Here is a 115,343-nt window from a genome sequence, read left to right as displayed (position 1 = left end):
TTTCGCTAGCCAAATTCAGCTTTCTATGGTCACTTGTCAACGATCAAAGAAAATAATTTGCAAGAAGGCTCATGATGACGATCAAGCGCTATGGTGCGGAACAGGTCGGCGCGGGCGGCAAACCCTTGCCTTTCGCCCGTGCGGTGGAAGCGGACGGCTGGCTTTATGTTTCCGGCCAGGTTGCCATGGAAAATGGCGAGATCATCGAGGGTGGGATTATCCCGCAAACCCACAAGACAATCGCCAACGTGCTGGCCATCCTGACCGAAGCCGGCTACGGTCCGCAGCATGTGGTTCGTTGTGGTGTCTGGCTCGACGATCCGCGTGATTTCTGGACATTCAACAAGATCTACCAAGAGTATTTCGGTGCTCATCCGCCGGCGCGGGCCTGCGTCCAGTCGTCGATGATGGTCGATTGCAAGGTCGAGATCGACTGCGTCGCCTACAGGCCGAAGGAAGGCTGATCTTAGAGCGGGATGAGGAAAAGTGTATGCGGTTTTCCGCCCGCATCCCGCTCCCATTCATGATCTGAAGCAAGGCGCAAGCGGGCGATGGACATCTTCGCGACACTACAGGAAGAAAAAGGGCGGCTCTCCCAATCGGAAAACCGCATTGCCGACATTCTCCTGAATGATTTCGAGTTTGCGGTGAACGCCTCCATCATCGAATTGGCGAGCAAGGCGGACGTGTCGCCGCCCACCGTCACCCGCTTCTGTCGCCGGCTCGGCTGCGACAGCTTCTCCGATTTCAAGGTGCAACTTGCCCGCACCGCCTATATCGGCATGCGCTATCTGAAACCGGAGCCGAAGAGCCGCGAGACCGGCGATGTCGCGCAGGACATCATCACCAAGTCGCAGAACGCGCTGTTCCTTCTGCATCGCTCGCTTGACCTGGCGGCGATCGAGCAGGCCGTCGAGCGCATCGCCGCAGCGGAAATGATCTACGCCTTTGGTTCCGGTGGTAATTCCTCAATGATTGCCGGCGAGTTGCAGAACCGGCTGTTCCGCTATGGTCTTCGCATCACCTCCAGCTCCGATCACAGCATGCAGCTGATGATGACGGCGGCGGCGCGGCCGACCGACGTGCTCATTGGCTCGTCCTTCTCCGGCCGCAACGCCGAGCTCGTGCGCGCTTTTACGCTCGCCCGCGAACTGAAGGTGCCGACCATCGCGCTGACACAGAGCGGTAGTCCGGTGGCGGCCGCCGCCAGCATCACCGTGCCGGTCGATCTGCCCGAGGGCAACAACATCTACCGCCCCACTTCCACCCGCATCGCCTATCTGGCGCTGCTCGATATCCTCTCCAGCCTCGTCGCCTACCGGGTGCAGCCCCAGGCGACGACCACACTTCGGCGCATCAAGCAGCAGCTGGTCACGCACCGCGACGGTGACGATCGCCAGCTTCTCGGAGACTGACGTGCCGCGAAAGGTCAGCGCATGACGCAATCCCTCGCGATCGTAACCGGTGCAGCCGGCGATATCGGCCGCGCTATCGCGCGCAAGCTTTCCGACGATCACGATGTGATCCTGCTCGTCGACATCGACGCGGACGCCGCTGAACGGGCGGCGCGCACGCTCGGCGATGACAAGCGCTTCGTGGCCGTTGCCTGCGACGTAACCGATACGACAAGCGTTGCGGCGATGGCCGCGACGGCGGCAAGCCGGGGGACGGTGCGCACGCTCGTCAACAATGCCGGCGCGGCCCGTGCCGTCAGCCTGCACGATACGACACCGGAAATCTGGCGCATGGACAACGCGTTGAATCTCGAAGCAGCATTCCTCTGCTTCCGCGCCGTCGAGGACATGCTGAAAGAGACGGGCGGATCGGTGGTCAACATCGCATCGGTCAATGGCATGAACGTCTTCGGCCATCCGGCCTACAGCGCTGCCAAGGCCGGCCTGCTGCATCTCACCCGACTGATCGCGGTCGAATACGGCAAGTTCGGCATCCGCTCGAATGCCGTTGCACCCGGTACTGTGCGCACCCAGGCCTGGGAGGCGAGGGCGGCGTCAAACCCGGATGTCTTCGAAGAAGCGCGGCGCTGGTATCCGCTGCAGCGGATCGTCAACCCCGATGATGTCGCCAATGCGGTGCATTTCCTGGCGGGACCGCTCGCTGCGGCCATTTCGGGCGTCTGCCTGCCCGTCGATTGCGGGCTTACTGCCGGTCAGGCGGAACTGGCCCGCACGTTTTCACAATCAAGCCACTACTGACACTGCATTTGGAGGAAGAGCATGCAGCCGGTTTCCTATCGTCTCGAGGCGTCTTGGCAGCCGGATGGCGGGCCCTTTGGTCGGTTCACCTTCGCGCTGTTCAATTTCTCTGGCGCGCCGCTGTCCGGTTTCAGGATCGCCTATACGTCGCTGACGCGGGTCATTGATCCCAAGGCTTGCGACAATGCGGTGTTCCTGCGCCGCAACGCCAATTTTCACGAATTCGCCCCACCCGAGGGGCTGACGATCGACAACGGCGGAAGCTGGACCTTCACCGTCAGCGGCCTGCATCGCAATGCGCGCCACTGCACCGACGGTGCCAAGTCCACCTATCTGACGCTTGCCGATGGCCGACACGTCCCGGTCGCCGTATCGGATCTGCTGCTTGAGAACGCCGTCAGTGAACCGCCGCCGGTGCGGCTGCCGGAAGGCAAGCTCGACCAGCCCTATGCGCTGCAGCCCTGGCCGGCGAAGCTCGAGCTTCGGGCTGGAACTGGTTTCCCGGTCGTTCTCTATCCGGCCGCTGGCGCTGGACAAGACGACCTTGCAGCGGTCGATACGGTCCTGTCGATGTTCCATCGATTGTTCCCTGAGGGCCATGCCCCTTTCAGCCTCGCTGCATCGAAGCAGGGGCGGCTGGTCGTCTTCACGGCGGATCCCGGGTTGGCGGCGGAAGCCTATCGCCTTGAATTCTCCGAAACCGAAATTCGCCTGAACTACGGCGGCAGTGCCGGCCGGCAATACGGCTTGACCAGCCTTGCCCAGCTTCTGGACGGAGCGCGCAATCATCCCGGCAAATTCCGCTTCCCGGCGAGCGGTACAATCTCGGACAAGCCTCGCTACGGCTGGCGCGGCTGCCATCTCGATGTCTCCCGCCAGTTTTATCCGGCCACCGATGTGGCGCGGCTGATCGATATCCTCGCCTGGTTCAAGCTCAACATCTTCCACTGGCACCTGACGGACGACGAGGCGTGGCGCCTGGAGATCAAGGCGTTTCCGGAGCTGACGACGCTTGGTGTGCTGCGCGGCCCCGATGAGGCGCTGCTGCCGCAGCTCGGCAATGGTGCAGAACCCGTCGGCGGCTTCTACAGCCAGGCTGACGTCAAGGCGATCGTCGCGCAGGCATCGGCACTTCACATCGATGTCGTGCCGGAGATCGACATTCCAGGACACAGTGCGGCGACGCTCGTCGCTCTGCCGGATCTCTCCGATGGCCAGGAGGCGCCGGAGAGTTACCACTCGGTGCAAGGTTATCCGAACAATGCGCTCAACCCCGCCGTCGCCTTCACCTATGAGTTCCTCGAGAAAGTCTTCGATGAGATGGTCGAGCTCTTCCCGAGCAAGTACCTCCATATCGGCGGCGACGAAGTGGCGAACGGCTCGTGGCTCGCTTCTCCGCTTGCCAAGACGCTGATGGAGCAGGAGGGGATTTCCGGCACCTTCGCGCTGCAGTCCTATTTCCTGAAGCGGGTGAAACAAATGCTGACGGCGCGCGGCCGCAAGCTCGCCGGCTGGAACGAGGTGGCGCATGGCGGCGGTGTCTCGACCGAAGAGACGCTGCTGATGGCCTGGGAGCGGCCGGAGGTCGGCATCGAACTGGCACGCGAAGGCTATGACGTGGTGATGACCCCCGGACAGGCCTATTATCTCGACATGGCGCAGGCCGATGCCTGGCAGGAGCCCGGCGCGAGCTGGGCCGGGACGGCAACGCCCGCCCACACCTATGGTTATGAGGCCGAGGGTGAATTCCCCGAGGAGCTGAAGCCGCGCCTCAAGGGCGTCCAGGCCTGCATCTGGTGCGAGCACTTTCTTTCGCGCAGCTACTTCAACCGCCTCGTCTTCCCGCGGCTTCCGGCGATTGCCGAGGCGGCCTGGACACCGAAGGCGGCGAAGGACTGGCTGCGCTTCGCGGCCATCGCTCCGCTCAGCCCCAATCTCTAAGAGGAAAGCCCATGCGCATCGCCGTCGGTGGCATCCACACTGAATGCAGCACCTATTCGCCAGTCCTGATGACGGAGGAAGACTTTCGCGTGCTGCGCGGGCAGGCGTTGCTGGGGGCCGAATACTTCAGCTTCATGAAAGCCGAGGGCGTCGAGCACCTGCCGCTGCTGCATGCGCGCGCCGTCCCCGGTGGTCCCGTATCGCGAGGGATCTACGACGCATTCAAGGCAGAGTTTCTCGAGGGACTCCGTGCGGCCCTGCCGATCGACGGGCTCTATCTCGCCATGCATGGCGCCATCAAGGTCGATGGCATGGATGATGCCGAGGGAGATTGGATTTCGGCGGCCCGCGCCGTTGTCGGTCCCGATTGCCCGATTGCCGCAAGCTACGACCTGCACGGCAATGTCAGCCAGAGGATCATCGATCAGCTCGACATCTTTGCAGCCTATCGCACTGCGCCGCATATCGACACGCCGGAAACCATGACCCGCGCCTGGTCGATGCTAGTCTCGGCGCTCAGAGACGGAACGCGTCCGGGTATTGCCTGGACGCCGGTTCCGGTGCTTCTGCCCGGCGAATGCACCTCGACCGAAGACGAGCCGGCGAAATCGCTCTACGCTCATCTGCCGGAGATTGATAAGCGGCCGGGCATCCTCGACGCCAACCTGATGGTCGGCTACGTCTGGGCCGACGAGCCTCGGGCGACTGCCTGCGCGGTCGTGACCGCCACCGATAAGGCCGCAGCCAAGGAGGCGGCAGAAGAGATTGCCGCGGGCTACTGGGCTGAGCGTAGCAACTTCCGCTTTGGCCCGGTGACCGGACCGCTCAACGAGATGCTGGATATCGCCGAACGGGCGACGACGACGCCGATCATCCTCGCGGACTCCGGCGACAATCCGACCGGTGGCGGTGTCGGTGACCGAGCCGATGTGCTGAAGGCACTGCTGGCACGCGGCTGGCGCGGCGCCCTGATCGCCGGCATCACCGATCGCCCGGCGGTGGAAGCCTGCTTTGCTGCCGGTGCAGGCGAAACGCTGATGCTCAAGATCGGCGGTAGCCTCGACCCGGCAAGCCCCTGCGCCGAAATGTTGGTGGAGGTCGTCAGGCTCGATGATCCTGGGGCGGAGAGGGAGCGGCAGGCGGTGGTGCGCGTCGGCGCCATCGATATCGTCATTGCCGCGCGCCGCAGGCCCTATCACGATATCGAGGATTTCCGTCGGCTCGGTCTCGATCCCCAGGCCGTGCGGCTGCTCGTCGTCAAGTCGGGTTATCTGTCGCCCGAACTCGCGCCGATCGCCAATCCCAATCTGATGGCTTTGACCGAAGGCGTCGTCAATCAGGGCATCGCCGGCCTTGCGAGCTTGCGCCGTCAGCGGCCTGCTTATCCGTTCGACCAGGACTTTGTCTTCGAGCCTGTCGCCCGCTTCTCGTCCCGTTGGTCGAGCGGTGGCTGAGGCTTTACTATCTGTATTTTTCCTACCCGAATTTTCGGGTAGGCCCTCCTCTGCGGCGCCGCACGTCGTTCAAGACGCGTCAGGTCGCTGTAACGCTCTAAGTTACTGCATGTTTGTCCTTAACTCGGTCCCGATTTAAGGAGCCATCAGGTGCCCTTCACCCGCTTCGCGGACACGTTCTAGCATGACTTCCACCATACTTAGCGCCATGCGCAACCCGGCCATGCGGATCAGCATGCTGGCAATCTTCCTGTTCGGCTTTGCGGGTGCTGCAACCTCGCCCTATCAGTCCGTTGTCGGCATCAACGAACTGGGTCTCAGCGACGCCATCTATTCGCTGCTGATCCTTCTTGCTTCGACCGTGAATGTCATCGTCAGCGTCTCGATCGGCATCCTGGCGGACCGCGTCGGTAATTATCGCGTACTGATGTCGACGGCGATCCTGTTCGGCGTTGTGGGCTACGGCATCGTCTATGTGCTGCCGTACCAGACGAGTTTCGTCGTCAGCGTCCTTTTGCTGCTGCCGATTTATGGCGCGCTCTACACGCTGCTCTTTGCGAATGTGCGCAGCATCGCCCGGCGGATGAGTGGGCATGACGCCGCGTCGCTGACGACCGGCGCGCGCGCGGCGATATCGGTGTCCTGGGTTCTGGTGCCCGGGCTGGTCGGCTTCGCTCTGGCGGGCGGCGAAAGCATGCTGCCGGCCTATCTGCTCGCCTGCCTTGGTTGCCTCGCCAACCTGCTGATCGTCTATTTCAGATTGCCCAACGAAGGCGGGGCCGACGCTGCGCTCGGCAAGCGGCTTTCCTATTGGACGTCGTTTCGGGAGATCCTGGCACCGCGCATCTTCCTGCGGGTGATTGCCGTCGCAACCATCACCTCGACGCTCCACGTCAACGCTGCTGTTCTGCCCCTGATTATGACCGACGAGATCGGCGGCAGCGTTACCGATATCGGCATCATCGTCGGCATCGTCGCCTTCCTCGAAGTCGTCTTCATCTTCGTCTGGGCACGCATCCAGTTGAGCCTGGTTCCGTTCAAGGCGCTGGCACTGGGGACGGCCATCTACATCGGCTACATGGCGTTGCTCGGCTTTTCGACGGCCACCTGGCAGATCTACGCGCTCACCCTCATCGGCGCCTTCGGTGCAGCGGCGCTGATCACCATCCCGATCAGCTACCTTCAGGACCTGATTGCCGACCGGCCGGGCCTGGGAAGCTCACTGATCGCCGTGAACCTTTTCCTGAGCGGCGGGCTTTGCGCCGGGCTTTTTGCGCTCGGCACCCGGATCAGCAACTATTCCGGAACGGCGCTGCTCGGTGGTGTTGCAGGATCTGCCGGGTTGTTGCTGCTGCTGGTGCTCGATGGCGATAGAAAAGGAAAGAGGACGGTCAGCCGCGAACCGGGTTAGTCCCAGGGCTCATCGACAAATTTGCAGGTCAATGTGGTTTGGTTGTCCTGGAGACATCTCTTCTTTTGATCGACAAGGATCATAATTCTCGCGAAGAAGCGCGAGAAGTCGGCCTTGCTGGAGTTAAAGGTGGCTATCCCCAGCGCATGCGCCTGGGCCTGAGCCACGCAGGTCGCCAATTCCTGATCGGGGACATCGTTGTTTGCAACGACGACGGCTCGGTCAAACCGCCCTTCCGCAGAATAGTTCACGGCAGAGGCGCAGTTTCCTGGGCCGCTTCCTGCCGTGTCGTTGAGCAATTTGCTGTAGTAGGGGTCGAAGCCGAAATCTTCAATTTTGCGAACGTCGACCCGGCCATTCTGGACGACATCTTTTCTAAATATCACGCCGATGGTGTTTCTTCCGAGGCCCGGTTGGGCTCGCACCTCAATTCCGGCAGTGATGGCGAGCATTTGAATTGTTGAGAAGACCACGTCCCTCTTCTTGGTCTCCCCTTGGCTCATTCCGACGCCGATATACTCCGGGAAGGCGGTAAAATGCCGCTCTCCGTTGCGAACAGGGCCGAAGAAACTCACGTTCTGGGCGACCGAAGACGAAGCAATAAAGGCGCTCGTAAGAAGCCCCACGGCAAACATAGGATGTCTAATGGTTCTTCTCTTGTTTCTGCCCTTACACATGAAGCCTTCTCATAAACAATCAGCGCTCGCTTGAGCGAAAAGAGATCTTCTGCAACGCATCGTCAGAAATGCGATGGCATCATTATTTTTCTAGCATTGCGATCAACAGTTGCAAGGCGCCGAAGCAAGGAAGACGCAGTCCCGGTACTTGTCTCATCAAAAAGTGATAGGGGCGCCTTTCGGCGCCCCTATCAGCATTTCCGTTGAGTATGTCAGTCGAAAGCGTATCAGTTGCCGAGGATACCCGGCAGGCGCAGGCCCTTGTCCTTGGCGCAATCAAGAGCGATGTCGTAGCCCGCATCGGCGTGGCGCATGACGCCGGTCGCCGGGTCGTTCCAGAGCACGCGCTCCAGTCGCTTGGCTGCATCATCCGTGCCATCGGCGCAAATGACGACGCCCGAGTGCTGCGAGAAGCCCATGCCGACGCCGCCGCCGTGGTGCAGCGACACCCAGGTCGCACCCGAGGCGGTGTTGAGTAGCGCGTTGAGCAGCGGCCAGTCGGAAACGGCGTCTGAGCCATCCTTCATCGCTTCGGTTTCGCGGTTCGGCGAGGCGACCGAGCCCGAGTCGAGGTGATCGCGGCCGATGACGACAGGCGCCTTCAGCTCACCGTTCCTGACCATCTCGTTGAAGGCGAGGCCGAGGCGATGGCGGTCACCGAGGCCGACCCAGCAAATGCGTGCCGGCAGGCCCTGGAACGAGATGCGCTCGCGCGCCATGTCCAGCCAGTTGTGCAGGTGCTTGTTGTCGGGCAGCAGTTCCTTGACCTTGGCGTCGGTCTTGTAGATGTCTTCCGGATCGCCGGAGAGAGCCGCCCAGCGGAACGGGCCGATGCCGCGGCAAAATAGCGGGCGGATATAGGCCGGTACGAAGCCCGGGAAGGCAAAGGCGTTTTCGAGGCCCTCTTCCTTGGCGACCTGGCGGATGTTGTTGCCATAGTCGAAGGTGGGGATGCCCATGTCCTGGAAGGCGATCATCGCTTCGACATGTTCGCGCATCGAGGCACGTGCTGCCTTTTCGACAGCCTTCGGGTCGCTCTCGCGCTTGGCCTTCCACTCGGCCATGGTCCAGCCCTTCGGCAGGTAGCCGTTGACCGGGTCGTGTGCCGAGGTCTGGTCGGTGACCATGTCGGGGCGGATGCCGCGGCGAACCATTTCCGGCAGGATTTCAGCGGTGTTGCCGAGCAGGCCGACGGACTTCGCTTCGCCGTTTTTCGTCCAGCGGGCGATGATCTCCATCGCCTCGTCCAGCGTCTCGGCCTTCTCGTCGAGGTAGCGGGTGCGCAGGCGGAAATCGATCGAATCCGGGTTGCATTCCACGGCAAGGCACGATGCGCCCGCCATGACCGCTGCGAGCGGCTGGGCGCCGCCCATGCCGCCGAGGCCGCCGGTCAGCACCCATTTGCCCTTGAGGTTGCCGCCATAGTGCTGGCGGCCGGCTTCCACGAAGGTCTCGTAGGTGCCCTGAACAATTCCTTGAGTGCCGATGTAGATCCACGAGCCAGCGGTCATCTGGCCGTACATGGCGAGACCCTTCTTATCCAGCTCGTTGAAATGATCCCAGGTCGCCCAATGCGGCACGAGGTTGGAGTTGGCGATGAGAACGCGCGGCGCATCCTTATGGGTGCGGAAGACGCCGACCGGCTTGCCGGACTGGACCATCAGCGTTTCGTCGTCGTTGAGGTCCTTGAGCGTCTCGACGATCTTGTCGAAATCGGCCCAGGTGCGCGCCGCGCGGCCGATGCCGCCATAGACGACCAGTTCGTGCGGGTTTTCCGCCACGTTCGGATCGAGGTTGTTCATCAGCATGCGCAGCGGCGCTTCGGTCAGCCAGCTTTTGGCGTTGAGCGTCGTGCCCTGGGGGGCGCGCACGTCGCGAATGTTGTGGCGCGGATTGTTCATGGTCATGCCTCGCTCCCTGTCTGTGTCTTGAGGTCTAATGCGATGGTTTCGATGCGGTTCAAAATGGCTTTCAGCGGTTCCCGCAGCAGTGCTGAACGGGCGGCGTCGAGCGCGAAGGGTGGTTCTTCCGCTGCCAGATGGGTCGATTGCGCGAGTTCCATCTGGATCGCGTGCACGCCAGTCTCGGGGCGCCCATAGTGGCGGGTCGTCCATCCACCCTTGAAGCGACCATTGAGAATGCTGCTGTAACCTTTTGCTGCAGCAGCGATTTCTGCCGTTTCTTTCTCGACTTCCGGCGCGCAGGTCTTGCCCATGTCGGTGCCGATGTTCAGATCCGGCAGCTTTCCTTCGAAGAGGAACGGGATGTGCGAACGGATCGAATGGCAGTCATAGAGCACGACGACGCCATGGATCGCCTTGACGCGCTCGATCTCGGCGGCAAGCGCCGCGTGATAGGGCGCGTGGAACGTCCGGAGGCGTTCGGCGATATCGGCTTCGGTTGGTGCCTCTCCATCCTTCCAGATCGGCTTACCGTCGAAATCCGTTTCCGGGATCAGGCCGGTCGTGTTCTGGCCGGGGTAGAGGCTGACGCCCGCGGGATCGCGGTTGGCGTCGATCACGTAGCGGTGGAAGGTGGCGCGAACGACGGTCACCTCCGGCAGCAGGCCGTCATAGAGCTGGTGGATATGCCAATCGGTATCGGCCAATATCCGGCCGTTGTCGTTGAGCCGATCCCAGATCGCAGCCGGCACGTCAGTGCCGGTATGCGGAAATCCGAGAATGACCGGGGAGTTCCCCCTTTTGACTTCGAAGACCGCCATCTCAGCTCTCCAGGCCAGGCAGGATGCCGGCGGAGATCGCGGCGTTCAGGCGGCCGGAGGCGACGAGATCGCCGGCAGCCTTGAGGTCGTTGGCCATGTAGCGATCTTCCTCGATCGTCAGAGAGACGGCGCGAAGTGCCGCGGCTGCCTTCTGCAACTCGGGGCTCGTCTTGAGCGGCGCGCGGAACTCGACGCCCTGGACTGCGGTCAGGGCTTCGATGCCGACGATCGAGAACAGGTTTTCGGTCATCTGCAGCAGGCGGCGGGCGCCGTGGCAGGCCATCGAGACGTGGTCTTCCTGGTTGGCCGAAGTCGGTGTCGAGTCGACCGAGGCCGGGTGCGAGAGCTGCTTGTTCTCCGACATCAGCGCAGCGGAGGTGACTTCGGCGATCATCAAGCCGGAGTTGAGGCCCGGCTTTTTCGCAAGGAAGGCCGGCAGGCCGTAGGAGAGTGCCGGATCGACGAGCAGCGCGATGCGGCGCTGCGAGATGGCGCCGATCTCGCAGACGGCAAGCGCGATCTGGTCGGCGGCGAAAGCAACCGGCTCGGCGTGGAAGTTGCCGCCAGAGACGACGGAATTGTCCGAAAGGACCAGCGGGTTATCGGTGACGGCGTTGGCTTCGGTCTCGAGCACGCGCGCGACCGAGCGCAGGAGATCGAGGCAGGCGCCATCGACCTGCGGTTGGCAGCGGATGCAATATGGATCCTGCACCCGCTCGTCGCCTTCGATGTGGCTTTCGCGGATCGCGGAGCCGGCAAGCAAAGTGCGCAATGTGGCGGCCGTATCGATCTGGCCGCGATGACCACGCAGCTTGTGGATGTCGGGGTGGAAGGGGGCGGACGAACCCATGGCGGCGTCGGTCGACATAGCGCCGGTGATCAGTGCTGCCTGCGCGGCGCGGTGGGCGCGGAAGAGACCGGCAAGCGCCAGCGCCGTCGAGGTCTGGGTGCCGTTGATCAGCGCCAAGCCTTCCTTGGCGGCCAGCACGACGGGCGTCAGGCCAGCGGCGGAAAGCGCCTCGGCGCCGGACATGCGGCGCCCTTCGAAGAACGCTTCGCCATGGCCCATCATCACGGCTGCCATATGGGCGAGCGGTGCGAGGTCGCCGGAAGCACCAACCGAGCCCTTCTCGGGAATGACCGGGACTACGCCCTTTTCGAGCATGGCTTCGATCAGACGCACGAGTTCGAGACGGACGCCGGAGGCGCCGCGACCGAGCGAAACGAGCTTCAGCGACAGGATCAGACGCACGACGTTTTCGGCAAGCGGCTCGCCGACGCCGCAGCAATGCGACAGGATCAGATTGCGCTGCAGCGTCGCGACGTCGGCGCTGTCGATCTTGATCGAGGCGAGTTTGCCGAAGCCGGTGTTGATGCCGTAGACCGGGGCATTGCCGGCGACGATTTCGGCGATGCGGCCGGCCGCCTTCTTGATGCCAGCGTCAAAGGACGGGTCAAGACGAGCCGGCTCTCCGGTCCAGTAGATGGTTTCGAGGTCGCGAAGGGGCACGGAGCCCGGATGTAGAATGATGGTCATTGACCGATCCTTTGCCCTCTGAAGATGCGTTCATGAAGTGGGTTGAAGCCGATGCGGTAGACGAGCTCGGCGGGATCCTCGATGTTCCAGAGCGCGAGATCGGCCGACTTGCCGACCTCGATGGTTCCGGTGTCCGCGAGCAGGCCGAGGGCGCGCGCGGCTTCGCGCGTTGTGCCGGCCAGGCATTCGGCTACCGTCAGCCGGAAGAACGTCGCCGACATGTTCATGGTGAGAAGCAGCGACGTCAGCGGCGAAGTGCCGGGGTTGCAATCGGTGGCGATCGCGATCCGTGCGCCGGCGTCGCGCAGCGCCTGAACCGGCGGTAGGCGCTCTTCGCGGAGTGCATAGAACGCACCGGGGAGCAGGACGGCAACCGTGCCTGATTTGGCAAGGGCTGCGGCGCCTTCGGCGTCGAGATATTCGAGATGGTCGGCCGAGAGCGCACCATAGGATGCCGCGAGCTTCGCACCGCCGAGATTGGAAAGCTGTTCTGCGTGCAGCTTGACCGGCAGGCCTAGTGCCTTGGCGCGGTCGAAGACACGGGCGATCTCTGCGGTCGAGAAGGCAATGCCCTCGCAGAAACCGTCGACCGCATCGACCAGCCCTTCGGCGTGCGCCGCATCGAGGCCGGGCAGCACGACGTCGGTGATGTAGTCGCCGTTGCGGCCCTTGTAGTCTGCCGGCGTCGCATGCGCGGCGAGGTAGCTGGTGACGACGCGGGCCGGCCGCAGCGTTTCGAGCTTGCGCGCGGCGCGCAGCATGTTGAGCTCAGCCGTCACATTGAGCCCGTAACCGGACTTGATTTCGACCGTCGAAACACCTTCGGAAAGAAGCGTGTCGAGCCGTGGCAGAGCGCTTTCCACGAGTTGGTTGACGCTCAGCGCATTGGTCGCCTTCACCGAGGAAACGATGCCACCGCCGGCCCGTGCGATCTCTTCATAGGTGGCGCCTTCGAGCCGCATCTGGAACTCGCGGGCGCGGTTGCCGCCGTGCACGAGATGCGTATGGCAATCGATCAGAGCCGGCGTCATCACGCGGCCTTCGCAGTCAACCGTTTCGAGGCGGCCTGCGAGGTTGGCCGGCAGATCGCGATCGGGACCCGCAAAAGCGATCCGCCCATCGACGACAGCAACGGCCGCATTCTCGACAAGCCCAAGTCCTTCGGCGCCTTCGCTCAACGTCACAAGGCGCGTGTTGCGCCAAACGCCGGATGCCTGCTTGCGGGTCGAGATATCGTTCATGAGGTCGCCTCCACTGGATATAATGTATATACATATTAATTCGCTCCACAAGAGGAAAATCGTGTGGCGGGAGGAAAAGGACAGGGCCTAAAGGCGAAGAAAAGAGACGCGGCGCTGTTCAAAAACATGAGCAAGCGGCGTCAACAAATTGATTCTGTGAGCAACTTCTGTGCGACGTGCTTCCGAAGCGCGCGAACGCAAAAAAGCCCCGAAACCGGAATTTCGGGGCTCGTGTCAATCGATCGTCAGAAAAGATATCCGGCCTAAAGCCCTGCCATGTCGATTCGAGAGGCGAAGCCGACGGTACCGCTCGCCCCCGTCAGGCGGCGTGGTCCGCCTTGATGCGCAATCGTTCCACTAGGTCGACGAAGCGGGTGCCGGCGATGTCGAGCCTGCCGCTATTGTCGATGACGCTCACGCCGGGCCCCGACGTGACATCGGGGGCCTGGCGGCTCAGTCGTCGCAGGACTTCTTCCTCGCTCTCGCGGCCGCGTTCTGCAAGCCGCTTTGCCAGAACCGGTGCCTCGGCGGTGATGACGACGACGGCGATGTCGCCGAACGCTTCCCGGAACGCCTGCAAGGCACCGCGGCTGCCGTTGACGATCGCCGTCATGCCGTTCCGGACATTATCGAGCACCACGGATGGGATGCCGTATTTGAGGCCATGCGCGTCCCAGAAGACGGCGAAGGCGCCGTCCTTTTGCATGTCGACGAACTCGTCTTCGGAGACGCTTTCATGCACCTCGCCGCCGGCATCCGACGGACGGGTGATGACACGCCGGACGAAATACACGTCGTGACAGTCGGCAAAGTGCCGGGCGGCAAATCCCATGACGCTGTCCTTGCCGGCGCCGCTTGGGCCAACGACGACGACGAGCGCGCCGCCCTGTTCGTTCGCGCTCATGCGACACGCCGTCCTTCGCGCCAGACGGAGCGCACGACCGGAATGCCTTGCCTGCGGTGGACGCGGGCGATATCGGCGCGCAGACCGACTGCGACGCGGCCGCGGTCGTCAAGGCCGACGGTGCGCGCTGGCGTCGAGGTCACCATCGCGATCGCCTTCGGCAGGTCAATGGCTTCGACTTCGTCGGAAAGAACGAAAGGCGCGTGGATCAGGCTGAAGGGCACATAGTCCGACGACAGCACGTCGAGCACGCCACGTTCCGCCAGGTCGCGGGCGGCGATGTTGCCGGAGTGCGACTTGCCGCGAACGATGTTCGGCGCGCCCATGAGCACGCTCAGGCCCGCGCGGTGCGACGCTTCGGCGGCTTCGAAGCTTGTCGGGAATTCGGCAAGCTTGATGCCGAAGCCGACCGATTCTTCGACGTGGTCGACCGTCGCGTCGTCATGGCTGGCAATCGTGATGCCGCGGGCCGCGCAGGCCTCAGCCAGCGCAGTGCGGTGCGGGCCGGCATATTTCGCCGAAAGCGCCTGCTGACGCTCGACGAAGCGGGCGAATTCCGCGTCGGAAAGTCCGCGCTTGGATTTGTAGTAGAGCGTGTACTGGTCCATCGTCTGGAACTGACGCTGGCCTGGCGCATGGTCCATCAGGGAAACGAGCCTGACCTGCGGGTCGTGCCGGAAGTCCTCGTAGTGATCGAGCACGTCGGAGGTCGAGACTTCGCAGCGCAGGTGGATCAGGTGGTCGGCGCGCAGCCGACCTTCTTCCTTGGCCTGCGCCAGGGCATCAGCCATGCTGCGCATCTCGCCCTTCTGGAAGCCGCCGTCTTCGTCGGAACCGAGACGCAGGCAGTCGAAGACCGTTGTGATGCCGGAGGTGACGACCTGCGCGTCATGCGCCTGGATCGCTGCGATCTTCAGCCAGCGCACGCCGGGGCGCGGCGAATAGTGGGCTTCGAGATGGTCGGTGTGCAGCTCGATGAGGCCCGGGATCAGATAATCGCCTTCGAAGTCCTCGCCGCTGGCGACCGTCCCCGCGGAGATATCGGCAATCTTGCCGTCGCGGATCAGCACCGAACCGTCGAGGATACTGTCCTCAAGGACGATGCGGGCGTTGGTCAAAACCTGTTCTTTGCTCATCTCATGCGATCTTTCGTTGGGAGTCGCTGCCGAGCGGCAGCAGGGAGCGGACAATAAAGGGGGCGCCGCGCTCCGGTTCGACGAAGAGCGCGACTGACGTGACGTGAAGCGGTTTGCCGATATGATCGGCAAAGGTGGTTTCGAGCGCCGAGCGCATGACGCCGCCGGTCTCGGCAGGGACCGGTCCAGTCAAAGTCAGATGGAACTGAAATTCTTCGAATACATAGGGATAGCCCCATTCCCTCAGGTAGCGCCTCTGGCGTTCTGGCAAGCTGTCCGGCTTGCGCCGGGCGAAGTCCGCCTCCGACAGGCGCGCGCGGAACGGGTCGAAGCGGTGAACGGCATCTTCGGCCAGATCCTGCAGTTCGGCAGAGGGAGCGGACGGCACCAGGGCAAAAAAAGGACCGAGCTGGTGCAGGACGATTTCAGGGATTTCGAAGGGATCGAGGTCAGCGGCGAAGCATTCGAAGATGCTGAGAAGTTCGTCTTCGTCGCGGCCCTCGGCAAGCTCGAAGGGTGCCTTCAGCGTTCCGTGAAAACCGTAGCGTCGCGGGTCTGCTGTCAGTGTGCGTTGCGTCGCTTCGTCGATCCCGGCGATCGTCGGAAGAGCAAGATCCTGGCCGGTAAAGGCGTCACGGCCAAGCCAACGGGACGCGGTCTGCGACAGCCGGTCGTCCGCCGGCGGCGCGAAGTAGATTGCATAACGCACGGTCTTCACTTTCTTCTAGCGACCGGCCCGCCGGGGAGGCGGGTCGATTGTTTGCGGGATGCGATGCGCAGCTAGCCGATTTCCATGACAACATCATGATGGCGGACGCGCAAATGCTTGGCTGTCGTCAATGTGCCCTGCGACCCATCAGGCGTGAACGGCACGCGTTCGAGATGCTGTCGAAAATAAAGACAACCAGCAAGATCAGAAGCACCATGTAGGCGACATTTTCCCAATCGGAATTGGTGCGCATTGCTTCCCAGAGCTTGAGACCGATACCGCCCGCGCCGACGGCGCCGATGATCGTCGCCGAACGGGTGTTCGATTCCCAGAAATAAAGCGCCTGGCTCGCAAAGACCGGCAACACCTGCGGCAGCACGCCGAAGCGCTGTACGGCAAGCGGCGCAGCACCCACCGACTTGACGCCTTCGCGCTGCTTGTCGTCGATGTTTTCCAGCGCCTCGGAATAGAGCTTCCCGAGCGTGCCGGTGTCGGTGAAGAAGATCGCCGAGATACCGGCAAGCGGTCCGGGGCCGAAGGCGCGGGTAAAAAACAGCGCCCAGATAAACATGTCCACCGATCGCAGGAAGTCGAAGAAGCGCTTGACCAATTGGTTGGTCATGAAGCTCGGCGTAATGTTGCGCGCCGCGAGGAAGCAGAGCGGGAAGGCGATCAGCGATGCAAAGAGTGTGCCGACGAAGGCCATGACGACGGTCTGCAGCAGCTTCGTCCAGACATCCAGATGCTGCCACTCGGCGTTGTAGAGGATGTTGTTCCAGGCAAGCGAAAGGTTCGAGCGGGCCGGATCGATGCGCTTGCCGGATATGATGAGCGAGGCGACCTCGCCGTAGCTCTTGCCGAAGAAGGGCGAGTTGGTGTCGAAGAGGAAGTTCGCCCAGCCGAAGAAGCGGTTGCGGACGGAGACCTCGTCACCTTCGACTTCGGCCCAGCCGGTGGCGCCGAACGCAAGCACCATCTTCTCGCCTGGACGCTTCTGCGTCGCCCAGGTGGGCAGCGTGCCCTGCGGCATCACCCTGTCGGCGCCATCGACGGCCATCACCAGGGTCTCGCCGCCATGGGTCGCCTTGACCAGGCTGTCGGCGATCTCGATCCTGGTCGAGCGGTCATAGGTGACGACGACCCGGGTAAGCACTTCCTCCGTGCGGGTTTCGACGCGGTTCTGAGCTTCGGCCGTGGTCGTGCCGCCGAGTGCTGAACCGGGCGCCATGAAGCTGAAGGACGAGCTTGCCCTCGGCCTTGCCGCCTGCGTTGTCAATGCCGGAATTTCCACGCGGCGCGTCACCGTCTCCTTGTCGAGTTCCACCCAATCCGGATCGGGATTGGGTCCGAGCGGCGAATTGCGCTGATAGTTGAGGCTCATTGTCCGGTCGGAGGCGATGTGGATCTCGGGCCGCACCTCGTAGGAGACCCAGTCGGCGAGATAAGTGCCGGCGATACCCCAGTTGGCGTTGCCAAGCACCTGACCGATCGAGAAGAACCACCAGCTGAAGATGAGATAGGCGACAATGCCGCCGGCGATCGTTGCCGTGCGTACACGCTTGGAGGTCGAGGATTTCAGGAGCTCGGGATGGCGGGCCGCGATCGCGTCCATCTCCATCGGGCTCAGTCGTGTGGTCGTGGTCATAGCGCGCACCTACTGGGCAAGCTGGAAGGCCTGTTCGCCGACGAGGCGACGGCGAAGCCAGGCGGAAAACTGGTCGACGGCGAAAATGGTCGCGAACAGCAGGATGACGATCGCAAGCGTTTTCGCCTGGTGGCCCTGGCCGATCGAAAGGCGCAGCAGCTCGCCGATGCCGCCGCCACCAACGGCGCCGATGATGGTCGAGGCGCGCACGTTGATTTCGAGGCGCAGCAGGAAGTAGCTGGTGAAGTTGGGCAGCACCTGCGGCACCATGCCGAACCAGACGCGCTCGATCCAGTTGCCGCCCGCGGCACGCAGGCCCTCATCCGGCTTCATGTCCGCGTTTTCGACCACTTCGTAGAAGAGCTTGCCGAGCGCACCGACCGTGTGGATCGAGACCGCGGCGATCGCGGGAATGGGGCCGAGCGAGAGGATGGCGAGGAAGAAGCCGGCAATCACCACTTCCGGAAAGGCGCGCAGGATCTCCATGATCCGGCGAACGGTACCGCGGATCCAGGGATTGGGCATCAGGTTGCGCGCTGCGAAGAAGCAGAGCACGAAACCGAGTGCCGTGCCGATGATCGTCGAGAAGATCGCGATGTTCACGGTCTCCAGCATCTTGTGCACGTATTCGGGGATATAGAAGCCATCGGTCAGGTACAGCCGGCCGTCCGGGTAGTTGTATTTGAAGCTGCCGTCGTCATAGGGCGAGGGCAGGTCGAACATGGCACGGAAGATCTCCAGCCCATCACGTGGTGCGAGATCGCCGACGAAGTCGAAGAAATGCGGCAGGCGATCAAAGAACTTGCCGGCGTTGGAATCGTTGGCGAACCAGAGCGAGCCCGAGAGCGCCAGGAAGAGGATTCCGAAGCCGAGCCAGGAGTAAAGCCGGCGGCGGGAACTCAGTTCCTGCCAATGGCGCTCGATGACGGCGCCGTTGTCGCTCAGATTCCGCGGGAGCAGGGAAGTTGCCATGACCGTTCCGGCTCGCGCCGGCCTCTATGGCATTTCAAGGAAAAGCACGAAGCGGCTTTCCGTCAGGAAATGCGTGAAAACAAAGCGGTAGGGTATGGTTGAAGGGCTGGTGTCGAGCAGCACCCCTTCAAACAGTGAAACGCTGGCCGTTTGGGCGGCCAGCGTTCCTGGAAGATGCGGTCTATCAGCCGCCGATCGTTGCCTTGCGGGCGTCGATGATCGGCTTGTAGAAATCGGAGTTGACTTCGGTGTAGCCGGTGAAGTCACCGCCCTGGATGGCGGAGAAGCAGGCAGCGTCGGTCTTCGGCAGGTCGACCATGAACTGCTTGAACTTCACCTTCATGTCGTCGTTCATCGAGGTGCGCACGACGATCGGGCCGTTCGGGATCAGCGGCGACTTCCAGAGCTCGACGAGATCGTTCATGTCGAGGATGCCCTTGTCGACCATCTTCTTCAGGTTGCCCGAGGTGTAGCCGTCCTTGAATTCGCCGACGCCCGAGCCGAAGGTCGTGCCGGCATCGAAGGTGCCCTTGACGACTTCGAGAACGAGGTTTTCGTGACCGCCGCCGAAGCCGGTTTCACCGAAGAATTCCTTGACCGGCGCGCCGATCGCTTCCGGCAGGGTGACGAGCGGGACGAGGTAGCCCGAGGTCGAGTCCGGATCGGCGAAGCCGAGCTTCTTGCCCTTCAGGTCTTCGAGCTTGGTGATGCCGGAATCCTTGCGGGCAACCATGATCGAGTGGTAGCCGGTCGAACCGTCGGTCTGAACGGTCGTCAGGATCGGCTCGACGGCATCAGCCTTGGCGAGGTAGATCTTGGCATAGCCGGAAGCGCCGAGCTCGGCGTAGTCGAGCGTGCCACCGAGCAGGCCCTGGATAACGCCGTCATAGTCGGCGGCCGGGAACAGCGAGACCTTCTCGACGCCGATGGCAGCCGGCAGCTTGTCGACGAGGCACTGGAAGTTGCGCAGGCGGTCGGCTTCGTTTTCGCCGCCGAGAATGCCGATGCGGAATTCCTTGAGGTCTTCAGCCTGGGCGTGGCCGACGAGGGCGAGGAGCGCGACGGCGCCCAGAAGAGCTTTCTTCAGCATAAGGTTCTCCCGTGTGTCCGGCTTGACCGGATCCTATTCGGTTTCAAAGAGGTGCCCTTGACGCGGGCTTTCGATCCTGGCGGGCGTCAGATGCCGGCCAGTGCCAGCGGCTTGAGGCCGGCCGATGCCGTTTCTTCCTGCGGTTCGGCCGCCGGAATGTTGATGCTGGTGGAGGTCATCGACTCCTCGATGCCCGTGTCGGCGCCGTAGATCTCGGCAACCGCTGCCGCCGTCAGATCCTTGGGCTGGCCGTCGAAGACGACGCGGCCATGCGCCATGCCGATGATGCGTTCGCAATAGTTGCGCGCGGTATCGAGGGTGTGGAGATTGGTGATGACCGTGATGCCGTCGCGTTCGTTGATGTCGCGCAGTGCGTCCATGACGATTTTGGCGTTCAGCGGGTCGAGCGAGGCGATCGGCTCGTCGGCGAGCAGAACCTTCGGCTGTTGCATCAGCGCGCGGGCGATCGCGACGCGCTGCTGCTGGCCGCCGGAGAGCGTGCCTGCGGGCTGAAGTGCGGTCTGTTCGATGCCGAGGCGCTCGAGCGCGCCGATCGCCATGATGCGTTCTTCGCGGGTGAACATGTTGAGGATGCTGAGCACCGTCGAGCGGTGATTGAGGCGACCGAGCAAAACGTTGGTGAGTACGTCGAGGCGCGGCACCAGGTTGAACTGCTGAAAGATCATGGCACAGTCGCGCTGCCAGTTGCGCAGTGCAGCGCCGCGAAGTGACGACACTTCCGCGCCGTCATAGACGATCGAGCCCGAAGACAGGTCGACGAGGCGATTGATCATGCGCAGCAGCGTCGACTTGCCTGCACCCGAGCGGCCGATCACGCCGACCATCTGACCCTGGGGGATGTCGAAGGTAACCGAACTTACGGCTGTCTTCTTGCCGAACTGGCGGGTTACACTCTTCAACTGAAACATTTCTAGCAGGTCCTCTTTCGGGGAGACCGGTCATCGGTATGACACCTGCCATATCGGCGCTTCATGAAAGCGAAATGTCAGTTTGTTGTAAGTTCTGTTACAGTTCACACCCGCGCGGGCTGGGTTAATCAAAAGTGAAGGACATCGCGCCGGTGGGTGCCCGATTGGCCACCTCCCGCACGATTGCAGCTTGAGATTCGGCTGGATCGAGGGCGGTCGCCTGATCGCGTCCTTGCACAGTACCGCCGTGCGATTCCTGGCTCTACGGTCCAGGCTCCAAGGTCGCCCCCGGAACATAGAGCGCGATCGGTCGGATCTCGTAGATCGCGGTGGGATTGCTGCGCCGCAGGTCGCGTGCCGCTGCGATTGCTGCGTCGAGCGTCGGAAAGTCCACGACGTAGAGGCCAAGGAGATGCTCTTTGGTTTCAGCGAAGGGGCCGTCCGTGACGATGCCTTCGCCCTTGCCCCTCAGCGTCACCCCTGCCTCAGCGGGGCCGAGCCGCGCGGCCGGTCCGAATGATTTCTGCTGAACGAAGCGATCATGCACCTGGAGTAGATCGGACATCAGGGCCGCATCCTCCTCCTCGCTCCAGGATTCGACGACGCCTGCCGTGTGATAAGCCAAGATCGCATAATACATGAACCGTCCTCCCGGACGTATTCCTGTCAGGTTTCGCCGATGGCTTCAATCGGTGTGGCGAGGTTCATGGGTTCAACGCTACACTCTAAATCAGCCTCAGGATGCTGCGACCCACGATAGGCCCGGGCGTCAGTCCGGGAACTGCGCCTTTGAGTTCGCGCGCCGGACTGCCGCGTTGTCCTGTACTTGTCCGAAGTCGGAGCCGGGGATGCCCCGGTGCCTCTTGCCGGTATGAAGGCGCTTCGGTGCAGGAGCGTGCTTAATTGGCTCATTCATCACGAAGACACATGGTCCCATCACTTCGTTTCATGGAGCGGATGCGCTTCCGCCCTTGACTCGTCTTTATCGATCTTTTCTAACTTATGTTGTCAGACATCTTACATAAACGGGAACCCATTGCTGACGTTCAAACAGGAGGAATGCGTGAGGAAACTGGTTCTACAGCTCGCCGTCGGCGCTGCCGCGCTGGCGCTTGCCACCGCCGCGCAGGCAGGCGAGACGCTCGACCGTGTCATGAGCAAGAAGGCCATGGTGGTCGCCACCAATAGCGGGTGGCCACCGCAGAGCTATCTCGACGACAGTAACCAGCTGGTCGGCTTCGACATCGATGTCTCCCGCGAGATCGGCAAGCGCCTTGGCGTCGAGGTCAGCTTCGAGACGCCGGACTGGGCGACCTTGACCGGCGGCCGCTGGCAGGGACGTTATGACGTCGGCGTCGGCTCCGTCACCCCCACCAAGGCACGCGCCCAGGTCATCGACTTTGCCGGCATCTATTACTACAGCCCCTATGTCTATGTGTTGCACAAGGACAGTGAGGCGAAGTCTGTCACCGACCTGAACGGCAAGGTCGTCGGCGTTGAAACGGCCACGACATCGGAAGATTTCATTCGCCGGCAGTTGGAAATCGACGCGCCGGGGCTTCCGCCGATCGAATACAAGCTGGAGCCGGGCGAAATCCGCACCTTTGCCGACTCCATGCTTCCCTTCGACGACCTGCGCCTCGGCAATGGTGTGCGCCTTGATGCGGTCATCGCGCCGGAACAGACCGCGCTGAACGCCATCAAGAACGGTTATCCGCTCAAGGTCCTTGAGGGGGAGTACGCGTTCAAGGAGCCGCTCGTCGTGATCGCGGAAAAGACCGACCCCGAGTGGACGAAGAAGATCGGCGATCTCATCGACGAGATGAAGAAAGACGGCACGCTCGCGAGCTTTACCACCAAGTGGTACGGCAAGGACTACAGCGCCGACTGAGTTGGACAAGTCTGTGCGGCGGCAGTTCATGCCGCCCGCAACCCTTATTCGCTGTCTGCAGGGCGAGAGAACATGTCCTATCCCGATACCTACTACAAAAACACGATGGTCGACCGGAAGGTCAGACCAGTGCTTTCGGAAACCATCGAATGTGACACGGTCGTTGTCGGCGGTGGGCTTGCTGGTCTGACAACGGCGCTTCAGCTTGCACGCGCCGGGCAGTCGGTTGTGGTGCTCGAGGCCGAGAGTGTCGGCTTCGGGGCTTCCGGTCGAAATGGCGGCTTCGTCAGCCCCGGTTTTGCGACCGGTGGCGAGAATATTGCTCGACTGGCCGGTGCCGAAGGTGCACGGCAGATCCACCGCCTGTCGATCGAAGGCGTGGATTTCGTTCGGGATACGATCGCGGCGCTGAAGATCGAGAGCGCGCAAGCGCAGCCCGGCATCACCAGCGTGCTGCGCTACGACGACGACGGCAGTTTGAAGGCACATGCCGACGCGATGCGCCAAAACTACGGGTACGAATTGGAATACTTCGACACCGAGCACATTCGCGCGGTGCTGAAGTCGAAGCGCTATTTCCAGGGTCTGCGCGACCCCAAGGCCTTCCACATGCACCCGCTCAACTACCTTCGTGCGGTGGCAGAAGAGATCGAGCGGCTGGGTGGGCAGATCTACGAGGGCTCGGCGGCAACGGCGAGCACGCTCGATGGGGCCGAGAAGACGGTGTCGACCGCCCGCGGCCGCGTCAAGGCACGCCAGGTCGTCTTCACGACCGGTGGCTACACCGGCGCGCTCAACGGCCGGCTGCAGCGGGCGTTCCTGCCGATCGCCACCTATGTGATGCTGAGCGAAGAGGCGCCGGATCTGATCCGTTCGGCCATCGCCACCCGCGACGCGATCGGCGACAACCGCCGCGCCGGAGACTATTACCGGCTGGTGGATGGAGGCAAACGACTGCTTTGGGGCGGGCGGATCACCACGCGGGCAGCTTCGCCGGCGGCCCTTGCGGCCGAATTGCGGCGCGAGATGACGGGCACCTATCCGCAACTCAAGGAACTGAAGACCGAGCTCGCCTGGTCCGGGCTGATGTCCTATGCACGCCACCTGATGCCCCAGATCGGCGAGATGCGGCCGGGAGTCTGGCATTGCACCGCCTTTGGCGGCCACGGGCTCAACACCACGGCGATCGGCGGCAAGCTGGTGGCCGAAGGCATTCTCGAACAGTCCGACCGCTACAAGCTCTTCCGGCCGTTCGGTCTGGTCTGGGCCGGCGGCTATGCCGGGCTGGCGGTTGCTCAACTCACCTACTGGAAACTGCAGGCACAGGACTGGTGGCGCGAGCGCGCGGCCTGAACGCCGGAGATTTTGAGATGATTGGTCGTCTGATACTGACTTATCCGGATGTCGCGCGACGGTCCGGCATGTTTCTCATGCTGGCGCTCGTCACGCTGGCGATCTACGGGCTCGGCATCAGCCCTGCCTGGATCGGGCATCTGCTGCCGACTTCGGCAGGGTGGCTGGAAGCCAATCCAGCGCTCGGACGGTTGGTCAGTGCCTTGCTGGTCGCGCTGATCGCGGTAGCGAACTGGAAGGCTTTGCGGCAATTGCCGCGTAGCGGACAGGTGATCGGCGTCTGGGTCGAGCTCTTCGTCCTGCTGATGCTGTTTTTCTACTCGTTCGATCTGTCCTTCGCCTTCATCGCCAAGAAGATCGGCTACCTGGTCTCCCAGGGCGTCGTCACGACGCTCTATATCTCGGTGATCTCGATCGCGATCGCCACCCTCATCGCGCTGGTCGGGGCAATTGCGAAGCTGTCGAAGAACGGCGTGATCTACGGTCTCGCGACCTTCTACACCTCGCTCTTCCGCGGTCTGCCGTTGTTGATGCAGATCTACATCATCTACCTCGGCCTGCCGCAGGTCGGCTACGTCATCGGCGCGGTGCCGGCGGGCATCCTGGCGCTGTCGCTCTGCTATGGCGCCTATATGACAGAGATCTTCCGGGCCGGCATCGAGAGCATCCCGCGCGGCCAGACGGAAGGGGCGACCGCACTCGGCCTTAGCCCGAGCCAGACAATGGCGCTGGTGATCATGCCGCAGGCGATGCGCGTCATCGTCCCGCCGACTGGCAACCAGTTCATCGCCATGCTGAAGGACTCTTCGCTCGTCTCCGTCGTCGGCGTCTGGGAGATCATGTATCTCGCCCGCACTCAAGGCCAGACCGAGTTCCGGCACATCGAGATGCTGATCACCGCCTCGATGATCTACTGGATTCTGTCGATCGGTCTTGAGTTCCTGCAGTCTCGTGTCGAGGCCCGCTTCGGGCGCTTCGATGTCCGCTGAGTACGGTGCGCACGCGAATTTCTTGGGGTGGAAAGCCTGAAGACGCCCGCCATTTACCGGGCCCGTTGTTGAACTGGGTCGGGTGAGGCGGGCTCGTCTTGTTACAGAGTGTGCGGCTGTTGCGGAAACCCGCCGACATGGGTGCAGGTGCGCGCAGCGAGGTCGCGCCCGGCCTCCAGCCGCTTGATCAACGGGCGGCCTTGAAGGTGAGCCAGAATGAACCCGGCGATAAAGCTGTCGCCCGCGCCGGTGGTATCGACGATATCCACAGGACGGCTGCCGGTCGATACCAGTTCGGTTCCGTCGCTTGCGAGCGAGCCGAGGGCGCCTCGCGTGACGACGGCCAGCTTAGCACCGCGAGAGAGGAAGCCATCAGCCAAGCGTTCTGCGTCCTGAACACCGTCGCCGCCGGACCCGAAGGCGATGTTGAGGCCCTCCACGCCGAGGTCGGCGGGGGCGGCGTTGACGGAGACATCCTGCGAGACGCTGACACCCGCGGCTGCAAGTGCCCGGCGCAGCGCGCCGCCGTCGTCGAGCCAGCCGATATGCACGTGATCCATGGTCTTCAGGAGAGCGAGGTCGTCCGCGTCGGGTCGGTAACCGGCACAGGCGCCGAAATCCTCATAGAGGAAGACACGGTCGCCATCCGGCGTGATGCCGATGTCGGTATAGGCGGTGTTGACGTCACGCTCCTTGAGGCCGTCAAGCCGCACGCCGTTCTGCTCGAGAAGCTGCCGCACCTGTGCGCCGTCGCGGTCACGACCGACGGCGCCGAAGTAGAAAGATTGGTGTCCGAGAAGCGCCGACTGCACGGCGACATTGATCGCGTTACCACCGACATAGGTTTCCCCGACCGGCGCCTGGAAACGGTCGATGCAATTGTCGCCGACGGCAGCAAGGCGGAAAGTGGTCATAGCGTCTCCTGGCGGCCGCATGGAAAGGTCGCGAACGCGTTTTCGCATCCGCGACCGTCGGGCGAACGATTACGTCTCGAATGCTCAGTAGGCAACGCGCTTGTAGTAGCGCCGCGTTGTCAGCGGGTGATTGCGCATGACCTCGAGGTGGGCACTGATGCGCTCGAGCACTGTTGCAAGCACGATCGGCGAGACGAGACCGCGCACGTCGGGAGAGAGGCCGGGGAGGGAGAACTCCGTCGTGTCGAGCACGGTGAGCTTGCTCGTGTAACCGGGCACGAAGTTCTGAACGCGTTCGGCGAGCGGACGCATCGCATCTTCGCCCTTGAACAGGATGACGCTGACATCCTGTTCCACCAGTTCGAGCGTTCCGTGGAAAAAGTCTGAGGCATGCACCGGACGGGTGCGGATCCACTGCATCTCCTCGAGAATGCACATGCCGTAGTAGAAGGCTTCCGGCCACACGTTACCGGCGCCGGTGATGATGTGGTAGTTGGAGCCGGCAAGAACCTTCGCGAAATCCTCTGCTCGGGGTTCGAAGCTTCGCTTCACCTCCAGCAGCGCCTGCGGCAGGGTTTCGAGTTCACCCACAATCCGCTCGTAATTTTCGAGTTCCCCGCGGTGGCGCATGATCGAAAGCGCAATGAACAGCGATTGCAGAAAGAAGGACTCGCAGGAGGTGTCGTCTTCGGCGAAATTGACGAAGACGTGGTCTCCGCCATGGCCGAGTGGCGTGTCCCGATGCCCGACCAGCGTCAATACCGTCGCGCCAACCGCTTTTGCCTTCTCGAGCAGCGCCACGCTTTCCTTCGTGGTGCCGGAGAGGGAGGGAATGACCACGATAGACCTGGAATTCAGGTTTGCCGATCCGGAAAGGACGAGCTCTGCCGGCATGTCGATAAAGGTGGTAAAGCGGGACTGGCGCTGAAGAAGCTGGGCTGCCGGCTGCATCAGGATGGCGGCGCCTCCCGTTCCCGTGAAAAAGATGTTCTCCGCGCCGGCGGCGAGACAAGCCGCGATGGTGGTGTCCAGTTGCTGGCGCAGTGCGCCAGCGCCCGACTGGATGCGAAGAAATCTCTGTTCGTCGAAGTTCAGCATGGCACGCTTTCCCGGTGATTGCCTCGGTCGGCGGTCATGGCGTCCGCCGTTCTCCTTAATGTTGTAAGACAACTGACAACAATGCGAAGCGGTGTCAAGAGAGATATCTCGCCAGCACCGCTGCACCTCGCGATGCACGCCGAGTAGCAGCGAAAATCCGGTTGGCCGGAGGCGCACTTGACCTTCCAGAATTTGTCAGACAAGAACATCCTTGTGATTGTTCAACGGAGTGAGAGGAATTGGACGAACCCCTTCGTGATACGCGCACACTGGTCATTCAGCTCCGCGACCGCATCGCGGATCTGATTCGCGACGAAGGGCTCAATCCCGGCGACAAACTGCCAACCGAGGCGCAGTTGACGCAGCGCTTCAAGATCTCGCGTCCGGCGCTGCGCGAAGCGCTGAAGCTGCTCGAGCAGGACAGCATCATCTATGTCGAGCACGGCCGGGGACGGTTCGTCTCGGCGATGTCCGCCGTGCAGGTCGATCGCCCGATCACGGTCTTCGAAAGCGTCACGGACATGGCCCGGCACTATGGCTACGCCACGGCCAACAAGGTTCTTTCGGTGGCGGAGGAAGCACCCGACGCCACCACAGCTGAGCAGTTGCGGCTGCAGCCGGGCGAGCGGGTGATCCGTCTCGAACGGCTGCGGCTGCACAAGGACGAGCCGATCCTCTATTGCGTCGACTTCATCCCGCGCAGCATCATCCCGTTGCGCCTTTATGATGTCGATTGGACCGGTTCACTGCTCGATCTGCTGGACCAGCACAGGAGCAGGCCCAGGATGTCGGCCGCGATCGTCTCCGCCGTCATGCTTCCCGATGATGTGGTGGAGCGCAACGACCTGCGCGATTTCGGGCCGGCACTGCTGATCCGCGAGACCTGTTTCAATGCGGCCGGCTTGCCGGTGGTCTACGCGCTCGACTATCACCGCGGCAGCCATTTTTCCTTCAGCCTGGCGCGCAAGTGATCCGGCCGACGGTCTAGACTTGTCGGCAAATGGTCCGTGAACGGTGTCGGGCGGCGGCGAGCGGCCGTGTCACTTCTCCAGGCGTGTCGGGCTGAACTTCGAGGGATCGAGACCGACCGCCTCGAAGCCGTCCGGTGTTGTGGTACCGATGACGAGGTTCGCGGCGAGTGCGCCGAGCGCCGGTGAGGTCAGAATGCCGTAGCCGCCCTGGCCGGCGAGCCAGAAGAAATCCGGTCGGTCGCGGGCAAAGCCGATGACCGGCAACTTGTCGGGCGAGAAGCTGCGCATGCCGGCCCAGCTCTTGAAGATGCGGCGAACCGGTACGGTCGTTGCCTCTTCGATGTAGTGCGCCGCCCAGGCGACGTCGATTTCCTCGGGCTGGACGTCGGCCGGCTCGCAAGGGGTGGCGTCGGCGGGCGAGGCGAGCAGCCGCCCACCCTCGGGCTTCATGTAGAAGTCTTCATCGATCTCGTTGATCTCCGGCAAGGTGAGCGCATCGATGCCTTCGGGGAGATCGACGGTGATCGCCGTGCGGCGATGCGGCACGATACCGACGGGGGCGACGCCGAACAGGTCCGCAACCGGATCGGCCCAACCGCCGGCGGCATTGACGATCGTCTTTGCGCCGACATCGCCGGCACTGGTCGTGAGCACCCAGCGATCGCCATCCCGACGTGGCGCCAGTACGTCCGAGCGTTCGACGATCGTGGCGCCATGCCGGCGGGCGCCCCTGACGTAACCCTGAACGAGGTTCTCGACTTCGATGTCCCAGAAATGCGGATCGTAATAGGCCGCGGCAACGTAGTCCCGCCGGAGAATAGGCACCCGTGCGATAACTTCGTCGACGGTCAGCCTTTGGATCTCGGCATTGGCGCGACTTTCCTCGGCGAAGACCTCTTCGAAGCGATCAGCCTTCTCGGCGTTGGCGATCATGACGCCGCCGCGCTGCTTGAGCAGCGCCACTTCGGAAAACCCCTCAGGCGGTTTGTCGAAGAAGGACTTGGAGATGGCCGCGAGCGCACAGACTTCCGGCGTGTTGTAGCGCAGCACGAATTCTGCGGCCGAGCGGCCGGTGCTGTGATAGCCGAGCCCTTCCTCCCGCTCGATCACCACCACGGAGCGATGTGGTGCCAGGAAATAGGCGAGTGACAGGCCGGCGATCCCGCCGCCAATGATCGCCACATCGTAGTCCCGCATGTCCTGCCTCCATTGGTTGTTGGCGGGACCATAGGCAAGCTGCCATCCGCGTTCAAATTTATAACCGGAAAGGTGGCTATCAATTCTGATGATGGTCAGGCTATCTCGTCGAGACAGTGGTCGAGGGGCTCGGTATCGGCGACATGGGAAAGAAAAGCAGCTTCCGCCGGATTGAGGATCGCGTTCGGGTTGGAAATGCGAAAGACGTCGGTCGTCGGCAGGTCGGTGTAGGGCGGCAACTGCCAGAGTTCGCCCTCTGCAACGGCTGGCGCCGCCAGGTGGTCGGGCAGCATGCCGATGCCGACATTGGAGGCGATCAGCCGCATCACCTCTTCGACATTGCAGGAGACGGCGCGGACCTGCTGGCCGAAAGACCCGACGGCACGCACCGCGGTCACCGAGTTCATGTGCTGCCCGCCAAGCACGTCGGCGATGAAGGCGATATAGGGATTGCCCCTGAGATCGTTGAAGTCGACGCCTTGAACGCCGAACAGCGGATGATCGCGGCCGCAGTAGAGCGCGTAGCGTTCGCGTACATGGAAGCGTTTGTTGAGCCAGTCGGGTATGTTGCCGTCGCAAAGGCCGATGGTCGCGACGTTTCGCTCGACGGCGCTTAGAACGTCCACCGTCGTCGCGACGGTGACCGATAGCGTCACCTTTGGGTGCAGACGGAAGAAACTTTCGAGCTTGCGGTCCCAGGCAGGGTTGTGGGCGTGGCTGACGGAGTGGATGTTGAGGTGGCCGGTGATCTCTTCGCCGGCAATCTCCAGAACGTTCGGCAGCCGGATCACGGCGGCGAAGATATCGCGGCATTGGGCATGCAGGCGGGCGCCGGCATCCGTCAGGTTGAAGCGCCCGGGGCGGCGGTCGATGAGCTTCTGGCCAACGGTCTGCTCCAATCGCTTCAACGCCATGCTGACAGCCGGCTGCTGCAGGAGCAGACGGTTTGCGGCGGCCGTGATGCTGCCTTCCTCGACCAGCACGACGAAGGTGCGCAGCAGATTCCAGTCGAGATTGTGGGCGAAGCGTTCGAGGCGGTCATTGGCCATGGTCGTGGCTTGCTTTGATCTCTGGCGTTGCACTGGCCATTCGCTCCACGGTGGTGGCCCGAAGGACTTGAGTTCTTGTCGTCATATTTCAGCGATTTTGCAACACGGGGTGCTCCCGGTCGGACGCGGGGCCATTCCCTGAACGCATGAGGCGGTGCCTCAATTTCGTTTGAAACGGCATGCACCCCTTGCGATAACATGAGCCGAATAATCCGATGGGAGAGAAACATGGCCGGCAAGACGCAATTTCAATGGGATGATCCGTTCCTCCTCGAAGATCAGTTGACCGAGGACGAACGTATGATCCGCGACACCGCGCGGGCCTATGCGCAAGACCGGCTGCAGCCGCGCGTCATTGACGCCTATCGCGAAGAATCGACCGATCCGGAGATCTTCCGCGAGATGGGCGAGCTCGGCCTGCTCGGCGTGACGGTCTCCGATACCTATGGCGGCGTCGGCGCTTCTTACGTCGCCTACGGCCTTGTCGCCCGCGAAGTCGAGCGCGTCGACAGCGGCTACCGCTCGATGATGAGCGTGCAGTCTTCGCTGGTGATCTACCCGATCTATGCCTATGGCTCTGAAGAGCAGAAGCAGAAGTATCTCCCGAAGCTCATCAGCGGCGAGTGGATCGGCTGCTTCGGCCTGACCGAGCCGGATGCCGGCTCGGACCCGGCCGGCATGAAGACCCGCGCCATCAAGACCGAGAGCGGCTACCGCCTCGTCGGCTCGAAGATGTGGATCTCCAACGCGCCGCTCGCCGATGTTTTCGTCGTCTGGGCGAAGTCGGAAGCCCATGGCGGCGCTATCCGCGGCTTCGTGCTCGAAAAGGGCATGAAGGGTCTTTCGGCGCCGAAGATTGCCGGCAAGCTGTCGCTGCGGGCCTCGATCACCGGCGAAATCGTCATGGACAATGTCGAGGTCGGCGAAGACGCGCTTCTGCCAAACGTCGAGGGCCTGAAGGGTCCGTTCGGCTGCCTCAACCGCGCCCGCTACGGCATTTCCTGGGGTGCGCTCGGTGCCGCCGAGTTCTGCTGGCATGCCGCGCGCCAGTATGGCCTCGACCGCAAGCAGTTCAACCGTCCGCTGGCACAGACGCAGCTCTTCCAGAAGAAGCTTGCCGACATGCAGACGGAGATCACGCTCGGCCTGCAGGGCTCGCTGCGTGTCGGCCGCCTGATGGACGAGGGCCGCATGGCCCCGGAAATGATCTCCATCGTCAAGCGCAACAATTGCGGCAAGGCGCTCGATATCGCCCGAATGGCCCGCGACATGCATGGCGGCAACGGCATCTCCGAGGAATACCAGGTCATGCGCCACATGGTGAACCTCGAGACCGTCAACACCTACGAGGGTACGCATGACGTCCATGCGCTGATCCTCGGCCGCGCCCAGACCGGCCTCCAGGCCTTCTTCTGAGCGGCACGATCATGGAAGCGCCGCTGAAGGGCATTCGTGTCCTGGAACTGGCCCGCATTCTCGCGGGCCCCTGGATCGGCCAGACGCTGGCCGATCTCGGTGCCGACGTCATCAAGGTGGAAAGCCCGGCCGGCGACGACACCCGCACCTGGGGCCCGCCCTTCGTCGCGGGCGAAGATGGCGAGACGCTCGACGCCGCCTACTTCCACGCCTGCAACCGCGGCAAGCGCTCCGTGGTGCTGGATTTCACCACGGAGGAGGGGCAGGAGGCCGTGCGCCGCCTTGCCGCCCAGTCGGATGTCCTGCTCGAAAACTTCAAGGTCGGCGGGCTCACCAAGTATGGTCTCGACTACGAGAGCCTGAAGAAGATCAATCCGAAGCTGATCTATTGCTCGGTCACGGGCTTTGGCCAGGACGGTCCCTATGCCCACCGCGCCGGCTACGACTACATCGTACAGGGCATGAGCGGCATCATGGACCTGACCGGTGAGCCCGATCGCGAGCCGCAGAAGATCGGCGTTGCCTTCGCCGATATCTTCACCGGTCTCTATGGCGTCATCGCCGTCCAGGCGGCGCTTGCCCAGCGCGAGCGCACCGGCGAGGGGCAGCAGATCGACATGGCGCTGCTCGACTGCATGACCGGCGTTCTTGCCAACCAGGCGCTGAACTTCCTGGTCTCCGGCAAGGCGCCGCGCCGGCTCGGCAATGCGCATCCGAACATAGCGCCCTATCAGGTCTTCCCGACCTCCGACGGTCATCTGATCGTTGCGGTCGGCAATGATCGGCAGTTCGTGAAGTTCTGCGCGTTGCTCGACCGCGCCGATCTCGCGACCGACGAACGTTATCGGACCAACGCGCTGCGGGTGCAGAACCGCGACATGCTGACGTCTGAACTGGCAGCCGAAACCGCGAAAATCGAGCGCGACACGCTCTTGAAGTTGCTGGAAGATGCCGGCGTGCCCGGCGGGCCGATCAATACCGTTGCCGATGTTTTCGCCGATCCGCAGATCGAGCATCGGCAGATGCGGGTGGACACGCCGCATCCGGGCGCTGCCGCCGGCACCTCGCCGGGTGTCAGGACACCGATCCGCTTTTCGGCGGCCGAGCTTGCGCTGGACCGCGGCGTACCGCGGCTTGGAGAGCACACCGAGGAGGTGTTGGCAGAGATCGGGATGCAGGTCCCGAAGGCGGGCTAGAGCATTTCCCTTTCATGCTGGATCGTATCCGCATGAGTTGAAGTAGTTTCTGCATTCTTTTGGCGCGACGAGATGGACGAGCTTGCCAATCATGTCCCACAGACCAGACACGGTCCGCTCAGCCGCCTTCCTCAGATGTGCCTTGAGCTTGGAGAAGGCCTTTTCGATGGGGTTGAAGTCGGGACTGTAGGGCGGCAGGAACACCATCGTTGCGCCCGCCGCTTCGATTAACGCTCTTGCTGCTGGCCGTTTGTGGCTGGAAAGATTGTCGAGGATCACGACGTCACCGGGTTTCAATGTCGGGACCAGGACCTGAGCGACATAGGCCTCGAACCACTCGCCATTGATCGGACCGTCGATGACCAAAGGCGCGACCATTCCGGTGTTTCGTAGACCGGCGACAAGCGTCGTCGTCTTGCGATGGCCATGCGGGAAACCCATCCGCAGCCGCTCACCTCTGGTGCATCTTCCATGAGTGCGGGCCATGTTGGTCGCGGTCCATGTTTCGTCGATGAACACGAGCCGCGACGGATCAAGATCAAGTTGCTCGTCGAACCACCGCTGACGGAGTTCCAAGACGTCTGGGCGTGCTTGCTCTATCGCGTGGCCAGTCTTTTTTTGCGCGTCTGATTGTGCCGGACAAGGAAACGGTGCAGCGCCGACTTGCTGATGGCGATGCCCTGAGCTGCAAGGGCATCACGAAGTTCGAACAAGGTGCCGTCCCGGTGTTCCTCAAGCCACGACATGATCGCGTCGGCGTTGGCTTCGGTTTTGTACGAATGACGGTCTCCACCCAGCGGACCCGGTCGAACATGGCCCTGACGGACTTGCAGGTTTCGCCACCGGCTCACGCTGGCCGCACTGACGCCAAAGCGCTCGGCAGCCTCCCGGTGCGACGCTCCGGCTGAGACGGCGGCAAGAACACGTGCGCGAAGATCAACGGAAAGGGCTTTCGACATTATCTGCCGACCTCCATCGGCAGAAAGTTTGAATCAGAACCCATCTGATTTGCAAAGCCCAAATGATTCAATCAGTCAGGGAAACGCTCTAACGTAAGGTGACGCCCCGAAGGCGCTTGTTAAGACACCACCTGAGAAAATAGCAAAAAGCCCCGGAAATCCTGGAGATTTCCGGGGCTTTTCGTTTTAGGCCTTGAGTGCGCGGTTGAAGACGCGCGACAGCCGTTCGGCAAAAGCGCGCGGATCCTGCGGCTTGTCGCCATCGAGCACGCGCGCCTGGTCGAGCAGGAGTTGTACGGCGTCAGTCCGGAACGCGATATCGCCGGCGGGGCTGGCAGCCATCGCGGCGATCAGTGCGTGGTTCGGGTTGACTTCGAGGATCGGCTTGGCCGCATCGTCGAGACGGCCGGCGCCTTGCAGCATCTTTTCGAGCTGGCGATCGGGACCGTGCTCCGGCGCGACCAGGCAGACGGCGCTTTCCGTCAGCCGGTCGGACGTGCGAACATCGGAGACCGCCGCGCCGAGTGTTTCCTTGGCGAAGGCAACGAAATCGATGACCAGCTGGCTGGCCTTCGGCGCTTCTTCCTTGTCGCCTTCAGACTTGGCGATATTGCTGAGATCAGCCGCCCCTTGGGTGATCGACTTCAGCGGCTTGCCGTCGAAGTCCGGAGCCGAGGTCACCCAGAAGCTATCGACCGGATCGGTCAAGAGCAGCACTTCGATGCCGCGGGCGCGGAAACCTTCGAGCTGCGGCGAGGCCTTGAGCTGGCCGAGATTGTCGCCCGTCAGATAATAGATCGCCGACTGGCCTTCCTTCATGTCCTTGACGTAGTCGGCGAGGCTGCGCTGGCCCTCATCCGAGGTGGTGGTACGGAAGCGTGACAGAGCGATCAGTTGTTCGCGGCGCTCGTAGTCCTCGTAGATGCCTTCCTTCAGCACGCTGCCGAAGTTTTCCCAAACTTTGTCGAAGGTCTCCGGCTCGCTTTCCGCCAGCTTCTCGATTGCTGTCAGCACGCGGTTGGTGACACCCTTGCGGATACTCGCGAGCAGCGGGCTTTCCTGGATCATTTCGCGCGAGACGTTGAGCGGCAGGTCCGAGGTGTCGACGAGGCCGCGCACGAAGCGTAGGTAGCGCGGCAGCAATTCCGCCTCGTCGGTGATGAAGACGCGTTTGACGTAGAGCTTCATCCGGCCCTTGCGGTCCGGGTCGAAGAGGTCGAAGGGCTTCGAGCCGGGCACGAAGGCAAGTGCGGTATATTCGTGACGGCCTTCGGCGCGGAAATGCACCGTGAGGGCCGGATCGTCATACTGCCCGGCGACGCCACGATAGAAGTCGGTGTACTCTTCCTTGCTGATCTCGCTCTTCTGCTTGGTCCAGAGGGCGGTGCCGTCGCCGACGGAAACCGGCTCGGCCCCGGGCTTCTCGACGACCGAGATCGGCACCGGCACATGGCCGGACTGATCCTTGACGATGCGCTCGACCGTCCAGCGCGAGGTGTAGGTCTTAGCATCCTCCATCAGATGGAGCGTGATGCGCGTGCCGCGCGCGGGGGCATCGGCGAGTTCGGCGGCAGCAACGGTGTAGCTGCCCTTGCCGTCGGAAGACCACAGCCAGGCGTGTTCGGAACCGGCGCGGCGCGACACGACATCGACCTTGTCGGCGACCATGAAGGCGGAATAGAAGCCGACGCCGAACTGACCGATAAGCTGTGCGCCTTCCTTGCCCTGGGCGGCCTCGATGCGCTCCATGAAGGCCCGCGTGCCCGAGCGGGCGATCGTGCCGAGCGCTTCGACCAGTTCATCACGGCTCATGCCGATGCCGTTGTCGTCGACGACGAGACGGCTGTTTTCCTCATCGAGCGTCAGCGTGATGCGCGGGGTGGGGTCTCCGGCAAGAAGCTCAGGCGAGACGATCGCTTCGTAGCGCAGCTTTTCGCAGGCGTCCGCGGCGTTCGAAATCAGTTCGCGGAGGAAGACGTTCTTGTCGGAATAGACCGAATGCACCATCAAATGGAGCAATCGCGCCACATCGGCTTCGAAGACATGTTTCTCTACGGACATTTCGGTTTCGCTCATCGCCTTGGCAACTCCTTGTGCTTTGCGCCCCAATTGGCAAGCTGCGTCCAGAATTTCAAGGGTCGTCTTGCGTGGTACCCATTTCTGTATGATGCTGCACTGCGAACGAACGCTGAAAACTGGCCCACGTATGCTCCTTCCACGGGGTCCAAGGCGACGGTTCGCTACGACGACAAATCGCCGTAACACTCCACTGTTATGCTCCTGCGACCTGAGCAGACGTTCTTGGGTCACCTATGTCGAGTTCATACCGCGGCTCTGCCACCCGTCTCTTTGACTAAAGTCAATGCGAGACGAATTGCATTGTTCTATAGGCTTCAAGCAGCGGGGCCGGCCTTCAATCGCACCGAGGAGTGGACATTATGCCCAAGCATTCCACCATCCCGACAATACCGACAATACCGACATTCGCCGATGCCTATTCCTATTCGCTCGATGCCTGGCAGCGCTCGGTCCTTTTTCTTGACGTGATGCGGCAGCGCGGTGCGCAATATGAGGAGCACCGGACGCAGACCGCTCCGAACGTGCTGGAGTTCGAGGCTCAGCTTGTCCGCGACGGACGCACACTCGCGCGGCCGGTGAACTATGCACTGGTGAGCATCGTTCCTCCCGACGGGGTCGCGATCGATCCGTCGAAGCGCCCCTTCGTCGTTGTCGATCCCCGTGCGGGTCACGGGCCTGGCATCGGTGGTTTCAAGGCAGACAGCGAGATCGGCGTGGCGATGAAGGCCGGCCATCCCTGCTATTTCATCGGCTTCCTTCCTGATCCGGTCCCCGGGCAGACGATCGAGGATATTGCTCTTGCCGAGGCCATGTTCCTCGAAACCGTCATCGCTCGCCATCCGGATGCTGACGGCAAGCCCTGCGTGATCGGCAATTGCCAGGCGGGCTGGGCCGTGATGATCGTTGCTGCGCTCAGGCCGGAACTCTTTGGTCCGATTATCATTGCTGGAGCACCGCTTTCCTACTGGGCCGGCGTCAAAGGGCAAAACCCGATGCGCTATTCCGGCGGGCTCCTCGGCGGCAGCTGGCTGACGGCGCTGACCGGCGATCTAGGCGCCGGCGTCTTCGACGGCGCCTGGCTGGTTCAGAATTTCGAGAACCAGAACCCGGCCAACACGCTTTGGACCAAACAATACAATCTCTATTCGAAGATCGACACGGAGGCCGCCCGCTACCTCGGCTTCGAGCGCTGGTGGGGCGGGCACGTGACGCTGAATGCCGAGGAAATGCAGTTCATCGTCGATGAGCTGTTCGTCGGCAACAAGCTTGCGGCCGGCGAAATCCGAACGTCCGATGGCACGGCGATCGATCTGCGCAACATCCGTTCGCCGATCGTCGTATTCTGCTCGAAAGGGGATAACATCACCCCGCCGCAGCAGGCGCTCGACTGGATCCTCGATCTTTACGACAGCGTCGACGAGATCCGCGCCTACGGCCAAACGATCGTCTATACCATCCACGAGACCGTCGGACATCTCGGCATCTTCGTGTCCGCCGGGGTCGCGCGGAAGGAGCATGACGAATTCGCGTCCAACATCGACCTGATCGACGTGTTGCCGCCCGGCCTGTATGAGGCCGTGCTGACGCCGGCAGCCGGTGTGGACGAGGGACGCGAACTTCTCTCTGGTGAATGGCTGATGCGTTGTGAGGCGCGGACGTTGGAGGACATCCGTGCGCTTGGCGGCAACGATATCGAGGATGAGCGGCGTTTCGCTGCCGCGGCGAAACTGTCGGAAGTCAATCTGGCGCTCTACCGCACCTATCTGCAGCCGGCGGTGAAGGCGGCGGTGACTCCGCCTGTGGCCGAAGCCATGCGCAGCATGCATCCCCTGCGCCTGCAGTATGCACTGTTCGGCCCGGACAATCCCTTCATGGCCTGGACGGCGGCTCTTGCAGAACAAGTGCGACAAAACCGCGAACCTGCGGCTTTAAACAATCCGTTCATTGCGTGGCAGGAGGCGCTGTCGCAGCAGGTGGTGGACGGCCTGGATGCCTGGCGACGGATGACGGAGTACGTGTCCGAGCAAACCTTCCACACAGTTTACGGCGCCCCGGCTCTTCAGGCGGCACTCGGTGTGGATGCCGCCCATGCTCCGCGCAAGGCAGCAAAGAGCCTGCTGCATCAGGAACTTGTTGACGCGCGGATCGCAGACCTTAGGGCCAGGATGGCGGAGGGTGGCACTTGCGAAGGTCTCGCCCGAGCGCTGATCTTCGTCGGCATGGCGCGAGGCGGTGCCGACGAACGCGGCTTTGAGGCGGTTCGGCGACTTCGACGCGCTCACCCGGATGCCAAGCAACTGGATCTCGCCACATTCAAAGCAGTGCTTCGGGAGCAGTATTTCATGCTGCTGATCGACGAGGATGCTGCCCTTGCGGCGCTTCCAAATCTGCTGCCCGAAGCGATCGAGGAGCGTCGCGCCGCCTTCACTGCTCTTCGCGAGGTCCTCGATGCCTCCGGCGCGCTGACGGGTCTTGCGGCCGAGCGGCTGCAACGGGTGGCGGCGATGTTCCGGCTGGACAGCGAGCCTCCGGTGGCGATTAATGCTGGCAAGGCCGTCCGCAATCGTGCCGCATCCTGATCGAGAAGGAGCTTCGACATGTCCGAGGCAACCGCACTGCCGCTTGAGCAGTCCAAATACGATCTGCTGATTGCCACCGCGCGAGACGAAACGCCGGCGGTCACCATCGTCGCGCACCCTTGCGACGAAACCTCGCTGCGTGGCGCACTTGAGGCGGCCGAGACGGGACTGATCAAGCCCGTGCTCGTCGGCCCGGAAACGAAGATCCGCAGCGTCGCTGCCGAACACCGGCTCGACCTCGGTAGCTACGAGATCGTCGACGTGCCGCACAGCCATGCGGCGGCGGCGAAAGCGGTGGCGATGATCCGCGAGGGCCTCGGCGAACTGCTGATGAAGGGCAGCCTGCATACGGACGAGCTGATGCGCGAGGTTGCTGCCTCCGCAACGGGACTCAGGACCGATCGGCGGATCAGCCATGTCTTCATCATGGATGTGCCGGGCCATGCCGAGACGCTGTTCATCACCGATGCTGCCATCAACATCTTCCCGGATCTCGAGGCCAAGCGCGACATCGTGCAGAACGCCATCGATCTTTGGGTCACGATCGGTCTTGGCGAGCCGCGCGTCGCCATTCTTTCGGCTGTCGAGACCGTGACGACGAAGATCCCATCGACGATCGAGGCGGCAGCACTTTGCAAGATGGCCGAGCGCGGCCAGATCACCGGCGGCCTGCTCGAAGGCCCGCTTGCCTTCGACAATGCGATCGACCCGGAGGCAGCACATATCAAGGGCATAAAGTCTCCCGTTGCCGGCCGGGCGCAGATCCTGGTGGTACCCGATCTTGAGGCCGGCAATATGCTGGCGAAGAATCTCACCTTCCTGTCCCATGCCGACGCCGCCGGCATCGTCCTTGGCGCCCGCGTGCCGATCGTGCTGACGTCGCGGGCGGACTCCGTGCGCACGCGTCTTGCCTCCTGTGCCGTGGCCTCGCTCTACGCGGCGCGGCGGCGGGCGACGCAAGTCGCGGCGGTGTAGCCATGGACGCGCTCCTCGTCGTCAACGCCGGATCGTCCAGCCTGAAGTTTCAGGTTTTCGGGATCACGGATGCCGGTCTAGAACGCCGGGTGAAGGGGCAGATCGGGGGCATCGGCACGCGTCCGCGCCTTCAGGCGAAGGCGGCCGACGGAACTGTGCTGATCGATCGAAACTACGAAGCCGACGTCGTCTCCGATTTGCCGGCGGCCATCGCGGCGGCGCGGGACTGGCTGTTGACCCTTCAGGGCTTCACCCTGCGTGCGGTTGGCCACCGGGTGGTGCATGGCGGGCCCGACTATGCCGAGCCGGTGCTCATCGACGCGACAGTGCTGGATCGTCTGGCGAGTTACCAAGATCTCGCGCCGCTGCACCAGCCCAACAACCTCGCGCCGATCCGCCAGGCCATGGCGATCAATCCGGATGTGCCGCAGGTCGCCTGTTTCGATACCGCCTTCCATCACGGCCACCCGAAAGAGGTGAACTGCTACGCCATGCCGCGCAGCTTCTATGACGAAGGCGTTCGGCGCTATGGCTTTCACGGCCTCTCCTACGAATACATTTCGGAGCGCCTGCGCGACGTGGCGCCGGAGGTGGCGGGTGGCCGTGTCATCGTTGCGCATCTCGGCAGTGGCGCCTCGATGTGCGCCCTCAACAACGGCCACAGCATCGAGAGCACCATGGGCTTCACCGCGCTCGACGGCTTGCCGATGGGAACGCGGCCTGGCCAGCTCGATCCGGGCGTCGTGCTTTACCTGATCCTCCAGCGCGGCATGAGTGCCCAGGCCGTTTCGGATCTGCTCTATCATGAGGCAGGTCTGAAGGGGCTCTCCGGTGTGTCGAACGATATGCGCGATCTTCTCGCAAGCGAGGACCCGCATGCCAAACTCGCGATCGATCACTTCCTCTATCGCAGCGGGCTCAATGCCGGGATGCTTGCGGCCGCGCTCGGCGGCATCGACGCTTTCGTCTTCACGGCGGGCGTCGGCGAGAACTCCGCTCAGATCCGTGCCCGCATCGCGGACAACCTCACCTGGCTCGGCGCGGAGCTCGATCCGGCCGCGAACGAGGCGGGTGCCACGCTGATCTCCACGCCTTCAAGCCGCGTCGCGCTCTACGTCATCCCAACCGACGAGGAACTGATGATCGCGCGCCACACGCTGGCGCTCCTTCGAACTCGTGCAGCCTGATCCATCGGAGACAATCCATGTCCATTCCTGTCGCCAAGGCCAAACTTCTGGATGGCCGCAAAGGTCTGATCGTTGGCATTGCCAACGATCGGTCGATCGCCTGGGGCTGCGCCCGCGCCTTTCGCGCCTTCGGGGCGGAAGTGGCCGTCACCTATCTGAACGACAAGGCAAAGCCCTATGTGGAACCGTTGGCGCGTGAAATCGAAGCGCCGCTGTTCTTGCCGCTCGACGTGGCCGTTCCGGGCCAGATGGAAGCCGTGTTCGAGGAGATCGACAAGACCTGGGGGGAGCTCGATTTCCTCGTGCACTCGATCGCCTTTTCGCCGAAGGATACGCTCGGCGGCCGCGTGGTCGACGTGCCGCGCGAGGGGTTCCTCAAGACCATGGACATCTCCTGCTGGTCATTCATCCGCATGGCGCATCTGGCCGAGCCGCTGATGAAGAATGGCGGCACGCTCTTTACCATGACCTATCACGGCTCACAGGTGGTGGTAGAAAACTACAACATCATGGGTGTGGCCAAGGCGGCGCTTGAAAGTGCGGTCCGCTATCTGGCAGCCGAGCTCGGCCCCAAGGGCATCCGCGTCCACGCGATCTCGCCGGGGGCGCTTGCGACGCGCGCCGCTTCCGGTATCCCGGAATTCGACGCGCTGCTCGAAAAGACGAAGGTCAAGTCGCCGTCGCGCGAACTCGTCGATATCGACGATGTCGGCGTTGCGACGGCCTTTCTGGCGCATGACGCCGCCCGGCTGATAACGGGCCAAGTGCTCTATGTCGACGGTGGCTACCACATCATCGACTAGCTGCTGGCTGACCGGCCGGTGCCTGCACGGGTCAGATGTTGCCCATGCAGAGATATTTCATCTCGAGATAGTCTTCGAGGCCGTGGCGGGAGCCTTCGCGGCCGATGCCCGATTGCTTAATGCCGCCGAAGGGCGCGGCTTCCGAGGACATGCGGCCGGTGTTGATGCCGACCATGCCGTATTCCAGCGCCTCGGCCACGTGCCAGACCCGCTTCAGGTTCTCGGCGTAGAAATAGGCGGCAAGCCCATAGATCGTGTCGTTGGCTTCGGCGATCACCTGCTCGGCCGTCTCGAAGCGGATGATCGGAGCGATCGGGCCGAAGGTTTCTTCCTGCGCGACCCGCATGTCGGTCGAGATGCCGGTCAGGACGGTCGGCTCGAAGAAGGTGCCTGACGCGCCGATTCTGTGGCCGCCAGCGCGCACCTTGGCACCCTTGGAAACGGCGTCGGTGACATGGGCCTCGATCTTCTCGATCGCATGCTTGTCGATCATCGGGCCGATGGTGATGCCCGGGGTGAAGCCGTCGCCGACGGTGAGCTCGGCAACTCGGCTGACAAATTTCTCGGCAAAGGCGTCATGCACGCCGGACTGCACATAGATGCGGTTGGCCGAGACGCAGGTCTGGCCGGCATTGCGGAATTTCGCCTGGATGGCGCCGTCCACAGCCTCGTCGATGTCGGCGTCGTCGAAGACGATGAAAGGGGCGTTGCCGCCAAGCTCCAGGCTGACCTTCTTGATCTGGTCGGAGCATTGCCGCATCAAAAGCCGCCCGACCTCGGTCGAGCCTGTGAAGCTGATCTTGCGCACCTTCGGGTTGCTGCAGAGCTCGCGGCCGATCGCGGCACCTTCCGAGGCATAGAGCAGGTTGACGACGCCCGTAGGGAAACCGGCCTTTTCGGCGAGCACGAACATGGCGCCGGCAACGAGCGGGGTCTGCTCGGCGGGCTTCAAGACGATGGTGCAGCCGGCGGCAAGGGCCGGCGAGATCTTGCGGGCGACCATCGAAGCCGGGAAGTTCCACGGCGTGATGGTGCCGACGACACCAACCGGTTGCTTGATGACAAGCATGCGGCGGTCGTTGGCCGGTGCCGGGAAGGTCTCGCCATAGATGCGCTTCGCCTCTTCCGCGTACCATTCGACATAGGCCGCGGCGTGCAGCACCTCGCCCTTCGATTCCGCAATCGGCTTGCCCATCTCGGCGGTCAGGATCGCGGCGAGATCGTCGGCATGTTCCACGATCAGGTCATGCCAGCGCCGGAGCACCGCGCTTCTGTCCTTGGCGGGTTTTGCCGCCCAGAGAACCTGCGCCTTTGCCGCGGCTTCGATCGCCCCATGCGCCTCTTCGATCCCCATCTCCGGAAGGGTCGCCAGCAGCTCACCGGTCGAGGGGTTGAAAACGTCGAAGGTTGCGCCGGTCCAGCCTGCGGCGGCATGTGCAATGGTGTGTAGCGGCGCGAACAGTTCGGCGGCGCGCAGGTGCTTGGTCAAGGCGGGGGTCAAGGTCATTGGCGGGCATCCTCCGGCGATGGTCCGCCGGGAGGCGGCAGACCCGCTTTTGCTTGTTATTGCGGGTGCCGATCGACGTCGGCACCCGAGCTTCACGCGTCTGAATAGACGCGCTAAGTCGCTGTAGCACTTTGAATTGCTGCATAATTTTGTCCTCAAGTCGATCCCGATTTGAGGAATTATGCACCGGGCAACCGCGTTAGCGGTCGCCTGGTCGGGCGTCAACCACGCGCCGCGAGGATCGACGCTTCGAGAATGTCGAGCGCTTCGGCGAAGACTTCGTCCTGGATGGTGATCGGCGCCAGGAAGCGAATGACGTTGCCATGCACGCCGCAGGTCAAGAGGATCAGTCCCTTTTCCAGCGCGATCAGGCGAACCTTGTTGGCGAAGTCGGCGCTCGGCAGGTTGGTCTTCACGTCGTTGAACTCGACGGCATTCATGAAGCCGGGGCCGCGGATGTCGACGATCTCGGGTGCCTGTTCGCGGATGGCGGCAAGGCGCTGCTTGAGCCGGCCGCCGAGCTGCTCGGCGCGTTCGCACAGCTTCTCTTCGGCGATGACATCGAGCACCGCATGGGCGGCGGCGATACCTAGCGGGTTGCCGCCATAGGTGCCGCCAAGGCCGCCGGGGGCCGGCGCATCCATGACTTCGGCGCGGCCGGTGACGGCGGCGAGCGGGAAGCCGCCGGCAAGGCTCTTGGCCATGGTGATGAGGTCAGGCGCAACGTCGTGATGGTCCATGGCGAACATCTTGCCGGTGCGGGCAAAGCCGGTCTGGACCTCGTCGGCGATCAGAAGGATGCCATGCTGGTCGCAGATTTCGCGCAGCGCCTTCATGAAAGCGGCGGGCGCGGGGTAGAAACCACCTTCGCCCTGCACCGGCTCCAGGATGATCGCGGCGACACGGCCCGGATCGACATCGGCGGCAAAGAGCTTCTTGAGTGCTGCGAGCGACTGTTCGGTAGTAATGCCGTGCAGTTCGATCGGGAAGGGGGCGTGGAAGACGTCGCCCGGCATCGCGCCGAAGCCGACCTTATAGGGAACGACCTTGCCGGTCAGTGCCATGCCCATGAAGGTGCGGCCATGGAAGCCGCCGGAAAAGGCGATGACCGCCTGGCGACCGGTCGAGGCGCGCGCGATCTTGACGGCATTTTCGACAGCTTCGGCACCGGTGGTGACGAAGATCGTCTTCTTGGCGAAGTTACCGGGCGTCAGCGCGTTCAGGCGCTCGGCGAGGTGCACGTAGGATTCGTAAGGCACGACCTGATGGCAGGTATGGGTGAAGCGATCGATCTGCGCCTTGACCGCCTCAATGACCTTGGGGTGACGATGGCCCGTGTTGACGACCGCAATGCCGGAGGCGAAGTCGATGTAGCGATTGCCTTCCTTGTCCCAGATCTCCGAGTTTTCCGCGCGATCGGCGTAGATCTGGGTGGTCATGCCGACGCCGCGGGAGATGGCGGCGTTCTTGCGGTCGGTGAGGCTGGTCATGGCGCGTTCCTGTCACGTCTGGAGCTAATATATTGCATTTTTTCTGCAAGTTTATTCTGGAAGTGGTACACCTTTCACAGTCGATTGCAAATCAAATTTGGTGATCGAGACAACACGGGCGCTGATGCGGCGTCCTTGTCAGATCTCAATCGTGACGGGTAAGGTTGCGGACACGTCTGAACTGCACGGATTCGTGCAGCGCCGGCGGGCGGTAAAGGGAAGTTGGAATGGGCGCTGTGCGCTACAAGGTTGCCGAGGCGGCGCGTCTGGCGGGGGTCTCCGCTTCGACTCTGAGGTTATGGGAGACGCAAGGGTTGGTCGTGCCCGAGCGCTCGCCGACGGGACATCGGCAATATACGGAGGGCGATCTTGCCCGGCTGAAGCGCATCGCCTGGTTCCGCGTCGAACGTGGGCTGAACCCGGCCGCGATCCGCGAGGCGCTTGAGGCGGAAGGTGCCGGGGACGACGCTGTTTCGAGCGCGGGCGAGGGCGGCGACAATCAGGTCGGCCGCAAGCTCAGAAGCTTGCGGCACGCGGCAGGAAAGACGCTCGAGCAGGTTGCCGGCGACATCGGCATCGCCGCATCGGTGCTCTCGACGCTGGAACGCACCTCGCAGGGTGTCTCGGTGGCCGTCCTGCACAACATCGCGGAATACTTCGGAACCACCGTTTCCAGCCTCTCCGGCGAGGAGGAAGCGGATGCGCGGGCCGTGGTGCGAGCCGGCGAATGGCGGACCTGGCCGCGCACGACGCCCGGCGTCACCGTGCAACTGCTGGCCGACGGCCGCAACCAGATGGATTGCCACCGCTTCGTGCTGGAACCGGGGGCTTCCAGCGAGGGCGCCTACCGGCACGAGGGCGAGGAGTTCGTCTATGTTCTCTCGGGCCGGGTTGAGTTCATCCTCGACAGCGACCAGTTCTACGACCTCGGCGTCGGCGACTCGCTCTATTTCGAGAGCAAGAGGCGCCATGCCTGGACGAACCGGCACGACGGTGAAACCGTCCTTCTTTGGGTCAATACGCCACCGACATTCTAAGGCCCCGGCCGACTTGAGGCGCTTTCGTTTCTGAAACAATACAAGGGCTTGCGGCCTCGGCCCGGCGGCGGTGACCGGCGCCTCGGTCGTCACGGTCGACCGCCCGCAGGCGAGCTCGGCGCGCTGCCGCCATTCCAGCGGTCAAAGTTTGGCCCTATTCGACCCTAGAGTTTTAGGCGCCGCCTTCAATGCGTCGTGCGACCGATCAGACCTTTCACGCTTCTCTTGAAGCAAATGGCAACCTTGCGGCAAAAATCGTAGCTGACCAGAGAGTTGGCTCCACAAGGAACAGGGCCCGCAAGGGTCGGAACTCCGAGGGGATGTTCAATGTTGAATACGCGCGACCGTCAGTTGGACGGGTTGCGGGCCGCTGCCGTTTCCATGGTTCTGTACGCGCATTTTTTTGCCGCGGACGATTCCCATTGGGGACACATCGGTGTGCGGCTGTTCTTCATTCTCAGCGGCTTTCTGATCACGCGGCTATTGCTCGACGCCCGTTCCGCCGCTCAGTTCGAACCGGCGACGGCTCTCAGATCCTTCTACGCGCGTCGCGCCTTGCGTATCTTCCCACCCTATTTCGGCATGCTGGGCGTCCTGTGGCTGTTCAACCTGGAGGGCGCCAGGGAAGGCTGGGTCTGGCACGCGCTTTACCTCTCGAACTTCTGGTACGCGGTCAAGGACGCGTGGACACCGTGGGTGCTCTGCCACACCTGGAGTCTCAGCATAGAAGAGCAGTTCTATATCGTCTGGCCGCTTCTCGTTCTGCTGACGCCGCGCCGTCTGCTCGGGCGGCTTTGTGTCGGTGTGATTGCCTGTTCGCTGGCCTACCGCTTCTATTGGCCGCTGACAGGCGCCCCCTCGCTCGCGCGCGATCTGCTGCCGCCGGCCTCGATGGATGCGCTGGCGGCGGGTGCCCTCCTGGCCGTCCACCGATCGCATGTCACAGCCTGGCCGCGATGGATGGCGGCCAGCTGGCTGCCGCTTTCCATCCTGTCGCTCGTCCTCCTTTGGGCGCGCTCGACTGCAATGGGGCCGGTGCCCGATTGGCTGGTGTGGATCGGCCTTGAAGTTTCGCCCCTGGTTCCGCTTGCAATGTTGGTGGGCAGCGCCTCCGCCGGGTTCCGCAACGATTTCGGCAGGCTGCTCGAACTCCCGCCGCTGACGGCGCTCGGGCGCGTCAGTTATGGCGTCTACCTGTTTCATCCGGTCGTGTTGGCGCTGGTCGTCAAGGCGCAGGCGTGGATACCGGTCAATGTTTCCGAACAGGGCTTCGGGCGTTTGCTCGTTGCCGGTTCCGCCACTTTGGTCGTCGCGGCCGTCTCCTGGCTCGCCTTCGAGAAACCGCTCAACGCCCTGAAACGGTACTTCCCCTACCTTCGCGCGGGCGGCCGGCGGAGTAGATCGGCCCCAAATGCCGGAAGCTCTGTCAACTGGCTGCAGGGGAAAAAGGGTGAGCGGCCGCAGCCGACCTATCGCACGGACGCCGCTGGCAGGGAAAATGCGCTCCATGCTTCAGATCTGCAATAACGTTCGAGAATGCCCATGACCGTTCCGTTGGTTTCCGTCCTGCTGCCCGTCTACAACGCCGAGCCCTATCTGGCTGCGGCGCTTGAGAGCATTCTGAAGCAGGATTATCGACGGCTGGAGATCATCGCTATCGACGACGGTTCGCGCGATCGTTCGCTGGAAATCATGCGACGCTATCAGCAGGCGGACGACCGCATCACCATCGTCTCGCGCGAAAATCGCGGTCTGATCGCGACCTTGAACGAAGGCCTCACGCTGGCGAAGGGCGACCTCATTGCCAGAATGGACGCGGACGATATTTCCTATCCCTCGCGACTGTCACGCCAGGTGTCGCTGTTCCAGCGGCAGCCGGAGCTTGCGCTGTGCGGCTCGGGTATCGACACGCTGCTTGGCGACCGTATCATCCGCGGCACGCCCAACCCGATCTATCAGCCGGCGAGCCTGCGGGCGCTGTCGAAGTTCTTCACGATCTTCATCCACTCGACCGTCGTCTTCAACAGGCGCGTCATCCCGCAGGATATGCTGACCTATGATGCGCATTACGTGCATGCGGAGGATTTCGATCTCTTCCGAAGGGTTGCCGAGCGTTTTCCGGCCGTGATGATCGACGAGGCGCTGATCGCTTACCGCATTCACGGCAACAGCGTTACGAACACGCATAAGCGCCAGATGCGCCGCACGCATTTGCAGATCGTCGGCGAAAATCTCGAACGCGAAGAGCTTTGCGACGGTCCCTCTGCCTTGAATGATATCGGCCTCGCAGTGACGTCGGAAACGATAGGGCGTGCCGCTGCGTGTATTCTCTCGCTTGAGGCCAGGGTCTCGGCGCTTCCTGCGGAAACCCGCGCCGGATACGAGGCGGGCGCGCTGAATTTCTTCTATTTTCTCTATCAGCTCGTCAGCGACGAGCGGCGGCCGGAACTCACCCACGAGTTTTTGACGCAGACGAGAAAATGGGGGCTCATCCGTCGCCGGGAACGATATGGCCTAATCGCCGGCGCTCGAGTGCCATGGTGCAGCCGCATGACGTTGGCTGCTTCAAGCCGGCTGGATGCTGTGTCGCGGTATCTGCAATCCGTGCCTGCGACGAGCGTCCTTCCGCAGCAAGGGATGCGCTAGCATGACCGTCGAGGGCCTGAAGTGGACAGCGGCGGAACGCAGCGACATGGTGGAGACGCCACGGCCGCCGTCGCCCCCCGCACGCAACGCGCTTTTCGCAAGCTTTATCGTCTGCACGCGCAATCGTGCGGCGGCGCTCGAGACCTGCATTCGATCGATCGAGACAGTTTGTGGCACCCATGCTGCCGGCCGGTGCGAGTTGATCGTTGTTGACAACGGTTCGACCGATGACACGCCTGAACGCATTGCCCGGATGGTTTCCGCTTCCCCGCTGGCAATCACGCACCTCATCGATACCCGACCGGGCCTCGCTGCGGCGCGCAACACGGCCATGGCACGCGCGCGTGGCGGCATTCTGGTTTTCATCGACGACGATTGTGAAATCGACACGAACTATCTGGCTGACCTGGAGCGCCACTACGCAAGCGGCGAAAGCGGAATCATTCGCGGCGGCCGCGTGGAACTCGGAGATGCCAGAGACCTGCCCTTCACGATCAAACGATCGAACGCGCGTGAGCGGTTGACGTGTGACATTCATCCGGGTGGCTTCGTCTTGGGCTGCAACATGACGATGCATCGCGAGGTTGCGCTGCGTGTCGGGGCATTCGACGAACGCTTCGGCGCCGGCACCTCCCTGCAGTCGGCCGAAGACACCGACTATCTGCTGCGCGCCTACAGGCTCGGTATCCCGATCGAATATGTCCCCGACATGCTCGTCTTCCATCACCACGGCCGACGCACCCGCCTGGCAATCGAGAGGCTTCACCGCAACTACAGTTTCGGCAACGGCGCGCTTTGCATGAAGCATATCCGCACGACACCATGGTTGCTGCGGCATTTCTGTTGGACCGTCCGGTCGGCTATCAGGGAAGTCTTCGGCGGCCCCCGGTTCGACCCCGTCCTGCACCTGTCGCATTGGCCAATCGTTTTCATGAACCTGCTCGGCGCTCTCAAGTTCATGAGCCTGTCCGTCGCCGAGCGGACAACGGGCCCGGTCGAACAACGGGCCCGAGAGCAACTCCAGCGCTGAGGACGGCCGCGATGTTCAGAATTCTCTTGCCGAGCCTGCAGCTGTTGCGCAATGCACTGGATGGCCAGATGCGTCTGCTTCCGCTCGTGGTGGTCCTCGGCCTCTGCAGCGCGGCACTGGAGGGCGTCGGTATCGGCCTCATCATTCCCATGCTGGGCATTATTGCCGGCGACCAAGATCCGGCGGCACTGAGCGGCGTCTCCTCTCTTTTCCAGCAGGTCGGATCGGGACTGGACGATCGCGAAAGGCTGATCGTCATCGCCGCTGCTGCCTTTGGGCTGATCTGTCTCAAGAACGTCCTGGCTTTTGCCAACACGGTGCTTGCAACCTTCATCTACGGCAAGGCTGGCCACGCGATCCGAAGCGCACTGTCGGGTCAGTTGCTGCGCATCGGCTACCCGTTCTTCATGAAGGAGAATCCCGGGCGCTTGCTCAACATCATTTCGAACGAGTCCTGGCGAGCATCCGACGCGATACAAACCGTACTTGCTGCCCTTGTGAATGGCGCGGCCGCCGTCATCCTGCTCGCGTTCCTGCTGCTGTTGTCCTGGCAGATGACGTTGTTCGTGGCGCTCGGCCTCGTTCTCGTGCAGCTCGTACACTACGTCCTGTCTGCAACCCTCACGGGGCCGAGCCGCGATGTCACCTCCTTCAACGGCGAGCTGGCGGCACGCATGCTCCACCTGGTCCACGCCGGCCGCCTGATCCGGATATTCGGGCAGGAGGCGCGGGAGAAGGCCGCGTTCGATGGGGCGTCGGATTCGGTCAGGCGCGCCGCCTTCGCACTACAGGCCCGCCAGGGCATGCTGCCACCGCTGACCGAGACGCTCCACTCCGCTCTCTTCCTTGGAGTGGTCGTCAGTGCCTGGTCTGCCGGCATCAGTTTTCCTGTGATCGTTGCCTTCGTGGTTCTGCTCTATCGTTTGCAGCCGCATGTGCGTGCCTTGCAATTGTCCTGGAGCCAGATCCAGGGCTGGAGCGGATCGCTGGAGGAGGTGCATTGGTTGTTGGACTCGTCCGGCAAGCCGCGGCCGCCGGAGGGGAGGGAGCCTTTCAGCGGGCTGCGGCAGCGGCTCAGATTTGATGACGTCACTTTCCGCTATCCGAGCTCGGGTTCCCGAGACGTCGTGCTGCAGTCGGCGGCGTTCGAAATCCGAGGCGGCCGTTCGACGGCGCTTATTGGCCGGTCCGGTGCCGGCAAGACGACGATCGTCAATCTGCTATGCCGCTTCGTCGAGCCGGATGAGGGAAACATTCTCGTCGACGATGTCCCGCTGAACCGGATCGACCCGGTGCAATGGCGAAGCCGGATCGCGCTCGCGAGCCAGGACCTGGAACTGGTTGATGGAACGATCCTGGAGAACATCACCTATGGCCGGGAGGCGACCACCGCAGCCGAAGTGGAGCATGCGGCCAGGATGGCCGAAGCGCATGGCTTCATCGAAGGCTTGCCGCAGGGCTATCAAACCGTCGTCGGCTATCGAGGTGCCAGCCTTTCGGCCGGGCAGCGGCAGCGGGTCGCGCTCGCCAGGGCCCTGGTGCGTGATCCGGATATCCTGATCCTGGACGAAGCCACCAACGCGGTCGACGGGCTATCGGAAGCGGCCATCGTCGAGACGCTGAAGTCGAGAGCGGGACGCCGCACGACGATCGTCATCAGCCATCACCGCAGCACGATCTCGTTCTGCGACGAGGTCGTCATTCTCGGCGGCGGCCAAGTGAAAGGTCAGACAGCTTTCGCCGACGTGGCCGCCTTGAGCATGGATCAGCTTTACGAGCACGAAACCGCGAAAAGGCAGCGGGCTTGAGGGGGGGCCTTGTCCCCGTTCTCTCCAGTTCGCTTGGCCGATCCCAGCCTTCGATGACCGAAACGAAATCGGCGCGCGGCCGTATGATCACGGGCCGCGCCGGTTTGTTTCTCATAGGAATAGGCCGCCCGCTTCCCGTGGTCTCAATGATGTAAGCGGAAAGCGGGCGGGTCCTCGGGATCAGGCTGCCGCGTAGCGCTTTGCCATTTCCGGCAGGCGCAGCGTGCGGATCTTCGATGCCTTGCCGGCCGTGCGGAAGGCTTCGAAGCGCTCCTTGCAGACCTCGGTCATCAGCGCGGTTGCCGGCTTCAGGTAGTTGCGCGGGTCGAAATTCTCCGGGTTTTCGGCGAAGTTCTTGCGGATCGTGCCGGTCATCGCGAGGCGCAGGTCGGTGTCGATGTTGACCTTGCGCACGCCAAGCGGGATCGCCTTCTGGATTTCAGAGACCGGAACGCCCCAGGTCGGCTTCATCTTGCCGCCATAGGTGTTGAAGAGATCCTGAAGATCCTTCGGCACCGACGACGAGCCATGCATGACCAGATGCGTGTTCGGCAGCTTCTTGTTGATCTTGGCGATCGTCTCGATCGACAGGATGTCGCCATCGGGCTCGCGGGTGAACTTGTAGGCGCCGTGGCTGGTGCCGATGGCGACGGCCAGTGCATCGACACCGGTCTTGGTGACGAAATCGAGCGCCTGGTCCGGATCGGTCAGTAGTTCCTCGCGCGACAGCTTGCCTTCGAAGCCGTGGCCGTCTTCCTTGTCTCCGGCGCCGGTCTCGAGGTTGCCGAGGCAGCCGAGTTCGCCTTCGACCGAAACGCCGGCCGCATGCGCGATCTTCACGACCTCTGCGGTGACGGCGACATTGTATTCATAGCTGGCGACGGTCTTGCCGTCCTTTTCGAGCGAGCCGTCCATCATGACGGAGGTGAAGCCGTTGGTGATGGCCGAGATGCAGGTCGACGGCTGGTCGCCGTGGTCGAGGTGCAGACAGACGGGGATATGCGGGTATTCCTCGGCAGCACCCAGGATCAGGTGGCGCAGGAACGCATCACCCGCATAGGAACGGGCGCCGCGGCTTGCCTGAAGGATCACCGGACTGTCGGTGGCATCGGCGGCGCGCATAACGGCCTGAATGTATTCGAGATTGTTCACATTGAACGCCGGCAGCGCGTAATCGTTCTCCGCCGCATGGTCGAGCAGTTGCCGCAATGTGATCAATGCCATTCGGTATTCTCCCTTGGTGCTCGGCGCAGCCTTCCCGGTGCGCCACAAAAACAATCCCGGCTTGAAGCGCCGCATGAACATCATCGCAGGCAAGCGATGGCCGGAATTTCCGTGCGGCGTGACAGCGCGCGCGAATTGGTCGCGCCCACCGAAGTCAGGCGCACAATAGTTCATCGAAGTGGTTTGACAACCGGGCAAAAGGCAGGTTGCCAGAGGTCGAAACGCGCTTCAATCGATTTTACTGTGGACTGGATGCAACACCTTTCCGGTGAACTGGTTTCACTTTCTGGTGGTGCCTTTGAGGGGAGGAAGGCAAGAGTCGCATTTGCGACCGGTGCGTGTATATTTCGTACTGCACACCATGCCGGTCGAGTGCGCGGTGGAAACAGTCTGTCTACATGAAGTGAGGGGTTCGCAAGAAGATTGCGGCGAACGGCGCCATTCTTTACGCACATTACGTAAACTGCCGGCAAAATTCACAAAGTTTGCACGGTCGATGATTCGACGGTGGCTGCGGCCGTGTTTTGTCGACAAAAATTGCCGACCTAAAACGTTGCAGGAGATTTCCCGAAATTGCCCTGCTTCCGTCACACGTCCGTCGCAAAGGCGACGAAAAGAATCGCAAACGAAATACAACCTATAGGATAGAAGGAATTCTGTCCTATAGATAAAGATGCAGACAGCCGCAGAATCCGCCTTGCGTTTGAGGACGATTTGCACTTCTCTCCTGCGATCACAAACCCAAAACAAGGGGAAGGAGAGAAACAAAATGGCATCACTGAAACTCAACCTTAGCGCTGCCGCGCTGATCGGTTCGCTGCTCATCGGAGCAAGCCCGGCGCTCGCCGAAGCTGTCCTGCATCGCGGCAATGCGGGTGAGCCGCAAACCCTGGATCAGGCCCATACCTCGATCAACATCGAAGCGTTCATCCTCAAGGACCTCTACGAGGGCCTGACGATCTATGACGCCGCTGCCAAGATCGTCCCAGGTGTCGCTGAAACGTGGGAGCTCTCGGACGACGGTACGGTCTACACCTTCAAGCTGCGCGCCGATGCAAAGTGGTCGGACGGTTCGCCGGTAACGGCAGAAGACTTTGTCTTCTCCATCCGCCGCGTCGAAGATCCGAAGACCGCGGCCGGCTATGCCAACATTCTCTTCCCGATCAAGAACGCCGAAAAGGTCAACAAGGGTGAACTGCCGACCGACCAGCTCGGCGTGAAGGCTGTCGACGAAAAGACGCTCGAAATCACGCTTGAGCGCCCGACCCCGTTCTTCCTGGAACTGCTGGCGCACCAGACCGCGCTTCCGGTCAGCAAGGCAAGCGTCGAAAAGAACGGCGCTGACTTCGTCAAGCCGGGTGTCATGGTTTCGAACGGCGCGTTCACGCTCGCCGCCCACGTTCCGAACGACAGCCTGACCGTCGTCAAGAACGCCAACTATTGGGATGCGGCCAACGTCAAGCTCGACAAGGTCATCTTCTACCCGATCGACGACCAGGCCGCTTCGGTTCGCCGTTTCGAAGCCAAGGAAATGGATCTCGTCTACAACTTCTCGGCTGATCAGATCGGGCGTCTGCGCACGTCCTACGGCGATCAGGTCCATGTTTCGCCGTCGCTCGCGACGTATTATTACGCCTTCGACACCCGTCAGGAGCCCTATAGCGACGTGCGCGTCCGCCAGGCTCTGTCCATGGCCGTCGACCGCGACTTCCTCGCCAAGGAAATCTATGCCGGTTCGCAGCTCCCCGCCTATTCGATGGTCCCCCCGGGCATCGAAAGCTACGGTGAGCCGTCCAAGGCCGAGTTCGGCACGCTGTCGCAGCTCGACCGTGAAGACAAGGCCGTCGCCCTGATGAAGGAAGCCGGCTACGGCGAAGGTGGCAAGCCGCTCGATATCGAGTTGCGCTATAACACCAACCCGAACCACGAGCGTGTTGCGACCGCTGTCGCCGACATGTGGAAGAACACCTTCGGCGCCAAGGTGTCGCTGGTGAACCTCGACGTGTCCTCGCACTACGCCTACCTGCAGGAAGGCGGCAAGTTCAACGTTGCCCGTGCCGGCTGGCAGGCGGACTACGCGGACGCAGAGAACTTCCTGGCACTCAGCGTCGGCTCCAACAAGACCTTCAACTACGGCCACTTCGAAAACGCTGAATTCGACGGCCTGATGAAGAAGTCCTACGACGAGCAGGATCCGGCAGCCCGCTCGAAGCTGATGCATGAAGCAGAAGCGCTGCTGATGAAGGAACAGCCGATCGCTCCGCTTCTGACCCAGGCCGACCTGTGGCTGGTTGCCAGCCGCGTCAAGGGCTGGGCGGACAATGCTCCGAACGAGCACCTCAGCAAGTTCCTGAGCATCGCCGAATAACGAACAGAGACGACGCGCGGTAACAGGCCGCGCGTCGCCTCCGGAGCACGTCCATGATTTCCTTCATCCTCCGCCGATTGGCGAGTGCGGTGCCGACCTTGTTTATCGTCGTCACCATATCCTTCTTCCTGATGCGGTTCGCCCCTGGTGGCCCCTTCAACCTCGAGCGTCCTCTTCCGCCACAAACGATGGCGAACCTGATGAAGACGTATCAGCTCGACCAGCCCCTTTGGCGCCAATACACGCACTATCTCAGCAATGCTGTGACCGGCGACTTCGGCCCGAGCTATGTCTATAAAGACAACAATGTCGCTGAATTGATCAGCAAGGGTCTGCCCTATTCGATGGAGCTCGGCTTCTACGCGCTGTTGCTTGCTCTCATCGGCGGCGTGACTGCCGGCACGATCGCCGCGCTCAGGCAGAACAGCATTCTCGATTTTGCGATCATGTCGGTCTCGACGATCGGCGTCACCGTGCCGAACTTCGTTGTCGGTCCGGTGCTCGTGTTGATATTCGCGGTCGGCCTTTCGTGGGTTCCCTCCGGCGGTTGGGGTGATGGATCGTTCCGCTCCCTGATCCTGCCGATGATTGCGCTGGCACTGCCGCAGGTTGCGGTTTTCGCGCGCCTGACACGCGGATCGATGATCGAGGCGCTTCACACCGACCACATCCGAACCGCCAGGGCCTACGGCCTACCTGCGCGAACGGTTGTGGTGACCCACGCGATGCGCGGCGCGATGCTGCCGGTCGTGTCCTATCTCGCACCCTGTGCCGCGGCGCTGCTGACCGGTTCGGCTGTCGTCGAGACGATCTTCACCATTCCGGGTGTCGGCCGTTACTTCGTCCTCGGCGCGATCAACCGTGACTATACGCTGGTGATGGGCACGGTCATTCTCGTTGCAATCTTCGTCATCGTTTTCAATCTCCTGGTCGACATTCTCTACGGCCTGCTCGATCCGAGGGTTCGCCATGACTGATATCGTCCAGACCCCGGTGGTGACACCGGAAACCAAGGGGCGCAGCCTCTTCCAGCTCGCCGCCATGCGCTTCAAGCGCAACCGTGCCGCCATGGCCGGTTGCGTGATGCTGGCACTGATCGCGCTGTTCTCGTTCTTAGGTCCGCTGTTTGTGCCGCATACCTATGACCAGGTGTTTCCGTCATACGTCACGAAAGCCCCCAGCCTCGAGCCGCGGCCCGACGTTTCGACGTTGCAGGGGGTGATGGAAGGCATCGCGACCCGCGCCCGCGTCACGCTCAAGGAGTTCAATCTCGAGGGTGAGACCTTCACCGCGACGATCACCTCGGAACAGCCGATCGATGCGCGCGCAACGCGCTATTTCGATCGCGCCAACGAGTTCCGCGACACCCAGGTGGTGGCAACGGAAGATGACGGCCGCACGCTGAAAGTGACCGGTCAGGTCGACCGGGAATACTTCCCCTTCGGCACCGATTCCAACGGTCGCGATCTTCTGGTCCGCGTCATGCTCGGTGGCCAGATCTCGATAGCCGTCGGCCTGCTGGCGAGCCTCGTTTCGCTCGGCATCGGCGTCGTCTACGGCGCGACATCGGGCTATATCGGCGGCCGCGTCGACAACGTCATGATGCGACTGGTGGAGATCATGTATTCTCTGCCCTTCGTCTTCCTCGTCGTCGTTCTCGTCGTGTTCTTCGGTCGCTCGTTCATCCTGATCTTCCTGGTGATCGGGGCGGTGGAATGGCTCGACATGGCCCGTATCGTGCGCGGCCAGACGCTTGCGCTCAAGCGGCGCGAGTTCGTCGGCGCCGCGCAGGCACTCGGCCTGACCGATTGGCAGATCATCCGCCGGCACATCATCCCCAATACGATCGGTCCGGTCATCGTTTTCGTGACCGTCGTCGTGCCCAAGGTGATCCTGCTCGAGAGCTTCCTCTCCTTCCTTGGCCTCGGCGTTCAGGCGCCGCTGACGAGCTGGGGAGCGCTGATCTCGGAAGGCGCAAACAACATCCAGTCGGCGCCGTGGCTGCTCATCTTCCCGGCCATCTTCTTTGTCCTGACGCTGTTCTCGCTGAATTTCGTTGGCGACGGCCTGCGCGACGCGCTCGACCCGAAGGATCGCTGACATGGCAGATACCAAGGAAACCATCCTGGCCGTTCGCGGCCTCAAGGTGAACTTCTCGACGCCTGATGGCACGGTGGAAGCGGTCAAGGGCATCGATCTCGACGTCCGTACCGGTGAAACGCTTGCGGTCGTCGGCGAGTCCGGCTCCGGCAAGAGCCAGACGATGATGGGCATCATGGGCCTGCTCGCCAAGAACGGTGAGGTCACCGGCTCCGCGCGTTACCGCGGCCAGGAGCTTGTGGGCCTGCCGCCCAAGGCGCTGAACGAGGTGCGCGGTGCGAAGGTCACCATGATCTTCCAGGAGCCGATGACCTCGCTCGATCCGCTCTATCCCGTCGGCCGCCAGATCGCCGAGCCGATCGTGCACCATCGGGGCGGCACGTTCAAACAGGCGCGGGCGCGCGTGCTTGAACTGCTCGAGCTCGTCGGCATCCCGGAACCTGGGCGCCGCATCGACAGCTATCCGCATGAACTTTCGGGTGGCCAGCGTCAGCGCGTGATGATCGCCATGGCGCTTGCCAACGACCCGGATCTCCTGATCGCGGACGAACCGACGACGGCGCTCGACGTGACGATCCAGGCGCAGATCCTTGATCTGCTCAAGTCGCTGCAGAAGCGCTTCGGCATGGCGATCGTGCTGATCACGCACGACCTCGGCATCGTCAAGCACTTCGCGGACCGCGTTGCGGTGATGCGTCGCGGCGAAGTGGTGGAGAGAGGCACGACGGCTGACATCTTCGAGCGGCCGCAGGCCGACTACACGAAGATGCTGCTCGCGGCCGAGCCGAGCGGCCGCAAGGCGTCGCCGGCCGACAGCGCGCCGATCATTCTCGAAGGCCGCGACGTCTGTGTCGACTATCAGATCGGCGGCGGGCTTTTCCGGGGTGGGAAGTCTGTCTTCCGTGCGGTGGACAACGTCAATCTGCGCCTGCAAGAGGGGCAGACGATCGGCGTCGTCGGCGAGTCCGGTTCCGGCAAGTCGACGCTCGGTCGTGCGCTTCTAAGGCTTCTGCCGAGCAGCGGCTACTATCGTTTCGGGACGACGGATATTTCCGGCTTCGACCGCGGGCAGATGCGGCCGCTGCGTCGCACGTTGCAACTCGTCTTCCAGGATCCGTACGGCTCGCTTTCACCCCGGCGCACCGTCGGTGAGATCATCACCGAAGGCCTGCAAGTGCACGAGCCCGAGCTCAGCCGTGCCGATCGCGACCGCCGGGCGTCAGAAGCGCTGAAGGAAGTGGGGCTCGACCCTGCGTCCCGCAACCGCTACCCGCACGAGTTCTCGGGCGGCCAGCGGCAGCGCATCGCGATCGCCCGCGCAATGATCCTGAAGCCCAAGGTCGTCATTCTCGACGAACCGACCTCGGCGCTCGACCGCTCGGTTCAGGGTCAGGTGATCGAACTCCTGCGCGACCTGCAGCGCTCGCATGGGCTCTCCTACATCTTCATCAGCCACGATCTTTCGGTGGTGAAGGCGATGTCGGACTATGTGATCGTCATGAAGAACGGCAAGATCGTCGAGGAAGGCGAAACGGACGCGATCTTCGAGGCGGCGAAGCAGCCCTATACCAAGACGCTGATCGGCGCAGCCTTCAACGTCTGAGCCGGCCGATACCGCAGTTGACAGGGACGCGAGCGATCGCGTCCCTGCTTTATTCCGGGCACTTGCGGTTTCGGCGCGGGCTCTGATCAGAGTTCGCCATCGGCCGGGAAATCTGCAGCGACAAGCTTCTTGTCGAGCCCGAACTTCTGCATTTTCTCGTAGAGCGTCTTGCGCGAAATGCCGAGAGACTCGTAGACCGGCTTCAGGGCGCCGCCATGCGCGGCAATGGCGCTGGCGATGAGACCCTTTTCATAGGCTGCCACCTTGTCGGCAAGCCGGCCGCTCTCTTCCTTCGCGGCATCGAGCGGTGCTGAATCAAGCCCGAGCACCAGCCGCTCGGCGGCGTTGCGCAGTTCGCGCACATTGCCCGGCCAGTCGCGCTCCGCCATTTCCGCCAGCATGGCTTGCGAGACCTCGACTTCATCGCGGCCATAGCGTGCCGCAGATTCCCTTACCAGTTGCAGGAAGAGCAGCGGGATATCGGCGCGGCGCTGGGCGAGCGAGGGAACCCGAAGCGTTGCGACGTTGAGGCGGTAGAGCAGATCGGCGCGGAAGCGCCCCGCGGCAACTTCCCTTTCGAGATCGACCTTGCTGGTGGCGATGAAGCGCACATCGAGCGGTACGACTTCGTTCGATCCGAGGCGGGTGATGACGCGTTCCTGGAGGACGCGCAGGAATTTTGCCTGAAGGTCGAACGGCATCGAGCCGATCTCGTCGAGCAGGATGGTGCCGCCGCGACCATGCTCGAATTTGCCGTAGCGCGGACGAATGGCGCCGGGAAAGGCGCCGGGCTCGTGGCCGAAGAGTTCGCTCTCGATCAGGTTCTCCGGCAGGGCCGCGCAGTTGATGGCGATGAACGGGCTGTTGGCGCGAGCGCTGAGATCATGCAGCGTGCGGGCCAGCACCTCCTTGCCGACGCCGGTATCGCCGATGATCAGCGTGTCCGCGTCGGCTGCGCCGATGGCGCGGATACGATAGCGCAGATCGACCATGACCTGGCTGCGGCCGGGGAGCCGCTGCTCGATGTCGTCGCGTTTGCCGGCGACGGCTTTCAGCCGGCGGTTTTCCAGAACGAGCGCGCGCCAGTCCAACGCCCGGCGAATGGTGCCAGCGAGCATCTGTGCCGCAAACGGCTTCTCGACGAAATCATAGGCGCCTTCGCGCATCGCGCGCACGGCAAGCTGAACGTCGCCATGGCCGGTGACGAGGATGACCGGCACCTCGGCATCGATCTCTCGGATGCGTTGTAGCAGCGTCATGCCGTCCATGCCGGGCATGCGGATGTCGCTGATGACGACACCGGCGAAGCTGTAGCTGATGAATTCCAGGGCACATTCGGCTGCGGCGAAGACATCGACGCGGAAACCCGCCAGTTCCAGCGCCTGCGCGCTCGAATGGCGCACCTCCTCTTCGTCGTCGACGAGCAGGATCCGGCTTTCGATCATTCGGCAGCCTCCCGGGCATTGCTGTTTTCAGCGGCAAGTTCGATCCGGAACTCGGCGCCGCCTTCCGCAAGGTTGGTTGCGATAAGACTGCCACCGAAATCCTTGATAATGTTATAGGAAATCGAAAGGCCAAGGCCCAGCCCCTTGCCGACGCCCTTTGTGGAAAAGAACGGATCGAAGATACGCTCGGCAATCGCCGGCGCGATGCCAGGTCCCCGATCGCTGACCGTCAGCACCACCTTGTGGTCTTCCTGTCGGGCGCGAAGGCGAATGGTCCGGTCATCAAGCCCCTCGACCGCATCGGCCGCATTGGAGATGATGTTGACGAGCACCTGCTGCAGGCGGACTGAGCCGGCACGGACGACGAGCGGTTTATCGCCGAGATCGATGTCGATGGTTGCCGCTGCGGCCTTCAGCCGAACCGATACGATCTCCATCGTATCGCGCACCACCTCTTCGACCGGAACCGGCCCAAGCTTCTCATTCGGTTTGCGGGCGAAATTTCGCAGATGCTTGCTGATCGCCGCCATGCGGTCGACGAGCCCGGAGATCCGGCGGATATTGTCGGTCGCCTCGTCGGAGCGACCACGTTCGATCAGCAGGGCCGCGCTGTCGGCATAGGTCTTGGCGGCGGCAAGTGGCTGGTTGAATTCGTGCGAAAGCGCCGCGGACATTTGGCCGAGACCTGCCAGTTTGCCTGCCTGGATCAGGTCGGCCTGTGTGCGGCGCAACTGCTGTTCCGTCAGGCGACGTTCGGCGATCTCCTCCTCGATCTGGGTATTGACGCGCGCGAGGTCGGCGGTGCGTTCGTCGACACGGCGTTCGAGTTCGACCTGCGCTTCTGCCTGCATTGAAATGCGTTCGTTGAGCCGCGCACGCCGCTGCAGAACAATGGCCACGCCAAGGCCGGCAAGACAGATCAACAGCAGCGCGGCGGCGACGGTGGTCAGCGCTTGCGTATAGGCAGAGGCCGTATCCACCAGTACGTTCACGGTCCAGTCGGCATCCGGCATATATTGGGAGAGCACGAGGTATTCGCGGCTCGAACCGCCGGAGGAGACGGTCATGAAGCGGTGGTCGGACGCGTTGCTCTCTGCCATGGGCAGCGGACGCAGGGTGGCGTCGGCGTACCGCCTCGAGGCTTCGGTGCGCGCGCGGCGGTCTGAGGTCAGCGGCAGGATAGAGGAATAGAGCCAGTCCGGGTCCCCGGACATGAAGATGATGCCTTCGGGATCGGAAACGAAGATCCTGTATTCCCCACCCTGCCACGAGGCTTCGATGCTTTCGACATCGACCTTGAAGACGATAACGCCGCGGATTTCGTCGCCGATCTGGATTGGCGAGCCGAAATAGTAGCCGCGCTTCAGCGATGTGGTGCCAAGCGCATAGAACCGCGACTGCTGTCCGCGAAGCGCTTCCTGGAAATAGGGCCGGTAACTGAAGTTCTGGCCGACGAAGCTCGTTGGCCCGTCATAGTTGCTGGCAGCGATCGTATCGCCGTCCGGCGTGATGACATAGATATCGGAGGAGTGGAGCAGCGCGTTGATGTCTTTCAGATAGGTGTTCACCGCCTCCCTCAGTCGCCGATCACGCGGGCGGGTGACCAGTTCCTGAACGTCTTCGTGATCGGCGATCAATGCTGGCAGCGCCTGATAGCGGTTGAGGTGACCATCGAGCGCCGTGACGGCGAGCCGGAGAGCGGTGGTGGCTTGAGCGGTCGCCTCGCGCAGATAGCTGTCTGTCGTGACCGCATAGCCTTTCCAGGCCAGCATGGTCGCAAGCAGCGGCAACAGCAGGAATCCAAGAGCCAGGCGAAATTTCACAGGTGTCCGCGCGCCTCCTCGCGTGCTTACGGCAACATGCCGCGAGCCGATCTTATGCATCGGCGCAACCGGTCACAAGCGCAGCGCTGCCAGGCATATGATTGTTGACGAGTCTCTGGTGTCGTCAATGAAATGTTGACAATGCGTTTGGCCGTCGCCGTCTTTCGCCGACGGCCGGATGAGCGCATCTATGACCCAACGGAGCGCCCGGTGGCGCCGGAGAGAAAGGATCACGGCAATGCTCAATCAGATCAAGGGTCTGCATCACGTCACTTCGATGGCCGACGATGCGCGCGAAAACAACCTGTTCTTCACCAAGTCGCTCGGCCTGCGCCGCGTCAAGAAGACGGTCAACTTCGACTCGCCGGATGTCTACCACCTCTATTACGGCGACGAAGCCGGCACACCCGGCACGGTCATGACCTATTTCCCGTTCCCGAACATGCCGCGCGGCCGTGCCGGTACCGGTGAAGTCGGGACCACCGTCTTCTCCGTGCCCGAAGGCTCGCTCGGCTTCTGGCGGGATCGCCTGACGGCATCGGGTATCTCCGGTCTCAAGGACGAAGAAACCTTCGGCGAGAAGCGCCTGAACTTTGCCGGCCCTGATGGCGACGGCTTTGCGCTCGTAGAGGTCAAGGGCGATCAGCGCACGCCCTGGACGGAAGGCGGCATCTCGGCGGATCACGCGATCCGGGGCTTCCACTCCGCCGCCCTCCGTCTTCGTGATGAAGGCGCGACGGCCGAACTGCTGAAGTTCATGGGCTATGAGGAGCTTGACCGCAAGGACGGCGTCACGCGTTTGATCGTGCCTGGCGGCAACGATGCGCGCGTCATCGACCTCGAGACGATGCCGAATATCGGCCGCGCTTCTCAGGGCGCCGGTTCGGTGCACCATATCGCCTTTGCCGTCGAAAACCGCGAAAAGCAGCTGGAAGTGCGCAAGGCGCTGATGGATACCGGCTACCAGGTCACCCCGGTCATCGACCGCGATTACTTCTGGGCGATCTACTTCCGCACGCCGGGGGGCGTGCTGTTCGAGATCGCCACCAACGAGCCAGGCTTCGACCGGGACGAGGATCTCGCTCACCTCGGCGAGGCGCTGAAGCTGCCGCAGCAGCACAAGCACCTGCGTCCGATTCTGGAAAGCCACCTGCAGAAGATCGACGACTAACACGTCGATGCAGAGAAGGCTCGCCGTTATGGCGAGCCTTCGGCACCGGATTGTACGGAAGAACGGTTCACAGTTTCGTCGAAACCGTGAATCTAACGCTTTGAAAACAGGCAATCTCGGACGGGGTGTTTACCCGTTTCCGGAAATTGCTCCAGGAGACAAAAATGGTCGATCATGGCTACGTTCACAAACTGAAGGCCGGCAAGCCCGGCCAGCCGATCTTCTTCGTCTTTCACGGGACGGGCGGAGATGAAAACCAGTTCTTCACCTTCGCGTCCGAGCTGCTGCCCGATGCGACGATCGTCTCGCCGCGTGGCGACGTGGCGGAATATGGGGCTGCGCGCTTCTTCAAGCGCACGGGCGAGGGCGTCTACGACATGGCGGATCTTGCACGCGCCACCGAGAAGATGGCCGGTTTCGTCAAGGCATTGGCCGCCGAGCATCAGGCTTCGGAGGTGATCGGCCTTGGCTATTCCAACGGCGCGAACATTCTTGCCAATGTGCTCATCGAAGACGGTGTCTTCGACAAGTCGGTGCTCATGCATCCACTGATCCCGTTCCGACCGAAGGACAACGCGGGCCTCAAAGGGCGCCGGGTGTTGATCACGGGCGGCGAACGCGATCCCATCTGCCCGGCGCCGCTGACGCAGGCCCTGGCAGACTATTTCCAAGGGCAGGGCGCCGTAACGGAAACCGAATGGCACCCGGGTGGCCACGATATCCGCCAGAACGAGGTCGCCGCGATCGGGCGTTTCCTGAAAGGTTGACGCTATTCCAGCCGGCGGCGGAACAGCCATGAGGCGGCCGAGAGGGTGACGATGGCGATCAGCAAGAGCGGGATCGTCTGGCGCGCCACCTCGACCGCCGGAATGTCCTTTAGGAATACGCCCTTCACAATGACGAGGAAATAGCGCAACGGGTTGACGTAGGTGATCGGTTGCAGCCACGAGGGCATGTTCTCGATCGGCGTCGCGAAACCGGAGAGCAGCATTGCCGGCACCATGAAGAGAAATGCGCCGAGGATCGCCTGCTGCTGTGTCATCGACAGCGCCGAGATGAACAGGCCGAGACCGACGACGGCGGCCAGGTAGAAGACGGCGCTGCCGTAGAGCAGGAACAGCGATCCGCGCAGCGGCACCCCGAAGATGAAGACGGCGGCCAGTATGTAGATGGTGATATGGAACAGGCCGATCATCATTGGCGGGATCAGCTTGCCGATCAGGATTTCGTGGGTTCGAAGCGGTGAGACCATGAGCTGATCGAAAGTGCCGAGCTCGCGTTCGCGCGCGATCGATAGCGCGGTCACGATCAGGCCGATCAAAAGAGCGATGCTCGCCACCAGGTTCGGCACCATGAACCATTGATAGGTGAGGTTCGGATTGAACCAGTTGCGCGCAACGACCGTGACGGCGCTCGACGCCATGCGTTGGCCGGCCGGAGTCTCGGCGGCAAGCGTTCCGACGATGCGACTGAGATAGCCGGAGACGATCTGCGACGCGTTTGAGCGGCGCCCGTCGAGGATGAGCTGCACCTTTGCCGGCCGGCTCCCCTCAATATCGCGCGAGAACGTCGGGCCGATTTCGATCGCGGCAATGACCTTTTGGGTGTCGATCGCCACGCGCACCTCATCGGGGCTGTTGGTGAAGCGGATGCTGCGGAAGGTCGGCGACCCCTGGATCTCCTGAACGAGATCCTGGCTCCAATGGCCGTTGTCTCGGTTCAGCACCAGGACGTCGACGTTCGTTACCTCCAGCGTCGCGGCATAGGAAAACACCAGCAGTTGCATGATCGGCGGCACGATCAGCACGGTGCGTCCCTTGGGATCACGCAGCACCGCCAGCAATTCCTTGACGATCAGTGCCTTGAGCCTTGTCCACCACATCTCAGCCAATCCTCTTGCGGGTGCTGCGGGCGGCGAGCGCAAAGAAGACGCAGCCGATCAGGAGCATGACGGCGATGGAGCGCGTGAACATCGGCCAGATGTCGCCGGCAAGGAACACGGTCTGTAGGCTTGGGATCAGATAACGCGCCGGCACGATGAGAGTGATCCATTGAATAACCGTCGGCATCGAATTGATTTCGAAGAGAAAGCCGGAGAGCAGGAACGCCGGCAGAAAGGCTGAGATCAGCGCGAGCTGCGAGGCGAGAAACTGGTTCTTCGTGGCCGCCGAAATCAGCAGGCCCTGGCCGAGCGCCGGCATCAGGAAGGTTGCCGAGAGCGCATAGAGTGCTGCGACCGAGCCGCGGAAGGGGACGCCGAAGAGGAAGACGGCAAGCAGAACGCAGAGCGTCATCGACGTGAGGCCGAGGATAAAATAGGGCAGCAGCTTTCCGGCCAAAAGTTCGGCGGCCGAGACGGGTGTCGCCATCATCGCCTCCATCGTGCCCCGTTCCCATTCACGGGCAACGACGAGCGAGGTGAGCAGGGTCCCGACCAGCGTCATGACGATGGCGATTGACCCGGGCACAAGGAAGTTCCGGCTGGTCAGCTCCGGATTGAACCAGAATCGTTGCTCTGCCGAAATTGCCGGCGGCCGGCCGGCGCCGTCGCTCAAGCGCTGGCGCTCCCAGTTGGCAAGGGTCGCCTGGGCGTAGTTTTGCACGAAGTTGGCGGTGTTGGGGTCCGAGCCATCGACGAGCACCTGCACCGTCGGATGGCGCCCGGCGGCATAGTCCGCCGTGAAGCCGGCCGGAATCACGACGATGCCGCGCACGCGACCAAGCACCAGGTCTTCTTCGAATTCGCGCCGGTCGCGGCCGACCGTTACCTTGAAATAGCGTGACGCCTGGAAGCCGGCGGCGAGGTCGCGGGTCAGCGGTGCCTCCTCCTCGATGACGAGCCCGACGCGGGTCTGCGTCGTATCGAGCGAGACGCCGTAGCCGAAGAGAAACAGCAGGATCATGGGCAGCACGAAGGCGATCAGGATGCTGCTCGGATCGCGAACGATTTGATAGCTTTCCTTGCGCACGAGTGCGGCAAAGCGACGGGCTCGGGCGGCCCGGCTTTCGAGGTTGGCGGATTGCGCGCTCATGCCGCCTCCTTTTCCTCCGACCCCTGGACCAGGGCGATGAAAGCATCCTCCATCGTCGGATCCGGAAGCTTGTCGCTGGCGACCTGTGCCTTCAGTTCATCCGGCGAGCCGAGCGCGATCGACCGGCCGCGATAGATGAGCGAGATGCGGTCGCAATACTCAGCCTCGTCCATGAAGTGGGTGGTGACGAGCACGGTCACGCCCTTTTCGACCAGCCCGTTGATATGGGTCCAGAACTCGCGTCGGGTGATGGGGTCGACGCCGGAGGTCGGTTCATCGAGAAACAGTGCTTCCGGCTCATGCAGGACGGCGCAGGCAAGGGCCAGCCGCTGCTTGAGCCCAAGCGGCAGATCCTTGGCCGACATGTCGAGCAGCCGGCCGAAGGCGAAGATATCGGTCATCAGCTGGATGCGTTCGCGCTTGCCCGTGCCGGAAAGGCCGTAGACGCCGGCAAAGAAACTGAGGTTCTGCGCGACGCTTAGGTCTCCATAGAGCGAGAACTTCTGCGCCATGTAGCCAAGCCGGTTGCGCGCCTCCGCCGCGTCGCGACGCAAGTCGAAACCGGCGACGCGGCCTTCGCCGGCCGTAGGCTTCAACAGCCCACACAGCATCTTGAACGTGGTCGACTTGCCGGCGCCGTTCGGGCCGAGCAATCCGAAGATCTGGCCGCGCGGGATATCGAAGGTGATGTCGTCGGCGGCGGTGAAATCGCCGAAGCGTTTCGTCAGGCCGTGGGCCTCGATGACGGGCTTGCTGTCCTCCATCGTGAAAGGTGTCTGTGTTTCCGCCAGTTTCGAGCGGCCGCCGGGGCCGCCGCCGAGCATGTCGATGAAAGCATCCTCGAAGCGGGGCGGGGTGGTCGTCACGTCAGGCGCAGACGAGCCGTCGTCCGGTGTCGGCGGTTTTGTGTCCGGCTTCATCACCAGTCGGATCGCTTCACCCTGGATGACACCGTCGACGACATCGTCGTCATCGAGCAAGCGAGCGAGCTTCTGGCGGCGTCCATGCGCGATACCGGAAACCTTGAAGACGCGGTCGGCGACCCGAGCGGTCAGATCGGCGGGGCTGCCGGCAAAAAGCAACTTGCCCTCGTTCAGCAGGAGAACGCTGTCGCAGGCCTCGGCTTCGTCGAGATAGGCCGTCGACCAGACGACGCCAATGCCCTCGGCCGTCAGGTTCTCGACCATCTTCCAAAGGTCGCGGCGCGAGATCGGATCGACGCCGACGCCCGGTTCGTCCAGGAGGAGCAGGCGGGGCTTGCGCAGGAGCGCACAGGCGAGACCGAGCTTCTGCTTCATGCCGCCGGAGAGTTTGCCGGCAAGTCGCGCGGTAAAGCGCTTGAGATCGGTGAATTCCAGCAGTTCGTCGAAAGTCGCGGCACGCTCGGCGAGCGGCAGGCCACGCAGATCGGCATAGAGGTTGAGGTTCTCCTGGACGGAAAGATCTTCATAGAGGCCGAAGCGCTGCGGCATGTAGCCGATCGCCGCCTGGATGTCGGCGGCGTTGGTCACCGTGTCGAAACCGAGAACCTCGACCTTTCCCTCGTCCGGCACCATCAGCCCGGTCATCAGCCGGATCAGCGTGGTTTTTCCCGCGCCATCAGGGCCGACAAGCCCGGTGATCCGTCCGCCGAGGATTTCGCCATCGATGTGGTCGAGCGCCGCCGGGGCATCGCCGAAGCGCTTGACCACATCCAGGATCCGGACGAACGGTGCGTCGTCGTTCATCGTGTTGCCTCTGCGGATGCGGGCAAGTGCACTGTCACTGGCATGCCCTGCCTGAGATCGGGACCCGGCTTGTCGACCACGATGCGCAGGCGATAGACGAGGTCGGTCCTGAGCTCTGGCGTTTCCACCGACTTCGGTGTGAACTCGGCGACGGGCGAGATGAAACCTACCGTCGCGTTGTAGGGGCGATCCGGCGCACTGTCCGACGTGATCTCGACGTTCATGCCCGGATGCACCCGGCCAAGATCCGGTTCTGCGACATAGGCCCGGACCCAGACGGGTTCGTTGAGCGAGACGACATAGACCATGTCGGACGGCGCGACGATGGCGCCGACTTCGCGCACCCGGGACAGCACCGTGCCCGCGCTTGGCGCGAGCAGGCGGGTATCGGCAAGCGACGTGCGGGCACTTTCGAGCTTGGCTTCGGCTGCGAGCACCTGTGCCTGACCCGCCTCGATGTCCTCAATCCGGCTTCCCTCCACGATGAGCGCCAGCGCCTCGCGGGCGGAGGTGGCGCGCGCGGCGGCGGCAGCCCTGTTGGCGTTTGCCTCATCCAGATTGGCTTGCGAGATGGTGCCGTTCGGACGCAATTGCCGCGCGCGTTCATAGGCAAGGTTGGCATTTTCCAGGTCGGCCAGACGCTCCTCATGGGTGGCGCGCGCCTGGGCGATTTCTGTCGGGCGGGCGCCCGCCTTCAGTTTTGCAAGATTGGCCTTGAGCGCGCCGAGTTCGGCTTCGGCCGCGGCCACCGCCTGTTCGAACGGACCGGCGTCAAGGGTCGCAAGGACATCGCCCGGCTTCACCGCGTCGCCTTCGTCGACGGTGAGGCTCGCGATACGGCCATTGACACGGAAGCCGAGAGAGACTTGGCGGATGTCGACATTGCCGTAAAGCACCGAGGTTCGCTCCGTGCCGGTCCAGCCGAGCCGCTGGGGGACGTCGAACCACCAAGCACCGGCAGCAGTGCCAGCGAGCAACAGAAGGGCGATTGCCGGCTTGTTCATGGCTGACCCTCCTTCTCGCCGCCAAGTGCCGCGACAAGCTCGGCGACGTGCCGACGCAGAATGTCGAGTTCGTCGGGGCCAACGGCCTGCCAGTTCATCTGCCGGAGCATGGCCGCATGGGCCATACGGAAGACGAGGATGCTGCCGACGAAGGAGAGGGTCTTCAGCCGGACATGTTCGGATTGCGGCGGTTCGTCGAGAATGGTCGCGACCAGTCTCCCGGCCATGCCGATGATCGGTCCCATGACGTTGGTGTAGACCCGTTCGAAGGCTTCGGTCGGTTCCATCTGTTCGCGGATGATGAAACGCGCCCAGCTTTCGGACTGCCGGCTGACGAAGATCGCGACCATGTGTTGCGCCGTCTGGGTCAGGAGTTCCCGGGCTTCCTCAGCCGACATCGCCTTGCCTTCGTTGTCGAGGCGGGCAAGGCGCTCGAGGATCACGTTTCTGAGATCGCCGACATGTCCAACGATAATCGATGCAAGGTGTTCTGCGGCGGCGATGTAAAGGCCTTCCTTGCCACCGAAATAATAGGGGATCGCCTGCAGGTTTACGCCGGCAGTCTCCGCGAGCCTCCGCGTGCTGGCGCCATCGAAACCGTAGCGGCCGAAGACATCGATGGAACTCGTCAAAAGCTTTTCACGCGTGACATCGCCGCGGTCCTGCTTGGGTGCTTGGGTCGAGGTTTTGTTTTTCATCATGTCCTGAAATTACATCATTCCATTGATTAAGTCAATCGAATGAATTTGTCATGCGCGGTTGTGCGGCTCCGGTCCGGGCCATGGGCGGATCAGCGAAACGTTCGCGGCTCACGGCAGAGCGACGTAAAGGTTGGCTGCGATTTGGCCATTTGGCGCAGATGGTTGCGCATGGCGCCTAAGGCCGGCGCGCGATCACAAGGGGATGGAGGGGAGCATATACTGCTGGATCGGCCAATTGGCGGAGCCTAGACTGCCGCAGAGAAATCTATCGAGATCTTGGTACCGCGCTCCGGGGCCGTATCGACCGCGACGGTCGCCTGGTGGAGTTCGCTGATTCGCCGGACAATCTTCAGGCCGAGCCCGAGCTGACCGGAACTCTTCACGTAGCCTAGATCCTCGTGGTGTTCGGGCAAGTCGACGAGCCCCTTGCCATTGTCCTCGACCGAGACGACCGGGCCGGGACCGCAGGCGAGAACGATCCGCGTGCCCGGCGGATTGTGCTTCACCGCGTTCTCGATCAGGTTTCGCAGCATATTCTCGACGAGCGCCGGGATCGCGGTGACCGGCGGCGTGCCTTCGTCGACGAATTCGAGCGACTTGTCGTGGTCGAAGACGAACGGCGCGATGGCTTCCGCAACAGCGGCCCCGATTTGCGACAGGCTGGTGCGCTGGTAGGCGGAGGGATCGACTGCATCGGCCCGCGCCAGAGAGGTGAGCTGCTCCAGGATATGGGTCAGAGCGTCGAGGTCCCTTTCGGCATTGCGGGCCCTTGGGTCGTCGATGCGGCTCAGTTCCATCTTGGCGATCGAGACCGGCGTCCGGATCTCATGGGCGATCGAGGAGGAGAACAGCTTCTGCGACTGAATGAGATCGGCAACCCTCGTGAGCATGCGATTGACTGCGGAGACCAGCCGCGCGATCTCCTGCGGCATCCGCGTCAGTGGCAGGCGTGCATTGCTGTCGCGCGGGTCGAGTGCATCGGCTGCCTGGGCGGCCATGGCGACGGGTTTCAGCGCGCTGCGAATGGACCAGATCGTCGCACCGATGACGAGGCAGAACATCAACGTCATCGGTACGATCATCGAATCGAACATCTCATGCAGCAGGGCGCCGTACATGAAGCCGTTCGGATCGTTGAGGATCGCAAGTTCGATGAGCACGGTGGTCCCGCTCCGTTCGAAAGTCTGGCCGCCGGCGACGCTGAAGGGCTTGCCGGGAGCGATCAGCCGCTTCCAGAACTGCGGTGCATCCATGCTGACGGGCAGGAAATGCTGGGCGCATTCGCTCGTGCAGTTCGAATAGACGATCACGCCTGAGGCTGTGCGGATGCGCAGGAAGATCGAGCCATCGTCGTCATGGCGGTCCTGATAGCGCTCGCGCATCTCGTGACTGGGTTCGTAGCTCGCCACGCCATCGCGGACCTGGACATAGCCGACCAGGTTTTCGGTTTCCTGCTGGAGCATGAGCACGCTCAGCTTGTCGTCGTCGAACCAGTAGTCGGCAAAGACGACGCCGATCTGAATTGCCATGGCAATCAGCGAGAAGGCGATGATGCGGCGGGCGACGATGCCGATCAGCGACGGGTTGCGGGGTTTCATGAGGCGCGCCTGAGCAGATAACCGATACCGCGCACGGTCTCGATCTGTACGCCGGTGTCAAGCGGCTGCAGGCGCTTGCGCACGCGTGATACCGCGAGCTCGAGCGCATTGGGCGTCATTTCCTGGCCATATTCGGAAAGCGCCGTTTCGAGTTTGCGCTTCGGCACGACGCGGCCGACTTCCCGCATCAGGATTTCCATCAGCGAACGCTCGCGCGGCGGCAACGGCACCACGATGCCGTCACAGGTAAGGTCCGCAGTCGCCGGGTCGTAGCGCAAGGCGCCAGCCTCCAGCACCGGCTGGACCGCTTGCGGGTTGCGTCTCAGCATCGCACGGCAACGGGAGAGAAGCTCCCGATGATGGAATGGCTTGACGAGATAGTCGTCGGCACCGGCATCGAGCCCGGCAATACGCTCGTCGACGGATCCCTTGGCGGTGATGATCAGCACAGGCAGCCCCGGATAGTCGTGCCGGAGGCGACGAAGCAGGGACAAGCCGTCGCCGTCGGGCAAGCCGAGATCGAGCAATACGAGATCGTGCTCCTGCCCCGCGATTGCCGTTTCGGCGTCCGCAACGGTTGAAACGGAATCGAGGCGCCAGCCAGCGTCCCGCATGGTTTCTCCGACCAGTTCTACCAGTCGCGGGCTGTCTTCAACCAGGAGCAGGCGCATTGAATCGTCTCGATATTACAGGGGCCGCTGCCGACCATATGGGCTTTCGCTTGGGCTGCCAACTCCCGGTCGCAATACCCACCACCGCGTGCATGAAGCGGTCAATGAGCAATCTTGACGGGGTTTGGACAGCTTGCACGTCGTATCTCGACCGGTGAGGGGGAGGCTGTAACTGAACAGGTGGCCGTATTGCGGTCTCCGCTTCGACTGAATGCCCGCGCCTGTATTGACCATCTCAGATGATCGTGCAGTCGCCGCTGGAGACGACCGCATTGATTTTTTCGAGAATTCGCCGGCCAGAGATCGGTAGTATCGCTCTGAGCGCGCTCGTCAGCGCCTATCTGCTTGTCGCCACCAACAATTCCTTCTGGACGCACACGGTTGCCTATTTCAACGATTCCGTCGTGGCGCTTGTGTCCTTCAGCGCGGCACTCTGCCTCCTGACCTTTGCTGGGCTTACGACCGCTTCCGTCAAATATGTGATGAAGCCGGTGTTGATCTTCATCATCATGGTGTCGGCGTCGGCCTCCTATTTCATCGATACCTTTGGCGTCATCATCGACAAGGACATGATCGGCAATGCAGCCGTGACGACGCAGGCGGAAGCCGGCCACCTGCTGACCGGCAGCCTGGCGATGCACCTGCTGCTCTATGGTCTGCTCCCCTCGCTTCTCGTCATCTGGGTCAAGGTCCGCCGTCGCCCCTTCGTTGCGAATGCCGCGATCAATCTTGCGGTGATCATCCCCTGCCTCATCGTCAGCAGCGGGCTGGTTTATGCCAATTTCGCGAACGTCGCCTACGTGATCCGCGAGCACAAGGACCTGATGAAGCGGTTCAATCCGACGGGGCCGGTCTCGGCCGCCGTGCGGTATGCCGCTTCGACTTTCAAAGAGCGCAACATCGTCGTGCAGCCGCTCGGCACCGACGCCCGCCAGGGTCCGCGGATTGCGGCGGCCGGCAAGCCGGTGGTCGTTGTCGTCGTAGCGGGCGAGACCGCGCGCGCAATGAACTTCTCTTTGAACGGCTACGCGCGCGAGACCAATCCGGAACTGAAGGCGCTCGGCGTCGTGAACTATGCGGACACCACGAGCTGCGGCACGGCGACGGCGATTTCGCTCCCCTGCATGTTCTCCGTCTATCCGCGTAATGAATACAGCGACTGGAAGGCGCGTTCGACGGAAAATCTGATGAACGTGCTGACGCGTGCCGGCGTCTCGACCACCTGGTGGGACAACAACACCGGCAGCAAGGGCATCGCCGATCTCATCAGCTTCGCCAGCATGACCAACCAGAAGAACAGCCCCCTGTGCAAGAACGGCGAATGCCTGGATGAAATCTTCCTCGGCGAACTCGACAGGAAGCTCCAGGCGACCACATCGAACAGTGTTATCGTCCTGCACCAGCTCGGCAGCCACGGGCCGTCCTACTATCTGCGCTACCCTGAGAAGTTCCGCCGGTTCACGCCGGATTGCCGGACGCCGGAACTGATGAAGTGCTCGGTCGCCGAGATCACCAACGCCTACGACAATTCGATCCTTTACACCGACTACGTGCTGGCAAGTGTTGCCCGTCTCCTGGAAAAGCACCAGGACCGCGTGGCGGGCGCGATGATCTACATGTCCGACCATGGCGAGTCGCTCGGCGAAGACGGTATCTATCTGCACGGTGCGCCCTACGCGATTGCCCCGCGGGAGCAGACGCAGGTGCCGTTCGTCGCCTGGTTTTCGAAGCCCTATCAGGCGGCCATGGGGGTCGATACCGCCTGTCTCGCCAAGGATACGGCACAGCCGAAGTCGCACGACAATCTCTTCCATACCGTTCTCGGCATGATGAACGTCGAGACGAAGGTCTACAAACGTGACCTCGACGCTTTCGCAAATTGCACGCGGAAGCCGGCCGGTGGCCCGGTATTCCAGTCGGCAGATACCGCCAACGATCTGCCGGCCAATACAACGCGCGCCGTCGCATTGCCGGGCGCACTCTGAGCGCAACCGCGACCGGTTGCCGCGATTTTTCCAAGGTCTCGGAACAAAAGCGCGTTTCGACGCTTCCTTGCTTACATGTCCTCGACTCCGCGCGGACGGTCGGCGACCCCTTTTGCCATATCAGTCCGGTGGACAGAGGCCCCAATCCGTACGCAGGAGGATTAGATGCGCGTCGTCGGTATACAGGTTTCCCCGGAAAGAGGCGGTCGAGCCGGATTTAGCGTCGAGTTCGTCGGCGATGGCGGGGAAGTGGTGACCGTGATGTGCCCGCAGGATGATGCCGGCTCCTTGAACCGGCTCAACGCCATCGCAAAGGCAAAGGATATGCTCAGAACGGCGCTCGACGCAGACGAAGCGCTTCCGGCTGCGGGCGGTGCGAAGGCGGCCTTTCGCGGACCGCTGCCGAATGCACGTCGGGCGCATGATCGGGACGCGATGGAAGAGCAGCTCGAAGAGGGGCTTGAAGATACATTTCCGGCGAGCGACCCGGTATCGATCGCCACTTCGACGATTGCAAAGGGCCATTCCCGCCGCTGAGGGCTCAGCGACGATGCCGCCTGTCCCGAGTGACGGAATACGGCTTTCGCGATTTCGCTCGAAGGCGTACCTCCGCCCAGTTTCGGCCATCTCGGCGGACTACCGGAAAAATTGTCGGGCACTTTGACGTCAATCGATATCGCGCGCATACGTTTCGACGAAAGACTTGTTATAGTGTTTTGATTTATCGATATTTTCTCTCGGATCAGCCCGGTTCGAGGGTTTGGAGTATGTGTGGAGAGTAGACGCATGGCCGGCCGGCAACTCACCTTCGCCATCGGCGACATTCATGGTTGCCTCGACCAGTTGCGTGTGCTTTTGCGCGAGATTGAAACCTATGCACCGGCGGGCAGGGTCATTTTTCTCGGCGACTTGATCGACCGGGGGCCGGACAGTCGCGGCGTCGTCGAGTTGGTCATGGCCGGCCCGTCAAAACCCGGTTGGACCTGGCTGACACTCAAGGGCAACCATGAAGAGATGTTATGGGGCGCCAGCAGCGGCGAGAGCGACGTTGATTGGTGGCTCATGAACGGTGGCCAGGAGACGCTGGTCTCCTACAATGGCGTCGTTCCCGGTCGGCATCTGAAGTGGATCAAGGAGCTTCCCACGATCCTTGTCGAGCGGCATCGCATTTTCGTGCATGCGGGTATCGATGAGACCTTGCCGCTCGAACAGCAAGGCGACGAGATCTTCCTCTGGATCCGGCGACCAGAGGACTATTCGGGCGAGTACTTTGGAAAACATCTCTGCCATGGGCATACACCCAGCATGGCCAATCCGCGCACGATCGGAAACCGGACCAATGTCGATTCCGGCGCCGTCTTCAGTGGCGTGCTGTCCTGTGCCGTCTTCGACGACGATCAGCCCGGTGGCCCGATCGATTTCCTCATGACGACGCAAATCCAGGCCGCAAGCTGAGCGACATCGCTGGCGGTTGCGGCGCAAATGTCATTGTGCGTCCGGCCGTCCGGTAGTAGGTGTGCCTTCTCCATAGGGCGATGTTGCTGCCGCCCGTTTCACCACCTCAGGGGATTGCCTTGGACGCCGCGCCTTCATCCGTGTTCACGAAGAATTTTGCTGCCCTGCTGTTCGATATGGATGGCACTCTGCTGAACTCCATGGCCGTCGTCGAGCGCGTCTGGGGCGCCTGGGCGGTGCGCAACGGGATCGATCCGATCGAGTTCATAAAGACCGTTCATGGCGTGCGCGCCGTCGATACGATCCGCAATCTCGAACTGCCCGATGTCGATCCGGAAAAGGAAGCCTTTGATCTGGCGCTCGCAGAGATCGCCGATGTCGAGGGCATCGTCGAAATCCCCGGCGCCGTCGCGTTCCTGAATTCACTACCGCCGGAAAAATGGGCGATCGTCACGTCCGCGCCGCTGGACTTGGCAGTGCGCCGCCTTGCTGCTGCCGGCATCCCGACGCCGCAGTTGATGATTACGGGCGAAGATGTTTCCGTCGGCAAACCCGATCCGCAGGGCTACCGGATGGCTGCCGAGCGCCTGGGTGTGCGTCCGGAGGATTGCCTGGTCTTCGAAGACGCACCTGCGGGAATTCTTGCCGGTCTCGCGGCCGGCGCCGACGTCGTCGTCGTTACCGGCGCACACGCGGCCGTGGAAGGTACTCCGCACCTGACGCTTGATCGCTACCACGAGATCGAGGTGGAACTCGCAAGCGACGGCACGCTGTCGCTGCGTCAAACTCTCTAAATGCGTCAAGGAAGCCGAAGGTCGGCGACGGCCTTCGGCTTCCCATTTGATTCAGGCGTTGAGCCAGCATTTCGTCAGCGCGTGGCCGCCCATCAGTTCGCCGTTCGGATCGTCGACCCAGCCGCCGACCTTGTCGCTCGTTGCGTCGATGTAGTTGTTGAACATCGGCACGATGACCCCGCCCTCGTCACGCAAAATCATCGCCGACTGGCGATAGAGCGCCTTGCGCTTGGCTGTGTCGAGTTCGCCGCGCGCAGTGAAGATCAGCTTGTCGAAATCCTCGCGGAAGAAGCGCGTGTCGTTCCACTCTGCCTTCGATAGGTAGGCGATGGAATAGACCTGGTCCTGCGTCGGCCGCCCGGTCCAGTAGGACATGCTGAAGGGCTGCTTGTTCCAGACATCCGACCAGTAGCCGTCGCCCGGTTCGCGCTTCAGGTCGATGGTGATCCCGCATTTGGCGGCACTCATCTGGAAAAGCTGCGCCGCGTCGACGGCGCCTGGGAAGGCGACGTCCGAAGTTCTCAGCAGAACCGAGCCGCTGTGGCCGGACTTCTTGTAGTGGAACTTCGCCTTGTCCGGATCGAATGCCCGCTGTTCGATGTCGTTGTCGAAGAGCGGGTAGCCCTTGATCATCGGCGTGTCGTTACCGACGGTGCCGTAGCCGGCGAGCACCTTGGCGACCATCTCTTCGCGGTCGACGGCGTATTTCAGCGCCAGGCGCAGGTCGTTGTTGTCGAAGGGCGTCGTGTTGCAGTGGGCGATGAAGACATAGTGACCCTTGCCCGGCACGTTGCGGATGACGACCCCGGGCAAGCGCTGGATCAGGGCCACGACCTTGGGCTCGATACGGTTGATCATGTGGATCTGGCCGCTCTGTAGCGCGGCGGTGCGTGCCGTCGAATCGTTGATGACGGCGATTTCGATCTGCTCGGCATGGCCGCGTTCGGCGGAGCCCCAATAGCCTTCGTGGCGTTCGGCGATGTGTTTGACGCCCGGCTCATTGGAGACCACCTTGTAAGGCCCGGTGCCGATGCCCGCCGTCGGATCATCCTTGCCACCGTTCGGCTGGATCATCAGGTGGTAATCGCTGACAACATAGGGCAGGTCGGCGTTCGGTTGGCGAAGCGTGATGACGACGCTGTCGCCATCTGCCTTGATTGTCTCGAATTCCTGGACGAAGGGCAGGGCCGCCGATTTGGAATCGGCATCGCCGTGACGCTCGAGTGTCGCCACCACGTCCGCCGGGGTCAGTTCCTTGCCGTTGTGAAAGGTGACGTCCTTGCGGATCTTGAAGCGCCAGGTCTTGGCGTCGGGTGTTGCCTCATAGGATTCGGCGAGCCGATATTCGATCTCGCCGGCCGGAGATACCTCGAGCAACTGTTCTCCCCAGCAGCGCCCAAGTGTGTAGGGGACCTGGCTTGCCCATGTCGCGGGGTCGAGGCTGTTCGTCGACTCCCCGCCGACGAGGCCGGCCTTCAGTGTTCCCCCTTTGACAGGCCCGGCCGCTCGAGCTGCCTGGCCGAGCAGCAGGTTCGCCGACGCGACCGTAACGCCGAGCGCTGCGGCGCGCCCGAGAAACTCCCGTCGCGACAGCCGCCCTGCGGCCACCTGTTGGCTCATGAATTCCAGTTCTCTTGGCATGGCTCACTCCCTCCCTTGTAAGACCCGCCCGGCGCACCGGTATCGTTGCAGGATATTGGAGGCAGATATCGCGTCTGGATTCTTGCCGCGCGACAGTTGGTGCCGCAGATCGACTGGAGAACGTCGTATCCTCGACCGCCGGCACGACCCGACGGCGACAGGCAGCGTCAGCCCTTGCGGGCGTAACGTTGCAGAACGGCGGAGATATCCGGCTCGGTCTTGTCGATATCGAGTTCGGCGCGCAGCTCGACGGCGTGGAGATGCTCTAGCATGATCCGCTCTGCCGTGGCGGTGTCGCGCGACTGCAGCGCGCGGATGATCTGCACATGTTCGTCGACTGCGCATTCCGGAGAATGCAGCCGGGCGAAACGCGCTAGGATCAGCGAGCAGCGCGAGACGATCTCGCGGACAAAGCGCGCCAGGGCCTGCGAGCCCGTGAGTTCGGCGAGCAGGATGTGGAATTCGCCTGCGAGGCGGATCGAAAGCGGGCCGTGATCGGAAAGGGCTGCTTCTTCCTGCTTCACGTGCTGCTCCAGCCGCTTGACGTCGGCGCTGTCGAGATCGGCCACCAGCCGGCGGATCACTTCGGCTTCCAGCATGCGCCTTAGCGCGAAGATATCGCGGGCTTCTTCCAGCGTCGGCTCCGCCACGCAGGCGCCCTTGTTGGCTCTGAGATCGACGATGCCCTCGGCGTTCAGCCGGACCAGGGCCGCGCGAACGCTGGTACGGCTGACCTTGAAATGATCGGCGATCGTGTCTTCGGCAAGCTTCGTTCCCGGCCTTAATGCCTGCTCCAGGATGGCCTGGCGCAGGAGCCTGTAGACGATGTCGCTGCGGCTCGATTTCTCAGACAAGGTTGCCTCCCCCGACGGGCCGATCGAGGATCGGCCAAACATGTCCTGCATTTCGATAACGCCCGAATATTTCGTCGTCAATATTGTATACAATCATGTTGATGTTTGTATCCGTCTATCGTATGCAATTGATGGCGCTGACAATTACGGGTTGGTGTCGATCGGTTCGGGAGGAGGCGTGCGATGAGGACCGCACGACCAGGACCGGTCAGGACAAGGAAACCAAAGGGAGGGAATTCATGAAAAACAGAATCCTACAGCTTTGCGCGACCGTTGCGGGCATCGCCGTCGGGCTTGTGGCCGCGACGTCTGCGAACGCGGCGACGACGCTTGAAACGGTCAAGGCGCGCGGCAAGCTGATCTGTGGCGTCTCGATGAGCACGCCGGGCTTTGCCACCGCGGATGCCAAGGGTCACATGGGGGGCTTCGACGTCGACGTCTGCCGTGCCGTGGCCGCCGCCGTTTTCGGCGATCCGGAAAAGGTCGATTTCGTCCTGACGAACATCAATACGCGCTTCCAGGCGCTCCAGTCCGGCGAGATCGACATGCTGTCGCGCCAGACGACCCTTACCTTCTCGCGCGAAGTCTCGCTTGGCCTCGATTTCGGGCCGACAGTCTTCTACGACGGCCAGGGGCTGATGGTGCCGAAATCGCTCGGCGTCAACAGCGCCAAGGAACTGACGGATGCCGCGATCTGCACGCTGCCGGGCACCACGACCGCGCAGAACCTCAGCGACTTCTTCCGCTCGATCGGCGGCAAGTTCGAACTGGTCGTCTTCGAAAACCCGGACGAAAACCGCAACGCCTTCTTCTCAGGCCGTTGCGAAGCGATCTCGTCCGACCGTTCGGACCTCGCTTCGATCCGCGCCGTTGCCAACAACCCGGATGATTACGTCGTTCTGCCGGAAACCATCTCCAAGGAGCCGCTGGCGCCTGCTGTTCGCCAGAACGACTCCAACTGGCGTGACATTGTATCCTGGTCCGCCTGGATGCTGATGGCGGCCGAGGAGCGCGGCATCACGCAGGCCAATGTCGACGAGATGGCCAAGAGCGAGGATCCGGAGATCCAGCGCATGCTCGGCGTCAATGAAGAACTCGGCAAGATGCTGAACCTCGACAACAAGTGGGGCTACAACATCATCAAGGGTGTGGGAAACTATGGTGAAGTGTTCGAGCGCAACCTCGGCACCAAGACCGCTCTCGGCCTGACCCGAGGTCCGAATACGCGCTGGAGCGAAGGTGGCCTGCTCTACGCACCGCCGTTCCGTTGAGGATTGATAGGCCCACGCTCAAGCGCGGGCCTAGCTTTCTGCTGCAGAAATTCAAAGTGCCAAAGCGACCTCTGCGCCCCGGTAAGACCGGCGGCGCTGTAGGTCCTGCCTAAGGGACGGGTGCCGATGCCCCTGTTTTATGATGCGCGCATTCGCGCCTATCTCTATCAAGTGATCGCCGTCGGTGTCGTGCTGCTCATCGCCTGGGTGATGTTCAGCACCGCAAGCGCCAATCTTGCCAAGCAGGATATCGCGACCGGTTTCGGCTTCCTGGCGCGCCAGGCCGGTTTCGTCATCACGGAAACCGCGATCACCTACGAGCCGACCGATACAATCGGCCGTGCGATCCTCGTCGGCATTGCCAATACGGTGAAAGTCTCGCTGCTCGCCGCACTGCTGGGCACCATTCTCGGTCTGCTGGTCGGCATCGGGCGGCTGTCGCACAATCCCGTGCTGTCGCGACTGATGCTTGCCTATGTGGAGGCCCTCCGCAACGTGCCGCTGCTGCTCTACCTGCTGCTCTGGTACTCGCTGATCATCTCCACCTTTCCGCCGGTCAAGCAGGCGATCCAGATGCTTCCGGGTGTGTTCCTGTCGAACAGCGGCCTGGTCATGCCCGCCCTGCACTGGGAGAGCGGATTTTCGGCAATGGTCACGGCTCTCGTTGTCGGCATCGCTGCGGCCGCTTCCGTTGCACGGATTCTCGGCCGCAGGCGCGTCGTCACCGGCAAGGACAGACCGATTGCCTTGATCGCGACGATTGCGCTTCTTCTGCCGCTCGTGGCAGCATTGCTGCTCGCCAACATTTCCGTCACTTGGGACGTACCAGAACTCGGCCGGTTCCGCTTGAGCGGCGGCTATCACCTGCGCCCGGAATTCGTGGCGCTTCTCCTCGGGCTGACGCTTAGCGTGTCGGCCAACGTTGCGGAGATCGTCCGGGCCGGCATCCAGGCGGTCAGCAAAGGACAGTGGGAGGCCGCGACGGCCCTCGGCCTATCACGCGCGCGCACCTTGAAGCTGGTGATCCTGCCGCAGGCGCTGAGGATCATCATCCCGCCTCTAACCAACACCTATCTGACCGTCTTCAAGAACAGCTCGCTCGCGATCGCCATCGGCTATCCGGATCTGGTGATGGTTTCGAACACGATCATGAACCAGACCGGGCAGGCGATTGAATCCATTGCCATTTTCATGGGCGTCTATCTCGGGCTGTCGATCCTCATCTCGCTGGTGATGAACTGGTACAATGCCAAGGTCGCGCTGAGGGAGCGCTGAGCAATGACACAGATCGATACCCTCATCGGCGACGCATCGCTTACGTCCCACCGCGAAGCGCCACCGGCACCGAAAGGGCGCTGGCTCAGCGCCTATTTCGGAACGCCGGGCAACGCACTGATCACCATCCTTTGCCTCGGAACGATCTTCGCGGTTGCGAAACTGGTGATCGGCTGGCTGTTCGTCGACGCCACCTTTGTCGGCACGCCGGCGGAATGCAAGGTGACGAATGGCGCCTGTTGGCCGTTCCTGTCGACGAAGATGCGCTACATCTTCTTCGGCTTCTATCCGTTCGAGGAGCAATGGCGGCCGCTGACGGCGATGCTCTTGTTTCTCGGCGCCTGTGTCGTCTCGATGGTCCCGAAGGTCTGGGGACGGGCGCTGTTGATCGCCTGGATCGCAGTCATCCTGCCGGTGCTCTATGTGCTGATGGCGGGCGGGTTCTTTGGCCTGACGGTCGTGCCGACGACGCAATGGGGAGGGCTGCCGCTCTCCTTCATGCTTTCCTTCATCGGGCTTGCCTGCGCGTTGCCGCTTGGGATCGCGCTTGCACTCGCCCGCGCCTCCAGCCTTCCAGCCATCCGCATCCTGGGAGTGAGCTTCATCGAGATCGTGCGCGGCGTGCCGCTGATCAGCATCCTGTTCATGGCAACGGTCATGCTGCCGCTGTTCATGCCCGACGGCATCACCATCGATAAGCTCATCCGCGCACAGGTGGCGATCATCCTCTTTGCCGCCGCCTATATCGCCGAGATCGTCCGTGGCGGCTTGCAGGCGGTGCCCAACGGGCAGGTGGAGGCCGGACACTCGCTCGGTCTGCACTACTGGCAGATCATGCGCAAGATCGTGCTGCCGCAGGCGTTGAAGAAGGTCATCCCGCCGCTCGTCAGCCTCTTCATCGGGTTCTTCCAGGATACGACACTGGTGACCATCGTCGGCTTGCTCGACTTCCTCGACACCGTGCGTACCGCCATGCGCGATCCGGAATGGCAGGGCATCGCGGTGCTAGAAGGCTACGTCTTCGCGGCCGTCGTCTATTTCATTTTCAGTGCTCTCATGGGAGCTTACAGCCGTTTCCTCGAACAATATTTCAGGACATCGCATGACTAAAGAGATCCACGTCATCCGCAATGTGCATACGCTCGTCGCCTTCGACAGCGAGCGCAATGGCCATGTCTATCTGCACAACGCCGACATCGCCTATGACGACAAGGGCTTCGTCCATGTCGGCGGTCACTACGAAGGTCCGTTCGACAGTGAGAGTTCCGGCCGCGACCGGATGATCATGCCGGGCTTCGTCAATGTCCATTGCCACTCCGGCGAAGAGCCGATCTCCAAGGGCATCTTCGAGGACACGGGCACGGCAGCCCTTTGGGGCAATGCGCTCTACGAATACTCCAACCTTCTGGAGATCGACGAAGACGCGATCGAGGCGTCGCTGACCGTCATGGTCGGTGACCTGATGCGCAGCGGCGTCACCACGCTGCTCGATATCGCCGGCCCGCATGAAAGCTGGCTGCCGACGCTCGCGCGAAGCGGTGCACGCGCTTTCGTCGCGCCGGGCTTCCGCGAGGCGCAGTGGCATGTCGAAGACAGCCACCGTCTCGATTTCCGCTGGGACAAGGCGCGTGGGCGCGACGCTTTCGCTCGGGCTCTGGAGGTCGTCGATGCCGCGACAGCGCACCCCTCCGGTCGGCTTGGCGGCGTCGTCGCACCATCGCAGATCGAGACCTGCTCGCCGGAACTGCTGCAGGATGCGGTGGCGGCAGCGCGCAAGCGCGGCGTTCCGGTCACCATCCACGCCGCCCAGACCATGGCCGAGCACGAGGAACTCCTGCGCCGACACGGACTGACGGCCGTGCAATATCTCGAAAGCCTGGGCTTGCTCGGAAAGGATCTGATCCTCGGCCATTGCATCTTTGTCGACAGCCATTCGTGGACGCGCCAGCGCACGGAGGTCGATTTGCGTCTTCTTGCCGATCGCCAGACGACCGTCGCCCATTGCCCGGTCACCTTCTCGCGCAGCGGCATGGCGCTGGAATCGGTCGGCCGCTACCGTCGGGCAGGCGTTAACGTTGCGCTCGGAACGGACAGCTATCCCTTCAATATGCTGGAAGAAATGCGCCAGGCGATGATCTGTGCACGACTGTCCGGCAAGTCCGTCTTCGATGTCGCGACCGGTGATATCCTGGAGGCTGCGACCATCGCCGGCGCCAGGGCGCTCGGCCGTGATGACATCGGCCGCATCGCCGTCGGTTCCAAAGCGGATTTCCTCGTGGTCGATCTTCGCCACCACGCGATGCAGCCAGTCTACGATCCGCTGCGCAATCTCCTTCATTGTGCAGCCGAGCGGGCGATAGAGCGGGTCTATGTTGACGGAACCTGCGTCGTCAGCGGCGGACGGCCAACCCTGATCGACTACGATGGAGCGCTTGCGAAGCTGCAGGAGGCGCAGGACTACGCTTGCCGGAAGGCACCTGAAAACGACCCGAAGGGCCGCGGGATGCGGACGCTAGCGCCGCTATCCTTGCCCATGGCCCGTCCGGGAAGGGCGTAGCCGCCAAAAGAGACGGTTCAGACTAAGATCAGTAGAAAAGGCGGTGGGCGGCGAAGAGGCAAATCAGGATCGCCGCCGCCCCACCGGCCAACGCGCTCAGCCGCCGCTCGAGAAAATCACGGATCTCCTCGCCGAAGCGGCGCAGCAGCCAGGCGAGCACAAAGAAGCGCGCGCCACGTGCAACGATCGCCGACATGATGAAAAAGCCGAGGTTGATGTTGGCCGCGCCCGAAAGGATGGTCACGACCTTGATCGGCGGCAGATGGGCCAGGCCTGAGGTCACGAGCAGCAACGCCAGCATTTCAGAGTCGACCGACGCCTTCAGATGCTCGAACGTGTCGAGCTTGCCGTAGAACTCCAGCAGCGGCCTTGCCAGCGTATCGAAGGCATAATGGCCGAGATACCAGCCGGCGACACCCCCGAGCACCGACGCGATGGTGGCCACAAGCGCGTAGCGCCACGCCCGCTCCGGGCGCGCCAGCGCCATCGGGATAAGGAGCAGATCCGCGGGGACCGGAAAGATCGAGCTTTCGACAAAGGCGATGATGCCAAGCCAGACAATGGCGGTTTCTCGTGTCGCGAGCGACATCGTCCAGTCATATAGGCGTCGGAGCATGAATTACGGTTCGCTGTTGGTGGTAGGCCCTCTATAGGCGACCGAGCGGGGTGTAAATGTGGCCGCCTTGGCATTTGAGCGATTTCTTACGAAGGGCGAGGCATGGCCGCCGCTAAGCAACAGCCATGCGTGCATAACGGCTTGGCGGCTGTCCAACATGGCGGCTGAAGGCTGTGCTGAAGGTACTGGCTGAACTGTAGCCTACACGTTCGGCGACGGAGGCGAGATCGACGTCGCGTTGCCGCAGCAGATCCTTGGCGAGCGCCATGCGCCAGACGAGCAGATATTCCATCGGCGGCACGCCAACAGCGCGGGTGAAGCGCTCGAAGAACACGGAGCGGGAGAGTGCCGCCTCGCTCGCGAGTTCCGCGACCGTCCAGGCATGGGCCGGATCGGCGTGGATCTGCCGAATGGCCGCCGCCAGCCGCGGGTCACCCAGGCCGCGCAACAGGCCGGGCGTTGCGCTTTCGCCTTGAATAGACCGAAGGGCCTCGATCAGCATGACTTCCACAAGCCGTGCCAGCACCAGGTCCCGGCCTGGCCTTTCGTCACGCGCCTCTTCGCCCACCAGACACACGAGTGTCGAAAGTCGGTCGATCCCGCGCAGATGCATCAATGTCGGCAGCAGCGAAACAAGCAGTCCGGCATCGGGCGAATCGAGGACGAAATAGCCGCCGAGCAGGCGCACGTCCGGTTCGCCGTGTTGCCTGCCGTGGCGAACCTCGCCGGTCGGCGCCGGCATCCCCTTGGGGTCGATGAAGGTCGGCTGAACCGGATCGAACCCCGAAAGGGTGAAACCCGGTGTTGCCGGCAGCAGCACGAAATCTCCGGCCTCCAATGTGACCGGTACCTCGCCATCGACAGCCAGCCGGCAAGCCCCCTCGATGACGGTGCAGAAGCTCGGCTGCCCGAAATCGGCATAGCGCACGGCCCAGCGGCCGGCGCCGCTGATACCCTTGGTGAAGACCGTGCGCGGACGAAGAAGCTGAATGAGTTGCGAGAGTGGATCGACCATGTCAGGACGATAGCAAATGAAATCAGGACTTCAAGCCGTAGAGCGTCCAGAGCGGAGGCGATATCTCTTTTCCATCGAAACAACTGACAGGAAATCGCGATGAATACCGTACTGATTACCGGCTGCTCTTCCGGTTACGGGCTGGAGACGGCGCGGCGCTTTCATGCCGAGGGCTGGAACGTGATCGCCACGATGCGCCGACCGCAGCGAGACATTCTGCCGAACTCCGACCGGTTGCGTGTCTTGGCTCTTGATGTCACCGATCGCGACAGCATCGCGGCTGCGATTGAGGAAGCCGGCCCGATCGATGTGCTTGTTAACAACGCCGGTATCGGCGTGGTTGGCGCCTTCGAGGCGACTCCGATGTCCCATATCCGCAAGGTTTTCGACACCAATACCTTCGGTGTGATGGCCATGACCCAGGCGGTGATACCGCAGTTCCGTGCCCGCCGGTCGGGCGTCGTGGTCAACGTTACGTCCACTGTGACGCTTGCTTCCATGCCGCTCGCCGCAGCCTATACCGCCAGCAAGTCGGCGATCCAGGGCTTCACCGGCTCGCTCGCTCACGAACTGGAAGCTTTCAACGTCAGGGTTAAGCTGGTCGAGCCCGGCTACGCGCCGACCACCCGCTTCGCCCGCAACACCACTATGCGCGTCGAGGACCTGATCCCGGCGGCCTATGCGGATTTTGCCGCACCCATCTTCGCGCAGTTTGCCGCCCCACCCTTGGTCACGACCGAGACCGATGTGGCGGAGGCCGTTTGGCAGGCGGCGAACGATCTGTCCGGCCAGCTCCATTTCCCGGCTGGCGCCGACGCCGTGGCGCTTGCCAAGGCGAGCTGATCTCGCCTTCCGATACGGGACCGCGACAGCGCGCGGGCCTGTACAGGTGTCAAGCGATCAGTCGGAGGCGCGCGTCTGTCTCCGTCCGGTTGTGCGCGCCGGATGCCGTACGGAAGCGCTCGACGAGATCGAAGAGGCCGGATGCCTGGCTTGAGAGCCGAAGAGTCATGGCGGTGCTGTCTTCAACCATCGCATTGTTCTGCTGCGTCACGGCGTCCAGCGACAGCATGGTCTGGTTGATGTGCTGCAGGTCGTTCGCCTGGTCGCGCGCGTCGCCGGCAATCTGCTGTGTCTGCTCGTTGATGGCATGGATCTGGCCGGAGATCTCGTCGAGCGCATCGCCTGCCGCCCGAACCAGCGAAACGCCCTTCGTCACTTCCTCTGCCGAGGTGGTGATGATCGCCTTGATTTCCCGGGCGGCGAGGGCGGATTTCTGTGCCAGCTCCCGCACTTCATGCGCGACGACCGCAAAGCCCTTGCCCGCTTCGCCGGCACGGGCCGCCTCGACCCCCGCATTCAGGGCCAGCAGGTTGGTCTGGAACGCGATGTCGTTGATGGTTCCGATGATCTGGGAAATGGCGACCGATCCCTTTTCGATCTGAGCCATGGCGCCGACAGCGTTCATGACCACCTGGCCCGAGCGGTCGGAGCTCGCCTTGGCGGCAGCCGCGATCGTCGTCGCCGATGTAGCGTGTTCGGCAGTGCGCCCGATGGTGGCGGTAATTGCGCTCAAGGCCGCGGTTGCTTCTTCCAATGTCGCCGCCTGATGTTCGGTGCGCTTGGCGAGCTGGCCGATGGCGTCGCGCATCTCGCCGGTCTCGCCGTCGATCTCAGCGCTTCTCGCCTTCACGTCGCCAAGCGTGACGGCAAGGCTCTCCAGCGACAGGTTGAAGTCCGAGCGCAGACGGTCGAAACCGGCGCCGAAGGGCCGGTCGATGCGTGCAGTCAGGTCGCCATGCGACAACCGTTCGAGCCCCGACGCCAGCATCTCTACGGCCTCGTTGATCTGGCGCGCCACCTCGGACTGGGTCATCTCTCGGACTTGTCGTTCCTCTTCGATCATGGTCCGCGTTTCCGCCGCCTCGGTTTCAAGGCGGGCGCGATCGAGAAGCGCGTCGCGGAAGACTAGGACGGAACGGGCCATGTCACCGATCTCGTCCTTGCGGTTCCGGCCGACGCCGCCGATCGTCGTGTCGCCGTCGGCGAGTTGGCTCATGTCCTGAACGAGGCCGGTGATCGGGCGCGTCAGCCGGCGTGAATACCAGATGGAAATTGCCAGCGCTGCCGCGAGGACGGCCAGAGCCGTCGCGAGCGTCCAGTTGCGCAAGGCGGTGACGGCGGCAAAGGCTTCCCGTGACGTCATGACCGCGGCCATGGTCCAGCGAGTGCCGAAAGCATCGAGGCTTGTGGCAGCCATCTGCACTTCCTCGCCGCGGAAATCGGCGAGCCTACTGCTGACGATGACATCTTCCGCCGGCTGGTCCGGCGAGACCCGGGCCTTGAGGATATCGTTGTCGGGTGTGGTGGCGCTGTCAGTGAGGAAAAATCCGTTGCCGTCGAGAAGGATCGTTTCGCCAGTCTCGCCAAGGCCCGTGCGGTTGCCGACGATCTCTCCGATGCGCGCGTCCGGCATCTCCAGGATCAAGGTACCGATCTTACCGTCGATCGATTCCAGCGGGATGGCGATGAACGCCGCGGGGCTGCCGCCGAGCGGTGCATAGGCCTCGTAGGAGGCAAAGGCCAGTTTGCTCTTGTCTGTTCCCTCGGCGGTTTCGCGGAAGATGCGACCAAGCCCCGTGTCCTTCCAGGAGCCGTCTTTGAGGCTGACGGCAAAGTTGCCCTTCTTGTTGAGGGAGTAGACAACGTCACCGCTGAGATTGGCGAGCAGCACGTCGCGATAGCCGTGGGCTTCCGCGAAGCGGCGGAAATACGGGTGATAGTGCGCATGGAGCGCGTCGTAGTCGTCGATGCCAGCGGTACTGTAGAGCGCGCGCTTGTCATCGAGATTGGGGTTTTGCGTGAGGTAACGGCGCTGCAATTCGCTCTCGGCCTTGTCGCCGAACTTGGCGGCAGCGCCATTCAGATCGCTGAGCGCCTTGGCGACGGATTTCTGCGCCTGCAGATTGCGCAGGTCGTTTTCCACGGTGGTGAGATAGTGGCGAAGCTCGTTGCGGCGGGCATCGGCGAGCGCCTCCAGCTTCTCGATCGCCGCGCGCGACGACAGGTCGCCGCTGACGGTCAGGCTGGCAAGACTGGTGGCAGCGATGGAGAAGGCAGCCAGAGCCGCCGCTGCGAGGGGTAGCTTCGCGGACAAACGCATAACAATCACCGGGCTTCAAGGAGAGGAGGCCATGCCAAAGGGCTGGTCGCGACGCCTCATGCGCCCGGCGGGAGATCTCCCGCGCGGAGAGTTATACGGTCGCATGTTACAGTTTGATGACGTCCGGATGACGAGGCGAAAGTTTAGCCGTGGACTTATCTCGGCAGGGTGCCGGTCAGAAAGACCTTCGCGCAGCTCTCAGCGCGCGCCATGATCGTCGCTTCGTCAATGCTGCCGATGCGGCCCATCATGACGGCGCGTTGCGGCTCCATCGCCATCATGCCGCGCAGCATGCCCGCCGCCAGATACGGATCCTCGATCACGAGGCGGCCGAGAGTCGTTTGCGCCCTGAGCCAGCGCTCCAGCGTTGCGTTTGTCCGCTCGATTGCCTGCTCCCAGAAGGTGGCAGCGATCTCCGGAAAGCGCTCCGCCTCGGCGAGCACCAGACGTATGATGGCGATCGTGTCTGCCGCCAGCACGAGGTGCCCATAGGCGGCAAGCAACTGCACGAGACCGGTCTTCACGCTCATGGCGTCGAGATGCTCTTCGTCGGCCTCGAGCGCGAACTCAGAGATCCTGAGGGCGATGACACGTTCGAAGAGATCGGCCTTGGTGGGAAAGAGGCGATAGAGCGTCTTGGTGGAGACGCCGGAATTCTGGGCGATAACGTTGATGTTGGCGGTCTCATAACCGAGGTCGCAGAATTGCCTTTCGGCGGCAAGGATGATCACCTTGCGGGTCTCGTCGTCGGATCGGACCTGGGGTCGGCCGCGGGAACGCGCCGATTTCTGCTTTTCGACCATGTGGACTTTCCAAATTCCTTGGCGATTTTTAGTCGTTGCCAGATGGGAAAGCAAATGTTTTCCGAAGCAGGCGTGTGCATAGCCGCACAGTTCCCTGTTTTTGGCGGATATTGCGACCTCTGCGAACACGCCCTAGCTTTGCCATATGGCGACGTCGAAGCTCACGGCCTACCGCGCGAAGCGGGATTTTTCCAGGACGCCGGAGCCTGCCGGGAGAACCGGCGGGGAGGGCAATCGTTTTGTCGTGCACAAGCATCACGCCACGGCCGATCACTATGATCTCAGGCTTCAGGTCGGTGATGTGCTGAAAAGCTGGGCGGTCCCCAGGGGGCCGTCACTCAATCCCGCCGACAAGCGTCTGGCGGTCGAGACCGAAGATCATCCGCTCGACTATATCGACTTCGAGGGCGTCATTCCGGAAGGCGAGTATGGCGGCGGGCCGATGATCGTCTGGGATACCGGCGTCTGGGCGCCGATGGACGATATCGACAAGAGCCTGAGGACCGGCGCGTTCAAGTTTCGTCTGGCCGGCGAAAAGCTCAATGGCGGCTGGATGCTGACGCGGCTGAAACCGAAGCAGCGTGAGGAAGACCAACGTAACTGGCTGCTTTTCAAGGAACATGACCTTGCAGCCGACCCTGATGTCGACATCCTGACGTCGCGTCCCGAAAGCGTGAAAAGCGGCAGGCGGATCGAGGAACTGGTCGAGCCGCCGAAGAAGCCGGCAAAGCGGGTCGTTCTTAAACCCGGCGCGCTGCCGGGTGCGGTGAAGGGCCTAAAGCCGCACCGGATCGAGCCGCAGCTTGCCAGCCCAACACCGAAGCCGCCGGGCGGTCCGCCAGACCGCCAAGTCTGGCTGCATGAAATCAAGTTCGATGGCTATCGGACGATGGCGGATATTTCGGGCGGCAACGTCAGGCTCATCACCCGCAGCGGGTTGGACTGGACGAAGCGCTACGGCGACCTTCCCGATGCCTTCCAGAAGCTGCCCTGCCGCGAAGCGATCATCGACGGAGAGATCGTCGTACTAGACGACAAGGGCATCAGCCGCTTCGCGCTCTTGCAGGACGCGCTTTCGACAGGCGTCGACAGCAAGCTCGTCTTCTATGCTTTCGATATCCTCCATCTCGAAGGGTGGAACCTGACCGAGGTCCCGTTGGAAAGGCGCAAGGCGCTGCTGGCGCAACTGCTCGAGGGGCAGGTTTCCAGCCGTTCGGCCATCCAGTTCAGCGACCATGTCGAAGGCGATGGACACGGGCTTTACGAACAAGCCTCGGAGCTGGGGCTGGAGGGGATCGTTTCGAAGCGCGCCTCGGCACCCTACCGGAGCGGCCGCACGCAGACCTGGACCAAGACGAAGGCGCTCCAGTTCGGTGATTTCGTGATCGCCGGATACACCACTTCCGAGGCGGCCGAAGGCCTTGCTTCTCTCGCTCTCGGCGAGTGGGAGGAGGGCGAGCTGCACTATCGCGGCAAGGTCGGAACCGGGTTCGATGCGGCGACCGCCAAGCAGTTGCTGACCCGGCTGGAGGCGTTGCGCGGCGACGCGGCGGCGCTGGAAGGCGCGCCGAAGGAAATCACCTGGGTTCGGCCGGTGCTGAGCGCCCGTATCCATTATTCCAACCGCACGACCGACAATGTGCTGCGCCATGCGGTGTTCAAGGGGCTTCGCGATGTCGAGCTTTCCGCACCGGCGCGGGCAACGCGCAGGCGGCTGATCACGGATGCCGATCTCGCAAGCATCCACGTCACCAACGCCGATCGTCGAGTGTTCGGCAAATCCGGGCCGACCAAGCTCGACATTGCCGTCTACTATGCGCTCGTCGGCGACTTCATGCTGCCGCATATCCTCGGTCGGCCGGTGTCTCTCTTCCGTTGCCCGACGGGAAAACGTGCAGACTGCTTCTTCCAGCGTCATCCCTTTACCGGCATGCCACCCTCGATCATCAGCTTCAACTCGACCAACTCCGAGGGCGAAACCAATTCCTTCCTCTCGATCGAAGGCACGAAGGGCTATCTGGCGCTCGCTCAGTTCGGCGTGATCGAGCTTCATAGCTGGGGCACGAAGCGCGAGCGGCTTGAAAAACCTGACCGCATCGTCTTCGATCTCGATCCCGGCCAGGGCATCGCCTGGCGCGATGTCGTCGAGGCGGCCGTCCATATCCGCGGTGAGCTGGAGGCGCTCGGCCTCGTTCCCTTCGTCAAGACATCCGGCGGCAGCGGCATCCATGTGGTCGTGCCGGTGACGCCGAAACTCGACTGGAAGAAGACGCACCAGGTGACGAGTGCGATCGCGACGCGGCTGGCTGCAACCGCGCCCCAGACCTTCACCACCACGATGGGCAAGGAGAACCGCATCAAGCGGATCTTCATCGACTTTCATCGTAATGCCCGCAGCCATACGGCGGCGGCACCCTATTCGCTGCGTGCACGCACAAATCTGCCCGCCTCGACGCCGCTCAACTGGGCGGATCTAGAGACTATCGACGCTCCGGAGGATTTGAATTATTCTTCGCTGCCTGGACTTCTGGATACATTCGGCGATCCCTGGGCGGATATCGACGACTTTGCCAAGGATTTGCCGCTTCTGTCCGAAACGAGGACGTAATGCGTTTGGCCGCGTAGGAGACAATCATGGCGCCCAGGGCAAGTTGGAAAGGTTATCTCAAACTCAGTCTCGTCAGTTGCCCCGTGAGGCTCTATCCGGCGACCAGCTCGAGCGAACGCATCAGCTTCAATCAGCTTCACAAGGACACCCACAACCGGATCAACATGAAGCCGGTCGACCCGGAGCTCGGCCTTGTCGAGCGCTCCGATCTGGTCAAGGGTTACGAATACGAAGACAAGAAATACATCATCATCGAGGACGCCGATCTCGAAAGCGTCAGGATCGAATCCAACCACACCATGAACATCGAGGCCTTCGTCGATGAAGGCTCCGTCGATGTGATCTACCAGGACGCGCCCTATTACCTGGCGCCCGACGGCGCGATGGCGGAGGAAACCTTCGTCGTGCTGCGTGAGGCGTTGAAAAAAAGCGGCAAGCTCGCAATCGCGCGTCTGGTGCTTTCGAGCCGGGAGCGGGTTGTGACGATCGGTTCACGCGAAACCGGAATGTTCGTGTGTACTCTGAGAAACCCGAGCGAAGTGCGTGGAACCGCTGAGTATTTTGGCAATATCCCCGTCGGCCATCCCGACCCCGAAATGCTGCAGCTTGCCGAAGCGCTGATCCAGCAGAAGATGACGGTCTTCGATCCGAAGAACTACGAGGACCGCTACGAGATCGCGCTGATGAAGATGATCCGAGAGAAGCTTAAAGGTCATAAGCCGATCATTGCGGCAGCGCCGGAACGTGGCAACGTCATCAATCTCATGGATGCCCTGAAGGCGAGCCTGTCGCAGTCGAAGCCACCGGCAAAGAGCAAGTCCAAGGCCGAGCCGGCGGCGAAGGAAACGGCCAAGGCTGCAACTCCGGCTGCGGCCAAGCGGACGGCGGCAAAACCGACCGCGAAGAAGAAAGCCTGATGGCGGTTGCAGGCCAGACATTCGGTATCGTCGGGGGCCTCTCGGCCTTCCCGCGGCGACTTGTGGCGCGGGAAGTGGAGCGACAGTTCGGCCACTTGCGGCGCGGCGTTACGCGCCAGACGACGTATCTGGTGTTCGGCCGGAACCTGCTGGCGAAGTCGAGCGAAGCGGAGATCGAAGCCCGTTTCGATGCGGAAAATGCGGCGGGGCGATGGCTCGTCAGCGAGAACGGCTTCCTCCGGCTTCTCGGGCTGATGTCGGTGCCTGGAGCGTCCGCACTCACACGTCAGTCTCTGATCGATCAGGCCAAGCTTTCTCCGCGGACCTTCGATCTCCTGTCCCTGTTCGATGCTTTCGAGCATGACAGCGAGCCCTTTTCGTTCCGTGATCTCATCCTCGCCAGAAAGTATGCGGAACTGATTGGAAGCGGTGCGAATTGGAGCGCCATCGTCCGATCCGTTCATCGTTCGGGACAGGTCGCGTCGTTAACGGCGCTTTCGCTGCATAGTGGCGGTCCCGATGCGATCTACGCGCGGAGTGCCGAGGGGCTGAGCGAGCTCAATGGGCAATTGCTCTTCGATCTCGGCACGCCCGATGCCGCCCTGGAAGATCTCTTTGATCTGGCCGAGGAGGCGGAGGCGAATGGCGACTACGAGGAGGCCGCCACCTTCTATCAGCGCTATCTCGCCATGGACCGGACGGATTCGGTTGCGGCTTTCAATCGTGCCAATTGCCTGAAGGCTGCAGGACGGGAGCTGGATGCGGCGCATGACTACGCCCGTGCCATCAAACTCGATCCATCCTTCGTCGAGGCTTGGTTCAACCTCGCCGGGCTGATGAGTGAACGGGGACGGATCGACACTGCCCGCAGGCACCTTAGGAAGGCAATCGAGCTCGACGGCGACTATGCCGACGCTGTCTTCAATCTGGCGAAGCTCGAATTCGATGCCGGTGATCTCGGTGAAGCCAGGCGCTGGTGGAGTCGCTATCTCGAACTCGATAGCGACAGCGAATGGGCGCGAACGGCGGAACGCGGCGTGCAATATGTCGATCTGCAAGGCCATCCAAGGACAGCGGGCTGATATGGGCGACAAATTCCTTTTCGACGGACCTGATGATGCGCCCGTCACCATCCTTCTTGCCCATGGCGCCGGCGCGCCGATGGATTCCGCGTCAATGACTGCGACCGCCAAGGCGCTTGCTGCCGCCGGCTTCCGCGTCGCCCGCTTCGAGTTCGGCTACATGGCGGCGCGGCGGACGTCGAACGGGCGCAAGCCCCCGCCGCGCGCCGAGACGCTCAATCCGGAATATGTCGCCGCCATCGAAGCGCTTGATGCGAAGGGGCCGCTCATCATCGGCGGCAAGTCGATGGGTGGGCGAGTTGCGAGCATGGTCGCCGACCAACTCCATGCGACCGGCAAGATCACCGGGCTGCTCTGCCTCGGCTATCCCTTCCACCCGCCGGCAAAGCCGGAGCAGTTGCGCACCAAACATTTGGCTGGGCTGAAGACGCCAACCCTGATTTGCCAGGGTACCCGTGACGAGTTCGGCACGCGCGAGGAGGTTCCGGGCTATACGCTTTCCGACGCGATCGAAGTCCTATGGCTCGAGGACGGCGACCATGACCTGAAGCCGCGCAAGAGCCTTTCCGGCTTTTCAACCGCCGATCATTTGAGGACCGTGGCCGATGCGGTGGCGGCCTGGGCCGCCCGACTGACGCGCTGATCTGTTTGCCGGGATGAAGATCGCCACCTTCAACATCAACGGCATCAACAAGCGGCTCGAAAACCTGATCGCCTGGCTTGGCGAAACCAAGCCTGACATTGTCTGCCTGCAGGAACTGAAAGCCACCGACCGCCAGTTTCCACGCACGGCGGTCGAGGCGGCCGGCTATGGCGCCGTCTGGCAGGGACAATCCGCCTGGAATGGCGTGGCAATCCTCGCCCGCGACAGCGCGCCGGTCCTGACTCGCGTCGGGCTCGACGGTGATCCCTCGGACAACCAGGCGCGCTACATCGAGGCTGCCGTCAGCGGCGTCCTGGTCGCCTGCCTCTATGCCCCCAACGGCAACCCGCAGCCCGGCCCCAAGTTCGCCTACAAACTCGCCTGGCATGAGCGAATGGCCGAACACGCCGCCGAGCTCTTCGCCCTCGATCTGCCTGTTGTGCTTGCCGGCGACTACAACATCGTGCCGGAGCCGCGCGACATCTACCCGACAACCTCCTACGACGACAACGCGCTGGTGCAGCCGGAAAGCCGTGCTGCGTTCCGTACGCTCCTCGACCACGGCTGGCTGGATGCGCTGCGCAAGACCCATCCGAAGGAACAGCTCTTCACATTCTGGGACTATCGCCGGAACCGGTGGCAGCGCGATGCCGGGCTCCGGCTCGATCATATGCTGCTCAGCCGCAAGCTGTCCCGCAAGCTCATTGGCGCCGGCATCGACCGCGAGGTTCGCGGCATGGAGGGCGCGAGCGACCACGCGCCGGTTTGGATCACGTTGCGCGATTGAGCTGGCTGTATTGCGGGAATGAAGCTGAGAGCGTCAGCGCTATTCGCAACCCTTATCCGGATTACACCCGCTGCGGCAGGTGGATGGAAACGGCGACCGCGAACGTCCAAGGTAACCACGAAGGAGAGCCGCATGAAAATCAGCGCACGCAATCGCCTCAAGGGCAAGATCTTCGAAGTGATCAAGGGCGCTACCACCGCCCACGTTCGTATCGACGTCGGCGGCTCGATCGTGACTGCTGCAATCACCAACGAGTCGGTCGACGAGTTGGGTCTAAAGGTCGGCGGCGAGGCCTATGCGGTCATCAAGGCTTCGGACGTCATGGTCGGGACTGACTGACAATTCTCAGGAAGGGCGCGTGGGTCTTCCGTCGCGCCCACCCAAATCTTGATCGATCACGCCTTCTGGCAATTATGTGGGCCGCTGTCGCCGGCCTCGAAGTCGCCGCGCTGCGGCGGCGCGATCGGCTTGAACGGGGTCGTGCCGTCGAGGCAATCGAGACTGCGGACAAGCAGCGTTGAGCCTTCCACAGCTTCAAGCTTGACGGTCGACGTGCCGATCAGATTGGGGCGCACGGGCGAGCGCAGTGAAAAGGTGCCGTGCACCGCTATCTGACAATCGAGCCCGGGACCGTCCTGGCCTCTTTTGCTTTGGTCCATCTGTGCTCACCCGGTCGAGCGAGCATCTGGCCGCGATCGTGTGTCGCGACGTGCCGCCGCCCCGCATACGCCGCAACTGTTGCACTGAGATACAAATCTCCATCGATCGGAAACATCCGCGATACGTCGCGATGGTCCTCTGCCGCACATGTCAAGTGATCACTGCCTCGGGGCATTGATCCAATGCGGAGAGACGATGATGCTCCTCTTTGTTGTAGCCTATCTTGCAGGCGTCCTGACGATCGTCAGTCCCTGTATCCTGCCGGTCCTGCCATTCGTGTTTGCCCGCGCCGGCCAGCCCTTTTCCACCAGCATACTTCCGATGCTGCTCGCCAAGACCGTGACCTTTGCGGGCATCGCCTCGCTTGCCGCGCTCGGCGGCAACTGGGCGGTCCAGGCGAACGCGTTTGGCCGCTACGCCGCGATCGCGCTACTGGCGGTCTTCGGCGTAACACTGCTTTCGACGCGTGCCGCAGCTTTTGTGACTGGCCCACTCGTGGCGCTGGGAAACCGGCTGTCGAGAAAGGCTGCGACCGGGGAGAAGGGCGGCGTCGGCGGCGCCATCCTGCTCGGTGTTGCGACCGGATTGCTTTGGGCACCCTGCGCCGGACCGGTGCTCGGCCTGGTGTTGACCGGCGCGGCGCTGAACGGCGCGAACGTGCAGACGACGCTTTTGCTTGGCGCCTACGCCGCAGGCGCCGCGACCTCGCTGGCGCTTGCCGTTCTTGCCGGCGCCAGAGTGTTCGCGGCGATGAAGCGCTTCCTCGGCATTGGCGACCGCATCCGCCAGGGCCTCGGCGTTGCGGTGCTGGCCGGCGTTGCGGCCATCGCCCTTGGGCTGGACACCGGCCTGCTGGCGCAGCTTTCCTATGCGAGCACTTCGGGCTTCGAACAGTCGATCCTCGATCGCCTGCGCGCCAATGCGGCGCCTGCCGACGTCGCAAGCACCCGCATGACCCTTGCCGCTAAGGATACGAGACAGGCGGCCTATCGCAGCGACCTCCCGGTCGAAGGTCCGTTCCCGTCGCTCGACGGCGCCGTTCAGTGGCTGAATTCCAAGCCGTTGACCCCGGCCGAGCTTCGCGGCAAGGTCGTCCTTGTCGACTTCTGGACCTACTCCTGCATCAACTGCATCCGGACCATCCCCTATGTGCGGGCCTGGGCCGAGAAGTACCGGGATCAGGGTCTGGTCGTCATTGGTGTTCACGCACCGGAATTTGCCTTTGAAAAGCAGATCGGCAACGTCGAAAAGGCGGTGCGTGACTTCAAGATCACCTATCCGGTGGCGATCGACAACGACTTCGCCATCTGGCGCGCGTTCTCCAACAGCTACTGGCCGGCCCACTACTTCATCGATGCCGAAGGGCAGATCCGCTACACGCATTTCGGCGAGGGCGACTATGAAGGTTCCGAGCGGGTGATCCAGGATCTGCTGGCGGAGGCCGCGGGGAAGCGGAAGGCCGAAAACAACTTCGTCAAACCGGATGCAAAGGGCGCCGAAGCCTCGCCCGACCTCTCCCGGCTCGGATCGGGCGAGACTTACCTCGGGTATGAGCGGGCCGCGAATTTCGTGTCTCCGGAGGGCGTCTCCGCAGACAGCGCCAAGCGCTATACGGTCGATAGCCCGCGTCTCAACGAGTGGGGCCTTACCGGCAACTGGACAGTCGAGGCCGAGCAGGCCCGTGTCAACGAAGCGGGCGGCGGTATCACCTACCGGTTCCGCGCTCGCGATCTGCATCTGGTGCTTGGGCCTGGCGCCGGCGGTAAGCCGATCCCGTTTCAGGTGACGGTGGATGGTGTGGCACCCGCAGCAGACCGTGGCTCGGATATCGACGCGTCCGGCAGGGGGACCGTCACGGAGACCCGCCTCTATCAGCTCGTGCGCCAGTCAGGCGCGGCGCGGGAACGGACCTTCGAGATCCGCTTTCTCGAACCCGGCGCGGAAGCCTTCGTTTTCACTTTTGGATGAGAGTTCACAGATGACCGACAAACAACACCAGCGTGGGCGCCGCTTGCCCGCCCTTTCCCGACGTCTGTTCGTCGCGCTGGCAATGGTTGGCGGCGGGCTGACGTTCGCCTTCGACGAACAAACGGCGGCGCAGCAGGCCAAACCCATTCCCAAGGCGCTCCATGACGTCGCTTCAACGGAGACAAGGCAGACGGCAGTGCTCGCAGGCGGCTGCTTCTGGGGTGTGCAAGCCGTGTTTCAGCATGTGGCCGGCGTCACGGGCGTCAGATCCGGCTATGCCGGCGGCAGCGCGGAGACGGCGACCTACGAACAGACGGAAACCGGCACCACCGGCCACGCCGAAGCGGTGGAGATTACCTTCGATCCCAATAGGATCAGTTATGGGCAGCTTCTCGAGATCTATTTCTCGGTTGCGCATGATCCGACGCAGCTTGGCGGACAGGGGCCGGACAGCGGCCCGCAGTATCGATCGACGATCTTCCCGCGCAATGAAGGGCAGGCGAAGGTCGCTTCCGACTACATCGCGCAGCTGAACGCGGCGGACGTCTTTGCCCGGCCGTTTGTGACGACCATCGAACCCGGCAAGGCTTTCTATCAAGCGGAGGCCTATCACCAGGACTACGTCTACAACAATCCAGGCCAGCCCTATGTGGTCCTCTACGAGCAACCGAAGATAGAAGCGCTGCACCGCCTGTTCCCGAGCCTCTATCGCGAGAAGCCGGTGCTTGTCGCAGACAGCGCGTCGTAGCCGATCGTGGGCTTGTGTGGATCGCGAGCACGACCAGACCCGTGACGTTTCGAACGGATCTTGCAAGGGGTCGGGCCAAGTCGGCCTTCTACACAAGGATACAGTTTTGCGGCCGCCCGCACACATCCGCGATACGCCCAAAGGACACTCTGGCGGTGAGCAAGGCTTGGGCCCGTGGTGACGGGACGCGTCGCTGCCGCCATGATCAACGGAAGGAGACATCATGCGCATTTTCGCAACAGCTTTCGCCATAGTCGTCCTCGCGGCGGCGCCATGCGCCTGGGACAGCGACCCGGGAGAGCCCTCGCTTCTTGCGGCGCTCGTCGCCATTCCGGCGTCCGCAACGGCCGCGGCGCGGCCGCAGCCGGCCGCGATTGAGGACGGAGGATTGCTGCCGGAGGCTCCGCACGAGGAGCTTGCCAACCCGTTCTTCGATTGATCACCGCACCGCGAAAGCTGGCGGCGCGAACCTTTGAAGCCAATCAAGGTGGATTTTCGCAGCGAAGCCGATGGGCGGATGAAAGGTTCTGGAGCGGGTCGACGCTGCGTCGGCCCCGTCTTCTTTTGCTGATCTCCACGGCCCCGTTCGCTTTGAACCCCAGAGCATTTCGTATCGCTCTGCCGTTGTGCTCGGCCGATCAAACATTGAGGTACACAGACGCCGCTCCAGAACACATCTCCGATACACCGCCCACGCATGGTCACGGCGAAGGTTGGTTCGCATCCCTCCGACACGGCGTTGCAGTCGGTGAAGGTGGGCGTGGCCTAAAACGTCGGAATTACGACATTTGAGCCATTGGCGTTTCGTCTTACCATCGAGGCTCCAACCAAGGCAAAGGAGCTTGAAATGAGCAGGAATTCCAAAGGTACGGCACTTATCACCGGCGCGTCCTCCGGTATCGGCGCGATCTATGCCGATCGTCTGGCGCGCCGCGGCTTCGACCTGATCCTCGTTGCCCGCAACCGTGAGCGCTTGAATGGGCTCGCCAGCCGGCTGGCGGACGAGACCGGGCGCGCCATCGAGGTCGTCGCTGCGGACCTCGGGAACAAGGACGATGTCAGGCGGGTCGAGAAGATCCTCCGGGACGACGCGAGCATCACGGTGCTGATCAACAATGCGGGTGTTGGTGCCACCGCACCGCTGCTCTCATCCGATGTCGACAAGATGGAGGAGATGATCACGCTCAACGTCAGCGCGCTGACGCGGCTGACCTATGCGGCCGCGCCCGGATTTGCCGCGCGCGGCGCCGGCACGATCATCAACATCGCTTCGATCGTCGGCGTTGCGCCCGAACTCCTGAACGGCGTCTACGGTGGCACGAAGGCCTTCGTTTTGGCGTTCACCCTGTCGCTGCAGAAGGAACTTGCCGACAAGAACATCCGCATCCAGGCCGTGCTGCCGGGTGCGACTGCGACCGACTTCTGGGGCATTGCCGGCACGCCGCTCGAACATGTTCCAAGCGAGATCGTCATGCGGGCCGAAGACATGGTTGATGCCGCGCTTGCCGGTCTCGATCAGGGCGAAGTGATCACCATCCCGGCGCTGCCGGAGGCCGCTGATTGGGCGGCCTATGAGGCGGCTCGGCAAAAACTCATGCCGAACCTTTCAAGGAGCGCACCCGCAGCTCGCTACAACATCGGGGGATAGCCCCGATCTGCCTCCGGGCTCCTCCCATCCCGGAATTGCTCGGCGATGCCTCTGGCATCGCCCCAACTCGAACCAGGAGAATGATGATGTCCAGACGCTATTTGCCAACTGCCAAGAGCAGTCGCTTGGCCGCCTTCGCGCTGTCCGGAGCGATCGCGATCCTGCTTCCTCCGCTCGCCGCCCACGCCGCAGGTGCCTCCTCGGCGGGCGGTGCTCAGGTCGTTGCCGCCGCAAAGCCCGCGGCCGACGAATCCATTCGGCCATTCCAGTTCCATGCCAGCGATGCGGCGCTTGCCGACCTCAAGCAGCGCATCGCGGCCACCAAGTGGCCGGACCGGGAACTGGTGAACGACGGCACCCAGGGCGTGCAGCTCGCCACCATGCAGAAGCTCGCCGACTATTGGGCGACCAAGTACGATTGGCGGAAGGTGGAGAAGAAGCTCAACGACCTGCCGCAGTTCGTGACCAATATCGACGGCGTCGACGTCCATTTCATTCACGTGCGGTCGAAGCACAAGAACGCGATGCCTCTCATCGTCACCCACGGCTGGCCGGGCTCGATCATCGAGCAGCTGAAGATCATCGATCCTCTGACGAACCCGACGGCGCATGGCGGCAGCGAAGCCGATGCCTTCGACATCGTCATTCCCTCGCTGCCCGGCTACGGCTTCTCCGGCAAGCCCACCGAGCGCGGCTGGGATCCGGTGCGGATTGCGCGGGCCTGGGCGGTGCTGATGCAGAGGCTTGGTTATACCCACTACGTCGCACAGGGCGGCGACTGGGGGGATGCGGTCACGGAGCAGATGGCGCTGCAGCGGCCGGCCGGGTTGCTGGGCATCCACACGAATATGCCGGCGACCGTTCCCGCCGAGATCCAGAAGAGCCTCGACGCGGGTGGCCCAGCGGCGTCGAACCTCTCCGCCGACGAGCGCCGTGCCTATGACCAGCTCGATTTCTTCTACAAGAACGGTTTGTCCTATGCGCAGGAGATGAGCAAGCGTCCGCAGACGCTCTATGGCATCGAGGATTCGCCGATCGGGCTTGCCAGCTGGATGCTGGACCATGACGCCCGCAGCTACGAACTGATCGCCCGCGTCTTCGATGGCCAGTCGGAGGGCCTGAGCCGTGATGACGTGCTCGACAACATCACGCTCTACTGGCTGACCAATACCGCCGTGTCGTCGGCGCGTCTCTACTGGGAGAACAAGCTCGCCTTCTTCCAGCCGAAGGGCATTCAGATTCCGGTGGCCGTCAGTGCCTTCCCGGACGAACTTTATCAGGCGCCGAAGTCGTGGGCAGAGAAGGCGTTTCCCAAGCTTATCCATTATAATCGCCTCGCCAAGGGCGGACACTTTGCGGCCTGGGAGCAGCCGGCGGCCCTGGTCGATGAATTGAGAGCTTCCTTCAAGTCACTGCGTCAACCGAGCTGACAGAAAGGGGCGCGCGAAAGCGCGCCCCGCCGTTGCACAAAGGAGAAGTGTCATGACAAGTGCTGGTAGCGAAAAGAGAGCGCAAACCGTCGACTTAAAGTTCGAAGTCGCGCTCATACCCGTTTCGAATGTCGACCGCGCCAAGGCGTTTTACGCCAATCTTGGCTGGCGGCTCGATGCTGATTTCCCGGTCGGAGATACGTTTCGGGTTGTCCAGTTCACGCCGCCGGGTTCGCCGGCTTCGATCCACTTTGGTACCGGGCTGACGTCTGCGGCGCCAGGTTCGGCGAGCGGGCTCTATCTGGTCGTCTCAGACATCGAGGCGGCACGTGCCCAGCTCATCAAGGGCGGTGCGGAGGTCAGCGAGATCTTCCATCGCGAAGGCCCTGGGAAGCCGGCGATCAGCGGACGTGACCCCGCAGGACGCAGCTACCGTTCCTACGCAACCTTTAGCGACCCCGATGGTAACGGCTGGCTGCTCCAGGAGGTGACCGAACGTCTGCCCGGCCGCGTGGACGCGGATGGTACGGACTTCGCTTCGGTCGCCGATCTTGCGGCGGCACTGCGTCGTGCGGCAGCCGCGCACGGCGAGCACGAGAAGCGCAACGGCGGTCAACACGACCACAACTGGCCGGATTGGTATGCCGCGCACATGGTCGCGGAGCATGCCGGAAAACCGTTGCCCGAATGAAATAGAACCCATGACCGCCGCGTTCCCTTCATGGCGTAAATTTGCTATAAGCGATCATTCCGGACGGAGTGATATGACATGCACAGGATCGGCTACGTTGTCTTTCCGAGGTTTCAGCTCATGGGGTTCGCGGCGGTCACTGCCTTCGAGGTCGCCAATCTGACGCTCGGGGAACAGGCCTACGAGATCGAACTGCTTTCCGAGGCCGGCGGCGAGATCAAGTCGTCCGCTGGCTTCGGCGTGCTGACGAAGGCCTTCGACAACACCGCCTTTGATACCGTCATGTTCGGAGCGGGCACCGAGATCGAACCGGTAACACCCGGGCTGGTCGCCTTCGCGCGCCACGCGCTCAAGGCCTCGCGGCGAGTGGCCGCCCCTTGCACCGGTGCCTTTATCCTGGCGGAGTCCGGGCTGCTCGACGGGCGTCGCGCCACGACCCATTGGGTGTTCGCGCGTCAGTTGCGGGAGGGTTTCCCTGAGGTGCGGGTGGAGGAGGATCGCATCTTCATCGTCGACGGCAGCGTGTGGACCTCTGCGGGCATGACGGCCAGCATCGATCTGGCCCTGGCGATGATCGAGAAGGACCATGGCGAGGAAGTTACCCGCCAGGTCGCCCGCAAGCTTGTCGTCTATCACCGGCGCGCCGGCGGCCAGTCGCAGTTTTCAGCCTTGCTCGAGCTCGATCCGAAGTCGGACCGCATCCAGAAATCGGTCAACTATGCCAAGGCGAACCTGCGCAACGTGTTGTCGGTCGAGGAACTGGCGGACGCCGCAGGCCTGAGTGCGCGGCAATTCAGCCGCGCCTTCCGCTCCGAGACCGGCCAATCGCCGGCCAAGGCCGTCGAGCATCTCCGCGTGGAAGCGGCGCGCCTGTTGATGGAGCAGGGGCGACACTCCATGGATGTGATCGCGGAGGAAACCGGCTTTGCCGATAGCGATCGCATGCGCCGCGCGTTCCTGCGCACGCTCGGTCAACCGCCACAGACGGTCAGGCGCAATGCGCGCGAAGGCATTGTCTGAACCTGACGGCACTGCGATGGGGCGCACCTCAGGAGAATTGTATCGCTGTGTATCCGCCGCCTGCCGTTTCTACATGCGCTTTCAATAGGAGCCGCAGAGCACACGGCCCGGATACACCGGCACTCCATTTCTGATGTCAGTTCAGTTCACCGGAGGCAATCAATGTCGGACGAAATCAACCACCCACGCCGTCGTTTCATCGGCGCAATCGCGCTCTCGCTGGCCGCGACGCAATTCGCTTCAGCGGGAGCCGCCAGAGCGCAAGCGGGAAACAATGAGGCGCCGCGCCTGCCGGCAGTCACCCCCGGGACGAACAAATCCTTCGCAACCCTCAAGCAGATCGATGCCGGCGTCCTGAACGTCGGCTACGCCGAACTTGGCGCGCGCGACGCGCCGGTCGTGATCCTCCTGCACGGCTGGCCCTATGACATCCACACCTATGTGGATGTGGCGCCGCTGCTGGCAGATGCCGGCTACCGTGTCATCGTTCCCTATCTGCGCGGCTACGGCACGACCCGGTTTCTCTCCGCTGACACACCTCGGAACGGCCAACAGGCGGTGATCGCCGCGGACATCATTGCCCTGATGGACGCGCTCAAGATCGAAAAGGCGGTCATCGGCGGCTGCGACTGGGGTGCGCGAACCGCCAACATCATCGCCGCACTCTGGCCCGAGCGCTGCAAGGCGATGGTCTCGGTCAGCGGCTACCTCATCGGCAGCCAGGAGGTGAACAGAAAGCCGCTGTCACCGCAGGCCGAGCTTGCCTGGTGGTACCAGTTCTACTTCGCCACCGAGCGTGGGTATGCCGGCTACAAGCAGAACCACAAGGAGTTTGCCCGGTTGATCTGGAAGCTTGCCTCGCCCAAGTGGGATTTCGACGATGCCACCTTCGATAAGAGTGCCGAGGCACTCGAAAACCCGGACCATGTCGACATCTCGATCCACAATTACCGCTGGCGTCTCAGCCTCGCCGAGGGCGAAGCGAAGTATGACGGCCTCGAAAAGCAACTCGCTGCGTTCCCGACCATTACCGTCCCGACCATCACGCTAGAGGGCGACGCCAACGGTGCTCCGCATCCGGATCCATCGGCCTATGTCAAGCGCTTCTCCGGCAAGTATGAGCATCGGCTGATTACCGGCGGCGTCGGCCACAACCTGCCGCAGGAGGCGCCGTCCGCCTTTGCCAAGGCGATCGTCGACGTCGACCGTTTCTAGTTTTTCTCACGCAGATTGCGTGGAGGCGCGGGGTCCGGTTCGCTGGTCCCGCGCTTTTTTGTGTGCCGACGTGCTTTGGAACCGTGCCTGGCGCACTATGGCGCCGCGCGGGGAGGTCCTCACGAAGAGCGTAGGTCCGCGCACCGAAATGGCCGCCTTCGTATCAGCGTGTATCCGTTCCCGTACTTGGCAGACTTGCACACATTTCCGCTTCTCGGTGAAACATCCCATACACCTGCGAAGCGCCATCTGTGTCTCGACGGTCGCACAGGGCAATCGGGCCCGAAAAGAACACCTGTCGAAAGGAAGAACATGATGAGCGAAGCTGAAAAGGTACTCTACACCGGCAAGACCCACACGACCGGCGGCCGCGACGGCGCCTCCCGAAGCGACGACGGGCGTCTGGACGTCAAGCTCTCTTCACCCGGCAGTTTGCGGCCGGGCACGAACCCGGAGCAGCTCTTCGCCGCCGGCTGGTCGGCCTGCTTCATCGGCGCAATCGGACTGGCGGCTGGCCAGATGACGGTTGCACTCCCTGCAGACCTCGCCGTCGATACCGAGGTGGATCTGCGCAACCGGGACGGCGGTTACTTCCTGCAGGCTCGGCTCAATGTCAGCCTGCCTGGGGTCGACGCGGATGTGGCGCGTCAATTGGTGGATACTGCGCACCAGACCTGCCCCTATTCCAAGGCGACGCGTGGCAACATCGATGTGACGATCAACCTCGTCTGACGGAGCTCCGATTGCCGGAGCATCCTGCAACATGACCCAACGGAAGCGGCGGCCGATGAGGCCGCCGCTTTTTGATTGGAGGGTTGGCTATTTCGAAGTGGAAAAGTTGGAGGCGTGTGAAGTGCCGCGCTTTGCTATGCCTCATGCCCGATGATGACGAATGGCAAGCTCTGCAACCAAGCCACCGCCGTCGCGGTTCGTCAGCGTCAGTGAGGCATTGATGGAGGCCGCGAGCTGTTGGGCGATGGCAAGGCCGAGGCCGGTTCCGCCGGTATCGCGGTTGCGGGAGTCCTCCAGCCGGACGAAGGGTTTGAGCACGGCATCCAGCTGATCATCGGGAATGCCAGGCCCGCGGTCGAGGACCTTGATTGTCACCGTGTCGTCCGCCAGCCGCCTGACCTCGATCTCGGCGCTGTCACCAAACTTGAGTGCGTTGTCGACCAGGTTGGTAAGGATGCGTCTGAGCGCCTGGGGCCGGGTGACGATCGCGCCGCTATCGACATCGCTGGCGGTAACCGCCCTGCCGGTGTCCTGATAGTCATAAACGAGGCTTTCGACGAAGGACGCAAGATCGATGCGTGTCGCTTTTTCGACATTGCCATGGGCGCTGCGTGCATAGGCGACGCCTTCCTTGACCAGGCTTTCGATCTGCCCGAGATCCTGGATCAGCTTCTCCCGGTCGGCGAAATCATCCGCCATTTCGGCGCGCAGCTTCATGCGTGTGATCGGCGTCTGCAGATCGTGGGAAATGGCGGCGAGAATCTGGACCCGCTCTTCGAGATACTGGGCGATACGGTCACGCATGGCATTGAACGCGGTCGCCGCATAGGCAACCTCGGTGGGCCCGGTTTCGCTGAGACGCGGTGTGTTCCGGTTCGGGTCGAGCGTATCGGCAGCCGCGGCAAGATTGACGAGCGGGCGCACCGCCTGACGCATGGCGAACCAACTGCACAGGAGCAGCAGCGCGAGCTGGGCTACGAGCACGAAGGGCAGCCAGTCGGCCAGGGGCATGACACCCTTGGGAAAGACGTCGATCGTCAGCGGTGAGCCGTCGCTCAGCGTCAGATGCGCCTGAAGGTGGCGGCGGTCGCCCGGGATCGTTTCGACCTTGACCGGAAATTGAAGGCCAGTCGCCCGCTCGATCTTGGTCGCGATCTCGCTGGCGGCCGGGTCGAGCGACGGATTGCCCGCAATGCCGGGGCCGAGAAGGAAGCCATAATTGTCGCGGTCGAGGCGAGCGAGCCACGAGGCACGCTCGGGCGCGGGCAGGCGATCGAGTATGGCGATCGACGTTGCGATTTCGTTTTCGAGCGTATCGAACATGACCGATCTGGCGGCCATGTAGCGCTCGAGGAACAGAACGGTGAACGACATGACATGCGCGATGGTGAGACCGGCCAGCAGGATAACGAAGAGCCGCGCCCTGAGCGTGCGCGGCCATAGTCGAAATCCTTTTGGGTCTGCGCTCGCCGTCATTCGCGCGCCTCCACGATCTCAATCGGGACCGAGAAGACATAACCTTCGCTGCGCACCGTCTTGATGTAGGTCGGTTCACGGGCATCATCGCCGAGCCGCTGGCGAACCCGGCTGACGAGCAGATCGATCGATCGGTCGAAGAGCTCGGCCTCACGACCCTGGGTGAGATTGAGCAACTGGTCGCGATTGAGCACCCGCTGAGGGTGGTCGATGAACACCTTCAGCAGTCGATACTCGGCGCCGCTGAGTGCAATCACCGTGCCGTCAGCATCGATCAGGTGCCGGGCGGTCGTGTCGAGTTTCCACTGGCCGAAGCGCAGCAGCTGTCCAGCCTCCGAGATCTGCAGGTTCGGCGGCAGCATGCGTGCGCGCCTGAGCACCGCCTTGATACGGGCGAGCAGTTCGCGCGCGGAGAACGGCTTGGAGAGATAGTCGTCGGCACCCATCTCGAGGCCGAGGATCCGGTCCATCTCGTCGCTGCGGGCCGTCAGCATGATGATCGGGATCGCCTTGTGTTTGCCGGCGCGCAGTTCGCGGCTGAGCACGAGCCCGTCGTCGCCCGGTATCATCACATCGAGTACGATGAGATCGACGGTATCTCCCTCGAGGAAGCTGCGCATCTGTCGCCCATCGGCGACTGCCGTTGCGCGCAGCCCGTTCTTCTTGAGGTAACCAGACACGAGTTCCCGGATCTCACGGTCGTCATCGACAATCAGTACATGGTCGATATGCTCCATCGAGCAAACTCCTCAAATCCGGTTTGGTCTTCGCATCCTTGCGGCATCACCCGGCCAGGGCCGGGGAACATCCGCTCAGTTTCATTGGCGCCCAGGATATGTCCTCGGTGTGTTCGCGATATCCAGACTTGCATGCGAAAGTAATGCAAGCACTTCCGGATACATTTCGACACAATTTCGCAAACGAAACCCGCCGCTTGCTGTCGAGCGGCGGGTTGCAAGAACGTCTGACCGGCGATGTCAGGCTTTTGCCTGAGCGTCCCGCTGGGCGCGGTATTGCGCGGTCGGCAGGCCGCCCCAACCCCAGTTGTCGAGCTCTACTTCCTCGATGACCACGTAGGTCGATTCCAGCGGCTTGTTGAGCACGTCGAGCAGGACCTGGCTCACGCCCTTGATGATTTCGGCCTTTTCCTCGGCCGTGACCGCCTTGCGGTCTGGAGTGGTGCCTTCGCGGGTCACCTGAACTGTAACGATCGGCATTGCCGTCTCCTCTTCATATCTGGATGTTGGCGGCTCCATCAAGGTGCCGCATCTGCGATGGATGGGAGGGGAGGAGCGGCCCGGCTTGGGTAACGGTCGCTCCCGGACATACCTGCGCCGTTACCAGCGCCCGGCGTTCTGTCCGCCATCGACGTGCAGGATCTCACCCGTCACGAAACCGGCATTCTCCAGGTAAAGGACGGCGTCGACGATATCGCGGATCTCGCCCATGCGGCCGACGGGATGCAGCGTCGAGAGCGCCGCGTGCGTTTCCGGCGCGTGCATCGGGGTCTTGATGATGCCCGGCGAGACGGCATTGACGCGAACACCGGTCTTGGCAAATTCGATCGCGAGCGCCTGGGTCACGGAATTCAAACCACCCTTCGTGATAGACGCCAGGGCCGCCGGGACGCCGGCAATCGGCTGATTCACGAGGCTGGTCGTGATGCTGACGATGTGGCCGGAGCCCTGCTTCAGCATCTCGCGGGCCGCGTGCTGGGTAACGTGGAAGAAGCCGGCCACGTTGACACCCATGTTCAGATCATAATCTTCCTGAGTGAACTCGGTGAATGGCTTGGCGGTGAAGACCCCGGCATTGTTGACCAGCGTATCGATACGGCCGAACCGTTCCAGCCCCTGGCGAATGACCCGCTCGGCGGTCTCAGGCTTGCTGATATCGCCGGCGACACTGAGGATGCCAGCGTCCGAACTTTCCTGAATGGAGCGGGACGTGGCGATGACGCGATAGTTGCGATCGCGGTAGGCCTGAACCAAGGCGGCGCCGATGCCCTGCGATGCACCGGTGATGATGGCGACCTTCTGCTCATTGCTCATGGATGTGGTCCTTCTTCGATTGCAACGGGCGCTTGGTGTGGCCCGTCCTCCGCCCTCGGCGTTGGTGCAATCAGATTTAGACCCATCCGATGTGTGAGAGAATTGACGCTATTTGGCGATCAATCAACCGCATACCGGCATAATCAGGCGAGCGTGCCAGCTTCCGTTGCCATGCGTGCGAACTCGGTCCGCAGACGTGGCAGCGCGTAATCAGCAAAGGCGCGAACCTTCGGAACCGACATGCGGCCCTGCGGTGCAAGAAGATGAACCGGCATCGGGGGATGCTCGGCATCAGCCAGCACGATTTTCAACCGCCCATCGCTGACGTAGCGCGCGACATGATAGGAGTAGAGCCGGGTCAGGCCGGTACCCGCGGCGGCGGAGTCGGTCGCGGCACGCACACTGTTGACGATGCAGCGCGGTTTGAACTGCACCGTGCGAGGGATCAACGAGCCCTCGGCTGGCGTGAATGTCCAGGAATCGAGGCCGAAGTTGGTAAAGGCGACGATCTGGTGTTTGGCGAGATCGGCCGGCTCGTCAATCCGCGGGTGGTTGGCGAGATAACGAGGCGAGCCGACGACGACACGCCGGACATCGCCACCGATTCGTGTCGAAATCAACGAAGAGTCGGCGAGATGGCCGATGCGGAGCGCGATATCGACACCCTCGTCGACAAGGTTTACGAAGCGATCGAGCAGGAGGAGCCGGGCCGAAACCGAAGGGTAGAGGTTGAGGAATTCGTCGAGGATCGGACGCAGCACCTCTTCGCCAACGATCGGTGGCGCGGAGATCGTCAGCGTGCCGCGAGGGGCCGCACGTTCGCCACCTGCGAGCATGTCGGCCTCTTCGAGATCGATCAGCACCCGCCGGCAGGCAGCCGCATAGCGCTGGCCGGCTTCGCTGAGCTTCAACGATCGCGTCGTTCGATGGAGCAGTTCGACCCCGACATGAGCTTCGAGCAGGTTCAGGGCGCGGCTGACCGCCGTCGGCGACCGCTTCAGCCGCCGGGCCGCGCCCGCGAGGCTGCCTTCATCGACCGCGGTTACGAAGACCTTCATTGCGTCGATACGATCCATTCTGCCGACTTTCGCGATGATCATTGCCAATTGGCAACCATTCACCCGCAACTGGACAGAAGTAAAGAGACCCGCTCCATCCTCTCGTCAGCGGTGTCGGGGCACAATTGGAGCAGCGGGCGATCAATCGGCAAACAGCTTCTCGATCAGATCGGCCGCTGAGCCCTGCCAAAGCTCTCCCTTGCCGGTTCCCGCCCAAAGGGAGAGGAAGTCCGCCGATCCCTTTGCTGCAGACGCGCCTCTGATATCGCGCGTGAACTTGTTCTGGGCCGGGAAGGGCATTGCGGCGGCGGCGTCCAGCTCGTTCATGAAGCGGTTCTCGATGCCACGGGCAAACCGGCCGGAGAAGGCGCGCGTTGTCCGCGTTGCGCGTTCCGTGCCCTGGAGTGCGGCGCGATAGGCTGCCGAGGTTCCTGCTTCGGCGGTCGCGAGGAACGCCGTTCCCATCTGCACCGCGCTGGCGCCCATGGCGAGGACCGACCGGATATCCACGGCCGTCATAATGCCGCCTGCCGCGATCAGTGGCACCTTCGCCTTCGGGAGGGTTCGGGTCAGCAGATCCCGGAGGCCGATTTCACTGTCCGCGGCCTCGGGATCGAATATGCCGCGATGGCCGCCCGCCTCAAAACCCTGGAGGGTGATCGCATCGACGCCGCTTTCTTCGAGCGCCCCTGCTTCCTCCGGTGTCGTCGCCGTGCCGATGATCAGCATCCCCGACTTGCGCGCGGTCCGCATGTACTCGGCAGGCAGCACGCCGAAGACGAAACTAAGGACTGCCGGCTTCGCCTTCAGCACGGCCTCGAACTGCTGATCGAAATCCTCTTCATAGGGTGCGGCGAATTGCGGCGCCGGCAGATCAAGTTCCGCACGGTACTTCGCCGTCGCTGCCACCGCCCGCTCGACCGTCGCCGCGTCGATCTGCGGCTGCGGGTGCTGGATGAAGAGGTTGATCGCAAAAGGACGGTCGGTGCCTGCACGAACCTTGTCAACGAACTCGGTGATGGCCGCCGGGCTCGAATAGGCTGCGCCGATCGACCCGAGCGCTCCGGCTGCCGAAGACGCGATGACGAGCTCCGGCGACGAGGGGCCGCCGGCCATCGACGCGACGATCAACGGGTGCTTCAGGCCGAGTCTCGCCAGGGGATCCTGCATATTCGATTTCCTCAATGAAGGTGCGTTCTTGCGTGCCGGCGGCGCGCGGGCTGAGGTGAAGGTTGACGAGCGGTCGCATTGATCGCCCGACTATGCCGCACCATAAAGGAGACCCGGAGCGGCCAGAGGTCAACTGTACAATGGTCGCACTGTCGAACGGGCGATCATGCCGCCGAGCAGTTGCGGCGAGATCGATTGGCTGGCACAGTCGCTCCGTGACGAGAGTTGCCCATGAGGATCCTGATGTCGCGACCGACGGACAAGCAAGACCCATCTCCAAGCCTTGTCGAACACTATCGGCCAGTGCAGCTCAAGGCCGTGCTTGCCGCCTGCGCGGTGAAGCATCGCGAACCTCCGCCGCCGCCGCCGGAGGAACGCTTCTATGGATCGCAATTGCCGGAGGGATTCCACCTCCCGCAATCGGTCCACGACGACTAGGCGCGGCTTTCGCAATCAGTTCGTTGCCAGCGTCCAGGCCATGCCTGCAAGCGCGCAGGCAAGCAGCGTCGTGATCACCGAGGCGTTGAAGCGGAAGATCGCCACGCCGGCGGCAAGCGTCAGCAGGAGCGACGGCAGTACCAGCGACCCTAGCACCGGTATGTCGAGCGCGAACGGCCCGAAATGCCCGCTCACGAGCTCCCCAAACAAGGTGTGCAGCCCGAACCAGACGGCAAGGTTGAGAATCACTCCCACAACGGCGGCGGTGATCGCCGACATGGCGCCCGTGAGCGCGATATTGTTCCGCAGCCGCTCAATGAAGGGCGCCCCAAGAAAGATCCAGAGGAAACACGGGACGAAGGTCACCCAGGTGGTCAGCATCGCCCCCAAGGTCGCCGCCATCATTGGATGGAGCGTGCCCGGGTCGCGGTAGGCGCCCATGAAGCCGACGAACTGGACGACCATGATCAGCGGCCCCGGCGTCGTCTCGGCCATGCCGAGGCCGTCCAGCATTTCGCCGGGCTTCAGCCAGCCGTAGTGCTGGACGGCTTCCTGGGCGACGTAGGCGAGCACGGCATAGGCGCCGCCGAAGGTGACGACCGCCATCTGGCTGAAGAACAGGCCGATCTGGCTGAAGACGCTGTCCCGACCGAGGACGATGATGAGCAACGCCAGGGGCACGAGCCACAGCGCAAGCAGCACGCCGGAAATCCGCAGCGACCATGCAAGGTTGGGGCGAGCATGCGCGGGGATTTCCTCGCCGAGCGCGGAGTCCTCGTCCTTCAGAACCGGGCCCGTGCCGCCCTTGTGTCCACCGCCAATGCGAAAGAGCGGCGAACCGGAGCGAGCGCCGATATAGCCAAGCACGCCGGCTGCCAGGATGATCAACGGGAAGGGAACGCGGAAGAAGAAAATGGCGACGAAGGCGGCGGCCGCAATGCCGATCATCATTCGGTTCTTGAGTGCTCGGCCGCCAATGCGGAAGACAGCCTGGACGACCACCGCGAGTACGGCGGCCTTCAGGCCGAAGAAGAGGCCTTCGACGACGGTGACATTGCCGAAGGCGGCGTAGATGTAGCTGAGGCCGAGGATCGCCAGGAAACCCGGCAGCACAAAGAGAAGTCCGGCAACGAGGCCGCCGGCGGTCCGGTGCAGGAGCCAGCCGATGTAGACGGCGAGCTGCTGCGCCTCGGGTCCGGGCAGTAGCATGCAGTAGTTCAGCGCATGCAGGAAGCGATGCTCGCCGATCCAGCGCTTCTCATCGACAAGGATGCGATGCATCACCGCGATCTGTCCGGCAGGGCCACCGAAGCTGAGGGCCGCAATGCGTGCCCAAACCCGGACGGCTTCGCCAAACGGGATGCCGTGGCTTTGCCGTTGCCGCGCCACTTCGGGCGCGGCCTTGTCAGCAATATCGGTCATCTCAGAGGTCCTTCTTGGGCGAGGGCCAGTTGTGCGTCTCGTTGGTAGCATCCCGGCACCAGCGATAGAAGGCGTCGTAGAGCAGCATCCCCGCATCCAGTTGCTCCAGGTCGTCGGCATACATGCGCGAGAGACCGAGGGAGGCGGCAAGCAGGCCCGGCGCCTCGGGCGCAAGCTCGGGACGGGCGGTGTCGGCCCCGCGCACGATGGTGGCTAGCCGCAGAAGCGGAGCGGTTGCAAGGCCGAACTGCTCGACCATCACGTCAAAGGTGCAGAGTTCACCGCGATGGCTCCAGCGGATCGGAGCATCGATATCGAAGGGCGTAGCGCCGAAGCGCTCGCCGACCATCTCGACCTCTGACGGCGCCACGTACAAGAAGACTGCCTTCGGATCGACGAAACGACGGATCAGCCAGGGGCAGGCAATGCGGTCGATCTTTGGTCGTGCCCGCGTAACCCAGACGGTCCTTCCGCCGGCGTCCCGTTCGGGTATCGCGGAAGCGGGCACGGCCGGATAGCCGCCATCCGCCCAAGCCTCGAAACCGCCTTCGAGCACGTCGGCAGCAATGCCGGCATGGCGAAGCCAGGCGGCAACGCCATGGCTGAGCTTCTTGCCCTGCTGGCAGATGATGATTGCCGATGCCTTGGCGACGTCGTCGATCCAATCCTGAACCTGGCGGTAGTCGCGCCTGTAAGAACCTGGGATGAGGCGGGGATCGGCGTCGAAATCTTCGTCGATCCTGACATCGATCAGTGTCGGACAGTTCGGCGTGCCGACGAGGCGAGAGAGTTTTTCCGAGGATATTTCGAGAAATGACGACATGACGCGTCCTCCGGATGAGCGGTTGAATGGACGCGATGCTTCGGCTGGCGCCTCATGGGGTGATCGCACCCCCATGCGCGAAGTTTTCCGCTCTTTGAGCGGACTGTCAAGCCGGCAATCAAGAATGGAAGAACGTCGCCGATCCGCTGTCCTGAGTGCAGAAGGGCGCCGCACTCAGGACGCAGACGCTCGGCGTGTTCGGGCTATTTGCCGGCGTCCTCGGCGGCGGTCTCTATGATCTTGGCAACCTTTTCCGCTTGCGAGGCAAAGACGGCGTGGCTCGCCTTGATTTCGCTTACCTGGCTGCCGGCGCGCTTCGCCATGCTTCGTTCAATGTCCGGATTGATGGCGCGATCTTCGGTCGCCACGACCGCCCAGCTTTTCTTCGTCCGCCATGCCGGCTCGCCGGACTTGGCGGTGAAAACTTCTTTCGCGGCAAAGACCTGCGACTTCGCCGCAAAGGCCGCTTCCGCTTTGGGAAGGTCGGCGGCGAAATCAACAGCAAACGCTGTCGGATCGAGATAGAGATATTTGCCGTCGGTGGTTTCCTTGATGCTCATTGCAGCCGGCGGCTTCGATCCGGCAAGCGTTGCCAAATCCTCGCCCTTGTCCGGTTGAAACGCTGCGACGTAGACCAATCCTTCGACCTTCTGGTGATGTCCGGCTTCGCTGATCACCATGCCGCCGTAGCTGTGCCCGACGAGCAAGGTCGGCCCATCCTGCAGGTCCAGAACGCGGTTCGTCGCCTCGACGTCGGCGGCAAGCGAGGTCAGCGGTTCCTGCACGACGGTCACGTTGAAGCCGCGCCGCTCCAGGATATCGCTGGCCTGTCGCCACCCCGAACCGTCGGCGAAGGCGCCGTGCACGATGACGATGTTCTTGATATCCGCAGCCTGGGCGGCGAAAGCAACCACGCTCGTTGCAAAGGCGAGGGCAAGAGTAGGGATGATTCGGCGGCGCATGCGATCGTTCCTTTCGGGGCCGTTGAGGTGACGATCGCAATCTGGACCGGCGAGGTATCCCGGATATGTCGGCCGCCACCAGCAATTGTACCGCAATGTATGGGGTCGGCTCAGGTCGCAGCGAAGCACCGCGGGAAGGGCGGCTCCCCGGTGAGTTCCGTCTGGCCTCAATGGCTGAATACGGGCGGACTGTGCCCTATGATTCAACCAGGATCACGATTGATTCCGGTACGACGCCATCAAAGACCATCGCATCGGCCGCGGCCTGGGTCTGCATGGCTTTCGACAGGGCGTCCAGATCGGGGACATCCATGAGAATGGCCACCCGGGTCTGGTCCTGGGGATCGACGAAGGTTCGAATGCTGGTCACGCCGAGCGTGCTGAAGAACTCCTTGCGTTTCGGTGATTTCAACCAGTGTTCCGCGCTTTTCGTGATCTTGTGGTGGGCGATGATGGTCGGCATTGCATCCTCCCTGTCGCGGCATGGACGAACTTTTTCCTGTGCGGCCGCGTTCCCTCACGGAAGGCTCCGTCGGCCCGACTGTCAATTAGCCCGTCGGAAGTAGGTGCCGTCACCGGGAGGATACTGCTGATGCCTAAATTCGTGACCATTGGATATGGAGACCGTGCAGGCTACGACCGCACGGCGGCGGACGTCCGTAATGCGGCGCACGCGCATGATGCGGAACTTCGTGCAAGAGGAGCCTTGATGGGGATTGCCGGAGCGCCTGTTCAGGTGCGCAACGCCAACGCCGCGCATGTCGAGAAGCGAAGCGGTCCGTTCATGTCGTCTTCGCTTCCTGTGGCCGGCTTCGCGGTGATCGAGGCCGCAGACCTGGCCGAAGCGATCGATATGGTGTCACGCACCCCGTGCGCGGTGGCTCATGGGGTGGTCGAGGTCTGGCCGCTCGAGACTCCTTAAGTCCGACGATGTGTCGCCCCTGCCTAAGAGGCCTGGGCGACCAATGTTGGTTCCTGTATCTCGATGGCGCGGCTCTCGATTTTTGCCTCCGCGGCTACAGCCTGCTCTCTGTTGTCTCTGAAGAGTTTCCACTTTGTCGGCCGGAAGGCGATGCGGCTGTGGTCGCCGGCGGCGGCGCGTTCGGGCGACAGCTCGATCTCGACATGCGGATGGTTGCGGCC

Annotated in this window: 100 protein-coding genes and 2 pseudogenes; 53 read left to right on the top strand and 49 right to left on the bottom strand. The window is 62.6% G+C overall.

Going from position 1 to position 115,343, the window contains the following annotated elements:
- Positions 1-74: 74 nt before the first annotated feature.
- From IB265_RS13815 to IB265_RS13790, 6 genes are all read left to right on the top strand, one after another.
- The gene (locus tag IB265_RS13815; protein ID WP_192494829.1) at positions 75-464 is read left to right on the top strand and encodes a RidA family protein; all 390 of its coding nucleotides are present in this window, start codon (positions 75-77) and stop codon (positions 462-464) included.
- Positions 465-551: 87 nt separating this feature from the next.
- Positions 552-1,415, top strand: coding sequence for a MurR/RpiR family transcriptional regulator (locus IB265_RS13810; protein WP_057249162.1), 864 nt, complete (start codon positions 552-554; stop codon positions 1,413-1,415).
- Positions 1,416-1,436: 21 nt separating this feature from the next.
- On the top strand, positions 1,437-2,213 hold the full coding sequence (locus tag IB265_RS13805) for an SDR family oxidoreductase (protein WP_057249161.1): 777 nt from the start codon (positions 1,437-1,439) through the stop codon (positions 2,211-2,213).
- A gap of 21 nt (positions 2,214-2,234) precedes the next feature.
- Entirely contained in the window at positions 2,235-4,154 is a 1,920-nt protein-coding gene (locus IB265_RS13800; RefSeq protein ID WP_057249160.1) for a beta-N-acetylhexosaminidase, read from the top strand.
- Positions 4,155-4,165: 11 nt separating this feature from the next.
- Positions 4,166-5,608 (top strand): M81 family metallopeptidase, encoded by a 1,443-nt coding sequence (locus IB265_RS13795; RefSeq protein WP_192494828.1) that lies wholly within the window; start codon positions 4,166-4,168, stop codon positions 5,606-5,608.
- A gap of 184 nt (positions 5,609-5,792) precedes the next feature.
- On the top strand, positions 5,793-7,019 hold the full coding sequence (locus IB265_RS13790; protein WP_057249158.1) for an MFS transporter: 1,227 nt from the start codon (positions 5,793-5,795) through the stop codon (positions 7,017-7,019).
- On the opposite strand, the gene IB265_RS13785 is transcribed toward IB265_RS13790, so the two are convergent.
- From IB265_RS13785 to IB265_RS13725, 13 genes are all read right to left on the bottom strand, one after another.
- Entirely contained in the window at positions 7,016-7,654 is a 639-nt protein-coding gene (locus tag IB265_RS13785) for a hypothetical protein (RefSeq protein ID WP_057249157.1), read from the bottom strand. The genes IB265_RS13790 and IB265_RS13785 overlap by 4 nt on opposite strands.
- A 269-nt stretch (positions 7,655-7,923) precedes the next feature.
- On the bottom strand, positions 7,924-9,597 hold the full coding sequence (hutU, locus tag IB265_RS13780; protein ID WP_057249270.1) for a urocanate hydratase: 1,674 nt from the start codon (positions 9,595-9,597) through the stop codon (positions 7,924-7,926).
- Positions 9,598-9,599: 2 nt separating this feature from the next.
- Positions 9,600-10,418 carry an N-formylglutamate deformylase gene (gene hutG, locus IB265_RS13775; RefSeq protein WP_192494827.1) on the bottom strand — a complete coding sequence of 273 codons (819 nt, stop codon included), beginning with the start codon at positions 10,416-10,418 and terminating at the stop codon, positions 9,600-9,602.
- 1 nt (position 10,419) lies between these two features.
- Complete coding sequence (gene hutH / locus IB265_RS13770) at positions 10,420-11,955, bottom strand: histidine ammonia-lyase (protein ID WP_057249155.1); 1,536 nt, start codon at positions 11,953-11,955, stop codon at positions 10,420-10,422.
- The gene (gene hutI / locus IB265_RS13765) at positions 11,952-13,196 is read right to left on the bottom strand and encodes an imidazolonepropionase (protein WP_057249154.1); all 1,245 of its coding nucleotides are present in this window, start codon (positions 13,194-13,196) and stop codon (positions 11,952-11,954) included. Before hutI ends, hutH begins: the two co-directional genes overlap by 4 nt.
- Before the next feature lie 319 nt (positions 13,197-13,515).
- Positions 13,516-14,100 carry a phosphonate metabolism protein/1,5-bisphosphokinase (PRPP-forming) PhnN gene (gene phnN / locus IB265_RS13760; protein WP_057249153.1) on the bottom strand — a complete coding sequence of 195 codons (585 nt, stop codon included), beginning with the start codon at positions 14,098-14,100 and terminating at the stop codon, positions 13,516-13,518.
- Positions 14,097-15,236, bottom strand: a complete 1,140-nt coding sequence (locus tag IB265_RS13755) for an alpha-D-ribose 1-methylphosphonate 5-triphosphate diphosphatase (RefSeq protein ID WP_057249152.1) — start codon at positions 15,234-15,236, stop codon at positions 14,097-14,099. The genes phnN and IB265_RS13755 overlap by 4 nt, the downstream gene beginning before the upstream one ends.
- A 1-nt stretch (position 15,237) precedes the next feature.
- Complete coding sequence (locus tag IB265_RS13750) at positions 15,238-15,945, bottom strand: DUF1045 domain-containing protein (RefSeq protein WP_057249269.1); 708 nt, start codon at positions 15,943-15,945, stop codon at positions 15,238-15,240.
- A gap of 127 nt (positions 15,946-16,072) precedes the next feature.
- Positions 16,073-17,590 (bottom strand): phosphonate ABC transporter, permease protein PhnE, encoded by a 1,518-nt coding sequence (gene phnE, locus IB265_RS13745; RefSeq protein WP_057249151.1) that lies wholly within the window; start codon positions 17,588-17,590, stop codon positions 16,073-16,075.
- 9 nt (positions 17,591-17,599) lie between these two features.
- Positions 17,600-18,562 (bottom strand): phosphonate ABC transporter, permease protein PhnE, encoded by a 963-nt coding sequence (phnE, locus tag IB265_RS13740; RefSeq protein WP_057249150.1) that lies wholly within the window; start codon positions 18,560-18,562, stop codon positions 17,600-17,602.
- A gap of 184 nt (positions 18,563-18,746) precedes the next feature.
- Positions 18,747-19,652, bottom strand: coding sequence for a phosphonate ABC transporter substrate-binding protein (gene phnD, locus IB265_RS13735; RefSeq protein ID WP_057249149.1), 906 nt, complete (start codon positions 19,650-19,652; stop codon positions 18,747-18,749).
- Positions 19,653-19,738: 86 nt separating this feature from the next.
- Positions 19,739-20,581: a phosphonate ABC transporter ATP-binding protein gene (gene phnC, locus IB265_RS13730; protein WP_057249148.1), complete on the bottom strand. Its 843-nt coding sequence runs from the start codon at positions 20,579-20,581 to the stop codon at positions 19,739-19,741.
- Positions 20,582-20,843: 262 nt separating this feature from the next.
- A complete protein-coding gene (locus tag IB265_RS13725; protein ID WP_057249147.1) occupies positions 20,844-21,221 on the bottom strand; it encodes a YciI family protein in 378 nt (125 codons plus the stop codon).
- 423 nt (positions 21,222-21,644) lie between these two features.
- On the opposite strand from IB265_RS13725, the gene IB265_RS13720 reads away from it, so the two are divergent.
- The 3 genes from IB265_RS13720 (at position 21,645) to IB265_RS13710 (ending at position 24,814) form a co-directional block, all read left to right on the top strand.
- Positions 21,645-22,472, top strand: coding sequence for a transporter substrate-binding domain-containing protein (locus IB265_RS13720; RefSeq protein ID WP_057249146.1), 828 nt, complete (start codon positions 21,645-21,647; stop codon positions 22,470-22,472).
- Between the two features lie 72 nt (positions 22,473-22,544).
- The gene (locus tag IB265_RS13715) at positions 22,545-23,825 is read left to right on the top strand and encodes an FAD-binding oxidoreductase (RefSeq protein ID WP_057249145.1); all 1,281 of its coding nucleotides are present in this window, start codon (positions 22,545-22,547) and stop codon (positions 23,823-23,825) included.
- Between the two features lie 17 nt (positions 23,826-23,842).
- Positions 23,843-24,814, top strand: a complete 972-nt coding sequence (locus tag IB265_RS13710; RefSeq protein ID WP_057249268.1) for an amino acid ABC transporter permease — start codon at positions 23,843-23,845, stop codon at positions 24,812-24,814.
- Positions 24,815-24,915: 101 nt separating this feature from the next.
- On the opposite strand, the gene IB265_RS13705 is transcribed toward IB265_RS13710, so the two are convergent.
- Together IB265_RS13705 and IB265_RS13700 are read right to left on the bottom strand one after the other, a co-directional pair.
- Positions 24,916-25,728 carry a PfkB family carbohydrate kinase gene (locus IB265_RS13705; RefSeq protein WP_057249144.1) on the bottom strand — a complete coding sequence of 271 codons (813 nt, stop codon included), beginning with the start codon at positions 25,726-25,728 and terminating at the stop codon, positions 24,916-24,918.
- An 84-nt stretch (positions 25,729-25,812) separates the two neighbouring features.
- Positions 25,813-26,826: an SIS domain-containing protein gene (locus IB265_RS13700; protein WP_057249143.1), complete on the bottom strand. Its 1,014-nt coding sequence runs from the start codon at positions 26,824-26,826 to the stop codon at positions 25,813-25,815.
- A gap of 239 nt (positions 26,827-27,065) precedes the next feature.
- Here IB265_RS13700 and IB265_RS13695 point away from each other — a divergent pair, with 239 nt between their 5' ends.
- On the top strand, positions 27,066-27,797 hold the full coding sequence (locus IB265_RS13695; RefSeq protein ID WP_057249142.1) for a GntR family transcriptional regulator: 732 nt from the start codon (positions 27,066-27,068) through the stop codon (positions 27,795-27,797).
- Positions 27,798-27,866: 69 nt separating this feature from the next.
- Here IB265_RS13695 and IB265_RS13690 read toward each other — a convergent pair whose 3' ends face one another.
- Both IB265_RS13690 and IB265_RS13685 read right to left on the bottom strand, forming a co-directional pair.
- Positions 27,867-28,994, bottom strand: a complete 1,128-nt coding sequence (locus IB265_RS13690) for an FAD-binding oxidoreductase (RefSeq protein ID WP_057249141.1) — start codon at positions 28,992-28,994, stop codon at positions 27,867-27,869.
- Positions 28,995-29,089: 95 nt separating this feature from the next.
- Complete coding sequence (locus IB265_RS13685; RefSeq protein ID WP_057249140.1) at positions 29,090-30,043, bottom strand: LysR family transcriptional regulator; 954 nt, start codon at positions 30,041-30,043, stop codon at positions 29,090-29,092.
- Between the two features lie 228 nt (positions 30,044-30,271).
- Between IB265_RS13685 and IB265_RS13680 the strand changes: the two genes are divergently transcribed.
- Both IB265_RS13680 and IB265_RS13675 read left to right on the top strand, forming a co-directional pair.
- Positions 30,272-31,459, top strand: coding sequence for an acyl-CoA dehydrogenase (locus IB265_RS13680; protein WP_057249139.1), 1,188 nt, complete (start codon positions 30,272-30,274; stop codon positions 31,457-31,459).
- Between the two features lie 11 nt (positions 31,460-31,470).
- Positions 31,471-32,655, top strand: coding sequence for a CaiB/BaiF CoA-transferase family protein (locus tag IB265_RS13675; RefSeq protein WP_057249138.1), 1,185 nt, complete (start codon positions 31,471-31,473; stop codon positions 32,653-32,655).
- A 12-nt stretch (positions 32,656-32,667) separates the two neighbouring features.
- On the opposite strand, the gene IB265_RS13670 is transcribed toward IB265_RS13675, so the two are convergent.
- A protein-coding gene (locus tag IB265_RS13670; RefSeq protein WP_113132961.1) for an IS630 family transposase occupies positions 32,668-33,614 on the bottom strand; the annotation gives its coding sequence in 2 pieces (ribosomal slippage) (positions 32,668-33,266 and positions 33,266-33,614; 948 coding nt in all).
- Between the two features lie 186 nt (positions 33,615-33,800).
- On the bottom strand, positions 33,801-35,690 hold the full coding sequence (gene htpG, locus IB265_RS13665; protein ID WP_057248543.1) for a molecular chaperone HtpG: 1,890 nt from the start codon (positions 35,688-35,690) through the stop codon (positions 33,801-33,803).
- A 362-nt stretch (positions 35,691-36,052) separates the two neighbouring features.
- On the opposite strand from htpG, the gene IB265_RS13660 reads away from it, so the two are divergent.
- The 4 genes from IB265_RS13660 to fabI are packed head-to-tail and all read left to right on the top strand — an operon-like array spanning position 36,053 to position 41,237.
- Entirely contained in the window at positions 36,053-38,272 is a 2,220-nt protein-coding gene (locus tag IB265_RS13660) for a DUF3141 domain-containing protein (RefSeq protein ID WP_057248542.1), read from the top strand.
- Between the two features lie 18 nt (positions 38,273-38,290).
- Positions 38,291-39,247, top strand: coding sequence for a phosphate acetyltransferase (locus IB265_RS13655; protein ID WP_057248541.1), 957 nt, complete (start codon positions 38,291-38,293; stop codon positions 39,245-39,247).
- 2 nt (positions 39,248-39,249) lie between these two features.
- Entirely contained in the window at positions 39,250-40,434 is a 1,185-nt protein-coding gene (locus IB265_RS13650) for an acetate/propionate family kinase (RefSeq protein WP_057248540.1), read from the top strand.
- Positions 40,435-40,451: 17 nt separating this feature from the next.
- Positions 40,452-41,237 carry an enoyl-ACP reductase FabI gene (gene fabI / locus IB265_RS13645; protein ID WP_113132646.1) on the top strand — a complete coding sequence of 262 codons (786 nt, stop codon included), beginning with the start codon at positions 40,452-40,454 and terminating at the stop codon, positions 41,235-41,237.
- 31 nt (positions 41,238-41,268) lie between these two features.
- Here the strand turns inward: fabI and IB265_RS13640 are convergent, their stop codons facing one another.
- Positions 41,269-42,744: an NAD-dependent succinate-semialdehyde dehydrogenase gene (locus tag IB265_RS13640; protein ID WP_057248538.1), complete on the bottom strand. Its 1,476-nt coding sequence runs from the start codon at positions 42,742-42,744 to the stop codon at positions 41,269-41,271.
- A 221-nt stretch (positions 42,745-42,965) separates the two neighbouring features.
- The gene (locus tag IB265_RS13635; protein WP_057248537.1) at positions 42,966-44,234 is read right to left on the bottom strand and encodes a 4-aminobutyrate--2-oxoglutarate transaminase; all 1,269 of its coding nucleotides are present in this window, start codon (positions 44,232-44,234) and stop codon (positions 42,966-42,968) included.
- Between the two features lie 227 nt (positions 44,235-44,461).
- Here IB265_RS13635 and IB265_RS13630 point away from each other — a divergent pair, with 227 nt between their 5' ends.
- The 5 genes from IB265_RS13630 to IB265_RS13610 all read left to right on the top strand — a co-directional run bounded on the left by IB265_RS13630 (position 44,462) and on the right by IB265_RS13610 (position 50,755).
- Complete coding sequence (locus IB265_RS13630) at positions 44,462-45,271, top strand: MerR family transcriptional regulator (protein WP_057248536.1); 810 nt, start codon at positions 44,462-44,464, stop codon at positions 45,269-45,271.
- A 327-nt stretch (positions 45,272-45,598) separates the two neighbouring features.
- Complete coding sequence (locus IB265_RS13625) at positions 45,599-46,798, top strand: acyltransferase (protein ID WP_057248535.1); 1,200 nt, start codon at positions 45,599-45,601, stop codon at positions 46,796-46,798.
- A 15-nt stretch (positions 46,799-46,813) separates the two neighbouring features.
- Complete coding sequence (locus IB265_RS13620) at positions 46,814-47,917, top strand: glycosyltransferase family 2 protein (protein WP_057248534.1); 1,104 nt, start codon at positions 46,814-46,816, stop codon at positions 47,915-47,917.
- 46 nt (positions 47,918-47,963) lie between these two features.
- Positions 47,964-48,947, top strand: coding sequence for a glycosyltransferase family 2 protein (locus IB265_RS13615; protein WP_057248782.1), 984 nt, complete (start codon positions 47,964-47,966; stop codon positions 48,945-48,947).
- Between the two features lie 11 nt (positions 48,948-48,958).
- Positions 48,959-50,755, top strand: a complete 1,797-nt coding sequence (locus IB265_RS13610; RefSeq protein WP_057248533.1) for an ABC transporter ATP-binding protein — start codon at positions 48,959-48,961, stop codon at positions 50,753-50,755.
- Between the two features lie 180 nt (positions 50,756-50,935).
- On the opposite strand, the gene fba is transcribed toward IB265_RS13610, so the two are convergent.
- Entirely contained in the window at positions 50,936-51,979 is a 1,044-nt protein-coding gene (fba, locus tag IB265_RS13605; protein ID WP_057248781.1) for a class II fructose-bisphosphate aldolase, read from the bottom strand.
- A gap of 769 nt (positions 51,980-52,748) precedes the next feature.
- On the opposite strand from fba, the gene IB265_RS13600 reads away from it, so the two are divergent.
- From IB265_RS13600 to IB265_RS13585, 4 genes are read left to right on the top strand one after another with little or no spacing between them, the layout of a single operon-like run.
- Positions 52,749-54,347 (top strand): peptide ABC transporter substrate-binding protein, encoded by a 1,599-nt coding sequence (locus IB265_RS13600; protein WP_057248532.1) that lies wholly within the window; start codon positions 52,749-52,751, stop codon positions 54,345-54,347.
- Positions 54,348-54,400: 53 nt separating this feature from the next.
- The gene (oppB, locus tag IB265_RS13595; RefSeq protein ID WP_057248531.1) at positions 54,401-55,324 is read left to right on the top strand and encodes an oligopeptide ABC transporter permease OppB; all 924 of its coding nucleotides are present in this window, start codon (positions 54,401-54,403) and stop codon (positions 55,322-55,324) included.
- Positions 55,317-56,447: an ABC transporter permease gene (locus tag IB265_RS13590; protein WP_057248530.1), complete on the top strand. Its 1,131-nt coding sequence runs from the start codon at positions 55,317-55,319 to the stop codon at positions 56,445-56,447. The genes oppB and IB265_RS13590 overlap by 8 nt, the downstream gene beginning before the upstream one ends.
- Before the next feature lies 1 nt (position 56,448).
- Positions 56,449-58,050 carry an ABC transporter ATP-binding protein gene (locus IB265_RS13585; RefSeq protein ID WP_057248529.1) on the top strand — a complete coding sequence of 534 codons (1,602 nt, stop codon included), beginning with the start codon at positions 56,449-56,451 and terminating at the stop codon, positions 58,048-58,050.
- Positions 58,051-58,136: 86 nt separating this feature from the next.
- On the opposite strand, the gene IB265_RS13580 is transcribed toward IB265_RS13585, so the two are convergent.
- On the bottom strand, positions 58,137-59,495 hold the full coding sequence (locus IB265_RS13580) for a sigma-54 dependent transcriptional regulator (protein ID WP_057248528.1): 1,359 nt from the start codon (positions 59,493-59,495) through the stop codon (positions 58,137-58,139).
- Positions 59,492-61,318, bottom strand: coding sequence for a sensor histidine kinase (locus tag IB265_RS13575; protein WP_057248527.1), 1,827 nt, complete (start codon positions 61,316-61,318; stop codon positions 59,492-59,494). Before IB265_RS13575 ends, IB265_RS13580 begins: the two co-directional genes overlap by 4 nt.
- A 238-nt stretch (positions 61,319-61,556) precedes the next feature.
- On the opposite strand from IB265_RS13575, the gene IB265_RS13570 reads away from it, so the two are divergent.
- Together IB265_RS13570 and IB265_RS13565 are read left to right on the top strand one after the other, a co-directional pair.
- Entirely contained in the window at positions 61,557-62,489 is a 933-nt protein-coding gene (locus IB265_RS13570) for a VOC family protein (RefSeq protein WP_057248526.1), read from the top strand.
- A 164-nt stretch (positions 62,490-62,653) separates the two neighbouring features.
- Complete coding sequence (locus IB265_RS13565) at positions 62,654-63,256, top strand: alpha/beta hydrolase (RefSeq protein WP_057248525.1); 603 nt, start codon at positions 62,654-62,656, stop codon at positions 63,254-63,256.
- Positions 63,257-63,258: 2 nt separating this feature from the next.
- Here IB265_RS13565 and IB265_RS13560 read toward each other — a convergent pair whose 3' ends face one another.
- The 7 genes from IB265_RS13560 to IB265_RS13530 form a co-directional block, all read right to left on the bottom strand.
- A complete protein-coding gene (locus IB265_RS13560; RefSeq protein ID WP_057248524.1) occupies positions 63,259-64,371 on the bottom strand; it encodes an ABC transporter permease in 1,113 nt (370 codons plus the stop codon).
- A gap of 1 nt (position 64,372) precedes the next feature.
- The gene (locus IB265_RS13555) at positions 64,373-65,521 is read right to left on the bottom strand and encodes an ABC transporter permease (protein WP_057248523.1); all 1,149 of its coding nucleotides are present in this window, start codon (positions 65,519-65,521) and stop codon (positions 64,373-64,375) included.
- On the bottom strand, positions 65,518-67,248 hold the full coding sequence (locus tag IB265_RS13550) for an ATP-binding cassette domain-containing protein (RefSeq protein ID WP_057248522.1): 1,731 nt from the start codon (positions 67,246-67,248) through the stop codon (positions 65,518-65,520). Before IB265_RS13550 ends, IB265_RS13555 begins: the two co-directional genes overlap by 4 nt.
- On the bottom strand, positions 67,245-68,252 hold the full coding sequence (gene hlyD, locus IB265_RS13545) for a secretion protein HlyD (RefSeq protein WP_057248521.1): 1,008 nt from the start codon (positions 68,250-68,252) through the stop codon (positions 67,245-67,247). Before hlyD ends, IB265_RS13550 begins: the two co-directional genes overlap by 4 nt.
- Complete coding sequence (locus IB265_RS13540) at positions 68,249-68,953, bottom strand: CerR family C-terminal domain-containing protein (protein ID WP_057248520.1); 705 nt, start codon at positions 68,951-68,953, stop codon at positions 68,249-68,251. Before IB265_RS13540 ends, hlyD begins: the two co-directional genes overlap by 4 nt.
- Before the next feature lie 245 nt (positions 68,954-69,198).
- Entirely contained in the window at positions 69,199-70,551 is a 1,353-nt protein-coding gene (locus IB265_RS13535; protein WP_057248519.1) for a HAMP domain-containing sensor histidine kinase, read from the bottom strand.
- Positions 70,548-71,222 (bottom strand): response regulator transcription factor, encoded by a 675-nt coding sequence (locus tag IB265_RS13530; protein WP_057248518.1) that lies wholly within the window; start codon positions 71,220-71,222, stop codon positions 70,548-70,550. The genes IB265_RS13535 and IB265_RS13530 overlap by 4 nt, the downstream gene beginning before the upstream one ends.
- 272 nt (positions 71,223-71,494) lie before the next feature.
- Here IB265_RS13530 and IB265_RS13525 point away from each other — a divergent pair, with 272 nt between their 5' ends.
- The 4 genes from IB265_RS13525 (at position 71,495) to IB265_RS13510 (ending at position 75,456) form a co-directional block, all read left to right on the top strand.
- Complete coding sequence (locus tag IB265_RS13525; protein ID WP_162261275.1) at positions 71,495-73,207, top strand: phosphoethanolamine transferase; 1,713 nt, start codon at positions 71,495-71,497, stop codon at positions 73,205-73,207.
- Between the two features lie 165 nt (positions 73,208-73,372).
- Positions 73,373-73,744 carry a hypothetical protein gene (locus IB265_RS13520; protein ID WP_057248516.1) on the top strand — a complete coding sequence of 124 codons (372 nt, stop codon included), beginning with the start codon at positions 73,373-73,375 and terminating at the stop codon, positions 73,742-73,744.
- Between the two features lie 249 nt (positions 73,745-73,993).
- On the top strand, positions 73,994-74,662 hold the full coding sequence (locus IB265_RS13515; protein ID WP_057248515.1) for a metallophosphoesterase family protein: 669 nt from the start codon (positions 73,994-73,996) through the stop codon (positions 74,660-74,662).
- Between the two features lie 80 nt (positions 74,663-74,742).
- Positions 74,743-75,456, top strand: coding sequence for an HAD family hydrolase (locus IB265_RS13510; protein ID WP_375293063.1), 714 nt, complete (start codon positions 74,743-74,745; stop codon positions 75,454-75,456).
- A gap of 51 nt (positions 75,457-75,507) precedes the next feature.
- Here IB265_RS13510 and IB265_RS13505 read toward each other — a convergent pair whose 3' ends face one another.
- Together IB265_RS13505 and IB265_RS13500 are read right to left on the bottom strand one after the other, a co-directional pair.
- The gene (locus IB265_RS13505) at positions 75,508-77,097 is read right to left on the bottom strand and encodes an ABC transporter substrate-binding protein (RefSeq protein ID WP_057248513.1); all 1,590 of its coding nucleotides are present in this window, start codon (positions 77,095-77,097) and stop codon (positions 75,508-75,510) included.
- Between the two features lie 167 nt (positions 77,098-77,264).
- Positions 77,265-77,951, bottom strand: a complete 687-nt coding sequence (locus IB265_RS13500; RefSeq protein ID WP_244495534.1) for a GntR family transcriptional regulator — start codon at positions 77,949-77,951, stop codon at positions 77,265-77,267.
- A gap of 239 nt (positions 77,952-78,190) precedes the next feature.
- Between IB265_RS13500 and IB265_RS13495 the strand changes: the two genes are divergently transcribed.
- The 4 genes from IB265_RS13495 (at position 78,191) to IB265_RS13480 (ending at position 83,054) form a co-directional block, all read left to right on the top strand.
- Positions 78,191-79,222: an amino acid ABC transporter substrate-binding protein gene (locus IB265_RS13495; protein WP_057248512.1), complete on the top strand. Its 1,032-nt coding sequence runs from the start codon at positions 78,191-78,193 to the stop codon at positions 79,220-79,222.
- A gap of 126 nt (positions 79,223-79,348) precedes the next feature.
- Positions 79,349-80,497 carry an amino acid ABC transporter permease gene (locus tag IB265_RS13490; RefSeq protein WP_057248511.1) on the top strand — a complete coding sequence of 383 codons (1,149 nt, stop codon included), beginning with the start codon at positions 79,349-79,351 and terminating at the stop codon, positions 80,495-80,497.
- A 3-nt stretch (positions 80,498-80,500) separates the two neighbouring features.
- A complete protein-coding gene (locus tag IB265_RS13485) occupies positions 80,501-81,607 on the top strand; it encodes an amino acid ABC transporter permease (protein WP_057248510.1) in 1,107 nt (368 codons plus the stop codon).
- The gene (locus IB265_RS13480) at positions 81,600-83,054 is read left to right on the top strand and encodes an amidohydrolase family protein (RefSeq protein ID WP_057248509.1); all 1,455 of its coding nucleotides are present in this window, start codon (positions 81,600-81,602) and stop codon (positions 83,052-83,054) included. Before IB265_RS13485 ends, IB265_RS13480 begins: the two co-directional genes overlap by 8 nt.
- Positions 83,055-83,082: 28 nt before the next feature.
- On the opposite strand, the gene IB265_RS13475 is transcribed toward IB265_RS13480, so the two are convergent.
- Positions 83,083-83,670, bottom strand: a complete 588-nt coding sequence (locus IB265_RS13475; protein ID WP_057248508.1) for a YqaA family protein — start codon at positions 83,668-83,670, stop codon at positions 83,083-83,085.
- Between the two features lie 112 nt (positions 83,671-83,782).
- Positions 83,783-84,685 carry an AraC family transcriptional regulator gene (locus IB265_RS13470; RefSeq protein WP_057248507.1) on the bottom strand — a complete coding sequence of 301 codons (903 nt, stop codon included), beginning with the start codon at positions 84,683-84,685 and terminating at the stop codon, positions 83,783-83,785.
- Positions 84,686-84,784: 99 nt separating this feature from the next.
- On the opposite strand from IB265_RS13470, the gene IB265_RS13465 reads away from it, so the two are divergent.
- A complete protein-coding gene (locus IB265_RS13465; RefSeq protein WP_057248506.1) occupies positions 84,785-85,528 on the top strand; it encodes an SDR family oxidoreductase in 744 nt (247 codons plus the stop codon).
- A gap of 49 nt (positions 85,529-85,577) precedes the next feature.
- Here IB265_RS13465 and IB265_RS13460 read toward each other — a convergent pair whose 3' ends face one another.
- Both IB265_RS13460 and IB265_RS13455 read right to left on the bottom strand, forming a co-directional pair.
- Positions 85,578-87,848, bottom strand: a complete 2,271-nt coding sequence (locus IB265_RS13460; protein ID WP_192494826.1) for a methyl-accepting chemotaxis protein — start codon at positions 87,846-87,848, stop codon at positions 85,578-85,580.
- Positions 87,849-88,003: 155 nt separating this feature from the next.
- Positions 88,004-88,651, bottom strand: coding sequence for a TetR/AcrR family transcriptional regulator (locus tag IB265_RS13455; protein WP_192494825.1), 648 nt, complete (start codon positions 88,649-88,651; stop codon positions 88,004-88,006).
- Between the two features lie 145 nt (positions 88,652-88,796).
- Here IB265_RS13455 and ligD point away from each other — a divergent pair, with 145 nt between their 5' ends.
- From ligD to IB265_RS13425, 6 genes are all read left to right on the top strand, one after another.
- The gene (gene ligD, locus IB265_RS13450) at positions 88,797-91,259 is read left to right on the top strand and encodes a DNA ligase D (RefSeq protein WP_057248503.1); all 2,463 of its coding nucleotides are present in this window, start codon (positions 88,797-88,799) and stop codon (positions 91,257-91,259) included.
- A 26-nt stretch (positions 91,260-91,285) separates the two neighbouring features.
- Entirely contained in the window at positions 91,286-92,176 is an 891-nt protein-coding gene (locus tag IB265_RS13445) for a Ku protein (RefSeq protein WP_057248502.1), read from the top strand.
- Positions 92,176-93,258, top strand: a complete 1,083-nt coding sequence (locus IB265_RS13440) for a tetratricopeptide repeat protein (RefSeq protein WP_057248501.1) — start codon at positions 92,176-92,178, stop codon at positions 93,256-93,258. The genes IB265_RS13445 and IB265_RS13440 overlap by 1 nt, the downstream gene beginning before the upstream one ends.
- Position 93,259: 1 nt before the next feature.
- A complete protein-coding gene (locus IB265_RS13435; protein ID WP_057248500.1) occupies positions 93,260-93,901 on the top strand; it encodes an alpha/beta fold hydrolase in 642 nt (213 codons plus the stop codon).
- 13 nt (positions 93,902-93,914) lie between these two features.
- The gene (gene xth, locus IB265_RS13430; protein ID WP_057248499.1) at positions 93,915-94,688 is read left to right on the top strand and encodes an exodeoxyribonuclease III; all 774 of its coding nucleotides are present in this window, start codon (positions 93,915-93,917) and stop codon (positions 94,686-94,688) included.
- A gap of 132 nt (positions 94,689-94,820) precedes the next feature.
- The gene (locus IB265_RS13425; protein WP_057248498.1) at positions 94,821-95,027 is read left to right on the top strand and encodes a molybdopterin-binding protein; all 207 of its coding nucleotides are present in this window, start codon (positions 94,821-94,823) and stop codon (positions 95,025-95,027) included.
- 56 nt (positions 95,028-95,083) lie between these two features.
- Here IB265_RS13425 and IB265_RS13420 read toward each other — a convergent pair.
- A pseudogene (locus IB265_RS13420) lies at positions 95,084-95,293 on the bottom strand (TrmO family methyltransferase); the annotation flags it as partial.
- Between the two features lie 253 nt (positions 95,294-95,546).
- Here IB265_RS13420 and IB265_RS13415 point away from each other — a divergent pair.
- The 9 genes from IB265_RS13415 to IB265_RS13375 all read left to right on the top strand — a co-directional run bounded on the left by IB265_RS13415 (position 95,547) and on the right by IB265_RS13375 (position 104,800).
- Positions 95,547-97,316 carry a cytochrome c biogenesis protein DipZ gene (locus IB265_RS13415; protein ID WP_057248779.1) on the top strand — a complete coding sequence of 590 codons (1,770 nt, stop codon included), beginning with the start codon at positions 95,547-95,549 and terminating at the stop codon, positions 97,314-97,316.
- A 10-nt stretch (positions 97,317-97,326) separates the two neighbouring features.
- The gene (gene msrA / locus IB265_RS13410) at positions 97,327-98,064 is read left to right on the top strand and encodes a peptide-methionine (S)-S-oxide reductase MsrA (protein WP_057248497.1); all 738 of its coding nucleotides are present in this window, start codon (positions 97,327-97,329) and stop codon (positions 98,062-98,064) included.
- Between the two features lie 223 nt (positions 98,065-98,287).
- Positions 98,288-98,503 carry a hypothetical protein gene (locus IB265_RS13405; protein WP_057248496.1) on the top strand — a complete coding sequence of 72 codons (216 nt, stop codon included), beginning with the start codon at positions 98,288-98,290 and terminating at the stop codon, positions 98,501-98,503.
- A 408-nt stretch (positions 98,504-98,911) separates the two neighbouring features.
- Positions 98,912-99,712 carry an SDR family oxidoreductase gene (locus tag IB265_RS13400; protein WP_057248495.1) on the top strand — a complete coding sequence of 267 codons (801 nt, stop codon included), beginning with the start codon at positions 98,912-98,914 and terminating at the stop codon, positions 99,710-99,712.
- An 86-nt stretch (positions 99,713-99,798) separates the two neighbouring features.
- Positions 99,799-101,142 (top strand): epoxide hydrolase family protein, encoded by a 1,344-nt coding sequence (locus IB265_RS13395; RefSeq protein ID WP_057248494.1) that lies wholly within the window; start codon positions 99,799-99,801, stop codon positions 101,140-101,142.
- A gap of 52 nt (positions 101,143-101,194) precedes the next feature.
- The gene (locus IB265_RS13390) at positions 101,195-101,833 is read left to right on the top strand and encodes a VOC family protein (RefSeq protein WP_057248493.1); all 639 of its coding nucleotides are present in this window, start codon (positions 101,195-101,197) and stop codon (positions 101,831-101,833) included.
- 78 nt (positions 101,834-101,911) lie between these two features.
- Positions 101,912-102,853 carry a GlxA family transcriptional regulator gene (locus IB265_RS13385; protein ID WP_057248492.1) on the top strand — a complete coding sequence of 314 codons (942 nt, stop codon included), beginning with the start codon at positions 101,912-101,914 and terminating at the stop codon, positions 102,851-102,853.
- 162 nt (positions 102,854-103,015) lie between these two features.
- Entirely contained in the window at positions 103,016-104,068 is a 1,053-nt protein-coding gene (locus IB265_RS13380) for an alpha/beta fold hydrolase (protein ID WP_057248491.1), read from the top strand.
- A gap of 315 nt (positions 104,069-104,383) precedes the next feature.
- Positions 104,384-104,800 (top strand): organic hydroperoxide resistance protein, encoded by a 417-nt coding sequence (locus tag IB265_RS13375; protein WP_057248490.1) that lies wholly within the window; start codon positions 104,384-104,386, stop codon positions 104,798-104,800.
- Positions 104,801-104,941: 141 nt separating this feature from the next.
- Here IB265_RS13375 and IB265_RS13370 read toward each other — a convergent pair whose 3' ends face one another.
- From IB265_RS13370 to IB265_RS13345, 6 genes are all read right to left on the bottom strand, one after another.
- Entirely contained in the window at positions 104,942-106,276 is a 1,335-nt protein-coding gene (locus tag IB265_RS13370; RefSeq protein ID WP_057248489.1) for a HAMP domain-containing sensor histidine kinase, read from the bottom strand.
- Positions 106,273-107,013 (bottom strand): response regulator, encoded by a 741-nt coding sequence (locus IB265_RS13365; protein ID WP_057248488.1) that lies wholly within the window; start codon positions 107,011-107,013, stop codon positions 106,273-106,275. Before IB265_RS13365 ends, IB265_RS13370 begins: the two co-directional genes overlap by 4 nt.
- A 240-nt stretch (positions 107,014-107,253) precedes the next feature.
- On the bottom strand, positions 107,254-107,493 hold the full coding sequence (locus tag IB265_RS13360; RefSeq protein WP_057248487.1) for a 4-oxalocrotonate tautomerase family protein: 240 nt from the start codon (positions 107,491-107,493) through the stop codon (positions 107,254-107,256).
- A 120-nt stretch (positions 107,494-107,613) separates the two neighbouring features.
- On the bottom strand, positions 107,614-108,327 hold the full coding sequence (locus IB265_RS13355) for an SDR family NAD(P)-dependent oxidoreductase (protein WP_057248486.1): 714 nt from the start codon (positions 108,325-108,327) through the stop codon (positions 107,614-107,616).
- A 143-nt stretch (positions 108,328-108,470) separates the two neighbouring features.
- The gene (locus IB265_RS13350; protein WP_112997026.1) at positions 108,471-109,403 is read right to left on the bottom strand and encodes a LysR family transcriptional regulator; all 933 of its coding nucleotides are present in this window, start codon (positions 109,401-109,403) and stop codon (positions 108,471-108,473) included.
- Positions 109,404-109,526: 123 nt separating this feature from the next.
- The gene (locus IB265_RS13345; protein ID WP_057248485.1) at positions 109,527-110,555 is read right to left on the bottom strand and encodes a nitronate monooxygenase family protein; all 1,029 of its coding nucleotides are present in this window, start codon (positions 110,553-110,555) and stop codon (positions 109,527-109,529) included.
- A gap of 243 nt (positions 110,556-110,798) precedes the next feature.
- On the opposite strand from IB265_RS13345, the gene IB265_RS13340 reads away from it, so the two are divergent.
- A complete protein-coding gene (locus IB265_RS13340) occupies positions 110,799-110,993 on the top strand; it encodes a hypothetical protein (RefSeq protein WP_057248484.1) in 195 nt (64 codons plus the stop codon).
- A 15-nt stretch (positions 110,994-111,008) separates the two neighbouring features.
- On the opposite strand, the gene chrA is transcribed toward IB265_RS13340, so the two are convergent.
- The 4 genes from chrA to IB265_RS13320 form a co-directional block, all read right to left on the bottom strand.
- Positions 111,009-112,415, bottom strand: a complete 1,407-nt coding sequence (gene chrA, locus IB265_RS13335; RefSeq protein WP_057248483.1) for a chromate efflux transporter — start codon at positions 112,413-112,415, stop codon at positions 111,009-111,011.
- Position 112,416: 1 nt separating this feature from the next.
- Complete coding sequence (locus IB265_RS13330; RefSeq protein WP_057248482.1) at positions 112,417-113,238, bottom strand: sulfurtransferase/chromate resistance protein; 822 nt, start codon at positions 113,236-113,238, stop codon at positions 112,417-112,419.
- Positions 113,239-113,441: 203 nt separating this feature from the next.
- Positions 113,442-114,200 (bottom strand): alpha/beta hydrolase, encoded by a 759-nt coding sequence (locus IB265_RS13325; protein ID WP_057248481.1) that lies wholly within the window; start codon positions 114,198-114,200, stop codon positions 113,442-113,444.
- Positions 114,201-114,396: 196 nt separating this feature from the next.
- Entirely contained in the window at positions 114,397-114,663 is a 267-nt protein-coding gene (locus IB265_RS13320; protein ID WP_057248480.1) for a hypothetical protein, read from the bottom strand.
- A gap of 129 nt (positions 114,664-114,792) precedes the next feature.
- Here IB265_RS13320 and IB265_RS13315 point away from each other — a divergent pair, with 129 nt between their 5' ends.
- Positions 114,793-115,122 carry a YciI family protein gene (locus tag IB265_RS13315; protein ID WP_057248479.1) on the top strand — a complete coding sequence of 110 codons (330 nt, stop codon included), beginning with the start codon at positions 114,793-114,795 and terminating at the stop codon, positions 115,120-115,122.
- A gap of 23 nt (positions 115,123-115,145) precedes the next feature.
- Here the strand turns inward: IB265_RS13315 and IB265_RS36690 are convergent.
- Positions 115,146-115,343, bottom strand: a pseudogene (locus IB265_RS36690) (hypothetical protein); the annotation flags it as partial.

Source organism: Ensifer sp. ENS10, assembly GCF_014852025.1.
Classification (GTDB): Bacteria; Pseudomonadota; Alphaproteobacteria; order Rhizobiales; family Rhizobiaceae; genus Ensifer.
Note: the sequence above shows the minus strand (reverse complement) of the source record. Positions and strands in the feature narration are given on the sequence as shown.

Bases quoted from the DNA above. Each gene is read 5' to 3' on its own strand.
- IB265_RS13785 (WP_057249157.1), bottom strand. From the start codon at position 7,654: ATGTTTGCCGTGGGGCTTCTTACGAGCGCCTTTATTGCTTCGTCTTCG.
- IB265_RS13650 (WP_057248540.1), top strand. From the start codon at position 39,250: ATGGACGCGCTCCTCGTCGTCAACGCCGGATCGTCCAGCCTGAAGTTT.
- IB265_RS13495 (WP_057248512.1), top strand. From the start codon at position 78,191: ATGAAAAACAGAATCCTACAGCTTTGCGCGACCGTTGCGGGCATCGCC.
- IB265_RS13480 (WP_057248509.1), top strand. From the start codon at position 81,600: ATGACTAAAGAGATCCACGTCATCCGCAATGTGCATACGCTCGTCGCC.
- IB265_RS13360 (WP_057248487.1), bottom strand. From the start codon at position 107,493: ATGCCGATCGTTACAGTTCAGGTGACCCGCGAAGGCACCACTCCAGAC.
- IB265_RS13475 (WP_057248508.1), bottom strand. From the start codon at position 83,670: ATGCTCCGACGCCTATATGACTGGACGATGTCGCTCGCGACACGAGAA.
- IB265_RS13790 (WP_057249158.1), top strand. From the start codon at position 5,793: ATGACTTCCACCATACTTAGCGCCATGCGCAACCCGGCCATGCGGATC.
- IB265_RS13630 (WP_057248536.1), top strand. From the start codon at position 44,462: ATGGGCGCTGTGCGCTACAAGGTTGCCGAGGCGGCGCGTCTGGCGGGG.
- IB265_RS13795 (WP_192494828.1), top strand. From the start codon at position 4,166: ATGCGCATCGCCGTCGGTGGCATCCACACTGAATGCAGCACCTATTCG.
- IB265_RS13540 (WP_057248520.1), bottom strand. From the start codon at position 68,953: ATGATGAAAAACAAAACCTCGACCCAAGCACCCAAGCAGGACCGCGGC.
- IB265_RS13700 (WP_057249143.1), bottom strand. From the start codon at position 26,826: ATGCTGAACTTCGACGAACAGAGATTTCTTCGCATCCAGTCGGGCGCT.
- IB265_RS13490 (WP_057248511.1), top strand. From the start codon at position 79,349: ATGCCCCTGTTTTATGATGCGCGCATTCGCGCCTATCTCTATCAAGTG.
- htpG (WP_057248543.1), bottom strand. From the start codon at position 35,690: ATGAGCGAAACCGAAATGTCCGTAGAGAAACATGTCTTCGAAGCCGAT.
- IB265_RS13425 (WP_057248498.1), top strand. From the start codon at position 94,821: ATGAAAATCAGCGCACGCAATCGCCTCAAGGGCAAGATCTTCGAAGTG.
- IB265_RS13330 (WP_057248482.1), bottom strand. From the start codon at position 113,238: ATGTCGTCATTTCTCGAAATATCCTCGGAAAAACTCTCTCGCCTCGTC.
- IB265_RS13520 (WP_057248516.1), top strand. From the start codon at position 73,373: ATGCGCGTCGTCGGTATACAGGTTTCCCCGGAAAGAGGCGGTCGAGCC.
- IB265_RS13565 (WP_057248525.1), top strand. From the start codon at position 62,654: ATGGTCGATCATGGCTACGTTCACAAACTGAAGGCCGGCAAGCCCGGC.
- IB265_RS13530 (WP_057248518.1), bottom strand. From the start codon at position 71,222: ATGCGCCTGCTCCTGGTTGAAGACAGCCCGCGACTGGTAGAACTGGTC.
- IB265_RS13315 (WP_057248479.1), top strand. From the start codon at position 114,793: ATGCCTAAATTCGTGACCATTGGATATGGAGACCGTGCAGGCTACGAC.
- IB265_RS13620 (WP_057248534.1), top strand. From the start codon at position 46,814: ATGACCGTTCCGTTGGTTTCCGTCCTGCTGCCCGTCTACAACGCCGAG.
- IB265_RS13440 (WP_057248501.1), top strand. From the start codon at position 92,176: ATGGCGGTTGCAGGCCAGACATTCGGTATCGTCGGGGGCCTCTCGGCC.
- IB265_RS13590 (WP_057248530.1), top strand. From the start codon at position 55,317: ATGACTGATATCGTCCAGACCCCGGTGGTGACACCGGAAACCAAGGGG.
- IB265_RS13340 (WP_057248484.1), top strand. From the start codon at position 110,799: ATGTCGCGACCGACGGACAAGCAAGACCCATCTCCAAGCCTTGTCGAA.
- IB265_RS13505 (WP_057248513.1), bottom strand. From the start codon at position 77,097: ATGCCAAGAGAACTGGAATTCATGAGCCAACAGGTGGCCGCAGGGCGG.
- IB265_RS13455 (WP_192494825.1), bottom strand. From the start codon at position 88,651: ATGGTCGAAAAGCAGAAATCGGCGCGTTCCCGCGGCCGACCCCAGGTC.
- IB265_RS13385 (WP_057248492.1), top strand. From the start codon at position 101,912: ATGCACAGGATCGGCTACGTTGTCTTTCCGAGGTTTCAGCTCATGGGG.
- IB265_RS13550 (WP_057248522.1), bottom strand. From the start codon at position 67,248: ATGAACGACGACGCACCGTTCGTCCGGATCCTGGATGTGGTCAAGCGC.
- IB265_RS13350 (WP_112997026.1), bottom strand. From the start codon at position 109,403: ATGGATCGTATCGACGCAATGAAGGTCTTCGTAACCGCGGTCGATGAA.
- IB265_RS13710 (WP_057249268.1), top strand. From the start codon at position 23,843: ATGATTGGTCGTCTGATACTGACTTATCCGGATGTCGCGCGACGGTCC.
- ligD (WP_057248503.1), top strand. From the start codon at position 88,797: ATGGCGACGTCGAAGCTCACGGCCTACCGCGCGAAGCGGGATTTTTCC.
- IB265_RS13680 (WP_057249139.1), top strand. From the start codon at position 30,272: ATGGCCGGCAAGACGCAATTTCAATGGGATGATCCGTTCCTCCTCGAA.
- IB265_RS13355 (WP_057248486.1), bottom strand. From the start codon at position 108,327: ATGAGCAATGAGCAGAAGGTCGCCATCATCACCGGTGCATCGCAGGGC.
- IB265_RS13325 (WP_057248481.1), bottom strand. From the start codon at position 114,200: ATGCGCCGCCGAATCATCCCTACTCTTGCCCTCGCCTTTGCAACGAGC.
- IB265_RS13655 (WP_057248541.1), top strand. From the start codon at position 38,291: ATGTCCGAGGCAACCGCACTGCCGCTTGAGCAGTCCAAATACGATCTG.
- IB265_RS13725 (WP_057249147.1), bottom strand. From the start codon at position 21,221: ATGTATTATGCGATCTTGGCTTATCACACGGCAGGCGTCGTCGAATCC.
- fabI (WP_113132646.1), top strand. From the start codon at position 40,452: ATGTCCATTCCTGTCGCCAAGGCCAAACTTCTGGATGGCCGCAAAGGT.
- IB265_RS13390 (WP_057248493.1), top strand. From the start codon at position 101,195: ATGACAAGTGCTGGTAGCGAAAAGAGAGCGCAAACCGTCGACTTAAAG.
- IB265_RS13600 (WP_057248532.1), top strand. From the start codon at position 52,749: ATGGCATCACTGAAACTCAACCTTAGCGCTGCCGCGCTGATCGGTTCG.
- IB265_RS13805 (WP_057249161.1), top strand. From the start codon at position 1,437: ATGACGCAATCCCTCGCGATCGTAACCGGTGCAGCCGGCGATATCGGC.
- IB265_RS13375 (WP_057248490.1), top strand. From the start codon at position 104,384: ATGAGCGAAGCTGAAAAGGTACTCTACACCGGCAAGACCCACACGACC.
- hutU (WP_057249270.1), bottom strand. From the start codon at position 9,597: ATGAACAATCCGCGCCACAACATTCGCGACGTGCGCGCCCCCCAGGGC.
- oppB (WP_057248531.1), top strand. From the start codon at position 54,401: ATGATTTCCTTCATCCTCCGCCGATTGGCGAGTGCGGTGCCGACCTTG.
- IB265_RS13460 (WP_192494826.1), bottom strand. From the start codon at position 87,848: ATGCGTTTGTCCGCGAAGCTACCCCTCGCAGCGGCGGCTCTGGCTGCC.
- phnE (WP_057249151.1), bottom strand. From the start codon at position 17,590: ATGACCACGACCACACGACTGAGCCCGATGGAGATGGACGCGATCGCG.
- IB265_RS13560 (WP_057248524.1), bottom strand. From the start codon at position 64,371: ATGTGGTGGACAAGGCTCAAGGCACTGATCGTCAAGGAATTGCTGGCG.
- IB265_RS13705 (WP_057249144.1), bottom strand. From the start codon at position 25,728: ATGACCACTTTCCGCCTTGCTGCCGTCGGCGACAATTGCATCGACCGT.
- chrA (WP_057248483.1), bottom strand. From the start codon at position 112,415: ATGACCGATATTGCTGACAAGGCCGCGCCCGAAGTGGCGCGGCAACGG.
- IB265_RS13675 (WP_057249138.1), top strand. From the start codon at position 31,471: ATGGAAGCGCCGCTGAAGGGCATTCGTGTCCTGGAACTGGCCCGCATT.
- IB265_RS13370 (WP_057248489.1), bottom strand. From the start codon at position 106,276: ATGACGGCGAGCGCAGACCCAAAAGGATTTCGACTATGGCCGCGCACG.
- IB265_RS13815 (WP_192494829.1), top strand. From the start codon at position 75: ATGACGATCAAGCGCTATGGTGCGGAACAGGTCGGCGCGGGCGGCAAA.
- IB265_RS13535 (WP_057248519.1), bottom strand. From the start codon at position 70,551: ATGAAACCCCGCAACCCGTCGCTGATCGGCATCGTCGCCCGCCGCATC.
- IB265_RS13365 (WP_057248488.1), bottom strand. From the start codon at position 107,013: ATGGAGCATATCGACCATGTACTGATTGTCGATGACGACCGTGAGATC.
- IB265_RS13380 (WP_057248491.1), top strand. From the start codon at position 103,016: ATGTCGGACGAAATCAACCACCCACGCCGTCGTTTCATCGGCGCAATC.
- IB265_RS13400 (WP_057248495.1), top strand. From the start codon at position 98,912: ATGAGCAGGAATTCCAAAGGTACGGCACTTATCACCGGCGCGTCCTCC.
- IB265_RS13555 (WP_057248523.1), bottom strand. From the start codon at position 65,521: ATGAGCGCGCAATCCGCCAACCTCGAAAGCCGGGCCGCCCGAGCCCGT.
- xth (WP_057248499.1), top strand. From the start codon at position 93,915: ATGAAGATCGCCACCTTCAACATCAACGGCATCAACAAGCGGCTCGAA.
- IB265_RS13715 (WP_057249145.1), top strand. From the start codon at position 22,545: ATGTCCTATCCCGATACCTACTACAAAAACACGATGGTCGACCGGAAG.
- IB265_RS13515 (WP_057248515.1), top strand. From the start codon at position 73,994: ATGGCCGGCCGGCAACTCACCTTCGCCATCGGCGACATTCATGGTTGC.
- IB265_RS13320 (WP_057248480.1), bottom strand. From the start codon at position 114,663: ATGCCGACCATCATCGCCCACCACAAGATCACGAAAAGCGCGGAACAC.
- phnD (WP_057249149.1), bottom strand. From the start codon at position 19,652: ATGCTGAAGAAAGCTCTTCTGGGCGCCGTCGCGCTCCTCGCCCTCGTC.
- IB265_RS13395 (WP_057248494.1), top strand. From the start codon at position 99,799: ATGTCCAGACGCTATTTGCCAACTGCCAAGAGCAGTCGCTTGGCCGCC.
- hlyD (WP_057248521.1), bottom strand. From the start codon at position 68,252: ATGAACAAGCCGGCAATCGCCCTTCTGTTGCTCGCTGGCACTGCTGCC.
- IB265_RS13800 (WP_057249160.1), top strand. From the start codon at position 2,235: ATGCAGCCGGTTTCCTATCGTCTCGAGGCGTCTTGGCAGCCGGATGGC.
- IB265_RS13635 (WP_057248537.1), bottom strand. From the start codon at position 44,234: ATGACCAGCCTCACCGACCGCAAGAACGCCGCCATCTCCCGCGGCGTC.
- IB265_RS13615 (WP_057248782.1), top strand. From the start codon at position 47,964: ATGGTGGAGACGCCACGGCCGCCGTCGCCCCCCGCACGCAACGCGCTT.
- hutG (WP_192494827.1), bottom strand. From the start codon at position 10,418: ATGGCGGTCTTCGAAGTCAAAAGGGGGAACTCCCCGGTCATTCTCGGA.
- IB265_RS13465 (WP_057248506.1), top strand. From the start codon at position 84,785: ATGAATACCGTACTGATTACCGGCTGCTCTTCCGGTTACGGGCTGGAG.
- IB265_RS13690 (WP_057249141.1), bottom strand. From the start codon at position 28,994: ATGCGGGACTACGATGTGGCGATCATTGGCGGCGGGATCGCCGGCCTG.
- IB265_RS13610 (WP_057248533.1), top strand. From the start codon at position 48,959: ATGTTCAGAATTCTCTTGCCGAGCCTGCAGCTGTTGCGCAATGCACTG.
- phnC (WP_057249148.1), bottom strand. From the start codon at position 20,581: ATGTTTCAGTTGAAGAGTGTAACCCGCCAGTTCGGCAAGAAGACAGCC.
- IB265_RS13755 (WP_057249152.1), bottom strand. From the start codon at position 15,236: ATGAGCAAAGAACAGGTTTTGACCAACGCCCGCATCGTCCTTGAGGAC.
- msrA (WP_057248497.1), top strand. From the start codon at position 97,327: ATGACCGACAAACAACACCAGCGTGGGCGCCGCTTGCCCGCCCTTTCC.
- IB265_RS13435 (WP_057248500.1), top strand. From the start codon at position 93,260: ATGGGCGACAAATTCCTTTTCGACGGACCTGATGATGCGCCCGTCACC.
- IB265_RS13445 (WP_057248502.1), top strand. From the start codon at position 91,286: ATGGCGCCCAGGGCAAGTTGGAAAGGTTATCTCAAACTCAGTCTCGTC.
- IB265_RS13580 (WP_057248528.1), bottom strand. From the start codon at position 59,495: ATGATCGAAAGCCGGATCCTGCTCGTCGACGACGAAGAGGAGGTGCGC.
- fba (WP_057248781.1), bottom strand. From the start codon at position 51,979: ATGGCATTGATCACATTGCGGCAACTGCTCGACCATGCGGCGGAGAAC.
- IB265_RS13510 (WP_375293063.1), top strand. From the start codon at position 74,743: ATGTTGCTGCCGCCCGTTTCACCACCTCAGGGGATTGCCTTGGACGCC.
- IB265_RS13485 (WP_057248510.1), top strand. From the start codon at position 80,501: ATGACACAGATCGATACCCTCATCGGCGACGCATCGCTTACGTCCCAC.
- IB265_RS13660 (WP_057248542.1), top strand. From the start codon at position 36,053: ATGCCCAAGCATTCCACCATCCCGACAATACCGACAATACCGACATTC.
- phnE (WP_057249150.1), bottom strand. From the start codon at position 18,562: ATGGCAACTTCCCTGCTCCCGCGGAATCTGAGCGACAACGGCGCCGTC.
- IB265_RS13570 (WP_057248526.1), top strand. From the start codon at position 61,557: ATGCTCAATCAGATCAAGGGTCTGCATCACGTCACTTCGATGGCCGAC.
- IB265_RS13470 (WP_057248507.1), bottom strand. From the start codon at position 84,685: ATGGTCGATCCACTCTCGCAACTCATTCAGCTTCTTCGTCCGCGCACG.
- IB265_RS13415 (WP_057248779.1), top strand. From the start codon at position 95,547: ATGCTCCTCTTTGTTGTAGCCTATCTTGCAGGCGTCCTGACGATCGTC.
- IB265_RS13405 (WP_057248496.1), top strand. From the start codon at position 98,288: ATGCGCATTTTCGCAACAGCTTTCGCCATAGTCGTCCTCGCGGCGGCG.
- IB265_RS13625 (WP_057248535.1), top strand. From the start codon at position 45,599: ATGTTGAATACGCGCGACCGTCAGTTGGACGGGTTGCGGGCCGCTGCC.
- hutI (WP_057249154.1), bottom strand. From the start codon at position 13,196: ATGAACGATATCTCGACCCGCAAGCAGGCATCCGGCGTTTGGCGCAAC.
- IB265_RS13810 (WP_057249162.1), top strand. From the start codon at position 552: ATGGACATCTTCGCGACACTACAGGAAGAAAAAGGGCGGCTCTCCCAA.
- IB265_RS13685 (WP_057249140.1), bottom strand. From the start codon at position 30,043: ATGGCCAATGACCGCCTCGAACGCTTCGCCCACAATCTCGACTGGAAT.
- phnN (WP_057249153.1), bottom strand. From the start codon at position 14,100: ATGAGCGCGAACGAACAGGGCGGCGCGCTCGTCGTCGTCGTTGGCCCA.
- IB265_RS13585 (WP_057248529.1), top strand. From the start codon at position 56,449: ATGGCAGATACCAAGGAAACCATCCTGGCCGTTCGCGGCCTCAAGGTG.
- IB265_RS13345 (WP_057248485.1), bottom strand. From the start codon at position 110,555: ATGCAGGATCCCCTGGCGAGACTCGGCCTGAAGCACCCGTTGATCGTC.
- IB265_RS13640 (WP_057248538.1), bottom strand. From the start codon at position 42,744: ATGACCTTGACCCCCGCCTTGACCAAGCACCTGCGCGCCGCCGAACTG.
- hutH (WP_057249155.1), bottom strand. From the start codon at position 11,955: ATGACCATCATTCTACATCCGGGCTCCGTGCCCCTTCGCGACCTCGAA.